93 protein-coding genes, 2 tRNA genes, 3 rRNA genes, 1 other RNA gene and 3 pseudogenes (2 of these 102 cut by a window edge) are annotated in these 115,343 nt (G+C 58.3%); 46 read left to right on the top strand and 56 right to left on the bottom strand.

The genetic code is table 11. The features are described 5' to 3' along the window. From AC07ZE_RS04395 to AC07ZE_RS04360, 8 genes are all read left to right on the top strand, one after another. Nucleotides 1-550 carry the final stretch of a LutB/LldF family L-lactate oxidation iron-sulfur protein gene (locus tag AC07ZE_RS04395; protein ID WP_095194016.1) on the top strand. It extends 905 nt beyond the left edge of the window, so the window shows 550 of its 1,455 coding nt (coding positions 906-1,455); its start codon lies off the left edge, out of view; it ends in the stop codon at nucleotides 548-550. Beyond that, the gene (locus AC07ZE_RS04390) at nucleotides 550-1,221 is read left to right on the top strand and encodes a LutC/YkgG family protein (RefSeq protein ID WP_207261664.1); all 672 of its coding nucleotides are present in this window, start codon (nucleotides 550-552) and stop codon (nucleotides 1,219-1,221) included. Before AC07ZE_RS04395 ends, AC07ZE_RS04390 begins: the two co-directional genes overlap by 1 nt. Next, nucleotides 1,218-4,028 (top strand): FAD-binding and (Fe-S)-binding domain-containing protein, encoded by a 2,811-nt coding sequence (locus AC07ZE_RS04385; RefSeq protein ID WP_207261661.1) that lies wholly within the window; start codon nucleotides 1,218-1,220, stop codon nucleotides 4,026-4,028. Before AC07ZE_RS04390 ends, AC07ZE_RS04385 begins: the two co-directional genes overlap by 4 nt. Before the next feature lie 243 nt (nucleotides 4,029-4,271). Continuing rightward, a complete protein-coding gene (locus AC07ZE_RS04380) occupies nucleotides 4,272-4,547 on the top strand; it encodes a PA2433 domain-containing protein (RefSeq protein ID WP_207261659.1) in 276 nt (91 codons plus the stop codon). Between the two features lie 97 nt (nucleotides 4,548-4,644). Continuing rightward, nucleotides 4,645-5,038, top strand: a transfer-messenger RNA (tmRNA) gene (gene ssrA, locus AC07ZE_RS04375). Nucleotides 5,039-5,224: 186 nt separating this feature from the next. Next, complete coding sequence (locus AC07ZE_RS04370; protein WP_207261657.1) at nucleotides 5,225-6,481, top strand: integrase domain-containing protein; 1,257 nt, start codon at nucleotides 5,225-5,227, stop codon at nucleotides 6,479-6,481. 952 nt (nucleotides 6,482-7,433) lie between these two features. After that, nucleotides 7,434-8,414, top strand: coding sequence for an integrase domain-containing protein (locus AC07ZE_RS04365; protein WP_207261655.1), 981 nt, complete (start codon nucleotides 7,434-7,436; stop codon nucleotides 8,412-8,414). Next, a complete protein-coding gene (locus AC07ZE_RS04360; protein WP_207261653.1) occupies nucleotides 8,411-8,686 on the top strand; it encodes a hypothetical protein in 276 nt (91 codons plus the stop codon). Before AC07ZE_RS04365 ends, AC07ZE_RS04360 begins: the two co-directional genes overlap by 4 nt. 143 nt (nucleotides 8,687-8,829) lie before the next feature. Here AC07ZE_RS04360 and AC07ZE_RS04355 read toward each other — a convergent pair whose 3' ends face one another. Beyond that, nucleotides 8,830-12,729, bottom strand: coding sequence for a lipase family protein (locus AC07ZE_RS04355; protein WP_207261651.1), 3,900 nt, complete (start codon nucleotides 12,727-12,729; stop codon nucleotides 8,830-8,832). A gap of 1,121 nt (nucleotides 12,730-13,850) precedes the next feature. On the opposite strand from AC07ZE_RS04355, the gene AC07ZE_RS04350 reads away from it, so the two are divergent. The 3 genes from AC07ZE_RS04350 to AC07ZE_RS04340 all read left to right on the top strand — a co-directional run bounded on the left by AC07ZE_RS04350 (nucleotide 13,851) and on the right by AC07ZE_RS04340 (nucleotide 16,787). Continuing rightward, nucleotides 13,851-14,234: a nucleotide pyrophosphohydrolase gene (locus AC07ZE_RS04350; protein WP_207261649.1), complete on the top strand. Its 384-nt coding sequence runs from the start codon at nucleotides 13,851-13,853 to the stop codon at nucleotides 14,232-14,234. Between the two features lie 24 nt (nucleotides 14,235-14,258). Beyond that, the gene (locus AC07ZE_RS04345; protein WP_207261647.1) at nucleotides 14,259-16,112 is read left to right on the top strand and encodes a DNA/RNA helicase domain-containing protein; all 1,854 of its coding nucleotides are present in this window, start codon (nucleotides 14,259-14,261) and stop codon (nucleotides 16,110-16,112) included. A 429-nt stretch (nucleotides 16,113-16,541) separates the two neighbouring features. Further along, on the top strand, nucleotides 16,542-16,787 hold the full coding sequence (locus AC07ZE_RS04340) for a DUF6538 domain-containing protein (RefSeq protein WP_310650389.1): 246 nt from the start codon (nucleotides 16,542-16,544) through the stop codon (nucleotides 16,785-16,787). 189 nt (nucleotides 16,788-16,976) lie between these two features. Here AC07ZE_RS04340 and AC07ZE_RS04335 read toward each other — a convergent pair whose 3' ends face one another. Next, nucleotides 16,977-17,732, bottom strand: a complete 756-nt coding sequence (locus AC07ZE_RS04335; protein ID WP_207261644.1) for a hypothetical protein — start codon at nucleotides 17,730-17,732, stop codon at nucleotides 16,977-16,979. Between the two features lie 593 nt (nucleotides 17,733-18,325). On the opposite strand from AC07ZE_RS04335, the gene AC07ZE_RS04330 reads away from it, so the two are divergent. The 7 genes from AC07ZE_RS04330 to AC07ZE_RS04300 all read left to right on the top strand — a co-directional run bounded on the left by AC07ZE_RS04330 (nucleotide 18,326) and on the right by AC07ZE_RS04300 (nucleotide 23,830). Next, the gene (locus AC07ZE_RS04330) at nucleotides 18,326-18,535 is read left to right on the top strand and encodes a hypothetical protein (RefSeq protein ID WP_207261642.1); all 210 of its coding nucleotides are present in this window, start codon (nucleotides 18,326-18,328) and stop codon (nucleotides 18,533-18,535) included. 70 nt (nucleotides 18,536-18,605) lie between these two features. Next, nucleotides 18,606-18,731, top strand: a complete 126-nt coding sequence (locus AC07ZE_RS04325) for a hypothetical protein (RefSeq protein WP_259331929.1) — start codon at nucleotides 18,606-18,608, stop codon at nucleotides 18,729-18,731. A 130-nt stretch (nucleotides 18,732-18,861) separates the two neighbouring features. Then, complete coding sequence (locus AC07ZE_RS04320) at nucleotides 18,862-19,899, top strand: helix-turn-helix transcriptional regulator (RefSeq protein WP_207261641.1); 1,038 nt, start codon at nucleotides 18,862-18,864, stop codon at nucleotides 19,897-19,899. Nucleotides 19,900-19,925: 26 nt separating this feature from the next. Continuing rightward, entirely contained in the window at nucleotides 19,926-21,026 is a 1,101-nt protein-coding gene (locus AC07ZE_RS04315; RefSeq protein WP_207261639.1) for a chemotaxis protein, read from the top strand. A gap of 66 nt (nucleotides 21,027-21,092) precedes the next feature. Further along, nucleotides 21,093-22,715, top strand: a complete 1,623-nt coding sequence (locus tag AC07ZE_RS04310; RefSeq protein WP_207261636.1) for a DNA repair protein — start codon at nucleotides 21,093-21,095, stop codon at nucleotides 22,713-22,715. Further along, entirely contained in the window at nucleotides 22,712-22,984 is a 273-nt protein-coding gene (locus AC07ZE_RS04305) for a YkgJ family cysteine cluster protein (RefSeq protein WP_404940849.1), read from the top strand. Before AC07ZE_RS04310 ends, AC07ZE_RS04305 begins: the two co-directional genes overlap by 4 nt. 390 nt (nucleotides 22,985-23,374) lie before the next feature. Beyond that, the gene (locus AC07ZE_RS04300; RefSeq protein ID WP_207261634.1) at nucleotides 23,375-23,830 is read left to right on the top strand and encodes a Rap1a family protein; all 456 of its coding nucleotides are present in this window, start codon (nucleotides 23,375-23,377) and stop codon (nucleotides 23,828-23,830) included. A 204-nt stretch (nucleotides 23,831-24,034) separates the two neighbouring features. Here AC07ZE_RS04300 and AC07ZE_RS04295 read toward each other — a convergent pair whose 3' ends face one another. Next, nucleotides 24,035-24,745, bottom strand: a complete 711-nt coding sequence (locus tag AC07ZE_RS04295; RefSeq protein ID WP_259331928.1) for an oxidoreductase — start codon at nucleotides 24,743-24,745, stop codon at nucleotides 24,035-24,037. Between AC07ZE_RS04295 and AC07ZE_RS04290 the strand changes: the two genes are divergently transcribed. Further along, nucleotides 24,648-24,989, top strand: coding sequence for a winged helix-turn-helix transcriptional regulator (locus tag AC07ZE_RS04290; RefSeq protein WP_310650356.1), 342 nt, complete (start codon nucleotides 24,648-24,650; stop codon nucleotides 24,987-24,989). The genes AC07ZE_RS04295 and AC07ZE_RS04290 overlap by 98 nt on opposite strands. Before the next feature lie 31 nt (nucleotides 24,990-25,020). Here AC07ZE_RS04290 and AC07ZE_RS04285 read toward each other — a convergent pair whose 3' ends face one another. From AC07ZE_RS04285 to AC07ZE_RS04240, 10 genes are all read right to left on the bottom strand, one after another. Continuing rightward, entirely contained in the window at nucleotides 25,021-25,740 is a 720-nt protein-coding gene (locus tag AC07ZE_RS04285) for a hypothetical protein (protein WP_207261630.1), read from the bottom strand. A gap of 140 nt (nucleotides 25,741-25,880) precedes the next feature. After that, entirely contained in the window at nucleotides 25,881-26,831 is a 951-nt protein-coding gene (locus AC07ZE_RS04280) for an enoyl-CoA hydratase/isomerase family protein (protein WP_137806022.1), read from the bottom strand. Nucleotides 26,832-27,169: 338 nt separating this feature from the next. Continuing rightward, nucleotides 27,170-28,540 carry an exopolysaccharide Pel transporter PelG gene (pelG, locus tag AC07ZE_RS04275; RefSeq protein ID WP_207261628.1) on the bottom strand — a complete coding sequence of 457 codons (1,371 nt, stop codon included), beginning with the start codon at nucleotides 28,538-28,540 and terminating at the stop codon, nucleotides 27,170-27,172. Continuing rightward, nucleotides 28,541-30,055, bottom strand: coding sequence for a GT4 family glycosyltransferase PelF (pelF, locus tag AC07ZE_RS04270; RefSeq protein WP_207261619.1), 1,515 nt, complete (start codon nucleotides 30,053-30,055; stop codon nucleotides 28,541-28,543). Beyond that, entirely contained in the window at nucleotides 30,052-31,041 is a 990-nt protein-coding gene (locus AC07ZE_RS04265) for a HEAT repeat domain-containing protein (RefSeq protein WP_207261618.1), read from the bottom strand. The genes pelF and AC07ZE_RS04265 overlap by 4 nt, the downstream gene beginning before the upstream one ends. Then, nucleotides 31,019-32,383, bottom strand: a complete 1,365-nt coding sequence (locus AC07ZE_RS04260; RefSeq protein ID WP_259331927.1) for a PelD GGDEF domain-containing protein — start codon at nucleotides 32,381-32,383, stop codon at nucleotides 31,019-31,021. The genes AC07ZE_RS04265 and AC07ZE_RS04260 overlap by 23 nt, the downstream gene beginning before the upstream one ends. Nucleotides 32,384-32,388: 5 nt before the next feature. Further along, nucleotides 32,389-32,907 (bottom strand): penicillin-binding protein activator LpoB, encoded by a 519-nt coding sequence (locus AC07ZE_RS04255; RefSeq protein WP_095194028.1) that lies wholly within the window; start codon nucleotides 32,905-32,907, stop codon nucleotides 32,389-32,391. 28 nt (nucleotides 32,908-32,935) lie between these two features. Continuing rightward, nucleotides 32,936-36,574 (bottom strand): tetratricopeptide repeat protein, encoded by a 3,639-nt coding sequence (locus tag AC07ZE_RS04250; RefSeq protein WP_207261617.1) that lies wholly within the window; start codon nucleotides 36,572-36,574, stop codon nucleotides 32,936-32,938. After that, entirely contained in the window at nucleotides 36,552-39,365 is a 2,814-nt protein-coding gene (locus AC07ZE_RS04245) for a bifunctional glycoside hydrolase/polysaccharide deacetylase family protein (RefSeq protein WP_207261614.1), read from the bottom strand. The genes AC07ZE_RS04250 and AC07ZE_RS04245 overlap by 23 nt, the downstream gene beginning before the upstream one ends. Nucleotides 39,366-39,425: 60 nt before the next feature. Beyond that, nucleotides 39,426-40,358, bottom strand: a complete 933-nt coding sequence (locus AC07ZE_RS04240; protein ID WP_207261612.1) for an NAD-dependent epimerase/dehydratase family protein — start codon at nucleotides 40,356-40,358, stop codon at nucleotides 39,426-39,428. Between the two features lie 284 nt (nucleotides 40,359-40,642). On the opposite strand from AC07ZE_RS04240, the gene AC07ZE_RS04235 reads away from it, so the two are divergent. Then, nucleotides 40,643-41,086, top strand: coding sequence for a cysteine hydrolase family protein (locus tag AC07ZE_RS04235; protein WP_207267758.1), 444 nt, complete (start codon nucleotides 40,643-40,645; stop codon nucleotides 41,084-41,086). A gap of 88 nt (nucleotides 41,087-41,174) precedes the next feature. On the opposite strand, the gene AC07ZE_RS04230 is transcribed toward AC07ZE_RS04235, so the two are convergent. The 3 genes from AC07ZE_RS04230 to AC07ZE_RS04220 all read right to left on the bottom strand — a co-directional run bounded on the left by AC07ZE_RS04230 (nucleotide 41,175) and on the right by AC07ZE_RS04220 (nucleotide 43,842). Continuing rightward, nucleotides 41,175-42,077: a nucleotidyl transferase AbiEii/AbiGii toxin family protein gene (locus AC07ZE_RS04230; RefSeq protein WP_207261609.1), complete on the bottom strand. Its 903-nt coding sequence runs from the start codon at nucleotides 42,075-42,077 to the stop codon at nucleotides 41,175-41,177. Further along, complete coding sequence (abiEi, locus tag AC07ZE_RS04225; RefSeq protein WP_259332003.1) at nucleotides 42,064-42,603, bottom strand: type IV toxin-antitoxin system AbiEi family antitoxin; 540 nt, start codon at nucleotides 42,601-42,603, stop codon at nucleotides 42,064-42,066. Before abiEi ends, AC07ZE_RS04230 begins: the two co-directional genes overlap by 14 nt. A gap of 114 nt (nucleotides 42,604-42,717) precedes the next feature. Beyond that, a complete protein-coding gene (locus AC07ZE_RS04220) occupies nucleotides 42,718-43,842 on the bottom strand; it encodes a M50 family metallopeptidase (RefSeq protein ID WP_207261605.1) in 1,125 nt (374 codons plus the stop codon). 360 nt (nucleotides 43,843-44,202) lie between these two features. Between AC07ZE_RS04220 and rimJ the strand changes: the two genes are divergently transcribed. Then, nucleotides 44,203-44,790 carry a ribosomal protein S5-alanine N-acetyltransferase gene (gene rimJ, locus AC07ZE_RS04215; RefSeq protein ID WP_207261603.1) on the top strand — a complete coding sequence of 196 codons (588 nt, stop codon included), beginning with the start codon at nucleotides 44,203-44,205 and terminating at the stop codon, nucleotides 44,788-44,790. On the opposite strand, the gene AC07ZE_RS04210 is transcribed toward rimJ, so the two are convergent. Beyond that, entirely contained in the window at nucleotides 44,787-45,638 is an 852-nt protein-coding gene (locus AC07ZE_RS04210) for a phosphatase PAP2 family protein (RefSeq protein ID WP_207261601.1), read from the bottom strand. The genes rimJ and AC07ZE_RS04210 overlap by 4 nt on opposite strands. Nucleotides 45,639-45,664: 26 nt before the next feature. Continuing rightward, nucleotides 45,665-46,336 (bottom strand): lipopolysaccharide core heptose(II)-phosphate phosphatase PmrG, encoded by a 672-nt coding sequence (gene pmrG / locus AC07ZE_RS04205; RefSeq protein ID WP_207261599.1) that lies wholly within the window; start codon nucleotides 46,334-46,336, stop codon nucleotides 45,665-45,667. A 272-nt stretch (nucleotides 46,337-46,608) separates the two neighbouring features. Between pmrG and AC07ZE_RS04200 the strand changes: the two are divergent. Continuing rightward, nucleotides 46,609-47,622: pseudogene (locus AC07ZE_RS04200) on the top strand (methyl-accepting chemotaxis protein); the annotation flags it as partial. A gap of 42 nt (nucleotides 47,623-47,664) precedes the next feature. Then, the gene (locus tag AC07ZE_RS04195) at nucleotides 47,665-48,528 is read left to right on the top strand and encodes a methyl-accepting chemotaxis protein (protein WP_404940884.1); all 864 of its coding nucleotides are present in this window, start codon (nucleotides 47,665-47,667) and stop codon (nucleotides 48,526-48,528) included. A gap of 119 nt (nucleotides 48,529-48,647) precedes the next feature. On the opposite strand, the gene AC07ZE_RS04190 is transcribed toward AC07ZE_RS04195, so the two are convergent. The 8 genes and pseudogenes from AC07ZE_RS04190 to mdaB form a co-directional block, all read right to left on the bottom strand. After that, nucleotides 48,648-49,016 (bottom strand): glyoxalase superfamily protein, encoded by a 369-nt coding sequence (locus tag AC07ZE_RS04190; protein ID WP_095194039.1) that lies wholly within the window; start codon nucleotides 49,014-49,016, stop codon nucleotides 48,648-48,650. Between the two features lie 119 nt (nucleotides 49,017-49,135). Continuing rightward, a complete protein-coding gene (locus tag AC07ZE_RS04185; RefSeq protein WP_207261595.1) occupies nucleotides 49,136-50,593 on the bottom strand; it encodes an N-acyl-D-amino-acid deacylase family protein in 1,458 nt (485 codons plus the stop codon). A gap of 1 nt (nucleotide 50,594) precedes the next feature. After that, nucleotides 50,595-51,455 (bottom strand): MurR/RpiR family transcriptional regulator, encoded by an 861-nt coding sequence (locus tag AC07ZE_RS04180; protein WP_207261592.1) that lies wholly within the window; start codon nucleotides 51,453-51,455, stop codon nucleotides 50,595-50,597. 15 nt (nucleotides 51,456-51,470) lie between these two features. Then, nucleotides 51,471-52,820: a GntT/GntP/DsdX family permease gene (locus tag AC07ZE_RS04175; RefSeq protein ID WP_207261590.1), complete on the bottom strand. Its 1,350-nt coding sequence runs from the start codon at nucleotides 52,818-52,820 to the stop codon at nucleotides 51,471-51,473. A 186-nt stretch (nucleotides 52,821-53,006) separates the two neighbouring features. Continuing rightward, entirely contained in the window at nucleotides 53,007-54,452 is a 1,446-nt protein-coding gene (locus AC07ZE_RS04170) for a SulP family inorganic anion transporter (protein ID WP_207261582.1), read from the bottom strand. Nucleotides 54,453-54,516: 64 nt separating this feature from the next. Then, nucleotides 54,517-54,657, bottom strand: a pseudogene (locus AC07ZE_RS04165) (NAD-dependent epimerase/dehydratase family protein); the annotation flags it as partial. An 87-nt stretch (nucleotides 54,658-54,744) separates the two neighbouring features. Continuing rightward, nucleotides 54,745-55,656, bottom strand: coding sequence for a LysR family transcriptional regulator (locus AC07ZE_RS04160; RefSeq protein ID WP_207261580.1), 912 nt, complete (start codon nucleotides 55,654-55,656; stop codon nucleotides 54,745-54,747). Nucleotides 55,657-55,782: 126 nt separating this feature from the next. After that, nucleotides 55,783-56,373 carry an NADPH:quinone oxidoreductase MdaB gene (gene mdaB, locus AC07ZE_RS04155; RefSeq protein WP_207261578.1) on the bottom strand — a complete coding sequence of 197 codons (591 nt, stop codon included), beginning with the start codon at nucleotides 56,371-56,373 and terminating at the stop codon, nucleotides 55,783-55,785. 163 nt (nucleotides 56,374-56,536) lie between these two features. Here mdaB and AC07ZE_RS04150 point away from each other — a divergent pair, with 163 nt between their 5' ends. Further along, nucleotides 56,537-56,851 (top strand): putative quinol monooxygenase, encoded by a 315-nt coding sequence (locus tag AC07ZE_RS04150; protein WP_095194047.1) that lies wholly within the window; start codon nucleotides 56,537-56,539, stop codon nucleotides 56,849-56,851. Between the two features lie 3 nt (nucleotides 56,852-56,854). On the opposite strand, the gene AC07ZE_RS04145 is transcribed toward AC07ZE_RS04150, so the two are convergent. Next, the gene (locus AC07ZE_RS04145) at nucleotides 56,855-57,619 is read right to left on the bottom strand and encodes a sulfite exporter TauE/SafE family protein (RefSeq protein WP_207261576.1); all 765 of its coding nucleotides are present in this window, start codon (nucleotides 57,617-57,619) and stop codon (nucleotides 56,855-56,857) included. A gap of 188 nt (nucleotides 57,620-57,807) precedes the next feature. Between AC07ZE_RS04145 and AC07ZE_RS04140 the strand changes: the two genes are divergently transcribed. The 4 genes from AC07ZE_RS04140 (at nucleotide 57,808) to gabP (ending at nucleotide 62,605) form a co-directional block, all read left to right on the top strand. Then, entirely contained in the window at nucleotides 57,808-58,710 is a 903-nt protein-coding gene (locus AC07ZE_RS04140) for a LysR substrate-binding domain-containing protein (protein WP_207261574.1), read from the top strand. 105 nt (nucleotides 58,711-58,815) lie between these two features. Beyond that, complete coding sequence (locus AC07ZE_RS04135) at nucleotides 58,816-60,219, top strand: amino acid permease (protein WP_095194050.1); 1,404 nt, start codon at nucleotides 58,816-58,818, stop codon at nucleotides 60,217-60,219. A gap of 167 nt (nucleotides 60,220-60,386) precedes the next feature. Beyond that, nucleotides 60,387-60,737: a cupin domain-containing protein gene (locus tag AC07ZE_RS04130; RefSeq protein ID WP_077048014.1), complete on the top strand. Its 351-nt coding sequence runs from the start codon at nucleotides 60,387-60,389 to the stop codon at nucleotides 60,735-60,737. A 467-nt stretch (nucleotides 60,738-61,204) separates the two neighbouring features. Further along, nucleotides 61,205-62,605: a GABA permease gene (gene gabP, locus AC07ZE_RS04125; RefSeq protein WP_207261572.1), complete on the top strand. Its 1,401-nt coding sequence runs from the start codon at nucleotides 61,205-61,207 to the stop codon at nucleotides 62,603-62,605. A gap of 263 nt (nucleotides 62,606-62,868) precedes the next feature. On the opposite strand, the gene mmsB is transcribed toward gabP, so the two are convergent. Then, on the bottom strand, nucleotides 62,869-63,756 hold the full coding sequence (mmsB, locus tag AC07ZE_RS04120) for a 3-hydroxyisobutyrate dehydrogenase (RefSeq protein WP_207261563.1): 888 nt from the start codon (nucleotides 63,754-63,756) through the stop codon (nucleotides 62,869-62,871). A 10-nt stretch (nucleotides 63,757-63,766) separates the two neighbouring features. Continuing rightward, nucleotides 63,767-65,293 (bottom strand): CoA-acylating methylmalonate-semialdehyde dehydrogenase, encoded by a 1,527-nt coding sequence (locus AC07ZE_RS04115; RefSeq protein ID WP_207261554.1) that lies wholly within the window; start codon nucleotides 65,291-65,293, stop codon nucleotides 63,767-63,769. Between the two features lie 161 nt (nucleotides 65,294-65,454). Between AC07ZE_RS04115 and AC07ZE_RS04110 the strand changes: the two genes are divergently transcribed. Beyond that, nucleotides 65,455-66,402: a LysR family transcriptional regulator gene (locus tag AC07ZE_RS04110; protein ID WP_207261553.1), complete on the top strand. Its 948-nt coding sequence runs from the start codon at nucleotides 65,455-65,457 to the stop codon at nucleotides 66,400-66,402. 20 nt (nucleotides 66,403-66,422) lie between these two features. Here the strand turns inward: AC07ZE_RS04110 and AC07ZE_RS04105 are convergent, their stop codons facing one another. From AC07ZE_RS04105 to aptA, 14 genes are all read right to left on the bottom strand, one after another. Next, nucleotides 66,423-67,133 (bottom strand): CatB-related O-acetyltransferase, encoded by a 711-nt coding sequence (locus AC07ZE_RS04105; RefSeq protein ID WP_207261550.1) that lies wholly within the window; start codon nucleotides 67,131-67,133, stop codon nucleotides 66,423-66,425. Between the two features lie 83 nt (nucleotides 67,134-67,216). Beyond that, nucleotides 67,217-67,726 (bottom strand): outer membrane lipoprotein YfiB, encoded by a 510-nt coding sequence (yfiB, locus tag AC07ZE_RS04100; protein WP_207261549.1) that lies wholly within the window; start codon nucleotides 67,724-67,726, stop codon nucleotides 67,217-67,219. After that, nucleotides 67,726-68,994 carry a diguanylate cyclase DgcN/YfiN gene (gene dgcN / locus AC07ZE_RS04095; protein ID WP_207261547.1) on the bottom strand — a complete coding sequence of 423 codons (1,269 nt, stop codon included), beginning with the start codon at nucleotides 68,992-68,994 and terminating at the stop codon, nucleotides 67,726-67,728. Before dgcN ends, yfiB begins: the two co-directional genes overlap by 1 nt. Then, nucleotides 68,991-69,566, bottom strand: coding sequence for a regulatory sequestration protein YfiR (yfiR, locus tag AC07ZE_RS04090; protein ID WP_207261538.1), 576 nt, complete (start codon nucleotides 69,564-69,566; stop codon nucleotides 68,991-68,993). Before yfiR ends, dgcN begins: the two co-directional genes overlap by 4 nt. Nucleotides 69,567-69,684: 118 nt before the next feature. After that, nucleotides 69,685-71,793 (bottom strand): exodeoxyribonuclease V subunit alpha, encoded by a 2,109-nt coding sequence (gene recD, locus AC07ZE_RS04085; RefSeq protein ID WP_207261536.1) that lies wholly within the window; start codon nucleotides 71,791-71,793, stop codon nucleotides 69,685-69,687. Then, complete coding sequence (gene recB, locus AC07ZE_RS04080) at nucleotides 71,790-75,482, bottom strand: exodeoxyribonuclease V subunit beta (protein ID WP_207261534.1); 3,693 nt, start codon at nucleotides 75,480-75,482, stop codon at nucleotides 71,790-71,792. The genes recD and recB overlap by 4 nt, the downstream gene beginning before the upstream one ends. Then, nucleotides 75,479-78,931: an exodeoxyribonuclease V subunit gamma gene (recC, locus tag AC07ZE_RS04075; RefSeq protein WP_207261532.1), complete on the bottom strand. Its 3,453-nt coding sequence runs from the start codon at nucleotides 78,929-78,931 to the stop codon at nucleotides 75,479-75,481. Before recC ends, recB begins: the two co-directional genes overlap by 4 nt. 155 nt (nucleotides 78,932-79,086) lie before the next feature. Continuing rightward, a 5S ribosomal RNA gene (rrf, locus tag AC07ZE_RS04070) occupies nucleotides 79,087-79,202 on the bottom strand. Between the two features lie 154 nt (nucleotides 79,203-79,356). Continuing rightward, nucleotides 79,357-82,250: ribosomal RNA gene (locus AC07ZE_RS04065) — 23S ribosomal RNA — on the bottom strand. A 229-nt stretch (nucleotides 82,251-82,479) separates the two neighbouring features. Continuing rightward, a tRNA-Ala gene (locus tag AC07ZE_RS04060) sits at nucleotides 82,480-82,555 on the bottom strand. Between the two features lie 9 nt (nucleotides 82,556-82,564). Beyond that, a tRNA-Ile gene (locus tag AC07ZE_RS04055) sits at nucleotides 82,565-82,641 on the bottom strand. 121 nt (nucleotides 82,642-82,762) lie between these two features. Further along, a 16S ribosomal RNA gene (locus AC07ZE_RS04050) occupies nucleotides 82,763-84,299 on the bottom strand. Together the 16S, 23S and 5S rRNA genes with 2 tRNA genes alongside form the textbook arrangement of a ribosomal RNA operon. A gap of 568 nt (nucleotides 84,300-84,867) precedes the next feature. Then, nucleotides 84,868-86,361: a CoA-acylating methylmalonate-semialdehyde dehydrogenase gene (locus AC07ZE_RS04045; protein ID WP_207261530.1), complete on the bottom strand. Its 1,494-nt coding sequence runs from the start codon at nucleotides 86,359-86,361 to the stop codon at nucleotides 84,868-84,870. A gap of 74 nt (nucleotides 86,362-86,435) precedes the next feature. After that, nucleotides 86,436-87,785, bottom strand: a complete 1,350-nt coding sequence (gene aptA, locus AC07ZE_RS04040; RefSeq protein WP_095191985.1) for an omega-aminotransferase AptA — start codon at nucleotides 87,783-87,785, stop codon at nucleotides 86,436-86,438. Nucleotides 87,786-87,923: 138 nt separating this feature from the next. Between aptA and AC07ZE_RS04035 the strand changes: the two genes are divergently transcribed. The 3 genes from AC07ZE_RS04035 to AC07ZE_RS04025 all read left to right on the top strand — a co-directional run bounded on the left by AC07ZE_RS04035 (nucleotide 87,924) and on the right by AC07ZE_RS04025 (nucleotide 90,200). Next, the gene (locus AC07ZE_RS04035; protein WP_137808280.1) at nucleotides 87,924-88,844 is read left to right on the top strand and encodes a LysR family transcriptional regulator; all 921 of its coding nucleotides are present in this window, start codon (nucleotides 87,924-87,926) and stop codon (nucleotides 88,842-88,844) included. Nucleotides 88,845-88,960: 116 nt separating this feature from the next. Then, complete coding sequence (locus AC07ZE_RS04030; protein WP_095191987.1) at nucleotides 88,961-89,611, top strand: TetR/AcrR family transcriptional regulator; 651 nt, start codon at nucleotides 88,961-88,963, stop codon at nucleotides 89,609-89,611. 7 nt (nucleotides 89,612-89,618) lie between these two features. Continuing rightward, nucleotides 89,619-90,200: an IMPACT family protein gene (locus AC07ZE_RS04025; RefSeq protein WP_207261528.1), complete on the top strand. Its 582-nt coding sequence runs from the start codon at nucleotides 89,619-89,621 to the stop codon at nucleotides 90,198-90,200. Nucleotides 90,201-90,581: 381 nt separating this feature from the next. Here AC07ZE_RS04025 and AC07ZE_RS04020 read toward each other — a convergent pair whose 3' ends face one another. Beyond that, entirely contained in the window at nucleotides 90,582-91,049 is a 468-nt protein-coding gene (locus AC07ZE_RS04020) for a hypothetical protein (RefSeq protein WP_207261525.1), read from the bottom strand. 82 nt (nucleotides 91,050-91,131) lie between these two features. Between AC07ZE_RS04020 and AC07ZE_RS04015 the strand changes: the two genes are divergently transcribed. From AC07ZE_RS04015 to AC07ZE_RS04005, 3 genes are all read left to right on the top strand, one after another. Next, nucleotides 91,132-91,482 carry a MerR family transcriptional regulator gene (locus AC07ZE_RS04015; protein WP_207267757.1) on the top strand — a complete coding sequence of 117 codons (351 nt, stop codon included), beginning with the start codon at nucleotides 91,132-91,134 and terminating at the stop codon, nucleotides 91,480-91,482. A 24-nt stretch (nucleotides 91,483-91,506) separates the two neighbouring features. Further along, nucleotides 91,507-92,193 carry an SDR family oxidoreductase gene (locus tag AC07ZE_RS04010; protein ID WP_207261523.1) on the top strand — a complete coding sequence of 229 codons (687 nt, stop codon included), beginning with the start codon at nucleotides 91,507-91,509 and terminating at the stop codon, nucleotides 92,191-92,193. Between the two features lie 208 nt (nucleotides 92,194-92,401). After that, nucleotides 92,402-93,760 (top strand): 8-oxoguanine deaminase, encoded by a 1,359-nt coding sequence (locus AC07ZE_RS04005; RefSeq protein WP_207261521.1) that lies wholly within the window; start codon nucleotides 92,402-92,404, stop codon nucleotides 93,758-93,760. A 34-nt stretch (nucleotides 93,761-93,794) separates the two neighbouring features. Here the strand turns inward: AC07ZE_RS04005 and AC07ZE_RS04000 are convergent, their stop codons facing one another. Beyond that, entirely contained in the window at nucleotides 93,795-94,886 is a 1,092-nt protein-coding gene (locus tag AC07ZE_RS04000; protein ID WP_207261519.1) for a calcium:cation antiporter, read from the bottom strand. A 188-nt stretch (nucleotides 94,887-95,074) separates the two neighbouring features. Here AC07ZE_RS04000 and AC07ZE_RS03995 point away from each other — a divergent pair, with 188 nt between their 5' ends. Then, the gene (locus AC07ZE_RS03995; protein WP_207261516.1) at nucleotides 95,075-96,028 is read left to right on the top strand and encodes an adenosine deaminase; all 954 of its coding nucleotides are present in this window, start codon (nucleotides 95,075-95,077) and stop codon (nucleotides 96,026-96,028) included. Between the two features lie 141 nt (nucleotides 96,029-96,169). On the opposite strand, the gene AC07ZE_RS03990 is transcribed toward AC07ZE_RS03995, so the two are convergent. Beyond that, nucleotides 96,170-96,904 (bottom strand): ArsR/SmtB family transcription factor, encoded by a 735-nt coding sequence (locus tag AC07ZE_RS03990; protein ID WP_207261514.1) that lies wholly within the window; start codon nucleotides 96,902-96,904, stop codon nucleotides 96,170-96,172. Nucleotides 96,905-97,064: 160 nt separating this feature from the next. Then, nucleotides 97,065-97,994: a transcription regulator VimR gene (gene vimR / locus AC07ZE_RS03985; protein WP_207261512.1), complete on the bottom strand. Its 930-nt coding sequence runs from the start codon at nucleotides 97,992-97,994 to the stop codon at nucleotides 97,065-97,067. A 116-nt stretch (nucleotides 97,995-98,110) separates the two neighbouring features. On the opposite strand from vimR, the gene AC07ZE_RS03980 reads away from it, so the two are divergent. From AC07ZE_RS03980 to AC07ZE_RS03970, 3 genes are all read left to right on the top strand, one after another. Next, nucleotides 98,111-98,404 (top strand): putative quinol monooxygenase, encoded by a 294-nt coding sequence (locus tag AC07ZE_RS03980; RefSeq protein ID WP_207261510.1) that lies wholly within the window; start codon nucleotides 98,111-98,113, stop codon nucleotides 98,402-98,404. 31 nt (nucleotides 98,405-98,435) lie between these two features. After that, nucleotides 98,436-99,449: a zinc-binding alcohol dehydrogenase family protein gene (locus AC07ZE_RS03975; protein WP_207261508.1), complete on the top strand. Its 1,014-nt coding sequence runs from the start codon at nucleotides 98,436-98,438 to the stop codon at nucleotides 99,447-99,449. 167 nt (nucleotides 99,450-99,616) lie between these two features. Next, nucleotides 99,617-99,787 carry a hypothetical protein gene (locus AC07ZE_RS03970; protein ID WP_207261507.1) on the top strand — a complete coding sequence of 57 codons (171 nt, stop codon included), beginning with the start codon at nucleotides 99,617-99,619 and terminating at the stop codon, nucleotides 99,785-99,787. An 8-nt stretch (nucleotides 99,788-99,795) separates the two neighbouring features. Here AC07ZE_RS03970 and AC07ZE_RS03965 read toward each other — a convergent pair whose 3' ends face one another. Both AC07ZE_RS03965 and AC07ZE_RS03960 read right to left on the bottom strand, forming a co-directional pair. After that, entirely contained in the window at nucleotides 99,796-100,992 is a 1,197-nt protein-coding gene (locus AC07ZE_RS03965; protein WP_207261505.1) for a multidrug effflux MFS transporter, read from the bottom strand. Between the two features lie 91 nt (nucleotides 100,993-101,083). Beyond that, entirely contained in the window at nucleotides 101,084-101,281 is a 198-nt protein-coding gene (locus AC07ZE_RS03960) for a heavy-metal-associated domain-containing protein (RefSeq protein WP_095191999.1), read from the bottom strand. Between the two features lie 161 nt (nucleotides 101,282-101,442). Here AC07ZE_RS03960 and AC07ZE_RS03955 point away from each other — a divergent pair, with 161 nt between their 5' ends. The 3 genes from AC07ZE_RS03955 (at nucleotide 101,443) to cueR (ending at nucleotide 104,759) form a co-directional block, all read left to right on the top strand. Further along, nucleotides 101,443-101,826: a hypothetical protein gene (locus AC07ZE_RS03955; protein ID WP_207261503.1), complete on the top strand. Its 384-nt coding sequence runs from the start codon at nucleotides 101,443-101,445 to the stop codon at nucleotides 101,824-101,826. 129 nt (nucleotides 101,827-101,955) lie between these two features. Then, a complete protein-coding gene (locus tag AC07ZE_RS03950) occupies nucleotides 101,956-104,349 on the top strand; it encodes a heavy metal translocating P-type ATPase (protein WP_207261494.1) in 2,394 nt (797 codons plus the stop codon). Further along, nucleotides 104,346-104,759, top strand: a complete 414-nt coding sequence (gene cueR / locus AC07ZE_RS03945; RefSeq protein ID WP_207261492.1) for a Cu(I)-responsive transcriptional regulator — start codon at nucleotides 104,346-104,348, stop codon at nucleotides 104,757-104,759. The genes AC07ZE_RS03950 and cueR overlap by 4 nt, the downstream gene beginning before the upstream one ends. Before the next feature lie 161 nt (nucleotides 104,760-104,920). Here cueR and AC07ZE_RS03940 read toward each other — a convergent pair whose 3' ends face one another. Then, nucleotides 104,921-105,814 carry a PA4780 family RIO1-like protein kinase gene (locus AC07ZE_RS03940; RefSeq protein ID WP_207261490.1) on the bottom strand — a complete coding sequence of 298 codons (894 nt, stop codon included), beginning with the start codon at nucleotides 105,812-105,814 and terminating at the stop codon, nucleotides 104,921-104,923. A gap of 195 nt (nucleotides 105,815-106,009) precedes the next feature. Between AC07ZE_RS03940 and AC07ZE_RS03935 the strand changes: the two are divergent. Continuing rightward, nucleotides 106,010-107,200 (top strand): annotated as a pseudogene (locus AC07ZE_RS03935) (cache domain-containing protein); the annotation flags it as partial. A gap of 90 nt (nucleotides 107,201-107,290) precedes the next feature. Beyond that, entirely contained in the window at nucleotides 107,291-108,058 is a 768-nt protein-coding gene (locus tag AC07ZE_RS03930) for a methyl-accepting chemotaxis protein (protein WP_371858212.1), read from the top strand. Between the two features lie 102 nt (nucleotides 108,059-108,160). On the opposite strand, the gene AC07ZE_RS03925 is transcribed toward AC07ZE_RS03930, so the two are convergent. Next, nucleotides 108,161-108,952 (bottom strand): AraC family transcriptional regulator, encoded by a 792-nt coding sequence (locus AC07ZE_RS03925; protein ID WP_207261485.1) that lies wholly within the window; start codon nucleotides 108,950-108,952, stop codon nucleotides 108,161-108,163. Nucleotides 108,953-109,082: 130 nt separating this feature from the next. Further along, the gene (locus AC07ZE_RS03920) at nucleotides 109,083-110,360 is read right to left on the bottom strand and encodes an acetyl-CoA C-acetyltransferase (RefSeq protein WP_207261482.1); all 1,278 of its coding nucleotides are present in this window, start codon (nucleotides 110,358-110,360) and stop codon (nucleotides 109,083-109,085) included. A 263-nt stretch (nucleotides 110,361-110,623) separates the two neighbouring features. On the opposite strand from AC07ZE_RS03920, the gene AC07ZE_RS03915 reads away from it, so the two are divergent. Continuing rightward, nucleotides 110,624-111,976 (top strand): 3-oxoacyl-ACP reductase, encoded by a 1,353-nt coding sequence (locus AC07ZE_RS03915; protein ID WP_207261480.1) that lies wholly within the window; start codon nucleotides 110,624-110,626, stop codon nucleotides 111,974-111,976. A gap of 2 nt (nucleotides 111,977-111,978) precedes the next feature. After that, nucleotides 111,979-112,833, top strand: a complete 855-nt coding sequence (locus tag AC07ZE_RS03910) for a MaoC family dehydratase (RefSeq protein ID WP_207261478.1) — start codon at nucleotides 111,979-111,981, stop codon at nucleotides 112,831-112,833. Nucleotides 112,834-113,018: 185 nt separating this feature from the next. Here the strand turns inward: AC07ZE_RS03910 and AC07ZE_RS03905 are convergent, their stop codons facing one another. The 4 genes from AC07ZE_RS03905 to AC07ZE_RS03890 all read right to left on the bottom strand — a co-directional run. Next, nucleotides 113,019-113,414, bottom strand: a complete 396-nt coding sequence (locus AC07ZE_RS03905; protein ID WP_207261476.1) for a response regulator — start codon at nucleotides 113,412-113,414, stop codon at nucleotides 113,019-113,021. 234 nt (nucleotides 113,415-113,648) lie between these two features. Then, complete coding sequence (locus AC07ZE_RS03900; RefSeq protein WP_207261474.1) at nucleotides 113,649-114,206, bottom strand: DUF4136 domain-containing protein; 558 nt, start codon at nucleotides 114,204-114,206, stop codon at nucleotides 113,649-113,651. A gap of 54 nt (nucleotides 114,207-114,260) precedes the next feature. Then, nucleotides 114,261-114,878: a DUF4136 domain-containing protein gene (locus tag AC07ZE_RS03895; protein ID WP_207261472.1), complete on the bottom strand. Its 618-nt coding sequence runs from the start codon at nucleotides 114,876-114,878 to the stop codon at nucleotides 114,261-114,263. A 12-nt stretch (nucleotides 114,879-114,890) separates the two neighbouring features. Beyond that, nucleotides 114,891-115,343, bottom strand: partial view of a methyltransferase domain-containing protein gene (locus AC07ZE_RS03890; RefSeq protein WP_207261470.1) — the 3' portion only. Its footprint extends 297 nt past the window's final position; 453 of the gene's 750 nt are visible here — the last part of the coding sequence; the start codon falls outside the window, past its right edge; its stop codon occupies nucleotides 114,891-114,893.

The raw sequence follows: 115,343 nt of genomic DNA, 5'->3' as shown, positions 1-115,343 counted from the left end.
CGGCCGCAGCCAGGCGTTTGCCGACAGCGAATTGCGCCAGACCCTGAACTGCATCCGCTGCGGCGCCTGCATGAATCATTGCCCGGTCTATACCCGAATCGGTGGCCATGCCTACGGTGAGGTTTACCCCGGCCCTATCGGAAAAATCATCACCCCGCACATGGTCGGCCTGGCGAAAGTCCCGGACCACCCAAGCGCCTCTTCGTTGTGCGGAGCTTGCGGTGAGGTGTGCCCGGTCAAGATTCCGATCCCGTCCCTGCTGCGGCGCCTGCGCGAAGAGAATGTCAAAGCGCCCGATAGCCCGCATCAAGCGATGCGCGGCCAGGGCAGCAAATACTCGCGCAAGGAACGGTTCATCTGGAACGCCTGGGCCAGGCTCAACAGCTCACCAACGCTGTATCGTCTGTTCGGCTTCTTCGCCACGCGACTGCGCGCACTCACGCCGAGCAATGTCGGCCCGTGGACGCAGAATCACAGCGCACCGAAACCCGCCGCCCGTTCGCTGCATGACATGGCGCGCGAGCATCTGGCCAAACAGGGAGATCGTTGATGAGCGCAAAGCAAAACATCCTCGGAAAACTGCGCAAAAGTCTGACAGGCACAACCCCTGTGCCTGACAACTTCAATGTCGGTTTGGTGACCGAGCCTTACACCTACACCCCGGAACAACGCATCCCGCAACTGCGCAAATTGATGGAAGCGGTGCACACGGAAATTCATCTGACCTCGGGTGAAGACTGGCCGGCGTTGCTGGCTAAACTGCTGATGGATCGTCAACTGCCGAGTCTGTTGATCGCACCGAGCACAGCTCATGGTCAACGTGTTATCCAGCACTGGGCGAACAATCGGCAGTTGCCGACGCTCAAGGCTTACGACCGTCCAGTGGAAGAATGGAAAGCCGAACTGTTCAACGATACTCCGGCGAGCCTGACCGGCACCCTGGGCGCCATCGCTGCGACAGGTAGCCTGATCCTTTGGCCGACGCGGGAAGAACCGCGATTGATGAGCCTGGCGCCACCGGTGCATTTCGCCCTGCTCAAGGCCAGCGAAATACGTGATAACTTCTATCAGGTGCAGCAGGAATTCGAGTGGGCTCAAGGCATGCCGACCAATGCGCTGCTGGTGTCCGGCCCATCGAAGACTGCCGACATCGAGCAGGTCCTGGCCTATGGTGCCCACGGTCCGAAGGACCTGGTGGTGTTGATCCTGGAGGACCAATGAGTCTACCGGCCGCTTTCCTGCGCGATGCGCAGCTATTGATTCCCCAAGAACGGCGCTTCGACGATCCGCTGTCGACCCTGGCGTTTGGCACTGACGCCAGTTTCTACCGGCTGATTCCGCAACTGGTGATCCGCGTCGAGTCTGAAGATGAAGTGGTCGCGCTGCTGCAACTGGCGCAGCGCGATCAGGTTCCGGTGACCTTCCGCGCCGCCGGCACCAGTCTTTCCGGTCAAGCCATCAGTGACTCGGTGTTGATCGTCCTTGGGGATAACTGGAACGGTCGCGAGATCCGTGGCCAGGGCATGCAAATTCGCCTGCAACCCGGCGTGATCGGCGCTCAGGCCAATGCCTGGCTGGCACCGTTCGGACGCAAGATCGGCCCGGACCCGGCGTCGATCAATGCGTGCAAAATCGGCGGCATCGTCGCCAACAATGCCAGTGGCATGTGCTGCGGCACTGCACAAAACACCTATCACACCCTGGCCGGCATTCGTCTGGTGCTGGCCGATGGCAGCCGTCTCGACACCGAAGATGCCGCCAGCGTGGCCGCATTCCGTCAAAGCCATGCAACGTTGCTGGATCGCCTGGCGACCTTGGGTCGCGAGACCCGCGCCAACACTGAACTCGCCGCAAAAATCCGCCACAAATACCGTCTGAAAAATACCACCGGCCTGTCACTCAACGCCCTGGTGGATTACGACGAGCCTGTGGATATCTTGAGCCACCTGCTGGTGGGTTCCGAAGGCACCCTGGGCTTCATCAGCGCGGTGACCTACGACACCGTGATCGACCACCCGAACAAGGCCTCGGCGCTGATCGTCTTCCCGAACGTGGAGACTTGCTGCAATGCGGTCACTGTGCTCAAAAGCCAACCGGTGTCAGCTGTGGAACTGCTGGACCGGCGCAGCCTGCGTTCGGTGCAGAACAAACCCGGCATGCCCGCTTTCGTACAGCACCTGTCGAATAATGCTTGCGCCCTGCTGATCGAATCCCGCGCGGCATCGTCCACCTTGCTGCAGGAGCAACTGGCACAGATCATGACGTCACTGGCGTCGTTCCCGGTGGAGAAGCAAGTCGACTTCACCGAAGATCCGCTGGAAAACGCCCGCCTCTGGGCGATCCGCAAGGACACCTTCCCCGCCGTCGGCGCGGTGCGCAAAACCGGTACCACGGTGATCATCGAGGACGTGACCTTCCCGGTGGAGCAACTGGCGATCGGCGTGAACCGTCTGATCGAATTGTTCGACAAACATCACTACGACGAAGCAATCCTTTTCGGACACGCACTGGAAGGCAATCTGCACTTCGTCTTCACCCAAGGCTTCAACAACCCGGAAGAAGTCGCACGCTACCAGGCGTTCATGGATGATGTGGCGCAGTTGGTCGCGGTGGAGTTTGGCGGCTCGCTCAAAGCTGAACACGGCACCGGGCGCAACATGGCGCCGTTTGTCGAACTGGAATGGGGCAGCGATGCCTACCAGCTGATGTGGCAACTCAAACGCCTGCTTGATCCCAATGGTATTCTCAACCCGGACGTGGTGCTCAGCGACGATCCGCAGATCCACCTCAAGCATCTCAAGCCCTTGCCGGCCGCCGACGAGATCGTGGACAAGTGCATCGAGTGCGGCTTTTGCGAACCGGTCTGCCCATCGAAAGGCCTGACGCTGAGCCCGCGCCAGCGCATCGTGATCTGGCGTGACATCCAGGCCAAGAAGCGAGCCGGGGTCGATACCCGGGAACTCGAAGCAGCCTACGAATATCAGGGTATCGATACCTGTGCCGCCACCGGCCTTTGCGCGCAACGCTGCCCGGTAGGCATCAATACCGGCGAACTGGTGAAAAAGCTACGCGGCCAGCACGCCACCCATACGAAAACCGCCAACTGGCTTGAAGGAAATTTCGCCACGGCGCTGCAAGGCGCGCGTTTCACCCTCCACGTGGCCAACGGTGCGCGGATGTTGCTGGGCGCACCGCGACTGGCCAAACTTTCCGCAGCGGTGACCCGCCTGTCCAAAGGGCAAATTCCGCAGTGGACCGACGCCATGCCGCAGCCTGAACGGGCAATCCGCTTCAGCCCGGCCGTGACGGACGAGCGCCCGCGCGTGGTGTACCTGGCCGCGTGCGTTTCACGCGCCATGGGGCCAGCGGCCGGTGATAAGGAACAAATGTCGCTGTACGACAAAACTCGCAGCCTGCTGGAAAAAGCCGGGTATCAGGTGGTCTTTCCGGACAATCTGGACAATCTCTGCTGCGGCCAGCCGTTTGCCTCCAAGGGTTACGCCGAACAGGCCGAACACAAGCGTCAGGAGCTGATCGGCGCCCTGCTCCACGCCAGCCGTGGTGGGCTCGATCCGATCTATTGCGACACCAGCCCTTGCACCTTGCGCCTGGCCCAGGACCTCGGAGATGTGCGCCTGGACCTTTACGACCCGGTGCGTTTCATTCGCACGCACCTGATGGATCGCCTGGACTTCACGCCGCAGGACGCGCCCATCGCGGTGCACGTCACCTGCAGCACCCAGCACCTGGGGGAAAGCCAGGCGTTGATCGATCTGGTGCGCAAGTGCAGTAAAAACGTGGTCATTCCCGAAGGCATTCACTGCTGCGGGTTTGCCGGCGACAAAGGTTTCACCACCCCTGAGCTGAACGCCCATTCGCTGCGCACCTTGAAAGACGCGGTGCAGTACTGCAGTGAAGGCATTTCCACCAGCCGCACCTGCGAAATCGGCCTCAGCCAGCATGGCGGGATCGATTATCACGGGCTGGTCTATCTGGTGGATCGCGTGACGCAAGCGCGCACTGCGTAAAAACTGTGGGAGCGAGCCTGCTCGCGATGGAGGTCATCGATAACGCGTGCTTTGTGAATAGACGCGTCGCTCTTGAATCCTTCGCGAGCAAGCGCGCTCCTACAGGCATGGCTGCAAAAAAAAACCGAATTCCTGCGCACAGCTATAGTCATTTAATTAAGCCCTGCGAACGGGCTTATAACCCCCTCGGCCAGCGGCCCCATTCACCGGCAGCACCGAGCCCTCATGCGCAAGGAGATACCCATGAAGCACTCTGCAATTGCTGGATTGTTCATCACCGCTGCACTGTTGGCCTCGCCGGTGTTTGCGGCAGATAAAGATCTTTGTGACGCGCAAGTTCAAAAACTGGAAGACGCAATCGCCACCGCCCCCGCCGTATCCGAGAACTCGATGGATAACGCCAAAACCGCGCTGGCTGATGCGAAAAAGGCCCAGGCATCCGGCAACGACAAGGACTGCATCGAAATCTCCGGTCAGATGCTTGAGAAAATTCAGCTGCGCAACCCTACTAAAAAGTGAACACAGGTAAGGCCAACCTTCGGGGTTGGCCTTCCGCGCCACGTTGGCGTACACTGTACAGGCTTGTTGCTCACCGTGATTTACGAGCAATGAGTTCGGGGCCGTTTAGGATTCGACGCCGGTTGCGAAACTTTAGGTGCATGCCGAGTTGGTAACAGAACTCGTAAATCCACTGTTGCAACTTCCTATAGTTGCCAATGACGAAAACTACGGGGAATACGCTCTCGCTGCGTAAGCAGCCTTAGCCCTTCCCTCCTGGTACCTTCGGGTCCAGCAATCATCAGGGGATGTCTGTAAACCCAAAGTGATTGTCATATAGAACAGAATCGCCGTGCAGTACGTTGTGGACGAAGCGGCTAAAACTTACACAACTCGCCCAAAGCACCCTGCCCGTCGGGTCGCTGAGGGTTAACTTAATAGACACGGCTACGCATGTAGTACCGACAGCGGAGTACTGGCGGACGGGGGTTCAAATCCCCCCGGCTCCACCAAATGATAAAAAAAGACGTCCACGGACGTCTTTTTTTGTGCCTGCGAACCAGTAAACACGCGGCTTCCAGCGCTTCTGCGGTCTTTTGAGAGTTTTAGAGTTCCAGCCATTCGGGTATTCCAGACGGTATTCCACCTCATCCGGTGCTAACCTTTGGAATACCGAATCAGTGCCTGAGGAGAATCTCATGCCTGCTCAAAACCTCCGTCTCTCCGATCGACAGCTCAAGGGAGTCAAACCCGCGTCCAAGGATTACGTCCTCACGGACGGTGACGGTTTGCAGCTCCGAGTACGCAGCAACGGCTCGTTACTGTGGAATTTCAACTACCGCGAACCGGTGACCAAAAAGCGCATCAACATCGGTTTCGGGACCTATCCCGAACTGTCACTGGCGAATGCACGAAAGATGGCGGTCGATGCGCGCGAGCTACTCGCCCAGGGCATTGATCCGAAGGTGCAACGCAACACGCTGAATGAAGCCAAGCGCGCGGAGACAGAACACACCTTCGAGAACGTGGCCACCGCCTGGTTCGAGCTCAAGAAAGACTCGGTCACCCCGGCCTACGCAGAGGACATCTGGCGGTCGCTCACGCTGCATGTGTTCCCCGACTTGAGAACGACACCACTGGTGAAAATCACCGCGCCGATGGTGATCGCATTGCTTCGTCCAATCGAAGCGAAAGGCAGCCTGGAGACGGTCAAGCGCCTTAGTCAGCGGCTTAACGAAATCATGACCTACGGCGTAAATTCCGGCCTGATCTTCGCCAACCCTCTTACCGGCATCAGGGCAGTATTCAAGAAGCCCAAGAAAGAGAACATGGCTGCGCTCCCACCTGAGGAGCTCCCCGAGCTCATGCTGGAGATCGCAAACGCCAGTATCAAGCGCACGACCCGCTGCCTGATCGAATGGCAGTTGCACACGATGACTCGCCCAGCCGAGGCGGCGACTACCCGCTGGACAGACATCGATTTTGAAAGGCGTGTCTGGACTATCCCACCGGAGCGGATGAAGAAGCGCCGTCCACACAGCATCCCGTTGAGTGATCACGCTCTCGCCCTGTTGGAGTCACTCAAATCTCACAGCGGCCATCGCGAATACGTCTTTCCGGCAGACAGAAATCCGCGCACACACGCCAATAGTCAGACCGCCAACATGGCGTTGAAACGTATGGGCTTCCAGGATCGACTGGTCAGCCACGGCATGCGCTCGATGGCCAGCACCATCTTGAATGAACATGGCTGGGATCCTGAGCTCATCGAAGTAGCCCTGGCGCATGTCGACAAGGATGAGGTGCGAAGCGCATACAACCGAGCCGACTACATCGAGCGCCGGCGCCCGATGATGGCCTGGTGGAGTGAGTACATCCAGAAAGCCGCCACCGGCAGCCTCCTCGCCTCAGCATACGGCCAAGTCAGAGACAAGAACGTGGTGCCGATCCGCTAGCGCTGTACAGGCGCAAGAGGTGCAGCAGCAACAACTGAACGTTCAAGATTCGGGGCAAGCAGCCTCGCTTATCCGCTTTTAAGCACGGGTCCTTCCAAACACGGCTGCAAAGCCGCCCTGTTTGGAAGGACCTCACTTTGAAAAGCTAAAAGCCAAAACGATGTCCAGGATTTACCACGGAATTCCACCGGTGGATAACCGTGCTTCAAGTACAAAGTGGCGCTGAATTTCGAACCTTGACCGAGTTTATCCACAGGCGTAGAACTGGCCATGCAAGCGCTGTCGATGACAGCAACCCAGGTGGCCCGAACCTTGAAGGTCACGCCGCTCCCGCGGTGGTTCTTCCCCCAAATGGCGATTCGCGTCCGGCAGCTCGCCCGGTCACCTCCCCGGTGATGGATGCCTACTTCAGATCATGGCCCTCGTGCGCCAAACGACACTTCCTACTTCGCTGCCCTGCAGCAACCTATCCGCTTGGCCAAATCTTGCGCCAACCTGCGCCCGTCTCTTTCTACTGGAAAGAGACGGGCGCTTCTAACATTGCTGCAGCCCTCATCGCACTTGGCTTTGCGGCAACTCCCCTCGTGACAATCGGCGTGACAAACGCCGATGTCACCAGCAACAGCGCTGCAGATGATAGTGCCGCAGACCAGGGAATGGACTGCACCTGACTGACAGTCAGGCATGCCCCGGTCATCGCACCGCTGCGTTCACCCGACTCAGGATCTTCAGGCGCTGGTCTCGTCAGCCAGTGCTGCCTCCACCCGCCCACCGGTAACGGTGCTCAGGAGGCCAGATCATGAGATGCCCTTGCTCCCGGTCGTAAGGAGCCGCCAGTCCCGCGCTAGAGGACACCCCACAGGCCGCAGGGGCCTTGATCCCTGATAACACTCAGCATTCTGGCGGGATGACGTGGGGCGAGGATCGGAGAACAGGCGATGAGGTGAACGACATGGCATTAATGGGTAGGCGCGACGGCCGTAATTTCGGCTACGGCAGGCAATTGAGTTACGCAGGGCCGCAGGCGCTGAAAGACATGTTCGGCGGTGGCCATTACGGCACGGTGAAAGCGCACTGTGACCGGTGGTTGGCATTCGTGAAGTGGTGCCGCTCCGAACAGGGATCCGGTATCAATGATGCCCGGCAGATTGATCGGAAGGTACTGGCCGATTATGCGGCGCACCTGCGCGACCTGGTTACGCGCGGCGAGCTCGCCGTCAGCACTGCACAAAATCGGCTATCCAGCGTTAACAGGACCATGGCGGCGCTTCGCGGTGATCAGTACATGAAATTGCCAAGTCCGAGCAAGGCGTTGGGAGTTCAGCGCAGCGGGGTTCGACATTCAGTGCCGCAGGGCCAAGACCGCGAACAGATAAAGCAAATCGTCGATGCGCTTTGCAGCCAACATCTGCTAAGGGCCGCCGCGATTGTTCTGTTAGCGCGAGCCACCGGCATGCGCCTGCGTGAGGCCATCTTGGCTGACCTGCCACGGTTAACCCGAGAGGCTAAGGACTTCGGCAAGATCAACATCCAGGACGGCACCAAAGGCGGCCGCGCCGGCGCCTCAGCGCCACGTTGGATTACGGTAGACGACCATGTTCGCGGCGCACTTGGGTTTGCACAGCAGGTGTCGCCTGCGGGTAGCCGCAACCTGATTGCTCCAAACGAAAGCTACCTGGTCGTTCTAAAGCGAATCGTCCGTCCTGCGCGGGACATCCTTCATGTACACAACCTCAAAGGCTTTCATGAGCTACGGGCGGCGTACGCATGTGAGCGCTACGAGAAAATCACCCAGCACCGCGCGCCTATCAACGGCGGTCAATGTTGCCAGGGAGATCGGTACCTTGATCGTGAGGCTCGGATGCAAATCAGCTATGAGCTGGGGCACGGCCGGATCGATGTAGTCGCTGCCTACATTGGAGGTCGCAGATGAGTAAGCCATTCGATATGGAGCTGTTCTTGGCTGGGGTGCTGACGGGATCGCGCGCAACGCGGCAACGCCACTTGCGGCAGGCGAAGCTTATCCAAGCTGAAATTTCAGAACGCTGGCAGCGAGAGACACCTTGGGCTTGGCAGAGGAAGCATGTGGTTTGGCTTCTTGAGCACCGCCTGAACACGTGTAGCGAGGCGACGCGGTACTACTACTTGCTGACTGTACGGCTTCTCGCCCGTCGATTAGAAAAGTCCTGGAAATTCAATTACTAAATAAGAGGCTGATAATGATCCATTGTGAATAGAGAAAATGCAGCCGAAGCTGCACCATCTAGTAGTGCAGCTTTAGGCAGATATCAGAATTTGTTTTGACAATAAACGCCATTAAGGTAGGTGCAGGCTATAGTTTTACATTGTTAATGATAAAGGCCAAAATCGCTCTCTTCGTCTCTTTTTGATTCCTCAGCTATTTGAAGATTCACGCGTGCAATGTAATCTTTAACCCAGAGTCTGACATGGTGGTTTTCGTGTTCCACCAAAGGAAGTAGTGCCACTTTGTCTGACTCGAGGTAAGGTACGAGAGAGCCTGACCAGCCGCGAGTGGCCATGTTTGCACACAATTCGTTAGAAACTCTTTGGTCATTGCCGAAACTTTTAAGTAAGGCGATAAATAGCGCTGACGGCTGTTGCCCCCCTTCAAAAGAATCGAATATATTTATGCATCTAGCAACAAAAATAGGACCAATATCCGCCTGCCTCAAACACCACTCAATAACTGCCTTAGTAGGAATGGCAGAGAATACACTTGGCATTTTGCTTGCTAACCCTGCCTCTCGATCTAGCAATTGTTGTAGCCAATATCTCTCCATTCCTTCTGAGCGAATGATAGCGTCGCCAAATAATGGCCAGAGCTCCTCGGCGTAATCATTCATAATTATGAGAAGTAGAGGCTTTGTGTAAGACCAGATATCCCCATGATTTATTCCATGCTGGCAGGCAGCGATCAGTTGAGTCGATAGCGAGATAGCAAACTCCACATCTCGTACTGCCAGCAGTTTTCCAGAAATATCATGCCAGTGATGTAGGTCTGTAGCTGTTTGCTGCTGTCCCTTGTGAAGTGGGACTGATGTTACTAAGGTTTTTAGCTGGTCGCGCAGCTTATCGATGCTGTCTTTGTTGCTAAAGCAATACATGTAGATCACATTTAGTGCTGCCCAACTTGCTTGCCCACTTAACTGTGATAGCTTTAAGCAAAAATCTGCTACTGCTTTCGGGTCAATGCTGTTGATGACACTGCCATAGCTTAATAGATTTGCATCATTCGCTGAGAGCTTTTTATTTTGTATTAATCCTAGAAGAGTAAGTAAGTGCGCCTCTTGGATGCTGCCTGTGCGAATGAAATCGGCATAGTGAAGAATGAGTTTTTCGTTTGACAGCAAATGATCTACGTACTCTTGCCAAAGTGCTGGTGAACGTTCGAACAAACCTCGGTATAAACCACGAATAAGCTGAGGGTTAGGCTGCTCAATGGTCGTCAAGGAATGTAATGCATGGTTGACAAGTGGCTTGATGTCATCTGCGGCTAGTGCCAGTTGGTAACCAAAGGCGAAAGACTGCTTTTGCTCGCCAACTAGTAACAAGTCAATGTGAGGGATTAGACCGCTAATATTTTCTGTTAGGCTCGTTGCAAGAGCCTTTGCATTTTCTGCTGCCACATCAATGTAATGATCATCACTACCTTTTCGATGTTCCCATGGTGGATTACTCACCAATATTTTTAGCTTTTCAGGCAGCTCAGCCATCGCAGGGCTCAGCAGTTCTAGCCAGTGGTTCAATACTTCGGTAACTTCTGGATTGATATTTTTTGAGTCGTATTCGAAAATGTTTTTTATGCTGTCTAGAGCCTCTGGCCAGTATCGGCCATTAATTGAAATTATTTCTCGGATGATTGTATCCAGCATTTCAATTCGGCCATTTGAAACAAAGCTCCTGATCGAGCGGCCCACGATAGAAAGTGCACTGGCTCGCTGGGGTTCACCCCGTTTTATCAGGACTAAAATTAAGTCAAAAGCTTGTTGCCAGAAATCAAAGATCTCCTGCCATAATTTTGGTCTCCACTCTTCAAGCGGAGCCCTCGTGCCTTGGTATTCTGCGCCAACTGTCCGCGTGCCGCCGTAAGTGCTAATCGCTTGTTCCAAGCTCTTTAGGACAACCAAGTCGATGTTTGGGTTATTGGTCGCAATAGCCCGCTTCAGCACATCGAAACGAATGCTAGGTTTAGCCTCTGTCCCAGAAAGGTCCACTCTGAATAATTGTGAGAATATTCCTGTTGCGTTGTTGCCCCAACTTTCATTTTCCGCTGATGCCAATAGCAGCAGGCACCAAGATGATTTTTCAAAAATCACAGCATGAAAACATAGCTTTTCGAGAGCCCAGATCAAATTTCTTCGCGTAGTGCCATCAATAGCCAAAAGCTGTTCGTGGGTGCGCTTTGATAAAATATGGTAAAGGGCATCGGACGTTGACTCTGGATTCACTTCAACAAATGCGCGGAAGAGTTTCGAACCCCTTTCTGTAAGCAGCTCCTCCGCTTGAACGAAAGGGCTCTGCCCTCCAAATAGGCGGTCCGAAAATCTCTGAACACTTGGCTGAGCATCAAGATAGGACGCCTGGGTACAAAAACTTTGCATCAAAGAATCAGGCAGGCTATCAATCAATTCCTTTTGCTGTTGATAGGAGGTTTTTTCCCACCACTCTGATGCAAGAGTTAATGCGAGAGGCTTAGGTACAAGCCTCGCATATCTTCCAGCGCGATTTATTATTTGCCTCCGAGTAAATTCTGTTAATACTCGTTCAAAGACCCTAAGGTCAGAGCCAGCAACATCTTCAGCTATATACTTGGCCTCTTTACCAGCAGTTCCGTCTGCTGTTCCAAATACATCAAATAATGAGCAAGCCGACAAAACATCCTTTTCTGCCTCGGTAATATTACTATCCCCTTCTATCAGCTTCCTAACCACTGAGCTTTTCTCAATGGAGCCAAGTAGTCTGCCCTCTTTCTGGTATTGTTCAGCAATGAGTGTTGCCATCAGAGGATAGCCTTGGGCAAAACGAGCTACCCGATCTACATCACTGGGATCCATTCCGATCAATATTGGAGAGAGTACCTGTTTTATAGCCTCATCGTTCAATGGGGAAATTTGAATGTGAATAGAATCGTCTACTTGCTCGTTAGAGTAAGCAACTGTAACAAGCTTTAGGAAGCAATCTGACTTATTGACTTCTCTAGCTAAGTGGTTATGCAAATCCACACTGCAGTTTTCAACCACTACCAGGCCATGGGTGCAGTCGTCAACCATTGATTTGATGCTTTCTTTTATAGCTATATCATATCCAGGGGCATTAAATATAAGTGTGCATGAGTTATCTATGGATTCAGATGCATCAATAGCCTCAAGCAATAATCGTGTCTTACCTAGGCCAGAGGCTCCCGTTAATCTTGTTACGGAGTTTTTTGAATCTATAGCAGAAATCAGTGCACGTAAATCATTTGATCTGGCTTCATCGCTCACGTAATGGTAGCCATGATTCCTTTCAATGCTTTTCCAGTCTTCAAGATCCCGAGAGGCAGGATTTTTATACTTGATTACTGTGTTTTTTTTTAGTATGAATTTTTTGAATACAATGTAAGCCGTGGAGTTTGTGCTTTTTGGCTTGACTATCGAGCGATGGTCAGTGTCATTGATTGTTTCAATGGCATGCTCTCTAAAAATACTTTTTGAACTGGAAGAAGAGACGATGTCGTCATTGGCGGCGATGATGCTCAAAATATCCAGTTCGTTGTTTAGGCCACTGTGCACCCACTGCTCATTTAGGTCGTCTAACTCCCCCGAGTCACGGCTCAAACTTTTTAGGTGTATGTTTCTAACGCTTACATATTTACCAGCATTTGCATACCCTGACCCATCATGCGGCACATCAAAGAAACAAACTTTAAATATTTTATGAGTAATGCCTTTGTTTTTTAACACCAGGAGAATTTTCTTTAGAATGACTCCCCCTAAGCTATGGCCGGCCAGGATGATTTCATCGTTTTCTATGTCGCAGCGGGCCCTGATATCTGTGAGAATTCCATTGGCGATATTCAGTATGCCTGGTGCCCGTTTCCAAAATTTCCAAAGGGCCGGAGATTCATATCCACAGGATATAATTTCAAATTCCACATCTTTATCATCTACTAAGAAGTCGGGGAATTTCCCCCATGTTCCTTCTGCGGTGCCACCCAAGCCATGAATTAATATGATTTTCTTTGCCATTTGAAATTCCAGAAATAGTAAAGTTTTATGGCGTGGCCAGTCTGATGTACTATGGGCCTGTCAATATAATTATAAATCTCTACCGGAAGTGTATTTGCAGAGCATTCTCGAATAAGTAATGGACCTCGACATGGTCCTACTGCCAGGAGTTTCACTCAGACACCTAAAGCGGTATCTGATTGCAAACTTTTCTGGGGTGAACAGTTTATCCGTGTCGCTTGGGAAATCCACTTGTGCTATGCGCATTTTTAAAAGCAACTCCTTTGCTATTTAGAATTTTTAGTGAATCGGGCGGTAATCGCTTTTTGGCTGGTAATATTACATTTATTATGGCTGCCCGAATCTTGCGTTACACCAATCGGATGAGCAGAGAAAGAGTTCCGGAAAGCACTGCCTTCATCTCGATATTACGAGGTCGATCGTGATTTGTCTATAGTTCCTGTCAGATTTAACGTCATTCTGTATGCGTGACCATGGCAACCCCAATGCATATATTTTGGTCTGGTTCCTGTTTGCCGCTAGAGGCTAAATAGGGACTAAAGGAGTCGGCTTCTGTTTACTGATATCAGACATTCGCCGACCAGAGTAATAAGCGGCCGTTAGTTTTTCGACGTTAGTCGCTGGAAGTACGGAGGGGTTGCTACTGGATTAACCCGTTAGATGGAATAAATTACTGAGTTTAGGCGGTATATGCAAAAGCCATACGATTATATACGCTAATAGCTTGATGATGACAAAGCGAATGTTGGTGTGTAGCCATCTACCTGCATTGTGACAATAGTTTTAATGTAGTTTATTTTTATAGTCAGACAATATCTGATTTCATGCCTGTAGTCGGGGGCATAAGGTTGAAGTTGCTTTAGAGGTAGAGAAGAGGGGCATGGCGGTCGCCTCGAAAAACTGAGCTACGCCCGCCGATAGCCCCTGCAAGACCTGTTTGTAGCCGGTCCACTTCGCCACTCTCAAAGGATATAGCGAGCGCTGGCAAGCAATTCTACCTACAGATAGTTTGTGAGAGAAAAACCACAAAAAGAACCTGCGAAAACAGCGAAAACTCTTACAATCCAATGCTGGATTTCCTACACATTTTTCGCCCCCACCGATACTCAAGAGACAGCCCCGTGAGTGACTCAGACACCTCATCCGCGCCACTGGTTGACGTAGTGAAGCTTGCCGCATCCCTTCAGCGTTTCGCAGATGATCGCGACTGGCAGCAGTTCCACTCCCCAAAGAATCTCATCCTGGCGCTCACTGGTGAGGTAGGAGAACTGTGCGAGATTTTCCAATGGATGAGCGATGCCGATTCGCTCTCCGTAGCTAAAGATCCCGAAATCGGCCTCGCCGTAAAAGACGAATTGGCGGACGTACTGATGTACCTGGTTCGCCTGAGCAGCGTGCTCGGCATCGACCTCAACGAGGCGGTGACACGGAAACTCGCCTCGAACGGCCAGAAGTACCCCGTGCATAAAGCCAAAAGCAGCAGCAAAAAGTACGACCGACTCTGAACAAATCGAATCTAAGGACAGCCCGTGATCGTCTACGCTGCGACCAAACAGCAATTTCTTAAAGACAACGATAACGATGACATTGAGGAGGTGATCCTCAGGCATTACAAGGAAGCTACCGGAAAGAATGTTGGCACATCGGAAATCAGGTCGTGGCAAGGATCCCTAACGTACATGGCCAAGGTCCTTAGAGATGAGGGCCTGCCGAGCGACGCAGGCTTGGCCATTGAATTGCACATTCCGCAGTCGTCGAAGCGAATCGACTTTCTACTCACCGGTCGCGACGAAAACCAGGCAAAAAAGGCCGTACTGATAGAGCTGAAGCAATGGAGTAAGGCCAACGCCACAACCAAGGATGCCATCGTCAAAACGGCGTTGGGCGGCGGCCTCATTGAGACCATTCACCCGTCCTATCAGGTATGGTCATATGCAGCGCTGCTGGAAGGCTTCAACGAGGCGGTGTATGACAAAAGCATCGAAATCCGTCCGTGTGCCTACCTCCACAACTATGTCAGCGACGGCATCATAGATTCGGCTCACTACGAGCCCCACATCAACAAGGCTCCGCTGTTTCTGAAAGGCCCGGAAGAGCTCAGTAAACTCAGGAGCTTTCTGAAAAAGCATATAAGTCATGGCGACAACAAAGAGGTTCTTTACGAGCTGTCCGAAGGAAAAATTCGCCCGTCCAAGGCGCTAGCCGAAGCCCTCGGTGGGTTGATGAAAGGCAAACCCGAGTTCGTATTGATTGACGATCAGAAAGCAATTTTTGAGTCGGCGCTGGCGGCGGCAAGCGAGGCCTCGGACCAAGCCCCCAAGGTGATGATCATTGAAGGTGGGCCGGGCACTGGGAAGACCGTTCTGGCTATCAATCTGCTGGTGAGGCTCACCGAATTGAAGCTGATGAGCAAATACGTTTCCAAGAACGCAGCCCCGCGTAAGGTCTACGAGAGCAAACTGGTTGGCACCATCAAGCGCAGCCATTTCTCGAATTTCTTTTCAGGCTCTGGGGCATTCATCGACACTGAGCCCAACACGTTCGATGCGCTTATCGTGGACGAAGCTCACCGGCTGAATAAAAAAAGCGGGCTTTATGGAAACCTTGGGGAAAACCAGATCAAGGAGCTGATTGATTCAGCGAAATGCTCAATTTTCTTCATTGATGAAGACCAGCGTGTAACCTTGAGCGATATCGGCAGCAAGCAGGCGATACGCGCCTTTGCAAAAGCCAAGGGTGCTGTGGTTGAAGAACACGTGCTTTCTTCGCAGTTTCGCTGCAGTGGTTCTGACGGTTACCTGGCATGGCTGGATGACACGCTAAGCATTCGCTCGACGGCAAATCCGACGCTTGAGACTCAAGAGTACGAGTTTAAGGTGTTCGACTCACCTCAGGCGATGCATGAAGCAATCAACGAGAAAAACTACGGAAACAAAGCTCGTGTGGTCGCGGGCTATTGCTGGCCTTGGTTGAGCAAGAAAGACCCCACCGCTGCTGATATCGTGATTGGTGACTACAAACGCCAATGGAACCTGGATCAGGATGGCAGCCTATGGATCATCGCTGAGAACTCCATCGAGCAGGTTGGCTGCATTCATACCTGCCAAGGTTTGGAAGTCGACTACATCGGGGTGATCATCGGGCCAGACCTAGTCATACGTGACGGTAAGGTAGTGACATCCCCGGATGAACGCGACAAGCACGATAAATCGATTCGCGGCTGGAAAAAAATGATGAAAGAGCAACCTGCCCTCGCGAAGAATGAAACAGACCTGATCATAAAGAATACATACCGAACCCTGATGACACGTGGGATGAAGGGTTGCTACCTGTACTGCACCGACAAAGAGACTGCGAAATACTTCGAGAGCCGGCTTAGCTAACACAGCAATCATTGACGGTATCGTTTGCTAGGAGCCCCTGTACCGGCGAGCGCAGGGGCAACTATCAACAGCGCGACCATCTGCATGATAGATTCGGCTCCGATTCGTTTTGGGGGGCGGAGCTCATAAAGCACCGTCCATCGGAATCCAGACCAAGCTGCGTTCCAACTGGTATTCCAAGTAATTTGACCAATAAATTATTAACCAGAAAAAACAGATAGATACCGACTAGTTTCAAATTACCCCGGCTCCACCATCACCCGACACAAAGCCCCGACCTTCGGGGCTTTGTGCTTTCTGGCCCTGCGGTTTCCGGCAGGTGTGGGATTGAGGTGTGGCATTCTTGTGGGGCATCACTTGGTCGCCCGACATGAAACGCAACCCTTCCTGCCTACGCTCAATCGTTATGGAACCTTCTACTTTCGAATCATGATTCCGCTCTCGTTGCGTGCCCTGTTGAGACAGCGTGAGGTCAGACGAACCCTAAAAACCGATAGCCATAGATTAGCCCTCAAACGTGCCCGGCAGTATGCTGCCCGCTATGAAACTACCTTTGACAGAGTGATGAATGTGGTAGAGCGCGACGAGCTTGGCCTTACAGAAGTGGACTGCATTGAACTGCTGGAGCTGCTCCCGGACTTTTCTAGCCCAAAACACGGCGACAGACCGTCTTAGCCGATGCTTTCTTATAAAGAGATCTAAGCCCGACAGCGCCGTAGAGAGGTGGAGAGACTGTTAACAGAGCGTATCACCGACCAATTCCAAGCGAGCAAGAGCCGATGGCACAACAGCTGCTGGAACTCTCCCGGTCCTACCCTCCAACCGAGCTTCGAGTGGTACAGCCAAAGCTTCGAGATGAATTGGTCAGAGTGGATGAAAATCTTTACATTCGTAAACTAAGACACTGGCCTCAAATCCACGAAGGCAAGACACAATCTTTCCACCCTTCAAGTAATAACGATACTCTGCCATGCCATTTATAGAGTTCGGATCGACCTGCACACGGGTGGATTTCGCGGTCAACTCCTTGTGCTTATTATCAGCATATTCTTTCATTCTTGCGTTTTCCGAAGCCCTTTGCTCCAACCACATTTTTTGCGCTTCGGCAACAGGATCAATTTCTGGCTTTCGAGCCTCTTCAATTTCTGCTAATTCTTTCGGGGATAGTTGAACAACTTTCTGAGAGAAGACTTCAACCTCGACCTGCCCCAAGAAACCACGATCAACCACAACGCCTTTTACTTCCACCTTGTCATCCATGTAGCCGATTACTTTTTCCAGCTCAGCCTCAAACAAGGTATTACTATCAAACCCAGGCAGCCTTGTATTCGATAGAGACAACTCACAATCACTATCTACCGAGCAGCCCTTGGAGTATGCGACAACCGAGAACGACTTATCCAAACACTTACTCTCGAATTCATCTTCCGACATCTTGTTTAGACCATGTCCATTCAGACAACCACTGACCTCATCAGGAGCAATAAGGTTTTTTTCATCAAACCTAACCGAGGTAAAATAAAAATATGACAGAACAACAATCAAGCCTAAGACGACCCAGAAAGCAGCCCCTCCTTTTGAAACCGACTCGACTACCTGGCTTGAAGCCTTGTCACTCATCCTCCCCCCCTAACTATTTCATTTAATTGGATTTGGCTTGGCTTGGCTTGGCTTGGCTTGGCAAAAATTTGCTCTACTCAACGGAGCATCGCACTCTTCGGTGCACGCCAAACATTTTCAAGTTGCTAACCAGTTACTCACACACTAGCCCAACAGCGCCAAAGTGCAATTATACTTGCTTGACGCTACGGGCAAACACGACCGTATAACGTCGTACCAGAGCGCGGCGTCACGCCTTTGGTTAAATACTCAGACACTTGCCAACTATAAAGAGATGATGGCGCAGTTTCGTCGGGAAGGTTATGGGGGTGCTCGTCAACTTTCGGGGGATCAAGCCATAGAGCCGTCCATGACCTTAAAAATACTTGCCCGTTACTTTCAGACTACCTGCCACCAGGCTGACACGTATCACGGGGCTCGGTCAGTACATCGGGCACCAAAACTGTGTCCTCTAGAGCAACATCGGCAGACTTACCTCCACCCCAAGATTCCTTGCATGAATGAGACCTTTCCGATGTACCTCAGCAAGCACGACATAGACTGTCGCCCCCTACTGTCATCCTGACTGCACTTGGTAATCTTTAGGTGCAGCCATGCCAATTGCTCCCCCGCCTTTTACTCTCTTCTGCCAGTACTGCTCCTGGAAGAAGACCTTCCTTCCAAGCAGTGACGTGCTGGTGCTGAACCGCGACTGGTTCACCCACTGCCCCACCTGCAACACCCCTTCGCCTCACCGTCGCACGGCCACCCCCAAGGAAGTGTTCAAAACACGGCTGGAAGAATTCCTGACGCTCCAAGGCTGAATCTCGCCAGCGCGACACAGGTTGTCGCGCCAACCCGGACGATGACCCACATCTTCAAGAGGGCCCAACGATGAAAAATCTGCTCGCCACCATCGGACTCTTCGTGGTGCTGACCAAAGGTTACGCGTTCTACCGCGAATACAGCGAAATGAAGCGCGAACGCGAACGCGAAGCGCAGCGGCCTGCCGCAGACTGAAACAAAGCGAAATACCAGCTACCACCCCCTGAACAATTGATGGCATAAAGCCATTCCATTGAGTAGGATTCACGCCAACTTGACGCCAACCTGCTGGCGCTCAGTAGAGACGTAAAACCAGGAAGTCACCATGTCCCAAGCGAAGGATACGCTGCTCAGGCTGTTTGCATTGCTACGCCTGATACCCACCGAACCTCAGCGAATTGCAACCCCGACCCTGCTCGAAAAGCTCCGTGACAGAGGCTTCTCGGTCACCCTGCGCTCGATCCAGCGTGACTTGAGCCGGCTGTCGATCCCGTTCTCCCTGCAGTGTGACGACAGCGAAACGCCCTTCCGCTGGAGCTTCACCCGCGAGGCACCACTCAAGCTGGAAGACATGGACGCGCCCACCGCACTGGCGCTGTTCCTCTCGGAAAGCCACTTGACCCCGATCCTGCCGCAAAGCGTTCTGGACCAGCTGGGCCCTCAGTTCCGCCGGGCCCGCAACTTCCTCAATGGCCTGGGTGGCAACGGCCTGGCCGACTGGGCAAAGCGAGTTCGCTCACTGCCCAACGGCAAGACCCTGCTCCCGGCGCAAGTCAGCGCACACACCTGGGCCCAGGTGTCGGCCGGACTGCTGGAGCGCAAGCAGCTGGAAGTGTTCTACCACAGCCGCAGCAAGGGTGAACTCAAGCGCTTTCGCCTGCACCCGGCAGGCCTGGTGTCGCGCCATGCGGTGAGTTACCTGCTGGCCTCTGTGGATGGCTACAGCGACCTACGCCAATTCGCCTTGCACCGGATCACCGAAGTGAGCGTGCTCGAAGAGGCCGGTCACGAACATGAAAGCTTCGACGTGGATGCCTACATCGCCAGCGGCGTTTTCAGCTATCGAGAGGCAGAGGCCCAGGTCGAGCTGATCGCGGATGTACGCCCGCAGATCGCTGCCCTGCTCAATGAAACGCCGCTGAGCCAGCAGCAGACTTTAAGCAACGTTTCCGAACAGGGGTGGCACCGCCTGCACGCCACCGTACCGCTAGACCGCGAAACGCTGTGGTGGATCTTTGCCCTGAATGAAAACATTCGCTTGCATGCGCCCCAAGTGTGGGTGGACGAAGTGCGCGAGCGACTGAATTCGATGCAGGCACTGTACCAGCACACTCACGCAACGCCGCAACTGCAACCCGCCTGACCTTCAACAATCAAAAGGACATTGCCATGCCACTACCCCTCATCCTCGGCGCTGCCGCGCTGGTCAGTGCTGCCTACGGCGCCAAGAAAGGCTACGACGGCTACCAGAAGCATTCGGAAGCCGATGACATCGTCAACGCTGCCAAAGCACGTTATGCCGACAAAAAGAAAGCATTCGACGTACAGGAAAAAGCCACTAACGCGGCACTTGAGGCGCTGGGCCGGGAAGAACTCGAGATCGGCAAGAAGTTTGACGAGTTCAAGACCCTCGCCAACGAGTTGCTGGATAAGCTCAACGCTGACCGCCAGGACAAGCTGAAAATCAATATTCCGAAGCACAAGCTGCAGAGCATCGAGAGCTACAGCTACACCGCTGTTGGCGTGCTGGGCGCCACCGCGGGAGCAGGCATTGCCGGCGCAGCGGCCGGGTTTGCCGTATATGGCGGCGTCATGGCGCTGGGCGCGGCCTCCACTGGCACCGCCATCTCCTCGTTGGCCGGGGTAGCGGCGACCAACGCAACGCTGGCGGCAATCGGCGGCGGCTCGCTCGCCACAGGCGGCCTGGGTATGGCTGGCGGTACCGCAATCCTGGGCGCCGCCGTGGCAGGCCCGGTACTGGCTATCGCCGGCTGGGCTTACGACAGCCATGGCGATGAAGCACTGAAGAATGCCCACAAGGCTGACCGCGAAGTGGACAGTGCGCTCACCAAGCTGCAGAAAGCCCAGCAGCAGCTGAGCAAGGCAGAAGACTACGCCTTCGACATCAATGACGTGTTGAAGTCGGTGTACGGACAGTTCGACAAGTACTTCGAACACCTCAAGTACGCAGCCCGCCGTATCGAAGACATCCGCTCCCGCAAGCTCGACCCGCACGCTGAAATGGCCAGCATGAGCGAAACCATCCTGCGCGCGATCAACAACGGTTTTACCCTGGCCGCCATCCTGGTCGACTTGATCACCACCCCGCTGTTCAAGGTCAAGGAAGTGAACGGCAATGTGGTCAAGGACAAGAACGACGTCCCGGTCATGGCTACCGATGCCGATGGCTCGATGATCCTCAACAGCTCCAAGCTGGACGAGCAGATCAGCGAAACCAAGACCAAGGCGCAAGGCGTCGAGCCCGCCTGATGTCCTGTGCGGGGTCGAAAGACCCCGCCTCCGCTTCGCCTTCACTCATTCGTCATGGATGCTCCTATGCACGCCGCAGCGCAAGACTTCCCCTGGGCCGAAGAGCTCGAAAAAACTGTAATCACCAGCCTCACGACCAGCTTTGGCCTGGACTTTCTGCTGTTCAAGGACAAGCAGGGCGGCGAGGTCGACACCATCCACAACGTGCGCAACGGCGTATGGGCGACTGACGCAGAAAAGCAGCGTTTCCAGCAGCGCGACGAGTACGATTCCACGCCCTACCACCAACACGCGAATTACATCGCCACTGGCCAGAAAGACAAGGCCAGCCAGGCGGCAGGCACTCTGAAGGACCCTTACCGCAGCAAGGTGATGGCTGCCAATGAACAGCGCAACCTGGACCACGTAATCAGCGCCAAGGAAATCCACGATGATGCCGGGCGGGTGCTGGCCGGGCTCAGTGGTGTGGAGCTGGCCAACCAGAGCAGCAACCTGCAGACCACCCACGAGACGATCAACAAGTCGAAGAAGCAGACGCCGATCAACGAGTACCTGGACAAGCTGCCGGGCCTGGTCTCCAACCATGAGAAGTCGCTGGCGGGCGACCGCGCGCGCCTGACGAAAATGCCACGCGAAACGCCGCACCAGCAACATGAAGCTCGCGCGCTGGAAGACAAAATCCGCAAGACCGAAAGCAAGATCAACGAGCTCAAGGCCGTGGACCCTGAAGGCATGCGCAAGCGTGATGCCGAGGCCCGCGCGCCGTACGATCAGCAGATCAACGCAGCCTACTACACCAGTAGCAAGTTCCTGCACCAGACCGCATGTGCGACGGGCTCTGCCGCATTGGCCATGGGTACCCGGCAGATGCTCGGGCTGGTGATGGCGGAAGTGTGGTTCGAACTGCGCGAGCAACTGCCGGCCCTGCTGGACAAGCTCAAGCACACTTTCAGCCTGGAGGCCTTCGTCGACAGCATCAACAAGTCGCTCAAGGGCATCTGGAAGCGGGTGCAGGCGCGTTTCAACGACTTCCTGGTGGCGTTCAAGGATGGCGTGTTTGCCGGTGTGCTCGGGAGCCTGACCACCACCGTGTTCAACATCTTCGCCACCACTCAGGCGATGGCGATCAAGATCATCCGCGAGCTGTGGGGTCAGTTAGTCAAGGCCATCAAGCTGATGGTGTTCAACCCTGACCAACTAAGCTTCGTGGAGCAGTGCCAGGCGGTGACGTCGTTGCTGTCGGTGGGCGTTGCCACGGTGGTGGGCACCATGGCTTACACCCAGCTGGTGCCGTTCCTCAGCTTCCCGTTCGGCACCGAGCTGGCCGCGTTTGCCGGTGCGCTGGTAACGGGCCTGGTGACCCTGGGCCTGAACTACTTCCTGCTGCACAGCGCGATGGCGCGCAAGCTCTGGGCCTTCATCGAATCTCTGACGCCGCACGCCGGCACGGTGCGCGAGTTCCAGGCCATCAACGCGGAGCTGGACCGCTACCTGCTGGAGTTGAGCCGGCTGGAGTTCAACCTGGACGTGGAGGAGTTACAGGCCTTTACCCAGGAGCTTGAGGCGTGCAATGACGAGATCCAACGCAGTGCGATACTGCAGCAGGCTGTGGCGGCTCGTGGGATCGAGTTGCCGTTCGAAGTGGGTAACGCGGCCAGCACGCGCAACTGGCTGGCTTCGCTGGTATGACGCTACCAGCGTTTCCTTGTACGCAGTGCGGGCTGTGTTGTCGCAATGTACATCTTGCGGAACAGACGCGGTATCTGGATCGGGGGGATGGGGCTTGCCGGCATTACAGTGATGCCGACAAGCACTGCCTGATCTACGAGACCCGGCCGGATATCTGCCGGGTCGACCGGCAGTACCAGATGCACTATGCGCAACGGTTCAGCTGGGAGACGTTTACAGAGGTGAATGTGGAGGTTTGCAAACTGCTGCAGCTTCAGGCCCAGGAGTGAGCTAAGCCGACACATTCACAAGCACACTGCGCCCCCTTTTCCTTCTCCCTTTTCCGGTCCCCTTTTCCGATCCATGTGGACGCAGCAACCTCCACCCATTTTCCCACTGGCAGACGGCCAGGCACGGATGCCACGCGGATCAGGTGCTTGAAGCGTCCCGGACGAAGGGATGTTGCACGGCGAATGGATGCAGTCATGGGCTCTCTGTCAGGTTGGTGACGAATCGCGGAGGATCCTGAGAGAGTTGGTAGCGGGCCTCCTGAAAAGCTTACAGGTCCGTGTGCTTGGTGTTCACGGAAAATTGCTCCGCACGGTGTGCAGGCGAAAGCGCCTTAAAACGACTAGAACTGTAGCGTAAGGACGCAATGTCCGCGCAGGGGGAGCAGTCATATGATCAAAATTCGTGTTTTCAGCGTCTTGTTGACCTTGGTGCTGGCCTGTACAGCATTACCAGGGTTTGCCAGCCCGGTCAGAGGATTCGACTGGTCAACAGGGCAAGGACTATTTGATACATGTTCAGGTATCAGCATTCCCCAAGATAAGGCTACGGAAGACGATATGGCACTGATGCTGATGTGCATAGTGCAGTTTAAAACCTGGCGTGATTCGTTGACCTATATGGATGCCTACAAAACGCTGAAACTCGATCAGAGTGGGCCCATTTGCATACCACAAATGGTCACGCTCAAGACAGTTATCGAGAAGTTTCTCGCGTGGTCGAAAGCGAATATGACCCGAGAACTAAAGGCTCAACCGAGCACCCTTAGTGTTTTCAAATTCATGCTCACCGCCTACCCCTGCCCAGCGGAACCTAAGAAACAGAGATCCTATGAGCGCGAAAGTTAACGGTCAGGGGTACTTAGCGCAGTGCGTTGGTTCTGCCTCGTTAACCCAGTGGGAAATAGGATTCCACACGACACACCCCCTCGGCGCGCACGGCCATACACGCTGAAATCCGAATAGCCGATTTTCATCTAGAAAGATCAAGTTTTCAGCGACCGACGGGGCAACCGCCAACCGGCATCAAGCGTCTGCTCGCCCCCCTCCCAGTCAGGCCGTGCCGTAAGCAGCACTCACCATCGGATGAGCTGGAAAGTCCGTGTAACCCACTTCACCCCGTCGGGTGTAATACGTTGATCGATCCGCTTCGGCCAGCGGCCAGCCGTGCTTGAGGCGCTCAGCCAGATCCGGGTTGGCGATATAGGGTCTGCCGAAGGCGATCAAGTCCACTAAGCCGGTGTCGAGTGCATCCCGGGCGCTCTGGCGATCAATAAAACCACCGCACCAGATGATTGCACCCGCAAACGCCGCCCGCACCTTGGCCAGCAGCGCGTGGTCGAGGTGGTGTGATTTGAACTCGGCAATTTCCATGTTCGCCTCAGGCATCAGCTCGTAGACCAGGTGCAGATAGGCGACGCCCAGGCGCCCCAAACGCTCGGCAACGTACAGCAGGGTTTCCTCGGTCAGAGGGTCTGGCGCAATACCGTTGAACTTGCCGAACGGGGACAGGCGGACACCCACGCGCCCCGGCCCCAGTTCACGCACCGCCGCTTCAACGACTTCCATCAGGAACCGTGTACGGTTTTCTACGCTGCCTCCCCCGTAGCAATCGGTGCGTGTATAGAGCACCGAGCTCATGAACTGTTCGAACAGGTAACCGTTGGTGCCGTGGATTTCGACACCATCAAATCCAGCCTTCCGAGCATGGACGCAGCTTTGGGAAGATGGCCCGCACCGCACCTGCGATCTGGAAAAGCGCATTGCAGGCGTGTCACAGAGAATGTTGATCGAGCAGCTGCGAGCGCTCGAAGAGCATGGAATGGTGAATCGGCAACCCAGCGCCGAGGATCGCCAGGGAGTCGAGTACGTGCTCACCCCGCTTGGCGAAAGTTTGCGACCGATTCTGGAGACGCTGATTGAATGGGGCGCCCATCACGCCAGGGAGCTCGACGAAGACCATAGGCTGGTGCCATGCGATGCCGTGGTTCGAGATCGCAACAACTGACGCCCATTCAGCCCTGGCCAACCAACGCGCCTCAACTCAAGCGAAAGTCACTCAAGTCTATCGACACCATCAAGCGTTCACGCATGGGCTGCAAATCCGCGTCCCGCAGGTAGGCTCTACGCCGGGTAGGAAAGCGAAAACCCTGGGCTTCAACGTAATCGCTGACGTATTGGGCAGCAGCAAATCCACCCGCCACGTCGACGTGATAGTCGTGACGGCGCAGCAGGAAATCGTCACCGAAGTAAAAATCCTGAAAGCGACTGTGACTGGCAATGTCTTCCGGAAATTCCACTCGCAGTCCACGCCAATGCTCCTGACCTTCCTGCCAGGGCGTAATTTCATTGACGCTGAAGCCCGGCATCGCCATGAAGAACGGTGTCGTCAAGTACGTCCACATGGCGTATCCGCTGAAGTACGCGCGATGCAACGGGTCCCAGGGGGTGTCCATGACATGCCCGGCGAATGCCTCGCGCGGGTTCGAACGCTCACGGACGATTTCACCCTGGGTGGTTTCGATGGCGATGTAGTCGGCCCTGAATACCGTGCGCCAGTCGGGTTTGCCGAACGGTGTCACCGAGGCGCGTTGCTGGTGCAGGCTGACGGTCATTTCCCGGGGCACGGTGTCTTGTGACACGCTCTTGATTCCCCACAACTCGCCCCCCGTCACGATGGTGGCGTTGAGTGTGGTGAAACGGTTCCAGCGCTCCAGGCCGCCATGGGCATCGAGCACCTTTTGCAGCAATTCGATCATCGTTCGTACTCCGCAATGCTTTGTGCAGAAGCGAGCTCGCTCGCGAAAAACCTGAAGGCGCCGTTGGGTATCTGGTTTTACGCGTCATCGTTCACGACCATCGCGAGCGAGTTCGCTCCTACCGGGGCGCGAAACCTATCTTACTTCGACGGCTCGCCCAGCATACCGGTGTAGTGGGCCAGGCGTTTCTCGACATCCGCTTTCTTCTGCAGGCCAAGCTCCATCAACTGCTTGATCCGCGCCTGCGCCGCCGGCCGTTGCACCGAGCCGATGAAGCCTTCCCACTCGCTGGCGATGGCTTCGTTGGGCGGCAGGCTGGCGGCATCGACCAGGCGCTTGATGTCGGCAATCGACTGCTTGTCGAAACGGGCGATGCGTCGGGCCATCGTGTCGACGAACTTGTCGAGTTCGGCGTCGGGCAGCGCGCGATTGACGTAACCATAACGCTCGGCGAGTTCGCCATTGATGTCGTTGCCGGTCAGCAACACTTCCAGCGCCCGCCCGCGCCCCATCAGCCGCGGCAGTCGAGCCATGGGGCCGCCCCCCGGTACCAGCGCGGCGCCGATTTCCCATTGCGACAGGATGGCTTTCTCCCGGCTGGCAAAACGCATGTCGCTGGCCAGGGCCAGTTCGCTGCCGACGCCGGTGGCGCGTCCACGAATCGACACGATCGAGACCACCGGCGCCTTGCTCAGCCGCACCAGCATGTCGGGCAGCGGCGGCAGACCGGTCGGACCGTTAGGCAGACTGGTGGTATCGGTCAGCGGCGGCACGAAGTCATAGTGGGTCAAAAAGAAGTCCGGCACATCGCTGTCGAATACCACGACCACCAGTTTCGGATCGGACTCGATGGCCGTGACCACTTCGTTCAACTGCGGCATGGTTTCCGGCCCATAGATGTTGTACGGCGGATTGTGGAACGTCACCCGCCAGTATTCGGGCGTGACCCGCGTGAGCTTGATTTCCTGTTTGACCGCACTGGTGGAGGATGCCTTGTCGGCGGTTGAAGGGGCTGTCTGGCCTGCGAGCGCTGTGTCCGTCATCGCTGTGCTGGCGAAAATCAATGCAGCCGTGAGTAACTGAAATCTCATGGGAACTTCTCCAGAGGATTGCCTGGTGGCATGTGGATTCCCGGTGAGCAGTCATTGCGGCCTGCCTGCTGCGCGGAGCGTGATCACTCACGCGCCGTGCTCGGTCCCTCTGCGGGTCAACACATCGTTAGTGTGTGCAGCGCCGCAAAGCGGTCGGGCACGATCGGAGGCATCGGCTAGGGTCAACATAAGCGGGAGGCCCGGAACACGTCTCTTCGGCGCCAGCTCCGACGGTTCAAGCGTAGCAGCGCAAATTGGGCTGACATGACCTGTCATCGGATGAGATCACACCCGACATTTGAAGGCACCGACGAAGGTCGCCAGCGCCTTGCGGGTGTTTAGCGTGACAACATGAAGGTGTCGTACTCGAGGTCTTCCAGTGCCGTGGACAACCGATGCAGCCCCAGCAGTACACATACCAGCAGCGAAAGAGTGAAGCCGTAGCCGAAGAAGCTCGGCCCAAGGTGCATGCTGAGCAGCGTCAACCCGGCGTTCAACACCGCGAAAATCACACACAGCTCCAGCACCACGGCACGCTTGTCGAGGTAGAAAAACACGTTGAGCAGTGCCATGAACACCACCTGGATACTCACCCCGATCAGGTCGATGTAGAACAGCGGCAGGTAGTAACTGGAGATTCCCAGCCAGTCCAGCAAGCGCGGAGCGAACAGAAACAGCAGCACCACGGTCAGCCCCTGCACCTTGCAGATTTCCAGCAGGCCCTGACGGATAGACAGGGTCATTTCGGTTTTCAGCGAACTGATGTGCTGCAGGGTTTCACCTTCGCGGATGGCCCGGAACAGTCGGTCATACCACTCGGCAAAATCGGTTTCGATGCGCACCAGGAACACCGCCATGCCGGGAATGATCGCCAGGTACGCGAGGAAGATCGGCAAGTCATACAGGATCGATGCTCGCAGCGGACCGATGACGATGTTCGAGGTACCCGGGTTGAACCAGAACAGGAACTTGTCGATCCAGATACCCAGGTTATAGAAGAGCCCGGTGGCCAGCAGGCTGAGGAACACCTGGCGGCGCTGGAGGAAGTCGAAGGCGATCAGCTTCTCGGCGCGGTACTCGCGCAAAATGTCATAGAGAAACAGGAACAGCAGCGTGCTGTGCCCGATCAACAACGCCAGCAGCAAGCCTGCAATCCCCAGGAAGGCCAGCAGATACGCACTGACAACCATCAGCGTGTAGCCCACCAGCATCACCAGCAGGATACGGTTATAGGCCTTCATCCCCGAGAGGAAGATGATCACCATCCACAGGTTGCACAGCACCACGAAGTTCGACAGCACCAGCAATCGGTAGATCAACGACTGATCGAACAACAGGCTCAGCACGACAATTCCCAACACACCGGCACCGATGGTGACGAGCAACAGCACGCCCAGCAGGTTGGGCAGAATCTGTTCGTATTTGTGCTCGAACAAACGGTCGGAAACGAATCGGGTGAAGAACAGTTGCAAGCCACCGGTGAGGATCAGCGAACTGGCCATCAGGTACGTCACGGTCACCAGAAACTGCCCGACCAGACTGTTCGGCACCACAAGGCCCAGGCTGATGATCCCCACCAGCATCACGCTGATGATCGACAACACCCAGGGACCGGAGCTGATCAGCCCGGCATACACGTAAGCGTGCAAGGTCGCAGTGTAGGAATCGCGCGACAGGATTTTGCGAAGTTCGAAGCCAATCCCGGCCATTTAACTGTTCTCCATGGCGGCTTGATACAAGTCGCGATAACGCTGCAGCATCAAGGCTTCGGTGTAGTAACGGGTGACCCGCAGCAAGCCGCTGGCCTGAGCGGCCTGCCAGCGTTGCGGGCTGCGCAGCAGTTCCAGGATCGCCACGCTGGTGGCTTGTGGATCGGCGATCGCCACGACTTTGCCGGCCAGGCCGAGGTCGCGATCTTCAGCGCTGCCGCCTTCGATCAACTCGCGGCACGATCCCACGTCACTGCTGACCACCGGCGTACCGGCGGCCCAGGCTTCGAGAATCACCAGCGGCTGTGCCTCGCTGATCGAAGTCAGCACCATCAGGCCCAGTTTGGGCAGGATCTCCTGGATACGCTGGAAGCCAAGGAAATGCACCTTGCCCTCCAGCCCAAGGCTGGCCATCAGGCTGCGGCATTCGCTGACGTATTCGGGGTCTTCCTCTTCCGGGCCGACAATCCAGCCTTCAACCTGGGGCATGGCGCTGATTACGCCGCGCATCGCCCGCAGGAAAGTCTTCACGTCCTTGATTGGCACCACACGCCCGATCAACCCCACCACCGGCGCAATGCCGGGCGCGCGGGATTCGAGTGCCGCGGTCCATTGCGGCAGGTCGATGCCGTTGGGAATGACCCGGGTGCGAACCGGATCGGCGCCGTCCTTGATTTGCCGCTGACGGTTGCCGTCATACAGCGAGATGATGCTGTCGGCGCTGTTGTAGGTCAGTTGGCCGATGCGTTCGAAGAAGCGCACCCACAAGGTTCGGATGTAACCCGAGCCGGCGTCGAGACTGCGGTTCAGCGCCTGACCGGAGCTTTCGGCAATCCAGGTGGCCTGGGCCAGGTCGATTTTGCGTTCCTTGGTGTAGATCCCATGCTCACTGAGCAGATAGGTGCAGTTCCAGCGTTGCTTGAGGATGCAGCCCAACAGCCCGGCGTAACCGGTGGAGATCGAATGCAGCACCCGCGCCCGAGGCATGCGGCGCGACGACTCGGCGAGCATCAGCAACGGCGATTGCATCGAGCGCAGGGTCCAGAAATAGTTGATGAACGACGGGTCGGCGCAATGCAGGCGATAACCCTCACTCAACGCCTCCCAACTGGCGCGGCTGCGCAGCACGTCGTCGAGGGTCAGACGCCCTTGGACGATATTGTCGAGCAGGCTTTCGCCCAGCGCAGGTTCCGGCGCGTCCGGGTGATGCAGGAAGCGATACAAATCCTGCAACTGCTGCAGGTCGGCTTCCCGTGGTGTGCCCCGGGAGTCGGTCGGATGGGTCGCGTCTTCGAGGAAGACTTCTTCGATATGCAGCACATTCGGCGGCACCTGGTAGCGACGCTCCCCATAGGCCGAACGCTGCCCACCGATGAACATGACCGAGAACGTCAGTTCCGGCAGGCCGAGGATCATCTGGTGAATCCAGCTCGACACACCGCCGCGCACGTAAGGCCAGGTGCCTTCGAGCAGCAGGCAGATGTCGGCCATTGGCGCCTCTTCCTTGCGACTCATGTCCAACTCCTCACCAGATCAGCGAAGGGTGGTCGCTGACGGGTTTTTTCCGGAAGGCTGGCGAGCAATCCGGGAATTTCGTGATACCGACCGGCCTCGAACGCCAGCTCGGCGTGGAACGGCAGGATCTGCGCCGCGCCCATGCCGTTTTCCTGGGCCTTGGTCAGCAGCACTTCGGCGCGGTCGATATCGCCGCGCTCCAGGGCGATACGCCCCGCCAGCAAAAACAGTTCGCCGCCCTCGCCCGCCTCCAGGCCTTGCTCGGCATGTTCGCTGGCCTGATTGAGCACGTGCTCCAATACACTGCCCTGGGCCAGGCCCAGATACGCCAGCTCCCAATACCAGCGCGCCAGTGTGCCATGCAGCACACCAGCGGCCTTGGCCGGGGCACCGTGCAATTGACCGAGGGCAATCTGGATGCGCAGGTTGATGTCGCTTTCCTGCTTGTCGAGCATCGAGTACGCCAACAGCCGCACGTCATCGCTCGGATCGCCCAGCGCCAGTTTGAGGATCGGCACCGCTTCCTTGCCGGGCATGCGTTTGGTCGCCAGCAACGCCGCCAGGCGCTGATCTGGATCAGACGCATGGCGCAGCACGTCCTGCAAACCGCCATCGGCAAAGATCGGCGTGCGCGATTGCACCTGTGCCCGGTACGGCAGACTCGGAATGCCGACCGCTTGCCAGGCCTGCTTGTCGCGTGTGCGCGGCAGGTACAGGGCCGGGAAGATCGCCGCGACCACACCCACCGCACCAAGCACCGGCACAAAAAACGCCAGGCTGAATATGAACAACGGGCTCCACGGCAGCGGCGAGCGATAACGCGCCGGCAACAGCAGCCAAACCGCGCCGCACAACATGGCGCAGGCCAGGCCATGACTGAGGGTGAACACCCACAATTGGTGCGCCTCGGGCACGTCAACCCACAGGCTGGTCCAACTGCCTGCCTCTAGCAAAAAGGCTCCGCTAAACAGCCACTTGCTGATCATTCAGACCACACTCGTTGAACAGGAAATTACGCAGCCCGTTGTGTTCACCAGGCTCCAGGTTAAAAGGCATGACCCGCACGCCGAGGCTGTCCATATCACTTTCAATACCAAAGTGTTCGTGCAACAGCAGGTTGATCCGCGCCAGGTAACCTTCGGTGCCTTGCGGGCTGGTCAACGGCAACAGCACGAGCAACAACTGATGGTCACGGTTGTTGCGCAGCGGCAAGTGCAGGTCCAGACCGCGCTGGCTGCGTTCCAGCAAGCGCGTCAATTCTTCGTTGGCGCGGGTCATTTCGAAGGCGAACAGACCGGCCGACAACTTGTGTTGCTCGACGTCCACCAGCGAGCGCTTGAGTTGCAGCGTAAAGTGCTGGGCATCGGCATCGGCCAGTTGCAGCACCTGCGTATCGCGCAACAGCAGGTCGGCAATGTGCCCGGCCAGCAATGCGAGCAGGCTCAAGGTACGATCCTGGAAGGCGAAGAACGGCATCTGCCGCACTGCCAGTATCGCCAACAAACGCCCCTCGGCATCGATCAACGGAATGCACGCCTGCAACGACGAGAATTGCGCCGAAGCCCCGGCTTCGAGCAGTTCCTGACGCACGCTCACCAGCTCACCGCGCTCCAGACAGAGCTTGACCAGGCCGTCCTCGGTGTCCAGGGAGCCCATGACACCGACGGTGGCCAGCGGCGTGGGCAACACCCGCTCACCGCGATCGTCGACCCGGTAAAGGCCGGCCACCCGCAGCGCGCCATACTGCCCCAGCACTGCCACGATCGGGTCGGCCAATGCGCCCAGCGCATCGCCTTCGTCCGGCATCACCCGCAGTTTTTCACGCAAGCCCAGCAACGAGCTGCGCAAGCTTTGGTCGCTGCCCGCCACGCGCTGCTCCAGCAGGTCGTGGGAGACCCGCAGGATCTGATGGGCGCGGGTGAATTCATCGAGACGATACTGGCGATAATCGTTGGCCATCTGCAGACGCTCCAGGCGTCGTTCCCACAGATCGCGAACCTCGCCCACCAACATCCCGCACACCAGCACGCCGACAATCCACGACGGCTCAAGCTGTGCGTACCCGGCATGGCCGCTGTAGCGCAGGGCGAACACCGCCATCACCAACAACGCGGCGCTGAGCAGGCCGCGGACAAATCCGTAACGCACACCCAACAGCAGCGGCGCCAGAATCGGCCAGGGGAAACCGCCGTGCATCTGCATCGGGTCTTCCGGGGTCAGCCACAGGCCCAGGCCAATGGCCAGGCCGGTCACCAGGAACGTTTCCAGCCAAGACACCGGGCCGCTGGCGCGAGGCGCCAGGCTGTAATCCATGTGTGGAGAATTCATTGCGATCACTCGAACCGAAGGGCGCCAACAAGTGTGTCGAGCACTTTTTGCGCAGTGCCCGCCAGGCTTTCACGGGACCAACCGGCACGTGCACCGCTTTTGCTCCACAGCACACGACCGCTGTCGGCATCGAGCACGCGCAGGCTGATGCCCACCGCCGGCTCGCCGTCCAGACCATTCTTGTACTGCCATTCTTCGACGCTGCCGGCGACCACGTAATCGAGCTTCTGCTCACGGGCCCAATCAAGGGCTCCGGCCAGACGCTCGTTGTCGTCCATCAACGCTTGTTCACCACGGGTGCTGGCTGGGTAAACCCGGGGTTGCAGGCCGTGGCTGCTGAGCACGCTGAGCAGGATTTGCTCGCTGCGTTCACCGGCCTGCGGCGTTTGCGAATAGTTGACCATCGGCACGATGCCCCACTGCGCATTGCGCGGCAGGGTCGGGCTGGCATCGTCGGTGAAGCTGGCGCAACCGGCGACGAACAGGACCGCCAGCGCCAGGCTCAGATTACGAATTGCTTGCATACGTTGTTCTCCCTTGGAAATTCCATGATCAGCGTCCGAAACGCACGCCGTAGCTCACACCCAGTGTTCCGCCGGCCTTACCGTCCCCGCCTTGTGGCGCGGATTGGTAGCCGAAGGTGAAGGCCAGTTCGTCATCGCCCAGCACTTCAACGCCGATCCCGGTATTGATGCCGTAGTTAAAGGTTGAATCCGTCCATTGCCAACCTGCCGTCAGGTCCACCAGCCAGGTGTATTGCGGCTTGGTCCGTACCAGCGCGCCGGGCAAGCCACGACGCCAGGAACTGCCGACATACAGTTGGCCATAGCGGCTTTGCAGCAAATCGCTGGCCGTCACGGTCTCGATGTCGAGTGGATTGATCGGATCGGCCAAACCGGTATCCGGGTCGAACGTCTGCACAGGCGCCGCCCTGATGACCGGGCCACCAAAGTTGCTGGACAGATAATCCAGCGTCTTGTCCTTGACCTGGTTCTTCTGGTAATCGACACCGCCGCGCACGGTCCAGTTCGGACCGGCGAATTCCAGCGTGTGGTTGTACTCCATTTTCAGCGCATGGCCGTTGCCCAGGTCGTCGTCGGCCCGGGTGGAAAACGACCGCTGAGCCACTTCCCAACTGAGCTGGTCACGGGCGGTCAGGCTATGGCGCCCCCCCAGATACACACGATCCTGCTGACCGAAAGCGCGCATCAAGCCACTGTCTTCGTTCTTGCGATGCCAGTCGACGCCGGTTTCAAGTTCGTCGCTCACGCCCAACTGCCAGGTCCGGGACAGGCCCAGGCCATTGCGGTCATCGTCCTTGCGCTGACTGGTGTCGGCGAACAGTTTATAGCTGCCGTTTTCCACCGCACGTTGCAGGGTCAGGGCAGCGTTGCGCTCTTCGCCGATTTTCGAGGAGTCGATCTCATCGCCGTTGTAGTCGCCCTGCTCCAATTGGAGGTCGGCGTACCACTGATCGCCCAGGTTGTGTGCAATCTCCAGGCGCGGCGCGTTGAACTCGAGGCCGCCGAAGTCCTGCTCATGCCACGACAACTGCGCCCCTTGCGGCGTGCGCTCGTGGATCTCCACCGCCTGACGGCGCAATTGCTCGCGCACCGCTTCCGGCTGATCGTCGCCGAGCGCAGTCAGGCTGGTGTCGAGGGCTTCGTTCAGGCGTCCCAAACGGCTGAGGGCTTGTGCGCGCTGGGCAGGGTTCAGGTCGCTGCTGGCCAACAGCGCTTCGACCTGAGCCTTGTTACGGCTGCGCAGGGCCTGCTGAATCTGCTCATAACGCTCGACTTTCAAGCCCTGACCGCGAGCCCACTGCAGCCACTGGTCTTTCTGCGATTCCTGGTTGGTCGCGTCCAGACGCGCCAGCAAACGTTCAAACCACAACTGCAGCATCGCTGGCGAGCCGTCCTTCCACTTCAACACTTCCTGCTGCGCTTTCTTCGGCGAGTAGCTGCTGGCCATCAGACGCAACCAGATACCGTAGCGCTGGGACGACGGTTGCAGGTTTTCGCCTTCAGGGCTGCGCAACAACTTCAGGCGCAGGCGCTGGGCCGCATCCTGATAACCGGCGCTGTCCAGGGCATCGGCATAGGCCGCTTGCACCAGCCAATCATTTGGACTGGTCTTGAGGTACAGGCGATACCAGGCCAGCGCCTCGCTGTCGCGCCCGAGCATCTGGCTGGCACTGGCAAACGGCAGCCACAGGATCCGGTCTTCACGCGCCCGGGCCTTCCATTTCGTCAGCAACGGCTTGAGCTCGGCGGTGTTGCCTTGATCGACGTAGAGCCACATCAGGCGCTCACGGAACAGATTGTCATCGGGGAAGCGCGTCAGGCCTTCCTGGTACAGGCGCTGCGCTTCGTCGATCCGGCCGTCCTGCACCGCCAGGGCACCACGCACCGCCAGCACTTGAGCCTGGCCGTAGGCATCCGGGTATTGCTCGGCGTCCTTGAGCAGTGCTTGCACCTGCGACCAGTCCTGCAATTCCTGGGCTTGCTGCAAGGCTTCGACCAGACGTTGTTGATCATGGCTGCGTTGCCAGCTGCCGATCATCAGCTGCAGGGCGCGCTGCGGGTTACTGGTGCGATAAAGCGTGATCAACTGACTCTCGTCGCCGCTGTTGAGCGAGCCCTTGAGCGCCAGCATTTTCTCCAGTGACACCTGCAGTTCATCGTCCAGCTCCAGGTCCCAGGCCAGTGCAGCCCGGGAGCGCCAGTAGTTCGGATCGACGATCTTGCGGTTATCGACCTGCAACACCTGCCATGCCGACGGGTTATCGAACAACTTGAGGTAGGTGTCGACCCAATCGACCCGCTCGGTGGTGGTCAAGGCAAAACGTTTCGAATAGTCCTTGTAGACCTTGGCCTTCGCCGCGTACTGCCCGGTGTTTTCCAGGTTTTGCAGCAGGCGCGTCCAGGCCAGGCGATGCTGGGGGTACTTGCGCAAATACGTGTGCAGCCAGGCTTCGGCCTGTTCCGGCGTGCCACGGGATTCGTGGCCGTAGATCAATGCATCGAGTTCGACGTCGGTCAGTGTGCGTTGCTCCATGATCTCGGCGAGCAACGGAATCGAGCGATCGAAGTCGAACTGCTGACTGGCCAGGCGCCAGGCGTGCTCGCGGGTCTGCGCGGTTTCACGCAACTTCAGCAGACGAATCCAGTAACCGAGCGCCGCTTCGGTTTCACCGCGCCACTCGCCCAGCTGCGCCATCTGTTCCAGCAAGGGCAGATCTTCGGGATATTCAGCCAGCAATTGCTGACCGCTTTCCCAGGCACCCGGCAAGTCGCCCAAGGCCAGGCGCATGCTGAAATCTTTCTGCAGGATTTGCGGGTCATCCGGCTGCAAGACGCGCCACTGTTGCAGGAAGCGCTGCGCCAGATCGAAGCGCTTGCTCGCGATCGCCACATCGACGCCCTGCTGCACCCAGGCCGTGTCGGTTTGCGGATTGATCAACTGATCGATTTCATCGGCGAGCACCTGCGCAGCCTGGTCACCCTGCCCGGAGGCCAACAGACTGTTATAGGCCAGCTGCGCGTATTCACGGCGCTCGGCGGCCTGCTCGGTGTCCTTTTTCAGTTCCAGATAGATCTGCGCGGCGCGCGCCGGCTGCTCGCCCGCCAGGTACCACTTGGCGGCGGATTCGAGCGCATCGCTACGTTGCTGCGGATCGCGGACGGCGATTTCTTCATAGACGTTGGCGGCAAAGGCCGGCGCCTGCAAGGTCAGCGCGAGCCTGGCCAGGTTCTGCAGTTGCGGCAGCGGCAACATACGATGATCGAAGCTTTTCAGCCGCTCGACCAAGGCCTGTTGCGTCATCAGATCGCTGCCCTTGGCCGCTTCCAGCGCATCCAGCTCCAGCCGGTAATACGCCTGCAATTGCAGGTTCGGCTTGGGCCAGTTTTCCAGGTGCTGGCGCGCCTTGGGGTATTCACCCAGGCGGATTAACAGATCAATGAGTTGCAGGCGCAGGTGATCGTCTTCCGGGTGGGCGGTCAGCAGTAATTCGGCGTAGTTGGCGGAGACCGCATCCGGCTCGCGTCCATCGGGCTGGAACACCTCTTCACGCTGGAAGGTCGCCCACAGCAGACCTCCCACGGCAACCGCGACCACCGCCAACGCCCATGGATTGAGCAGGCGCGTGCTTTTAGTGACTGAAGGGTTAGTTGCAGAGGAGCTGACCATGACTCACCTGCTTGATGGGTAATTGAAAAGTCCACAGACCGCCGGACGCCCTGCCGGCAAAACGCTGCCCCTCCACTTCGACCCGGCAAGCGCTCGCCGAGCGGACCGAGAAGCTCAGGTCGATCTGACCGGCAAAGGAAAAGCTCACGCGTTTGTCATCCAGATAGCGCCACTCCAGTAACGGCAAATTGGCTTCTTCCAGGGCCGGGCGTGGGTCACGATCCGTGCGCAACACCAGCAACGCCTGGTCGCTGCTCAAGTGCACGTAACGCCCCTGGGGCAAATCACGGACGCCGGCGACACCTTGGGAACGCAGCAGATCCGGCCAGCCCATTTGCGGGTCCAGGCGCACGGTGCGCAACGCATCCATGCCGCGAATCTGCCAGTTGCCATCGGCGGTCCGCGCCAGGCTGGCTTGATACAGGCCGTGCAGGCGATCGAGGTAATCGCTCATCCACAACGACATCGGCTGCTGCTCACGCATGTAGCCGTAGATCTCGTTCATCGCCTTGATCGAGGCCTGCTTGGTGCTCGAATAGAAGTGGTAATAGAGGTGCAGGCCACGCAAGCGGCGCGGGCTGTCGGTCAGTTCGAAGGTGTCGATCACATCGCGAAAACCGTAGTACGGACCTTTCCACAGGTTGGTGTAGAGGTTCTCGTTGATAATCGGCGCGTAGTACTGCAAACCGCCGGCGGTAGGCCGCAGCAACGGGTTCAGGCCGGTCAGCGAGGGGTTGGCCTTGGTCAGCATGGTTTCGGCACCGTTGACGTTTTTCAGGCCTGCGTCATAGGCCAGCTTGATCGTGGCCGCCGATGGCAAGGCATCGCCCGGCCAGAAAATCAGCTTCACCGGTTTTTCCGGGGAGGTCAGTTGCTGGTTGATGTAATCACGCGAGCCAAATACCTCGCGACGGAAATCCAGCTTGTCGTAACCCGGTATGGCCATTTTCAAACCATATTCCGGGTTGAAGCCTTCGCGTTTCTGCGCCACTTCCGGCTGCATGAAAAACGGATGGCTGAAGGTGTGCGTGGCGACTTCGACTTTCGGGTTGGCGAACAACTCGCGGGCGATGGGCTCCAATTCCCGGGCCAGAAACGGAAACATCCCCCGCGGGGAAATCTCACCCTCGACGATCGACACCGAGGTCAGGAACGGGTTGGGCTCAATGAAATCGTCGAGCACCTGTTTGCCCGCGTAGGGTGTGCCGCGCACTTCGGCGCGCGACGGGAAACCATCGCCATCGATGTGCACCGTGGCAATGCGCCGACCATTTTCCGTGGTGGTGTCCGGGCGCGGTTGCAGCGGCAAACGCAGGCTTGCCTGGAGGAACGCGAACGGATCGAGAATCCAACGGCTGCGTTCGTTGTTGGTTTCCAGGATATAAGGCGCCAGGGCCAGGCCGCCCCAACTGGCGACAGCCACCGGGGCAAACGTTTGGCCGCCTTCGCCAGTCAACAGCAATGCGGGTTTAGGGCCGTCGGGTAAAACGGAAACTGCAGTCAGGTCACGGGATCGGGGTTGCACCGGTGCTTCGAACGCCCCAAGCAGCGCCTTGTCCTGATAGGTGATCGTCAACGGCTGCGTGGCAGGCGGCGCTCCGCGATTGAGCCCCAGACGCTTGAGCAGCACTTTGTCTTCAACTGGCAGGCCGGCGAAAAATACCAGCGGCACTTGTTCGTCCAGACGCTTGCCCAACCAGCGATTGAACGCCGTCGCGTCCTGCGGCGGGCCGCTGGTCATCCAGGTAATAATCCCCGCGTACAAACCGCTGAAGCGGTGCTCCGGCAACGTATCGTCGGCGGCCAGGTAATCCACGCGATATCCCAGGTATTCGAGCAGGCCGCCGAGCAACGTGTGCCCGGCGTTGCGGATCAGGTCGCCTTCACGCGGGTCGTAGACCAGGGCGACTCGACGCGGCTGGACTTCGATGCTGCTGATGCCCATCGAATCCAGATCGGGCGTGCCGATGTACGGAATGAATCCTTCTTCGCGCAGACGCTTGGCCAGCTTGCGCGCTTCATCGCGACGCTCGGGCGGCAAGTAGTCGATTGCCACCAGCGGGATACCTTTGGCGCGCAGGGGTTGCAGCTGGGTTTCCAGCCACTGGCGATCCGCTTCCGGCACCGGACGATAACGCTTGGCGGATGCATCCCACCCGGCGTGGATGGATTCCACGGCAACCGCGGCGGCCACGCCATCGAGTTCCGGCAGCACTTCGAAACCACGGTTGAAAAACAGCTTCAGGTTCGGCTGGCTCTTGTGCAATTCGCGCAGGAAACTGGCGAGGGCCAGGCGTTGCTTTTCCCGCTCGCCTTCCGGCATCAGCTGGAAGCTGTCGAGGGTGTCGAGGAACAACCCGGCGTAACCTTGAGCCTCGAACGCCTTGGCGCGGCCGAGCAAATGCTCACGCCAGGCTGGCGAGGCGAGGTCCATGACCTGGCTGTCCCAGGCGCTGTTGCGCACCGGGCTGACGGCTTTACCCAGGCCCGCCTTGTCGATGGCCGCCTTGTTGCCGCTGAACTCGCCAACCGACAGATAAGCGAACGGCTGGCTGCCCAGCTTGCGCAGGGCTTTGACATCGCCCGCCGTCAAATGCCCCGGCTCGACCACTGACCAGTCGAACTGGGCCAGCTCGGAAATGGGCGGTTCGTCGGCATACCAGAAGGTCACGCTGGAGGGTGGCGTCAATACGGCGGCCTGTACGGCGGGCCCGCTCACGCACAATGCCAGAGCGGCTAACAGTCGCTTGGCGACCGAGCGGACACGCGTCCTGCGAAAAACGATTTCCATAACTCACTCTTGAATTGACTGAACCAGTACCACTGAACCCGGAACGATAAACCGGCCGGGTTACAGACTGCGGATGAGTTGCGCCAGCCCCTTGCCGATGGAAGTCGGTTCGGGGAGATTGAAGCGCTCAAGCAGACGGTCGTTGTTGGCGCGCGAGTGGCGAATGTCGCCCTGGCGTGGCGCCTGATAATTCACCGTCAACGGGTTGCCGGTGGCACTTCCCAGTTCAGCGATCAAATCGTTGAGGCTGGTGGAACGGCTGAGTCCGATGTTGACGGCCCCAGGACGCGGCTCCTTCGTTTCCACGGCCTGCAGCAAAATGCGCACCAAGTCCTGGACATAGACGAAATCGCGGGTCTGCTCGCCATCGCCAAAAATCGACACCGGCTGCTTGTTCAGCGCCCGCTCGGTGAAAATGCTGATCACACCGGAATACGGCGAAGACGGATCCTGGCGCGGACCAAAGATATTGAAGAAGCGCAGAATCACGGGTTCCAGGCCATGTTCCCGGCGATAGAAATCCAGGTAATGCTCACTGGCCAGTTTGTCGCTGGCATACGGCGTGAGCGGCGACTTGGGGGTTTCTTCGTCGATGGCCGAACCTTCGCCATTGTTGCCATAAATGGCGGCGCTGGAGGCGAACACCACCCGTTTGATCCCGGCTTTCAACATGCTTTCACAGACGTTGAGAGTGCCAACGAAGTTGCTTTGGTGGGTGCCTACCGGATCATCCACCGATGCTTGCACCGACGCCACAGCCGCCAAATGGATGACGGCACTGCAATCGCGCATCGCCTGCATTACGGCGGCACTGTCGGCAACATCACCGATGACCAGGTTCAAATTGGCATTATCCATCGGCAAATTACTGACTTTGCCCGTGGACAGGTTATCCAGTACGCGAACCTTGTATCCCTTGGCCAGCAACGCTTCTACAAGATGCGACCCGATAAATCCCGCCCCGCCAGTGACCAGTACTCGCTCAACGAACATGAAATTTCTTCCTGAAGATTCAAGCGGATACTAGTGTTGGATGTCCGCTAACGGTGGTGCTGGTTTAATCGTATACGAATGTAAAACGCGTAAAACCACCCGGTCATAACCGGCAGTTTTATGGCGGTAGGCCATCAAAACGCGGCCGATAATGGGAGATCGGACGAGCACTGTCAATAGGTTGTCTATTTCGTCGCCGAACGGCGTGAAGAGTCAAAATAAAGCCATTTTTTTGACGGCATTAATCGGATCCAACCGGAGTTTCACATGCCCAAGCCTTACTTATCATCGACGTACAACCCAGCTTCGCCCCGCCACAATGGCTCATCGAGGGCATTCGCGCGCTCGTTGGCACACTGCCCAGCGTCGCCACCGTCGAACGCCACGACGAAGCGAAAACGCCGTTCCAGAAACAACTCGGCTGGCACCCCGCCGCGGATGACGACAGCCTGATTGAAGCCGACCGTATCTTCATCAAGCACGGCTACGCGCCAACGCCTGAAACGATCGAGTACCTGAAAAGCCTGAACGTGGATCGAGTCCTGGTGTGCGGCCTGCAAACCGAAACCTGCTGCCTGGCGGCCGGGTTTGCACTGTTCGATGCGGGGTTGCAGCCGACGCTGATCACCGATTTGACGGTGGGGTCGTCACTGGATCGGTCGGGAGGGTTGGGGGTGCGGCTTTGGGAGCATCATTTTGGGGCGGTGGTGACATCAAACCGGCTTTGATCAGAATGCGGTTGGATAACTCAAGATAAGTGCAGAGGCAGTGTTCAATGTAGAAGCGTGAGTTGGGCAGTTCCCCTATCTTTTCACGTTACATCTTGAAATCTGCACCTGGCACACGCTGAACGCCTTTCAATGAGTTCTCGGTAAGCACGAACAACGCTCGTATATGAGCCACTAAAAACGTCCAGAAATCCGGATCATTAACGGTCTGTGTCACTAACTCACGCGGGAGGAATCGGCTCATTTCCTTTCGAAAGTCGACAACGATTTTCGGATCAGCATCCAGCAACATGGAACGCTCCTTGAACAGGCTCAAGAACTCACTCTGGTCGCTGTGGTGATCACCCAGTTTTTTTGTAATCAGTTCAAGTTTCGGCGTGGTCCCTTGTTGACGCAACCAAACCATATCCCAGAGATCACGATTCTTGATTCGGTTAGGGCGCAACGCAAAAGCCACGATTTTGTCCACGTAGATTTCCTCTCGGGTTTGAGCCTGGAGGATCAGGCCGCTTGTACCCATTTCTACCCCATAAGGGTTGAGTAGAAGCATTGGCTGGGGCTGGTAGCTTGGAATTGCACACACATCGATATTGATACGCTGAGGTGGAAGATCTCTACGACCTGGCCGGGTTTGCACCTTCAGCTTCCAAGTGTCGACATTTCCTGTTTCACGAACAGGTTCGCTGACCTCGACCTCAAGCCCGTATTTGATTTTCAGTGTGCTGACCAACACATGGGCAAGTTCAGTCAGGTTGTCGCGATTGAAATCCGCGCCACCGGTAAAATCCAGGTCCTCGCTCAAACGGTTGGAACCATAGCAGGCACGCAAGCAGGTACCGCCAATAAAGGTCAGCCGGGCGAGCATGCCAGCCGAACTCAGCGCCAGCATGATGTCATGGTGCAATAGCTCCTTTTCCACAACGACTCGCAATGACGCCAGATCTTGCCTGTTTTTCAGCGCCTCATTCACCAGCTCATCAAACAAGCTCATCGACAACGCTCCAATCGATCAAATCCATGTTTCGTTTTGCGATCCTCATGTCTCGCAATGCCTGTTGTGGTGCTGCACGCCACAGTCGACAACGTGCGTCATAGTGGAGCTGTCCGACCAAATCCTGGGCTTTCTGGCGAGTGTGTATGAATTCGATCGTGCCCCAGCGACCGCATGAAATGGTGTTGCTACGTCCGGATGACATCAGCGTGATCCAGTTGATAGGGATCTGCGAAATAACGCCGCAATCACTCAATGCCGTTTCAAGACTGATGTAGTTGAACTGCATCGCACGTAATCTGGCGGCGGCATGAAAGAGCACCAATCCGCTGGAGGCTTGCATCCCTTCAAACAGATAAAGACCTCGACACACTCGCGTCAGATATCCTTCGGAAGCTATTCGGCTCAATAAGGTTTTATAGGCCCCCTCGGACAGATCTGGCACCAATGCCCTGAGATCGTCTGGTGTAAACAGATAGCGTTCGTCGCTGGCCAAATGAGTCAGTTTCCGGAGGAGTCTTCCCATCGGTTGATTCGACTTTGAGGACGTATGCATGACCAAACACTCAACAGAAGGTTTCAATTAATGTAACTTACTGTTGAGTCAATCGAAAAGCGAACTGTATTACCGTCCTACTCATCAGCGATCAAGCTCGCCCTTACCGAGCTCTCGAATATGGGACGCCAATCTAGTCTCACTTTTGCTCAAGGAAAGGTTCGGAGAATTGCGTGCCTGACTCAATGACCGTTCAAGGTGTTTTTCGGCCGCCACAGCATTCCCTGCAACGAATTCCCGAAATGCGAGACAGCGGGGCCGAAGTGAAGGACAACACCAGTCGACTTCATCACTCAACAAATCGTCTCGCAGCTCTCCCGTGCACCTTAAAAGCATGGCCTTGGAGAAACCCAACTCAATTTGCAAGATCGAGATCAACAGTGCCAGTGACCCCAGATTGTGCGACGACGCCTCCAGCAGGGTTTGCAAATCATGGCCCTGCTGTGTGGCAGCATGCCAATCTCCCTGACTTTGCAGAGCATTCAAGCGGTACCAGATAGCAAGCAATGGTGCAGGCATCGGCTCAGACGTGAGCAACGCGATGTCGTCATCTGGTAACTCTTCACTGGGTGTCCCGGCAACAGAAAGTGCCAACAACCGCGCATTCGCAAGCATCGGAATCTGCTCCTCCTTGACCAGACACCATGCGATCAGTCCAGCACCGTCACTGCTGCCACCCAAGTAAGTCGGAATCAGATTGGAAACCCCCATTGCAATGTTGCTGACACCGAGAGCCAACATGAACATTCGCATCGTTTCCTGTGACGAAAAGCCAACACCGATGCAAAGGCACCCGACGACCAGGTTTGCCAGCGGCCCCATTACAATCATGACGATGAATTGCCGACTCATAGGCAGGCGAGGGTCAGCCGCGGCCATGATATAGCCACCCAATTTTGATCGTTTCGGCTGAGGCGACCATCGCATACGCCAACCACGCCGTAGCGGGAGCAGTTCTACCGCTGCAACCCGCACTGCCAGTACAGTCATGTGACTCCACTTCGCCCCCAGATAGTGGCCGCCTTCATGGATGCAAGTACTCAGGATGATCAATACAACGGTCAAGACCGTCGCCCAAAGGGGAGCAAAGTCCGAATCGATGCCAATGCCGAGGATGAAGGCAGTCGCCAGCACTCCACTTACGGACACTATCGTCTGCGATAGCGAAAGCAGTTTAAGCAAGCTCATTACCCATTTGTTGCCCATCATTGAATGCTTGCCGCAGTGACCGAGATAGGCCTGCGACTTTAGGTGGTGATGACCTCCAGCCTCAACCGCCAAACTGCGTAGGAACGAGGTAGGAGACGCGAAGGGAAAGTCCTACAGAAAAACCGCGAAGCGTGATGACCCATTGCAAGTACAACTTCTGGCGCTGGCTGAGTTTCGATTCGCGCGTGTACCTCGCAATGGATGCCCCCCATTGACCGGCACATGAACTTTTCTTCACCCCACCTTAATGCCACACCCTGTACATTTCCCTCGCTCATTCAAGAAACTACGGTTTGCCCGCCCTCCCGCGGGCTTTTTTTTGCCTGTAGATTGGTCGTCATTCCCCCATTGGAGCGCCAGATGACGATCCTCTCCCTGCCCTGCAAACGCGTGACACTGGCGATCCTGAGCCCCAGCCAGGCGGCGCTGGAAAGCGATTTCTATCGACGTAACCACGCACACCTCGCGCCTTGGTCACCGGTTCGAGCGGACGATTACCACAGCCCGGAAAGAATCCGTTCGCGCCTGGCGCAACAGGCCATGGCCTTCGATGAAGGGTATGCAGTGCATTTCGCCGTGCTGGATCGCGACAGCGAGCAAATGATCGGTGCGTGCAATTTCAGCGGCATCGTTCGCGGGGCGTTTCAGGCGTGCTATCTGGGCTACCACATTTGCGAGTCCCGACAGGGTCAGGGGTTGATGCGCGAAGCACTCGAAGCGGGCATCGGCTATATGTTCGAAACCATGAACCTGCACCGGATCATGGCCAACTACATTCCCGGCAATGAACGCAGTGCGCGGTTGCTGGAACGGCTGGGATTCGAGCGTGAAGGGTATGCCAGGGACTATCTGAACATTGCCGGGCGCTGGCAGGATCATGTGTTGACGGCGTTGGTCAGCAGGGTTTGGGAGGATCCGGATCGGCAATGGTCGCGGCGTTTGGGTTAACGCGCCCACACCGCGTTATCGTTCTTCGTCGGAACGCCGCCCGGAGCCGGCTCTTCAACCTTGCGCAGCACCGGCCTCTCCAGCCGCGCCCGCCCATAAAACGCCAGCGCCGTCAGCAAACAGGCCAACCACACAACGATCCCGGCCCAGAAGGTGTGGGACATGTAGTGCCAACCTTGCAGCACCCGCGTTGTGCCATACACGAAACCCAGCCCCAACGAGCCATACATCAGCGCTTTGGAATAACGCCAGCGATAACGTCGCGCGACAAAATACAGCGCCAGCATGGTAAAGCCCCCGGACGCATGCCCACCCGGCCAGCATCGGCCCTCGCCGGCTACCTTCAGTAAATCGAAATTCTCGAACCACTCCTTGTGCTCGATCTTGCCGCCGTATTGCGTCGTTTCAATCGGGCAATACACGCTGGTGTGGCCTTTGAGGTAGTGGATCAGCCCGGTACTGATGGCAAACGCAAAAACCACGTAGAGAAAATCACGGCGATGTTTGCTGGCAAACCTCAGCGCAGGCGCGACTTTGATCTTTTCCAGGAACGCGAAAAGCTTCGAATGCCTTCCGGCCTTTAAAATCGGCCAGAGAAACGACAGCAAGGTCCCCATGATCGCCAACTCACCGGTCCAGTTCGGAATGATCCGCGCCCATTTATGGGTGATTTTTTCGAACAGGTGCACGTGGTCGAGCGGGAAGGTCTGCGTCACGGGATCATAAAATAGATCGTTGAAGGCGATATCGATTCTGGTCAGGTCAAACACCAGGAACACCAAGGCCGCACAAACCAGCGGAATACCCAGGTTCAACCCGTAGAAACGGGCGCGTGAGGAAGTCGGCATCGTGTTTTCCGATCCAGAGGATGAATTCATTGGGTGGTTACCGAGCGCCAGTCCGAGGCTTCGATGTAGCCGAGCATGCGCGGCGTGTGGAGCATGTCGGCAGAGACAAACAGCGAAGCGCCATAACCCAGGGTCGGGTTCGGTAACTTCAAGTCCTTCTCCAGTTGTGCCATGCATTCGCTGTGGGTCACCAGGATCAGGTTGCGTCCGACGAGTTTGTGCGCCAGGGCATCGCGTAGCATGGTGCCCTTGCAATTGATCAACCAATCATCATGGCTACCGACCTTGTTGAACATGTAGCCGGCGGTTTGCACCGTGCGCCTCATCGGGCTGTTGAAGATGTCAGCCTTGTCCAGCCCCAACTGCTCGAATTGCGCGCCGACGGCCACCGCCACACTGCGCGAACGCTCGGTGATCCCGTCGTTGCCGCTCAGGCAAGGGGCGCGTGAGTGGTCACAGCGCTCGACATGGCGCACGAGCACGATCATGTCGCCTTTTGCCCAGCCCGCTTGCAGCGCCCGGACACCGGCGACATTGTCATGGGCCAGGTCAGGGATGGCGGTTGGTCGCAGCAAAAACAGAGTCAAGGGGATGACCAGCAGCGCCGAGGCCAGCACCACGGCGGCATTGCGATAGCGGGCCAAGCCGCCCGGATCAATCGAGCGGCTTACTCCAAACAGATTCAGTCTCAATTCCACATCTAGCCGCCTCGCCGGCATGCATCACTTCATTTGATGCGGCGAGGGTAGGGACAAGGGCGTGGGCAGGCAGTGAAACGCTTGTGAAAAAAAGCTTAAAGGCTGCGATAAAGACGCAAAAGCCTGTGCTTGCAAAATCCGTCCAACAAAATCCTTTCAGCTCTCGCGGTTGCTGCCGATAACCCCCTTCTACACCCCCTGCTGGCACCTAAAAACAACAATCTTCCAGCCAACCGACGATCGAGAAGCACCACGTTCCTGGAGGAATTTTGATGAATAGCTGGTTCGGCAACATCAGCGTGAACCTGAAACTGGGCCTGGGGTTTGGCCTGGTCCTGGCCCTGACCTGCGTCCTCGCCCTGACTGGCTGGACCAGCCTCGGCAGTTTGATTGACCGCAGCAACTGGATGAGCGACATCACCCAGCTCAACGCCGGCCTGACCAAGCTGCGCGTGGTGCGTTTGCAATACATGCTGACCAACGGCGACGAAACCACCGCCCAGAATGTGCAGACCAGCCTTGAAGCCTTTTCCGCCCAGCAGCAGGCCTTGCTGGTGAAATTCAAGAGCCCGGAAAACCTCAAGCTGCTCAAGGAGCAAGGTAGTGTCATCGACGCCTACAAGGCGTCGCTGAACAAAATGCGAGGTGCCTATCGCGCCGGCAACAGTGCACGGGACGTCATGACGGCCAACGCGGAAACTGCCAACACGCTGATCAACAGCTTGAACACCCGTGTGCAACAACTGCCGCCGAGCGATCAACGTTTCGAGCAGTTCCAGGCCATCACCGCCGCCAAGGAAGCCTTCCTGCAGGCTCGCTACGAAGTGCGCGGCTACACCGCCACCACCAACGCCGAAACCGAACAGAAAGCCGTCGCCCAACTGGACACGGCCATCGCCAGCGTGAAGCAGCTCAACGTGCATTTCGCCGACGTGCAACCGGATGCCCTGCCGCAGCTGGAGACCGCACTGGGCAACTACCGCAATGCCCTGCAGGCTTATAAAGCCGCGAGCAACGATGTGGTGCAGTCGCGCAAGGAAATGACCGACCAGGGCGCCGCCATCGTCTCCCTGAGCGAGCAGCTGTATCAGATCCAGCTCGACCGCCGCGACGCCGAAAGTACCAAGGCCCGCACCCTGCAACTGGTCAGCACGCTGCTGGCATTGTTGGTGGGCATCATTGCCGCCGTGCTCATCACTCGCCAGATCACTGGCCCACTGCGCGATACACTGGCCGTGGTCAATCGCATCGCCAGCGGCGACCTGTCCCAGGACGTCAACGTCACCCGCCGCGATGAACTCGGCGTGTTGCAGCAAGGCATTGCGCGCATGGGCGTGACCCTGCGTGACTTGATCAGCGGGATCCGCGATGGTGTGACCCAGATCGCCAGTGCCGCCGAAGAACTGTCGGCGGTGACCGAGCAAACCAGCGCCGGCGTGAATAGCCAGAAGGTCGAGACCGATCAGGTCGCCACGGCCATGCACGAAATGACTGCGACCGTTCAGGAAGTTGCTCGCAATGCCGAACAGGCCTCGCAAGCCGCCGCGGCTGCCGACGGCGAGGCCCGTGAAGGCGACAAAGTGGTCAACGAAGCCATCGCGCAGATTGAGCGCCTGGCCAGCGAGGTGGTGCGTTCCACCGAGGCCATGAGCGTATTGCAGCAGGAAAGCGACAAGATCGGCAGCGTCATGGACGTGATCAAGGCTGTGGCCGAACAGACCAACCTGCTGGCACTGAACGCCGCCATCGAAGCGGCGCGTGCCGGTGAGGCCGGTCGTGGTTTTGCCGTGGTGGCCGACGAGGTTCGCGGCCTGGCCCAGCGCACGCAGAAGTCCACCGAAGAAATCGAAGACTTGGTCGCCGGCCTGCAAAACGGTACGCAACAAGTGTCGGCAGTGATGAACAACAGTCGCGTGCTCACCGACAGCAGCGTAGCCCTGACCCGCAAGGCCGGTGAGTCACTGGAAAACATCACCCGCACGGTGTCCAACATCCAGTCGATGAACCAGCAAATCGCTGCCGCCGCCGAGCAGCAAAGCGCCGTGGCCGAAGAAATCAGCCGCAGTATCATCAACGTGCGCGACGTGTCGGAACAGACCGCTGCGGCCAGCGACGAGACGGCCAAGTCCAGTGTTGAACTGGCGCGGTTGGGGAACCAGTTGCAGATGATGGTCAGCCACTTCCGCGTTTGACCTTGGGTCAGCGGTTAATGAGAGATCCATTCGCGGGCAAGCCCGGTCCCACAGGTTCAGTGAGCAACCTGTGGGACCGGGCTTGCCCGCGATGGCGATGTATCTGTCACCAAAGAAATTCAGACACTGATCGCATTGGTAAACACCAAACGGTTACCGAACGGATCGCTGATGGTCATGTCCTGGCTGCCCCACGGCATCGCCTGGATATGCGGGCGGGAGAATGGATAGTCCTTGGCCAGCAGTTGCTGTTGGAAGGCTTCCAGTTCATCGGTCTCGATGCGCAAGGCCGAGCCCGGTGTCGCATCGCCGTGGTGTTCGGACAGGTGCAACACGCACTCGCCCCGAGACACTTGCAGGTACAACGGGAAGTTGGCTTCGAAGCGGTGTTGCCAGTCGATCTTGAATCCAAGGAAGTCGACGTAGAATTCAACAGCCTTGATTTCATCGAAGATCCGCAGGATCGGGGTGGTTTTGCCGAAGCTCATCGAGTTGCTCCCAGACAGAAATAGCCCACAGTGTAGCCGGGCTGTACGTCAGCAATTCGGCTGGGTGAAAGCATTCTTTAATCTCAATATGCCATCATTGTGATGCACGGCCCAAAACGTCATTGAAACCCGTCGCGCAGGTCCCCTTCCCGCGCCAGAAACCGCCCTTCCCTGCGCCCGTTCGCCTGACCGTCGCGGTAGCTCAGCACACCATTGACCCACACCCCTTCAATGCCTTCGGCTGCTCGTTGCGGATCATTGAAGTCCGCGACATCGCGAACGGTCGCCGGGTTGAACAACACCAGGTCCGCCCAATGCCCTTCACGGATCTCGCCGCGCTCCTTCAAGCCAAATCGCGCCGCCGATAATCCAGTCATCTTGTGCACAGCCGTGTGCAGCGGGAACAGGCCGACGTCACGGCTGAAATGTCCGAGCACCCGTGGGAAGGCGCCCCACAGCCGTGGATGTGGAAACGGGTCTTCCGGCAAGCCATCGGAACCGACCATCGACAGTGGATGCGCGAGGATTCGTCGCACATCAGTTTCGTCCATCCCGTAATACACCGCCCCGGCCGGTTGCAGCTGGCGGGCCACGTCGAGCAACGACAGGTTCCATTCGGCGGCGATGTCCATCAGGTCGCGGCCGCCCATTTCCGGGTGCGGCGTGGACCAGGTGATGGTGATGCGATGGGCATCGGTGACTTGCTTGAGGTCCAGGGTCGACGAGCTCGCGGCATACGGATAGCAGTCACAGCCCACCGGGTGGGTTTTCGCTGCCTGTTCCAGGGATGCCAGCAGTTGCGGACTGCGTCCCCAGTTACCGGCGCCAGCACATTTGAGGTGGGAAATGATCACCGGGGATTTCGCATGGCGACCGATCTGGAATGCCTCGTCCATGGCCTCCAACACCGGTTCGAACTCGCTGCGCAAATGGGTGGTGTAGACCGCGCCGAAGGCCGTCAGCTCTTCGGTCAGTTGCATGACTTCGTCGGTGGATGCCGAGAACGCGCTGGCGTAGGCAAGACCGGTGGACAAGCCCAGCGCACCAGCCTCCAGGCTCTCTCGCAGTTGCTCGCGCATCGCCGCTATTTCATCGGGGGTCGCCGTGCGAAACAGGTCATCGAGGTGGTTGCTGCGCAACGCGGTATGGCCCACCAGAGCGGCCACGTTCAGTGTGGTGTTCGCCGCTTCGACCGCGGCGCGGTAATCGCTGAATTTAGGGTAAACAAAGGCGGCGCAGGTGCCGAGCAGGTTCATCGGGTCCGGTGGATCGCCGCGCAAACTCACCGGTGAGGCGCTGATCCCGCAGTTGCCGACGATCACCGTGGTCACGCCCTGGCTGAGCTTGGGCAGCATCTGCGGCTGGCGGATCACCACCGTGTCATCGTGGGTGTGCACGTCGATGAAACCCGGCGCCAGCACGTGGCCCTGTGCATCGATTTCTTCGACGGCGCGGGCGTCGTGCAAATCGCCGATGCGCTCGATGCGACCATTGAGAATCGCCACGTCACCCGGATAACCGGGGCTGTTGCTGCCATCGATGATCAAGGCGTTGCGGATCAGCGTGTCGTACATCATGTCAGTCTCCCAGCGGCAAGTGATCGTCGCCGCCGCGGTAATCGTCCAGGGCGAGCTTGATCCGCCGCAGACGCTCTTGATTGTCTTGAGGATTGGCCAGTGCCAGCTCGGTGGCAAGCACATCGATGGCGAGCAACATGCCGTAGCGCGCCGCCGTCGGTTTGTAGATGAAGGAGGTTTCGGCGCTTTGCAGCGGCAGCACGATGTCAGCCAATTGCGCCAGCGGCGAGTCGCCGCGGGTAATGGCCAGAATCCGTGCGCCGTAGCTGCGGGCCAGCTCGACCGTTTCAATCAGCTCCGGGGTGATGCCGGTCAGCGAGCAGACGATGACCACGTGTTCGGCGCTGAGACTGGAGGCGGTGATGCGCATCATCACCGCGTCGTGGCAAACCGCAATCGGGTAGCCGAGTCGCACCAGGCGCACCTGCAACTCATCGCTGCACAAGGTCGAGCACCCCCCCATGCCAAAGGCATGGATCATCCGCGCCTTGCCCAGCAGTTTGACTGCATCGCTAAAGCGCGACTCGTCGAAGGCCGCCAGATGCTGGCGCAGGGTCGACTCGATGTCCCCCACGATCTGTCCGTAGAACGCTGATTGCTCAGGCGTGCCCGCCGGGTCGAGAAAGCGGCTGCCGACACCGCTGGCCTGGGCCAGTTGCAGGCGTAGATCACGCAAGTCGCGGCAGCCGACCGTGCGGGCGAAACGCGACAGCGTCGCCGTACTCACCTCCGCCCGCTGCGCCAGCTCATCGAGGCTGGCGGACGCGGCGAAGCCCACGTCGTCGAGCATCAGGCGGGCGATGCGTCCTTCACCGGCGCTGAAAGAATCCTGGCGGGCGCGAATCTGGTAAAGGATATCCATGGCAAGCGGCTCCGGCTAAATCAGGTAAGAAAGGCCAACGGTCAACGCGAAGGCAACCACTGAAATAATGGTCTCCAGCACGGTCCAGGTCTTGAAGGTCTGGGTGACCGTCATGTTGAAGTATTCCTTGATCAACCAGAAGCCGCCGTCGTTGACGTGGGAGAAAATCACCGAGCCGGCGCCGGTCGCCAGCACCAGCAATTCCGGGTGCGGATAGCCCAGGCCAATCGCCACTGGCGCGACCACGCCGGACGCGGTGGTCATGGCCACGGTGGCCGAGCCGGTGGCGATGCGCATTAACGCGGCGAACAGCCAGCCCATCAACAGCGGCGACAGGTGGAATTCGTGGGCCAGGCTGACGATCTGGTCGGTGACGCCGGCGTCCACCAAGATCCGGTTCAAGCCACCGCCGGCGCCTACCAGCAAGGTAATGCTGGCTGTCGGCGCCAGGCACTCGTTGGTGAACTTGAGGATCGACTCGCGGCTGAAGCCCTGGGCCAGACCGAGGGTCCAGAAGCTCAGCAAAGTCGCCAGCAGCAGCGCGATCACCGAGTTGCCGATGAACAGCAGGAACTGGTTGAAACCGGTGCCCGGCGTGGAAATCAGGTTGGCCCAGCCGCCGATCAGCATCAGCACCACCGGCAACAGAATGGTCGCCATGGTGATGCCGAAGCCCGGCAGGCTGTCGCGCGGTTCACGTTCGAGGAACTGGCGCTCCAGCGGGTTTTCCGCCGGCAGCTGAATGCGCGGCACGATGTATTTGGCATAGATCGGACCGGCGATGATCGCCGTAGGAATGCCGATCGCAATCGCATAGAGCAAGGTCTGCCCCACCGACGCCTGGTACACCTGCACTGCCAGCATTGCCGCCGGATGTGGCGGTACCAGCGCATGCACCACCGAAAGCCCGGCAACCATCGGCAAGCCGACCATCAGGATCGACACACCGACCCGTCGCGCCACAGTGAAGGCAATCGGCACCAGCAACACGAAACCGACCTCGAAGAACAGCGGCAGGCCCACCAGGAAGGCAATGCAAACCATCGCCCAATGCGCGTTTTTCTCACCGAAACGGTCGATCAACGTCCGTGCTACCTGCTCGGCACCGCCGGACTCGGCCATCATCTTGCCGAGCATCGTGCCCAGCGCCACCACCAGCGCGATATGCCCCAGGGTCTTGCCGACCCCGGCCTCATAAGCCCCGACCACACCGGACGGCGGCATTCCCGCGACCAACGCCAGACCGATGGAAATCAGGGTGATGACAATGAACGGGTTGAGCCGGTAACGGGCGATCAGAACGATCAGGGCAATGATGGCGATGGCGGCGTACACCAGCAGCCAATAGCCGAAGGACAGGGTCATGCGGTACTCCTCGAGAGGGTCACGTCGAAAGTTTTGTGAAACTCTTAAAACATTTCGAAGCATGTTTATCAAACGAGGTGAAAGTAATTTTCGTATAGAGGTAAGGAATGTCGCGGACGGATATGTGATGTCGCGATTAATGAAAATCGGACCGGCGAATTTTCATCGCCGGAAACGATCATTCCGTCAGTCGTGATTCACGCGTGCACGTTTGAGCAGCTTTTTGCAGCGCTCGGACAAGTGCAGCACCCGCAAGTGTTTGCCGGCTCTTTCGTAGCGCTCGCGCAGGGTCTTGAGCGCGGCAATGGCTGAGTAGTCGACGAAGCTCAAATGGCGGCAATCGATCGTCACCACCGACGGGTCGTTGGCAGGATCGAACTGATTGAGGAACGGTGTCGTCGAGGCGAAGAACAGCGTGCCGTGCATCAGGTACAGCTTGCTGCCGTCGGCTTCCAGGTGGCTGTCGGCGTAGAGCTCACGCGCTTGCTGCCAGGCGAAATTCAGTGCGGCAATGATGATCCCGCACAGCACGGCGGTGGCCAGGTCAGTGAACACGGTGATCACCGTCACGGCGATGATCACCAGCACATCATTGAGCGGCACCTTGTTGACCACCCGCAGCGAGGCCCAGGCAAAAGTCTGCTGCGACACCACGAACATCACCCCGACCAGCGCCGCCAATGGTATGCGCTCGATCAACGGCGACAGGAACAGGATGAACAGCAGAATCGACACCCCGGCCACCACGCCGGAGACGCGGCCACGTCCGCCAGAGCTGAGGTTGATCATGGTCTGGCCGATCATCGCGCAACCCCCCATGCCGCCGAATACACCGGACACCATATTCGCGGCCCCGAGCGCTACGCACTCGCGATCCGGGTAGCCACGGCTCTCGGTGATTTCGTCGGTGAGATTCAAGGTCAGGAGGGTTTCCAGCAAGCCAACCATGGCCATCAGGATCGCGTACGGCGCGATGATGCGCAGGGTTTCCAGGTTCCACGCAATATCCGGCAAGGCAAACGTCGGCAAGCCACCGGCAATGTGCGCCATGTCACCCAAGGTGCGAGTTGGCAGGCCGAGCAGATACACCGCCAGGCCCACCCCCAGGATCGCCACCAGTGCCGGTGGCACGGCGCGGGTCAGCCGCGGCATCAGATAGACGATGGCCATCGTCAGCAGCACCAGCCCGACCATCATGTACAGCGGTGTACCGCTCAACCAGGTTTCACCGCTCTTGAAATGCTCCAGTTGCGCCAGGGCAATGACGATCGCCAGACCGTTGACGAAGCCAAGCATCACCGGGTGCGGGACCATGCGCACCAGCTTGCCGAGCTTGAGCAAGCCGAACGCCAACATGATCAACCCGCCCAGCAACACAGTGGCCAGCAAATACTGCACACCGTGCTGCACCACCAACGCGACGATCACCACCGCCATCGACCCGGCGGCCCCGGACACCATGCCCGGTCGACCACCCAACAGCGCGGTGAGGGTGCAAATGATGAACGCGCCATACAGCCCCATCAGCGGATTGAGATGGGCTACCAGCGCGAAGGCGATGCACTCGGGCAGCAGGGCAAAGGACGTGGTGAGACCGGCCAGGATATCGGCGCGCAGGTTTTTTGGTTTCATGGAGGACCGCGGGGAGTAGCGAGATAAGAGTGTGCGGATGTTACGGAATCGAGGGCAGCCCGGCCAGCTTATGCGCCTGCGCCATGGCCGTGGTCATGTCGATGAACGACGCTTCGCCGCTTTCGACGAAGTAAAACGTGCCTGGGATATTCTTGGTCAGCGCCAGCAGATACAGCGACACCACGTCTTCGATATGCACGTTGGATCAGATGTTCCGGCCGGTAGTATCAGGGAGAGATCCCCGGTGAAAAATGCCTGCCGGCCCAATTCACTCTAGCCCTGGGATCACGAATCAGTCCTTGAAATCCGAGCTCGCATAAAGCGCCAACTTGCCCTGGATGAAATCCAGGAAACACTGGATCCGCAGGGCCAACTGCGAGTTACGGTAGTACACCGCGTTGATGGGCTGGCGATAACCGCTGTTGAACTCTGCCAGCAATACTTTCAAGCGCCCGGCACGAATGTCTTCGATGGTCATGTAGTGCGACAGGCTGGCGATGCCCTGGCCTTCCAGCGCCAGGTGGCGGATGGTCTCGCCGCTGGAGGCGCTGAGCGACGCCCGGATCGGCCAGCGATCACCGTGCACGTAGCGCAACGGCCATTGGTTGAGCCCTTCGTTCTGGGTGAACCCCAGCAGCGTATGCTCGGCCAGATCGGCCACTGCGGTCGGCGTACCGTGTTTTTCCAGGTAGGCCGGGCTGGCGACGATGTGTATCGGACTGCAACCCAGGGAACGGGCGTGCAGGGTCGAATCGGCGAGTGTGCCGATACGGATGGCGATGTCGGTGCTTTGCTCAAGCAGATCGATGATCAGGTCATTGCTGTTGAGTTCGAGCTGGATATCGGGATAGAGCCTGCGAAACTCATCGATGTAGGGCACGATGGCGTGCAGCATGAACGGTGAGGCGGCGTTGATGCGCAAGCGCCCGGACGGCGTTTGCTGGCGGGAGGACAAGCGTTCTTCGAGCTCGTCCATCTGATCGAGAATCAGCTTGGCGTGCTCGAAGAAATACTTGCCCTCCTCGGTGAGGTCCATGCGCCGAGTGGTGCGGTTGATCAACGTCGTATCGAGCTTGGCCTCCAGCCGCGACAGTGTCCGGCTGACCGCCGACGGCGTTTGCCCGACCTGCTCGGCCGCCGCGGAAATCGACCCGCACTCAATCACGCAGACGAAGATCTGCAACTCATCGGATCTGGCTTTCACGTGTGTCCCTTTATCGATCGTCGAACCGTTTTACAGTAGTCAGCAGACTCATGTGGCGAGGGGATTTATCCCCTCGCCACAAAAGCCCACAACCCACACACTCAGGCAATCGATAGTAGCCGAGCGTTACGCCTTAAGGCCAAACACCTCGGTCAAATGCTGCTCATAACGCATCACATCGACTTCGATATTCGGGCGCTTCATCACATCCACACAGAGAAATGTCGGCAAGCCCGTCATGCCGAGGAACTCGTTGGCCTTGTGGAACGGAAAGTACACCGCGTCCACGCCCTTGGCTTCGAAGAAGTCGGTCGGGTCATCGAAGGCTTGCTGCGGTGCGTTCCAGGTCAACGACAACATGTACTGCTTGCCCTGAATCAGGCCGCCGCTGCCGTACTTCTGCGACGCATCGGAACGGGTGCGGCCATCGCTGGCGTAGAGACTGCCGTGACCCTCGGTGAACACTTCGTCGATGTACTTCTTGACGGTCCACGGCGCGCCCATCCACCAGCCTGGCATCTGGTAAATGATCACGTCGGCCCAGAGGAATTTGGCGACTTCTTCAGCGACGTCGTAGCCCTCGTCGATGAAGGTGGTTTTGACATCCATGCCGCCACGGTCCAGCACGCTCAACGCCGCTTCGTGCAGGGTGGCGTTGTAGCGACCGTCGGAGTGAGCGAATTTTTTGCCGCCATTGAGCAACAGAACTTTTTTCATGGGTGGGTCTCGGGAAGGTCAGAAATGGATGGCGGCAGAATAGCGATGGGCTTCGCGCGGAATAAGCGCGCCTTTCGCAAAATTCATTTGACCCACACGCACGAATCGTCAGGAGATTGTTGCCTTAGACTTGGCACCAGTTCTGTACCGAGGAGACAATTTCATGAGTGAAATGCAAGGTTTCATCCTGCACGCCAAGACCCGTCCGGAAAAATCCGATGCTTTCGAAGCGTTCTTCAGCCGCCATGTGGAAGCGAGCCGTGCCGAACCCGGCTGCATCGAGTACCACATGCTGCGCGACAAACAGGACCCGAGCCTGTTTATCTTCTACGAGATCTGGCAGTCCCAGGCCCACCTGGACGTGCACTCGAATCTGCCACACATGAAGCAGTTTCTTGATCAGCGCGATGAGTACCTGGAACGGGACTTCGAGATCCGCGCCATCGAAATGATCAGCCCCCCCTCCAATAGCCGCTAGCGGCTAGCCGCTGATCAGCAAATGGCCGCCGAGTAATCCCAGGCCAACGAAGAACACACGCTTGAACAACACGGCGCTGATCCGCTGGCGCAGCCACTGCCCCAGCCACATGCCGAGCACCGCCGGCATCAGCGCCAGCAGCGATGCACTCAACTCGCCACCGCCGAGGGCGCCGCGCCATAACAGTCCGCCAGCCAGGGCCAGGGTCGAGACGGTGAATGACAGGCCCAGCGCCTGCACCAGCTCATCCTTGCTCAAACCCAGCGCTTGCAGATACGGCACGGCCGGAATCACGAACACGCCGGTGGCCGAGGTGATCACGCCCGTCAGCACCCCGCACAACGGACCGAGCCAAGGCTCGCTGCATCCGCCGACGCGCAGGGTAGGCAGGAACAACCCACTCAACGCATAGAGCAACAACGCCGCGCCCAGACCTCGCACCACCCAATGCCCTCCGGCCATGCCGATCCACAGCGTGCCCGCCCCCGTGCCGATGAAGATCGCCAATAGCATCGGCCACAGCCGTTTGATCAACCCGAGCAGATGCCCACCGAATGCCAGTTGCCAGACGTTGGTCAGCGTCGCCGGGATGATCAGCAATGCGGCAGCCTGCGACGGCGCCATAGCCAGACCGAGCAAGCCCATGGCGATGGTCGGCAACCCCAAGCCGATCACCCCCTTGATCATGCCGGCCAGCAGGAAGGTGGCAATGACCAGCAATGAAAGGGGCAGACCAAGGTTTTGGTAGAACGAGGCGAGTGTATTCATGGGGCTATCGTGAGCCCGGATTGGCCGGTTGAAAATCTGCCATATACTGAGGGTGCCTCTTCCCCGGCAAGAGGCTGAAGTGTGGGTGGAGGCTACTGACGCCTTCGCGAGCAGGCTCGCTCCCACATTTGAAATGCGTTCCCCTGCTCGCGAATATCGCCCAGACAACACATTTCCAAGGGCTGCCAATGCACTTCGACCTCACCGACCTGCGCCTCTACCTGAACATCCTCGACACCGGCAACATCACCGCCGGTGCCGCCCGCAGTCATCTGTCACTTGCAGCGGCGAGCGCGCGCATCCGCGCAATGGAAACGTCACTCGGCATTGATTTTCTGGAGCGCGGCCGCCGCGGGGTGACCCCGACACCTGCGGGAAAAGCCCTGGCACGGCACGCCCGCACCCTGCTGCAACACGCCGAGCGCATGCAACAAGACCTGGCCGAATACGCCAACGGCGTCAAAGGCCAGGTGCGATTGCTGTGCAACACCACGGCGATCACCGAATACCTGCCGGAGTTGCTCGCCGACTTCCTGCGTGATCACCCCAACCTCGACATCGACTTGCAGGAGCTGCCCAGTACGCGCATCACCCACGCCCTGCGCCAAGGCGCTGCGGACCTGGGAATCGTCTCCGATGCGGTGGACACCCACACCCTCGACACCCTGCCCTTTCGCGACGATCCGCTGGTGCTGATCATGCCGCCCGGGCATCCCTTGGCGGGTTGCGAACCACCGAGTTTCAGCGACACGCTGCTGCACCACTACGTCGGCCTGACCGCCAACAGCGCCTTGGCGGTGTACCTGGAAGAGCAGGCTTTGCACACAGGAATGCGCATGCAAATCCGTATCCGTGCCGAAGGCTTCGACGCGGTGATGCGCATGGTCGCGCACGGTGCAGGGCTGGGAATTGTGCCGCTGGCGGCCCTCCAGCGCTGGACGGTGGCTCAACCGCTGAAAAGCTTCGCGCTGAAGGAGCCATGGGCGCAGCGAAAACTGTTGCTGTGCGCACGCTCATTCGAGCATCTGCCCGGCTATGCCAGAGCCTTGTTCGAAGTGTTGCGTAGCGCAAACCGCCGTGAAAATCCTTGAAAATCACCGTTTGGCCCTACGCGTGGTTGTATAACGAAGAGGTGACCCGGAGTAACATTCGCCCTTTGAAATCAAGCCTGGCCACAACAACCAGAAGGGAACCAGATGGCGGATGAAATCTTGCAACAGGGGACGCTCAAGCGGGGGCTGAAAAATCGTCATATTCAGCTGATCGCCTTGGGTGGAGCCATTGGTACAGGACTGTTCCTGGGCTCGGCCGGGGTGCTCAAGTCCGCTGGACCGTCGATGATCCTCGGCTACGCGATTGCCGGGTTTATCGCGTTCCTGATCATGCGCCAGCTCGGCGAAATGATTGTCGAAGAGCCGGTGGCCGGTTCCTTCAGTCACTTTGCCCACAACTACTGGGGCGGTTTCGCCGGTTTCCTGTCCGGCTGGAACTACTGGGTGCTCTATGTGCTGGTGGGCATGGCCGAGCTGACCGCCGTCGGCAAGTACGTACAGTTCTGGTGGCCGGAAGTGCCGACCTGGGTCAGCGCCGCAGTGTTCTTCGTGCTGGTCAACCTGATCAATACGCTGAACGTCAAAGTCTTCGGTGAAATGGAGTTCTGGTTTGCGATCATCAAGGTCGTGGCCATCATCGGCATGATCGTCCTGGGTTGCTACCTGCTGATCAGCGGCACCGGCGGCCCGCAAGCCTCGGTGAGCAACCTGTGGGATCACGGCGGGTTCTTCCCCAATGGCTACAGCGGCCTGCTGATGGCAATGGCGTTCATCATGTTCTCCTTCGGTGGCCTGGAGCTGGTCGGCATCACCGCCGCTGAAGCCAGCGAGCCGCGCAAGGTCATTCCCAAGGCCATCAACCAAGTGGTTTACCGGGTGCTGATCTTTTACGTCGGCGCGCTGACCGTGCTGCTGTCGCTGTATCCGTGGGACCAACTGCTGCAGACACTCGGCGCGTCGGGCGATGCCTACAGTGGCAGCCCGTTCGTGCAGATTTTCGCCCTGATCGGCAGCGACACGGCCGCACAAATCCTCAACTTCGTGGTGCTCACCGCGGCGCTGTCGGTCTACAACAGCGGCGTCTACTGCAACAGCCGCATGCTCTACGGCCTGGCCGAACAAGGCGACGCCCCCAAGGTGCTGATGAAACTGAACAAACAGGGCGTGCCATTGCTGGCACTGGGCGTATCGGCGCTGATCACCATGCTGGCCGTGCTGGTCAACTACGTCGCGCCGCAGGAAGCGCTTGAGTTGCTGTTCGCCCTGGTAGTCGCGTCCCTGATGATCAACTGGGCGCTGATCAGCCTGACGCACCTGAGGTTCCGCAAGGCCATGGGTCAACGCGGCATCGTGCCAGGCTTCAAGGCCTTCTGGTCGCCGTACACCAACTACCTGTGCCTGGCGTTCATGGCCGTGATCATCTGCGTCATCTGGATGATTCCGCCAGTACGCGCCTCGGTGTACGCGATGCCGGTGTGGGTGTTGGTGATCTACGGTTGCTACCGGTTGCGCATGGCCAGGCATCGAAACCTGCCCGTGGCTCAGTAATCCCGCCCAATAAAACGCCCCGGCATTCGATGAATGCCGGGGCGTTTTTCATGGGGTGCACAGATCACCGAGCGCTTCTGGATACCTCAATGTCGAGCACAGACAACTCGGACAGCGCCAAGCCCGTCAGGATGCGCCTTCAGTTCTCTCCAACGCCCGGAGTCATCATGACCGCAAACGCACCGATTACCGTACTTCGCGACACCCACCCGCTGCCCGTACTCGACGCCTGCAAATGGGAGAAACTCGAAGGCGACCCGCACACCGTCAACCTCAACGCCTACACCAGTGAAGACGGCAGCAAGATCATGGGCACCTGGATCTGCACGCCGGGCAAGTGGTACGTGGAATACGTGAAGTGGGAATACTGCGATTTCCGCGAGGGGTACTGCATCATCACCCCTGAGGGCAAGGAACCGATCCATCTGCGTGCCGGCGATATTTTCGTCATCGAACCAGGGATGAAAGGCACCTGGGAAGTAGTGGAAACCGTACGCAAATATTTTGTGTTTGCCTGATCCCTTCACAAAACGACACTCGGTTACAAAAGCGACACCCACAATGAGTCGTTACCCAAGTAACGACTCGTTGCGTAATACACCCGCCATAAACGCACTTGCATCCCCTCCCGAACACCCAACCTACGCTCAAAATACCCGCGCTAGACGCTTCGCCGCGACATCGGCAGAATACTCGAAAACCAAGTGATTGCTTTCTGCCACTCCGTGACCCACTGGTTTTCATCACGAACGCAAAGCTTGCCTGTGTCGATTTCAGATACGGAGGTGGCGCGATCAGGTAACGGGAGCGCCGGACAAGCCGGGTAAGGTGGCGCTGCTTTTCACCGATATAACCACATCGCGATGATGGGTTTGACCAAAACGGCAGCGTCTGGAGGGCGCAACGTTCAGAAAGGGCATCCGGCAACCGTGACAATCACCGCCCCCATCAGCACGCTCAAATGTCGTTCACCAGAGAAAAAATAATGATTAGCCCCACCTCCAAGGATTCCAGTGGCCAATTGGCGCAGGGCTTCAAACCTCGTCACGTCACCATGCTGTCTATCGCCGGGATTATCGGCGCCGGTTTGTTCGTAGGTTCGGGGCATGCCATTGCGGCCGCTGGGCCGGCCGTGTTGCTGGCCTATCTGTTCTCGGGCTTGCTGGTCGTTCTGGTCATGCGCATGCTCGGTGAAATGGCGGTGGCCAATCCCGACACCGGTTCGTTCTCCACCTATGCCGACCAGGCCATCGGCCGCTGGGCGGGCTTCACTATTGGTTGGCTCTATTGGTGGTTCTGGGTGCTGGTGATCCCTATCGAAGCGTTGGCCGCAGGCCATGTGCTGAACCAGTGGTTTCCCCAGCTCGATGCATGGCTGTTCGCCCTGCTATCGATCATTGCGCTGGTGATCACCAATCTGTTCAGTGTGTCCAAGTACGGCGAATTCGAATTCTGGTTCGCCATGGCCAAGGTCGTGGCAATCATTGGTTTCATCGGCGTGGGTTTCGCGGTGCTGATGGGCTGGATTCCCGATCGGGAAGTCAGCGGCTTGAGCGGTCTGATGGCTGAAAACGGCGGGTTCGCGCCCAATGGCCTGTCGGCGGTCGTGGGCGCCTTCATCACCATCATGTTCAGCTTCATCGGTACCGAGGCGGTGACCATCGCCGCCGCCGAATCCGACAACCCGTCGCAGAACATTGCCAAGGCCACGCGTTCGGTGATCTGGCGCATCGGCGTGTTTTATCTGCTGTCGATTTTCGTGGTCATCTCCGTAGTGCCCTGGAACGATCCGCTGTTGGCCTCGGTAGGTTCCTACCAGCGAGCGCTGGAAATCATGAACATCCCCCACGCCAAGTTCATGGTGGACGTGGTCGTGCTGATCGCCGTGGCCAGTTGCATGAACTCTTCGATCTATATCGCCTCGCGCATGCTGTACTCGCTGGGGCGTCGTGGCGACGCGCCGAAAGCGCTGAAGGCGACCTCCTCCGAAGGCGTGCCACGGGCGGCGGTCATCGCCAGCACGGTGTTGGGGGCGGCGATTACCGTCTGGAGCTACTTCATGCCCGCCGGGTTGTTTGAGTTCCTGCTGGCCAGCTCCGGCGCGATTGCCTTGCTGGTGTACCTGGCCATCGCGGTATCGCAGTTGCGCATGCGCCGGATGCTGCGCCGACAGAACGTCGAGCTGGCCTTTCGCATGTGGTTGTTCCCATGGCTGACGTGGCTGGTGATCGCGTTCATTTGCGCTGCGCTGGCAGTGATGATGATTTCCCCGCAACACCGTACTGAAGTGTCGACGACCATTGGCCTGGCACTGGCGATTTCCTTTATCGGCCTGGTCACGTCGCGTCACCCTGCGCAGTCTGCGACGGCGACGTCCGTGGGCTAACTCAAGAGAGACTCCGGTTGCGCACCCTGGTGGCACGGCGTTCCACCGAGCGATGAGCGTGCCCGGTCGGAAATGGATCGACCTTTGCCAGCGTGCAAATGCGTGATCGAACCTGGCCCTGATCCTTTTCACGCATAAAAAACCGGGAAATCACCCGACGTGATTTCCCGGTAAATGTCGATGCGCACATGCTGTACCTGTGGGAGCGAGCAGGCTCGATCCCACACATTTCTAACTCAAACCCAACTTGTCGCAGCCGCCCGTTACTGCGGTTTGCGATAGCTGTTGATGATCGCCGAGAAGTCGTTACCCCCTTCCCCACGCAAACTCATCGCCTGATACAACTGCTGGGCCACAGCACCCAGCACCACCGGCTGGTGCGCCTGACGCGCCGCTTCCGTGGCGAGCCCCAGATCCTTGAGCATCAATTCCGCACCGAAGCCGCCGGTATAGCCACGCGAGGCTGGCGCCGTTTCGACGATGCCAGGCCATGGGTTGTACATCTCCGAACTCCAGCAACGCCCGGTGGAGCTGTTGATGATGCCGGCCAGCACTTGGGTGTCGATACCCAATGCGTCGCCCAGGGCCATGGCCTCGCTGACACCGACCATGGAAATCCCCAGCAGCAGGTTGTTGCAGATCTTCGCGATCTGCCCGGTGCCGACTTCACCGCAGTGGACGATGTTGCGCCCCATCTGCGCCAGCACCGGTTGCAAGGTGGCGAACAAGTCCGCCGTCCCGCCGACCATGAAGGTCAGCGTCCCGGCCGCCGCACCACCGGTGCCACCGGAAACCGGCGCATCGGCCATGGCCACACCCTGCTTGGCCGCAGCAGCGGCCACGTCACGGGCGGTCTGCGGGTCGATGGTGCTGCAATCCACCGCCGGCACACCCTTGCCGATACCGGCGAGCACACCGTCCTCACCGAGCCAGACACTGCGCACATGCACGGCAGCCGGCAGCATGGTGATCACCAGTTCCGCGCCCTGTGCCGCTTCCCGGGCCGACGCACTGATGCTGCCACCCAGCTGTTCCAGCTCTGCCAACACGGCCTTGTTCAGATCGACCAGGCGCAATGAATGGCCAGCCTTGATCAGGTTGCGCGCCATCGGCGCCCCCATGTTGCCGAGACCGATAAAAGCGATTTTCATGTCCGGCTCCTTAACGCAAGTTGATGGTGGTGTTCACACCGTCGTTGACGCTGTCATCGTCAAACCAGCGGCTGGTGACGGTCTTGGTCTGAGTGTAGAACTGCACCACTTGCTTGCCATATGGGCCGAGGTCGCCGAGTTTGGAACCACGGGAACCGGTGAAGCTGAAGAACGGAACCGGTACTGGAATCGGAATGTTGATGCCAACCTGGCCAACGTCGATCTCGGTCTGGAATTTGCGCGCCGCTGCACCACTCTGGGTGAACAGGCCCGTGCCGTTGCCGAACGGGTTGGCGTTGACCAGGGCAATGGCCTCATCGAGGGTGGCGACTTCCAGCACCACCAGCACCGGGCCGAAGATTTCCTGGGTGTAGATCTGCATGTCGGTGGTCACGCCGGAGAACAGAGTCGGGCCGACAAAGTTGCCCTTCTCGTAACCAGGTACCGAGATCTCGCGACCGTCCAGTTCCAGCTTGGCGCCTTCCTTGATGCCGCTTTCGATCAGATCGAGAATCCGCGCCTTGGCTTTTTTCGAGATCACCGGCCCCACATCGGTACCCGGCTCGCTGCCGGCATTGACCTTGAGCTTCTGCGCCAGAGCCTTCAGGTCCGGCAGCCATTGCTTGGCCGCGCCCACCAACACCACCACAGACGTGGCCATGCATCGCTGCCCGGCCGCGCCGAAGCCGGCACCCACCAACGCATTCAGTGCCTGTTCGCGATTGGCATCCGGCAGCACCACGGCGTGGTTCTTGGCGCCCATCATCGATTGCACGCGCTTGCCGTGCTTGCCGGCCAGGTCGTAGACGTGAGTACCGACCGCGGTCGAACCGACGAAGGAAACAGCCTTGATGTCTTTGTGGGTGCAGAGCCTGTCCACCACGTCCTTGCCGCCATGCACGACGTTGAGCACACCGGCCGGAATGCCGGCTTCGATGGCCAGCTCCACCAGCAGCATGGTCGACATCGGGTCCTGTTCGGATGGCTTGAGTACGAAGGTATTGCCGCAGGCGATGGCCATCGGGAACATCCACAGCGGGATCATCGCCGGGAAGTTGAACGGGGTGATGCCGGCGCAGACACCAATCGGTTGGCGCAAGGTGTAAGTATCAACACCGCCGGCAACGTTTTCAGCGAACTCGCCCATTTGCAGGCTGCCGATGGAGCACGCGTGCTCGACCACTTCCAGACCACGGAAAATATCGCCTTCCGCGTCAGCAATGGTTTTGCCCTGCTCTGCGCTCAGGACCGCGGCGATACGTTTGGAATGCTCGCGAATCAGCGCCTGGAGCTTGAGCATGATGCGCATCCGCGCGCCGATCGGGGTCAGCTTCCAGGTCTGGAAGGCGCGATGGGCCGCGCTGATCGCTGCGTCCACTTCTTCAGCGGTCGCGAATGGCACTTGGGCCAGCACTTGCTGGGTCGCCGGGTTGATGATGTCGTGCCATTCGGTGGTCTTGGATTCGACCCACTCACCGTCAATCAATAGCTTGACCTTTTGTACAGTCGTTTCGTTAGGCGTAAGCGATGCGTTCATGTGGGTCTCCTGGACGTTATTCTTGTTGAAGAGAGCTATCAGGGGAGCCAAGGCGAGAAAGTCGCCTTGAGGAGGCGTATGCCGCGAATTGGTTGTCGGGCTGTTTTTGGAGTATAGATGTGCAAACTTCTGATAAGAACGCACATAAAAGCCGGTCCAACATGCAAAAAAACATCACGTCGTTAGGCTCGTTGAACTGGGATGACCTCAAGTTTTTCCTCGAAGTCGCCCGGACCCGCAAGGCCAGCACCGCCGCCAAGCGCCTGGCGGTGGACTACACCACCGTGTCGCGACGCATCAGTTCGCTGGAAGCCTCATTGGGCACCTTGCTGTTCGAGAAATCCCGGACCAGCGGTTTTGTCCTGACCGCCGAAGGCCAGCGGCTGCTGGGTTACGCCGAGTCGATCGAAAGCACGCTGCACATGGCCTGCGAGCAGGTCTCGGGGTCCGGTGTGGCGCTTTCCGGTCATGTGCGCATGGGCTGTACCGAAGGGTTCGGCAGCTTCTTCATCACCCCGCAGTTGAGCCACTTCGTCGACGCCTACCCGGCGATCTCGGTGGACATCCTGCCCCTGCCGCACTTCATCAGCCTGTCCAAGCGCGAAGCGGACATCGTCATCGCCCTGGAGCGCCCGGAGCACGGACCGTACGTCTGCTGCAAACTCTGCGATTACCGCTTGCAGCTGTACGCGACCCAGGAATACCTGGACAAACACCCGACCATCCGCCGCCCGGCCGATCTGGGTAAGCATTCATTCATCAGTTATGTCGATGACCTGGCGTTCAGCTCGGAACTGCTGTACCTGGCCAACGTCTTGCCTGGCGCCAGCGCCAATTTGCGCAGTACCAGTGTGATTGCCCAGTTCGTGGCGGCGCAGCAAGGGCGATCCCTGGCGATCCTGCCCTGCTTCCTCGCCGCCCAGGATCCGCGTTTGCTGCCGGTGTTGCCAGAAGAAATCAACATCACGCGGCAGTTCTGGATGTACTGCCGCGAAGACCTGCGCAAGCTCAAGCGGATCACCCTGTTGTGGGATTACATCCGCGAGGTGACTGAGCTGAATGGCCCGTTGTTGCTGGGGCAGACGCGGGAGTTGCGGTTTACGGACTGAGTGTCCGCAAGCCGGCGAGATCAGTTGGGCAAGACACGACAACCTTTGCGGCTTACTTCCAGTTGTTTGTAGTTCGCAAGATTGTCGGCACGAGCATCCATCAGTTGAGGCAATGCGGCCTCGGGTTCGTCCAGGCGCTGGGTCAGAAGAAAATCGACATTGCATTCCCACCACTTGCTGCTCAACAACTGTGAGGCGAGTTCCGGAGGGTGACGATACTTGATCACTTTCGCCGGAAACCCAGCGACGATGGCATAGGGCGGAACATCGTGAAGCACCACGGCACGCGTGGCGATTATAGCTCCCGTGCCCACTGTGACCCCTTCCATGATCATCGCGTCATGCCCGATCCACACATCATCGCCAATGGTTACATCAACGATTTCCGGCTCGAAGGTTAACGATGTCTTTGTAAACTGAAAGGGATGGGAACTCACCCAATCCGAAGGATGGGTGTTCTTATCCTGGCCGATGTAGCAGTTGCTGCCGATGGAACAGAATCGTCCTATTGAAGAAACAGCCGATAGCACGCAATCACTTCGAATGTACGTGTGTGCGCCAATACTGAGCTGTTTGGCATTGATGACTACATTGCCGAGCGCTACATGCTCTTCGAGTATCAGTGTGGTTTTTGCGCCAAGGGACGACACACCACCCGCCATCTTGCATTTGTGCTGGCGAAGCCATTTTTTCCAGAAATGGTTTCGAAGTAACTTTATTATTTTTTTCATCTGAAAAATGGTCGCCTTCCGCGTATCTGCAATGGCGCGTACGCCCGAAACTTGAAATGGTTAATACGAACTGACATTCCGGATCAGTCGGCGCTCACGACGATCGAGACCCGGCGGTTTTCGGTGCGCCCGGAAGCCGTGTCGTTGGAGGCCACGGGCTCGTTGCTGCCAAGCCCCCGCAATTGGATATTTTCTTGCTTCATTCCGGCAGCGGCCAGAACGGTGCCGACGCTTTTTGCCCGGCGCAGGGAAAGTTGTTCGTTGTAAAACTCTTTACCCGATGCATCGGTGTGGCCATCGACCCTCACTCGCTCGATCCCGACGCCCAGCAACGACTTGCCGATGCGCTCGACAATTTCGGTGCTTTGCGCATTCAAGCTATCCACGTCACTGCCAAACAGTACTTTGCCGGACAGACCGAATGCCCAGCCCTCATCGGTCAGCTCGAAACCTTGTTGTTTCAGCACGGCGATTTGCGCTGGAGTCAGGCCTTTTTGCGGCACCGACTGGCAACCGGACAGGGCCAACACAGCCATCATCAAGGTGATCGTGACAAATCGCAGGGAACGCTGGATGAGTGAGGACACGGACATTAGCTCCTGATTTGAACATCGGCGGCAGGGTGCTCCGACCCTGCCGTGTGTTGCGCGCCTCGGGACAGGCGCTTGGCTTGATACATGGCTCCATCGGCAGCATCGAGCAGCGTACCCGGCGTGACCCCATGATCGGGGTACACGGCGATGCCGATACTGAGTGAGGTCAATACCTCGTTAGTGCCAGGCAACTCAATGGGCTCTTCCATGCTGGCGATGATTTTGTCGGCGATGCGTTCGGCATCTTCGGTTTTGTGTAGCGGTGTCAGCAGTACGGCAAACTCGTCACCGCCCAATCGTGCCACCAAATCCTCTTCACGCAATTGGGCTCGAACCCGATTGGCCACAGCCACCAATACCGCATCACCGGCTGCATGCCCGAAGCCATCGTTGATTTCCTTGAACCGGTCGCTGTCGAGGAACAGCACAGCCACTCGCTCATTCTGTTTGTTGGCGTTGCGCAACGCACGCAGCAGGCGACCTTCAAAAAATGCCCGGTTCGGCAACCCCGTGAGGCTGTCATGGCTGGCTTGATGGGCAAGGGCTTCGTTTTCGCTTTGCAGGTGGGTCTGCCAGGCTTCGAGCTCATCGAGCAGGGCATTGAAGTCATTGCCCAGGTTGTCGAGTTCGGCAATGGAAGCGGCAGGAACACGTTGGTCGAAGGCACGCTCGCTGCGGGCGGCGTGAGCCACCGAGGCCAGGCTGCGCAAAGGTCCGGTGATTGCGCGCAACTGCCGGCGAGCCAGGTAGAGCGCCACCCAGGCGCTGATCGCCGTGCACAGCACAATGCCCACCAGCCCGCTGAGTAAAAAGCGCATCAGACTGCCGCCATGTCCGGTGAGCGAAATGCTGCCAATCTCCCGGCCCTGATGAACGATTGGCATGCTGATGGGCTTTTCCAGAAAAGCCTTGGCCATCTGCATTTCGAGTTCGGTCAACAACCCGGTTTCCGGTCGCTGCCAGCGTGCCAATAACTGGCCCCGTACATCCAGAACCTTGGCATCGGCGACTTCTTCGGTGGAGGCGATCAATGCCAGTGCCTCGGCGGCAGCGGCCTTGTCGTTGAACACCACGGCGGCTTCCACGGTGTAATTGATCGAGCGGGCAATCAAATGCAGGTTGTGGTCGGCATAAACCCGCAAGGCGAGAACGCCCAACAGCGTCAGTGAAACGCTGGCCATGGCCACGCCCACCAGTGCGACGATCAAATGACCGCGGCCGATGACCGAGCGCAAGGTCGGGCGATTACCCGGTTTGAATACCGTCATGACGCCGCCGGTTTGCGACGGGACAGTTGCAGCACGCTTGGATGAATGCGCACACCGCTACGGGCGACGGAGTCGAGGTTGACCTCGAAGGAAACCTGTTCATCGCTGACCCGCAGGCAGAAAAGACTGCCTACTGTGCATTGATCGTCGCTTTCGCTGATGCTCAACACAGGCCGCCCGGTCAGCGATGCAAACAGCCGATTGCGTTCTTCGCTGGTCAGCTTGCCGATGTACACCGCATCACACTCACCGGCGATAGACGGGTTGTCGGCCAACAGTCGTTGCACCGTCACCGGCCGCCCCGTCTCTTGGGTTGTGCCTTTGACAAGGTCGTCGGTGTATTCAGTGGGGCCGACTACACACAGACGAAGTTGCGCCGGCTCAACCGGCCAACGGGCATAACTGAGAATTCCGAGAACCACTTGAGTGACCGACCCGGCACGATGGTCGGCCATGCTCATCGGGGCGTGCGATTGAGCGCAGGCGACGCCAGACAACAAACAGAGAAGGCTGGCGAGCAGTGCTTGTTTGCAACCAACGACACGCTCTGTCGTCCAGACAGCCACCTTCATGCAGGGATTCTCTTCGATCATAGCCAAATGATGCCGCACGATAGCATAGCGTTTGAACACCAGCGAGACCGTGCACCATGGCACTTCGGACAGATCCCGTCGCCTGGAACCGGCTCGTTCAATCCGACGTATCAACGCCCTCTTTCAGCTCCAGCATCAACCCGCTCAAGCGCTTAACCTTGCGCCTCACCGCTTCTTCGAATACGCCGGCGCGCGGCTCGATCAATGTGAACCAGTTCTTGGCCCGGGTAATCCCGGTGTAGATCAGTTCCTTGGTGAGCACAGGGTTCAAGGCATCCGGCAGGATCAATGCAGTATGAGCAAACTCCGAACCCTGGGATTTATGCACCGTCATCGCATAAACGGTTTCGACATCATTGAGCCTGCTCGGCAAAACGTAACGCACCCCACCCTGCCCGTCATTGCGCGGGAATGCCACTCGAAGCACCTGCTTGCCCGCTTCAGGCCCATCACGCTCGGGAAGTTTGAGCGCGATGCCGATATCGCCATTCATCAACCCCAGGCCGTAATCATTGCGCGTCATCAGCACTGGCCGTCCTTCATACCACTGCTGATCGCTGTCGATCAGCCGGGCCTTGAGCAACGCCTCGGTCACTCGCTGATTCAGCCCCTCCACACCCCACGGCCCTTTGCGGACCGCGCACAACAATTGGAAGGCATCGAAGGCTTGCAAGACTTGTCGTGCCCAATCCATCCAACGTGAATCATCCAGTGGCGTGTCGAGCGCAGGTCGCTGGTTTCGCAGCAGGCTCAAGTAATGCCGATAACCCTGCGGCCCCTCGCCTTGGCCTTCAAGCAGAAGGCGCTCCAGTGCGCGATCCTGTTCATTCTTGAGAGGCAGGAAAAACACGTCGTCGTGGCTTCGAGCCGCCAGCAACTTGCGCGCCTCTTCGGGCTGCTGCTGGTTGACCCAACGGGCCAACTGGCCGATTCCACTGCCTTCACCGAACCGTCGCGAGTGGCGCAGCATCACCACTTGCTGGGCCAATGGATGAGTGCCTTGGGTGTCTTCCTGTAACCCGCTCTGCGCCAGACTTTCGCCACTGACTGACTCCAGCCACTGGCGTGTTTGCGGGCTGTACCAGCCGGCCTCGGCATCGCGGCACAAATCGCCAAGCACCGCACCGGCCTCCACCGATGCCAGCTGATCCTTGTCTCCCAGCAACACCAAACGAGCGTGGGGAGGCAGCGCATCCAGCAGATTGGCCATCATTTCCAGGTCGATCATCGAAGCTTCGTCCACCACCAACACGTCCAGCGGCAAGCGATTGCCCGCATGGTGCCGGAAATGTCGCGTTCCGGGACGGCTGCCGAGCAAGCGGTGAACGGTGGTGACTTCCGACGGGATCTTGTTGCGAATGTCTTCAGTCACTTTCAGCGTTCGCACTTGCTGACTGATGGATTCGGTCAATCGCGCCGCGGCTTTGCCGGTCGGTGCGGCCAGGCGAATGCGCAGCGGCTTGCCGGCTTCCACCGCTGGAGCCTGGAGCAAGGCCAGCAAGCGCACGACCGTCGTAGTCTTGCCGGTTCCGGGACCACCGGTGACGATGCTGAAAGCGCCGCGGGTAGCCAGGGCACAGGCAAGTTTCTGCCAATCGATGACCTCACCAGGCTTGGCCGCACCGAACAAACCAGTAAGGCGGTGAGGCAAGTCGCTTGGCGTGGTTTCGTATTCAGCCAGACGCTGACGCAGCGAGCTGTCGATACGCCGCTCGTACGCCCAGTAGCGACGCAAGTACAGGCGTTTGCCCGACAACACCAATGGTCTCTGCTGCACGGCCTCACGGCCGTCTGCCGCCAATGCAACCAGGCTGCCCGAGGCTAGCACCTTGCACCAATGGGCGCCGTCCAGGCTCTCGAGCAACTGTGACGGCAGCAGCATTGCACCGCTGTGCAGATCGCCTTCCGGTGGCAGCGACAGGGCGAAGTCCGGTTCCTTCAAGGTTTCGAACAGATCCAGGCAGACATGCCCATGGCCTAACTGGTGACTGGTCAACGCCGCTGCCAGTAGCACCAATGGATCATCGTCCGGTGCCAGCTCATGAAGGAACGCAACGAAGGCTTTGTCCAGCGCACGCAACCAGCCACGCTCGACCCAGCGCGTCAGCAACAGCAGCAGATCGTCGGCGCGGCTTAATGGGGTGAGGGCCGCCAGGCTCTCTGCTGCCAACGAGGTGGGCAGCAAATCAGCAAAGGTGCGGCTCATAGCAATACTCCCTGTTCCCACGCGGGTTCGGCCTTGGGCTCCGCCTTGCCCTGAAACAGTCGGTCCAGTCGCTCGATCAGCGCTCTTGGCGGACGGGCAAAGTAAACGCCATGACTAGAGGCTCGCGTGCCGCGCAGGAACAGGTACAACGCACCACCGACATGCCGGTCGTAGTCGTAATCCGCCAGCCGGGCCTTGAGTTGGCGATGCAGGGCCAGGAGGTACAAGACGTATTGCAGGTCGTAACGGTTGTCGAGGATCGACCGTTCCATGGCCTGCTCGGTGTAGACCGAGTCATCAGCGCCCAGCCAGTTGGATTTGTAGTCAGCGACGTAATAGCGGCCGTCGTGTTCGAACGTCAGATCGATGAAGCCCTTGAACATGCCGTTGAGCAGCACCGGTTCGGCGGCCACCCGGGCCACCCCGTTGTGCGTATGTTGGCGCACCAGTGCATCGAGCTCGAGCACATCGACCTTATGGCTGGCAAACCAGAACTCCATCTCGACCTGGTATTGGGTCAGCCGCTCGAAAATCACCGGGGCCTGCCCGGACCCCACAGGCAACGGTGATTTGAGCAGATGCTGCAACCAATCGCTCAACGTGGTTATCCAGCCTTCCCAACCACGACGATTGCAACGACGGGCGATGGCATCCTCCACGTCTTGAGGCGTGACGGTAAAACCTTCGTCACCCGCCCACTCGAGCAAACCATGGAGAAAGGTGCCCGGGTTCGGGCCACGGGGGAATCTATGGATATCAGCCCCCCCCGTAGCCATCTCCAGGGGGGCCTGCGGATCGAGACGTTCGTCGTCGAAGAGTTTTTGTGCCTGCGGACTTTCCGGTGCCTCATCACTGCCGACGCTTAGAATATCGCTCAGGCGCAATGCGCTGTAAGAAGCGATCCACCAGTTTTCGCTCGCTTTGCGCTTTGGAATCAACGGCGCTCGCAACACCGCTTCGTTCTGCGCTGGATGATAGTGTTCGACAGTGGCTTCAGGCATTTCGCCGTAACCCAGTGCAGCGCAATCCTGCTGCAAGTCTTCAAGCCAACGCTTTAAACCCGCTGACTCGGCCAGTACAGCACCGCCTCCCAGCAAATAGCCGAGTGCCGACAGGTGCAGCACCGAGCTGTTGTTATTACCGCGCTTGAGGTCCGTCACGCCCAGCCAGCAGGCATGTTGCGCTCGGGTCAGGGCCACATACAACAGACGCAGATCTTCTGCCAGTCGTTCGTCATCGGCCAGGGCAATCAACTCGGCGGTCGGGTTCAAACTCACCTGGGACTTACCCATGGTGTCGTGAAAATGCAGTGGCAACCGGCTGCCATCTACCGGTTTCGCCGAGCAAATGAACGGCAGGAACACCAACGGATATTCGAGCCCCTTGGACTTGTGGATGGTCACGACCTTGACCAGTTGCTCATCGCTCTCCAGACGCAGGATCTGCTCTTCTCCGGCCTGACCGGACAGAGCCAGATGCTCGGACAAATGACGGATCAGTGCCTGCTCGCCATCCAGCTCCGCGGATGCCTGTTGCAGTAACTCGCAGAGATGCAACAGGTTGGTCAACACTCGCTCGCCATCGCTGCGTGCAATCAATGCCTGGGGCAGCTGGAAGTCATGCAGCAAGCATCGCAACATAGGCAACACGCCTTGCTTGCGCCAGATCTCGCGATAATGGCGGAACTGCATGACCCGCGCTTCCCAGGCCAGTTCATCCTGATTGAGCCGCTCCAGCTCCGCCAACGACAGGTTCAGCGTGACGCAGGCCAAAGCGGCCCGCAGCGGTCGCTCGACATCCGGCTCAGCGCAGGCCTTGAGCCAGGTCAGCACGTCATGGGCTTCCTGAGCGGCGAACACTGAATCCTTGTCCGACAGATAAACACTGCGCACTCCACGGGCAGAGAGTTCCGCGCGCACGGCCTGCGCTTCCTTGCCATCGCGGACCAGGATCGCGATATCCGCTGGCAGCAGGCCTTTGAAATCCTTGCCGTCCTGCACGAACCCCGCTCGGCCTTGTTGCCCACCGTTGAGCAGTGCAGTGATTTCACTGGCACACGCGGCGGCCAGTTGTTGCCGATACACCGCACCGGACAACGGCTGCTCGGCAGACAAATGCCAGATGTTCAGCGCCGGCACGACTTGATCGTCAATACACAGAACTTCTTTGCGGCCCTGGGACTCGACGGGCAAAAACGGTACCGGGTTATCACCATTGCGCTCACGGAACAGGAAGGCACCGCGTCCCGCCTCACGAGTCTCCGCGCGCTGGAAAACATGGTTCACGGCACTGACCATGCCGTGACTCGAACGGAAGTTGGTGCCCAGGGTATGCAAGCGGCCAGCAGTCGCTTGGCGGGCACGGAGGTAGGTATAAATGTCGGCACCTCGGAAGGCATAGATCGCCTGCTTCGGGTCGCCGATCAGGAACAAGCCGCTTTCAGGATTATTGTCCTCGATGCGATAGATGCTCTCGAAGATCCGGTACTGCACCGGGTCGGTGTCCTGGAATTCGTCGATCAGCGCCACCGGAAACTGCTCGCGGATCAAGCTTGCCAAACGTTCGCCGCCTTCGGCTTGCAGGGCTGCATCGAGGCGCAGCAACATGTCATCGAAGCCCATTTCTGCTCGACGACGTTTTTCTTCCTCGAAGCGCGCGCCAACCCAATGGGCGGCATGTTGCAGAACGGCAGCATCAGGCGTCGGCAAGCCATCGAGACAGGCTTTCAGGCCGGGCATTGCGTCAAGGCCCGGATGATTGGGGACATCGCCCTTTTTCCAGGCTTCAGCCATACCGTCGGGGGTCAGGCGTGTGAAGCCGGTACCGATGTCCAGTTGCTCAAGGGTTTCATCCTCGGCCCAGGCTTTGATCTTCTCGAACCACGGTTCGAAGTAACGCGCCTGCATCTTGCGACCGTCGACATTTTTGCTGGCGACACCTTCATGACAGATGGCGAGCAACTCTTCCGCCCACTGACGCCAGGGCATCTTGAGCTCCAGCAGCACAGCACGCCGCTCCTGCAAACACTCCGTGATCAACTCGGCAGGCTCTTTGCTTTCAACGTTATCCCGCTCGCTGGCAAACAATCCGCGAACCCGTGGCAACAATGCCGCCGGTCCACCCCAATTGCTTCGCACCCAGTTCAGCGCATCGCCTTGCATCGGATAACAAAACAATCGCCAGTAGTCGCGCAGGACTTCACCAAGCAAATCGCTGTGATCGGTTTCCAGCGTCTGGGTAAACAGGCTGCCGCTGTCGAAGGCGTGTTCGCGCAACATGCGCTGGCACCAACTGTGGATTGTCGAAACGGCGGCTTCGTCCATCCATTGAGCGGCAATGTCCAGACGATTGGCACAGCCGGACCATTGCTCGGGCAAGTACTGTTGACGCAGTTCGGCGATCAGGCCGTCAGGTGCCGGGGTTTCCTCGCGGAAAAATCGGGCGGCTTCGGCCAGACGGGTGCGAATGCGCTCGCGCAGCTCCTTGGTGGCGGCATCGGTAAAGGTCACTACAAGAATTTGTGGAGGTAATAGCTCACGCCCGAAGCCACTGCCCTCTGCGCCATGGCCGAGAACCAGGCGCAGGTACAGTGCAGAAATGGTGAAGGTCTTGCCGGTCCCGGCGCTGGCTTCGATGAGCTGACTGCCGCGTAACGGGAATGCCAGCGCTAAAGGTGTTTTGCTGGTCATGGGCGCGGTTCCTCGCTGGACATCGAACGCCAGGGCGCTTCAATCAATGGTCGGTACAGCGCGTTGCACCAATCGACAAATGTCTCGTCGGCGATCAACGCATCGTAATCGGCGAATTGGCGAGCCAGCGCCACGCTTTCCCGTCGCTCACCCTCAGTGGTCAATCCATCACCTTCATAAGCTTTGCGGGCAGCCGCTTCGGCCTTGACCGGGTCGGTTTGACCCAGCCAGGCGAAGGCAGTCTTGACCGCGATCGGCAATGGCTGGCGCATACCCGATTGCCAGGCCAGCAACAGGTCACCCAGAATTCGTCGTGCGCAATCCGCCTCCATTGGCGCGAGTACCAAGCTGTCGTCACTGGCCACCAACGCTGTGGTCATCGCCAGATCGCTGGCACAAGCGACCAGATGATTGACCCAGGGCCGAGTCAGACGATGCCATTTGCGCGATTTGATTGAACCGATGCTGTTGGGGATCGTGGTGATGGACAGCAAACCACCATCCGCACGTTGATGCAGGCCACTGAGCCAGCCTTCAAGTCGCAGACCATGCACCTCCAGGCTCACCGGTAGCGCACTGGCCAATGGCGTTGGCCACAAAGTCAAAAGCTGCTGATAGCGCTTCAGCAGATCTGGCAACGGCTCGATGAGTTCTCGCTGCAGGCATTCGCCAAATCCAGCCATGGGTAAGAGCCCACTGTTTTGCAGGCGCCGTGCTTGTACCTCGAGCGCCTGGTCAGTGTTTTGCGCATCAGCCAGCGCTGCTCCGAGCAAACTGTCGCTGAGGCTATAGCGTTGAAGGGCATCGAGTACAAAGGGTTCTTCGTCCGCCAATGGCACTTCGGCGGCCTCGAAAAACACCTTCAACCGCTGACTGAAAAAATGCCGTACCGGGTTGCGCAGGAAATCCTGGAGTTGACCGAGACTCAGCGGTTCCTCCTGTACGTGGGGATCCAGGATCTGGCTATCAGTCGCTTGTTGAGTTGCCTGGTGAAGCACCTGCCATTCATTGGCGTAGCTGAACAGGTGATCGCCTTCATGGAAGTAACGGGCGCTGAAAGGTTGCAGTGGATGTTCCTGAGTGATGGCCTCAAGCAAATCCTCGTCGGTTTCGTTCAATCGCCAGCCACTGGCCAGATGGTCACGGAGCTGGCCGATCAACACCGACGCAGGGCGCTCACTGTTGTCGCGAATGCTACGGCCGACCCAGCTGATGTATAGCTGGTCTCGTGCCGACAGCAGGGCTTCCAGTAACAAGTAGCGATCATCTTCACGTCGTGAGCGATCGCCGGGGCGGTAATCACTGCCCATGAGGTCGAAGTCCAGCGGCGGTTGCGCACGCGGGTAGTCGCCATCGTTCATTCCCAGCAGGCATACCCGCTTGAAGGGAATCGCCCGCATCGGCATCAAGGTGCAGAAGTTCACCGCACCGGCGAGAAAGCGTTGGGACAAACGCCCCTGATCGAGACCCGCAAGCCAGGCTTCACGGACGACGGTCAGCGGTAGTTCGTCTTGCAGACCAACCGACTCACAATTCTCAAGCCAGGTTTCCCGCAAATCTTCCAGTTGAGTCAGCAGGAAGTCGTCATGTTCGTTGCTGGCCTGGAAGAACAGCGTCACCAATGCCTGCAGGCGCACACTCCATTGTTGGGGCGATGCTGGCTGCGTGAGCTCGCGATGTGCGACCTCCAATGCATCCAGCAGCGCAACCAACGGGCCAATGAGCGCAGCATCCAGCCCACCGATCTCGTCGTAAGGCTCGATTCCAGCACAAGCGCCGGCACTGCCAACTGCATAACCAAGCAACATGCGTCGCAGGCCAAAACGCCAACTGTTTTGTTCCAGCGCCTGGGGCAAGCCCAGGCCCGCACGTTGTTCAGCATTCATCCCCCAGCGAATGCCGGCGCCTTCGATCCAGCGGTGCAGGGTCGGCAGGTCACGCTCCTCGACACCAAAGCGGGCACGTAGGGCCGGAACGTCCAGCAAATCGAGGATTTCACTGACGGGGAAACGACTCTCGGGCAGCTTGAGCAGATGCTCCACGGCGATCAGTAATGGATCACGTCCTCGTTGCCCCTGGTCAGCCAGGGTGAAGGGGATGAAGCGCGGATCGTGACGTTCGAGTTGACCAAACACCGCCCGTATATGCGGTGCATAGCTGTCGATGTCCGGGACCATCACAATCACATCGCGGGGACGCAATTGTGGATCGGCGCTGAAGCGCGCAAGCAACTGATCGTGAAGGATCTCGACTTCACGCTGGGCACTGTGGGCGACGTGAAAACGGATCGATTGATCCTTCTGCGGATCTACCGCTGGCCAACGTTCACGAGTCTCGTTCAGTGGCCGTAACTCAAGGATGTCATCCTGCAATTGATTGAGCATGTTTAGTGGCACGCTGTCGCTGAACAAGTCGATGCGACCGTCGCGAAACGCCGAGCGATAGCTGTTCGGATCGTCGTAGCTGTCGAGCAGGTTGATGTAGTCGCGCCCCTGCTTGCCCCATGCCGCGAGCAATGGATGAGCGTGCTGGTGCAGGGTTTGCGGATCGAGCACAACCGGCATGCCGCTCTTGCGGGCCTGTCGTTTGTATTGATGCCGCAACAGGTCTTTATCGGCGACGATGTCCGCCCAGTGGTGACGACAAGGGTTATGCACGCACAGCAGCACCTGACTGAATCGAGCCAGACCCGCCAGCGCTTCCAGGGCTTGGGCAGGCAAAGAGGAAATCCCGAACACGATCACACGGGAGGGCAATCCGCGGGGGGCTACTTCGAGGCTGTTGATACGTTCGATAAAACGTTGATGGACGCCAGCGCGGCTTTGCGCCATACCCTCTTCACCGACATCCAGTAACAGCGCACGCCACAACTCTGCCTGCCAGCAATTCGATGGCGGCAACGGTTTGGCTTCACCTCTTCCGTTGCGTAATTGGTGACGACCTTCCGCCCAGTCTTCGAGCCAGTCAGCCCGATACACCTGATATTGGTCGAACAGATCCGCCAACCGCTCAGCGAGCTGATAGCGTTTGCGCAGGTCGTTGTCATTGGTAAGGAAGCGCTGCAAGGGCTCGAAGTGCGGCTGATTGATCAGCTGCGGAAGCAGGCGCATCAGGCGCCAGGTCAGCGGGGCTTTGTCGAGCAACGACTTGGCCGGGATCTCGTCACGTCCCAGGACCATGCGATAGAGCTGCCACATGAAGCTACCAGGCAACTGTACGTCGATGGCCGCGGCAATTCCGCACCCCCCCATGTCATCCTCTTCAGCGTCTTCGGCCAGTGCCAGTTTGAGCCATTGTGCAATTCCGTTGCTCTGCACCAGAGCGATTTCATTCTCCAGAGGAGCCAGCGGGTAACGCCGCATCCAGCTAACCACCAGGCTGCGCAACTCGTCCAGGCGGTTGCCGTGAACCACCATAAAACCAGCACTGAGGGACGTCGCGTCCGGCATAAAGGCTTCCTTGGAAAATACAAATGCTAGGGCCGAACCTTAGCATTGTCAGGAGACGGTGACAGCGGGGACCTGTCCGGTAGTGCTGTACGAACTTTCCTGCGGACAAAACAAAACCCCTACCTGCATACGCAGATAGGGGTTTCGGAATTTAATCTTGACGATGACCTACTCTCACATGGGGAAACCCCACACTACCATCGGCGATGCATCGTTTCACTTCTGAGTTCGGGATGGGATCAGGTGGTTCCAATGCTCTATGGTCGTCAAGAAATTCTTGAGCTGACGCGTCTTGCGACGTTCCAGCGAATTGGGTATGCGACAGTTTGTGTGTTGGCGAACTTTCGGTTCATTGCGTCTTCACACACCGCAATCTGGTCTCTTTCGTCTTTTCAACTCGGAGCATCAAATTGCTTGGGTGTTATATGGTCAAGCCTCACGGGCAATTAGTATCGGTTAGCTCAACGCCTCACAGCGCTTACACACCCGACCTATCAACGTCGTAGTCTTCGACGGCCCTTCAGGGAGCTCAAGGCTCCAGTGAGATCTCATCTTGAGGCTAGTTTCCCGCTTAGATGCTTTCAGCGGTTATCTATTCCGAACATAGCTACCCGGCAATGCCACTGGCGTGACAACCGGAACACCAGAGGTTCGTCCACTCCGGTCCTCTCGTACTAGGAGCAGCCCCTCTCAAATCTCAAACGTCCACGGCAGATAGGGACCGAACTGTCTCACGACGTTCTAAACCCAGCTCGCGTACCACTTTAAATGGCGAACAGCCATACCCTTGGGACCGGCTTCAGCCCCAGGATGTGATGAGCCGACATCGAGGTGCCAAACACCGCCGTCGATATGAACTCTTGGGCGGTATCAGCCTGTTATCCCCGGAGTACCTTTTATCCGTTGAGCGATGGCCCTTCCATACAGAACCACCGGATCACTAAGACCTACTTTCGTACCTGCTCGACGTGTCTGTCTCGCAGTCAAGCGCGCTTTTGCCTTTATACTCTACGACCGATTTCCGACCGGTCTGAGCGCACCTTCGTACTCCTCCGTTACTCTTTAGGAGGAGACCGCCCCAGTCAAACTACCCACCATACACTGTCCTCGATCCGGATAACGGACCTGAGTTAGAACCTCAAAGTTGCCAGGGTGGTATTTCAAGGATGGCTCCACGCGAACTGGCGTCCACGCTTCAAAGCCTCCCACCTATCCTACACAAGCAAATTCAAAGTCCAGTGCAAAGCTATAGTAAAGGTTCACGGGGTCTTTCCGTCTAGCCGCGGATACACTGCATCTTCACAGCGATTTCAATTTCACTGAGTCTCGGGTGGAGACAGCGCCGCCATCGTTACGCCATTCGTGCAGGTCGGAACTTACCCGACAAGGAATTTCGCTACCTTAGGACCGTTATAGTTACGGCCGCCGTTTACCGGGGCTTCGATCAAGAGCTTCGCGTTAGCTAACCCCATCAATTAACCTTCCGGCACCGGGCAGGCGTCACACCCTATACGTCCACTTTCGTGTTTGCAGAGTGCTGTGTTTTTAATAAACAGTCGCAGCGGCCTGGTATCTTCGACCGGCGTGGGCTTACGCAGCAAGTGCTTCACCCTCACCGGCGCACCTTCTCCCGAAGTTACGGTGCCATTTTGCCTAGTTCCTTCACCCGAGTTCTCTCAAGCGCCTTGGTATTCTCTACCCAACCACCTGTGTCGGTTTGGGGTACGGTTCCTGGTTATCTGAAGCTTAGAAGCTTTTCTTGGAAGCATGGCATCAACCACTTCGTCACCTGAAAGGTAACTCGTCATCAGCTCTCGGCCTTGAAACCCCGGATTTACCTAAGATTTCAGCCTACCACCTTAAACTTGGACAACCAACGCCAAGCTGGCCTAGCCTTCTCCGTCCCTCCATCGCAATAACCAGAAGTACAGGAATATTAACCTGTTTTCCATCGACTACGCTTTTCAGCCTCGCCTTAGGGACCGACTAACCCTGCGTCGATTAACGTTGCGCAGGAAACCTTGGTCTTTCGGCGTGGGTGTTTTTCACACCCATTGTCGTTACTCATGTCAGCATTCGCACTTCTGATACCTCCAGCAAGCTTCTCAACTCACCTTCACAGGCTTACAGAACGCTCCTCTACCGCATCATCCGAAGATGATACCCGTAGCTTCGGTGTATGGTTTGAGCCCCGTTACATCTTCCGCGCAGGCCGACTCGACTAGTGAGCTATTACGCTTTCTTTAAAGGGTGGCTGCTTCTAAGCCAACCTCCTAGCTGTCTAAGCCTTCCCACATCGTTTCCCACTTAACCATAACTTTGGGACCTTAGCTGACGGTCTGGGTTGTTTCCCTTTTCACGACGGACGTTAGCACCCGCCGTGTGTCTCCCATGCTCGGCACTTGTAGGTATTCGGAGTTTGCATCGGTTTGGTAAGTCGGGATGACCCCCTAGCCGAAACAGTGCTCTACCCCCTACAGTGATACATGAGGCGCTACCTAAATAGCTTTCGAGGAGAACCAGCTATCTCCGAGCTTGATTAGCCTTTCACTCCGATCCACAGGTCATCCGCTAACTTTTCAACGGTAGTCGGTTCGGTCCTCCAGTCAGTGTTACCTAACCTTCAACCTGCCCATGGATAGATCGCCCGGTTTCGGGTCTATTCCCAGCGACTAGACGCCCTATTAAGACTCGCTTTCGCTACGCCTCCCCTATTCGGTTAAGCTCGCCACTGAAAATAAGTCGCTGACCCATTATACAAAAGGTACGCAGTCACCTAACAAAGTAGGCTCCCACTGCTTGTACGCATACGGTTTCAGGATCTATTTCACTCCCCTCTCCGGGGTTCTTTTCGCCTTTCCCTCACGGTACTAGTTCACTATCGGTCAGTCAGTAGTATTTAGCCTTGGAGGATGGTCCCCCCATATTCAGACAAAGTTTCTCGTGCTCCGTCCTACTCGATTTCATTGATAAGAGATTTTCGCGTACAGGGCTATCACCCACTATGGCCGCACTTTCCAGAGCGTTCCGCTAATCTCAAATCAACTTAAGGGCTAGTCCCCGTTCGCTCGCCACTACTAAGGGAATCTCGGTTGATTTCTTTTCCTCAGGGTACTTAGATGTTTCAGTTCCCCTGGTTCGCCTCTTGCACCTATGTATTCAGTACAAGATAACCATCTTATGATGGCTGGGTTCCCCCATTCAGACATCTCCGGATCAAAGTCTGTTTGCCGACTCCCCGAAGCTTTTCGCAGGCTACCACGTCTTTCATCGCCTCTGACTGCCAAGGCATCCACCGTATGCGCTTCTTCACTTGACCATATAACCCCAAGCAATCTGGTTATACTGTGAAGACGACATTCGCCGAAAATTCGCGATTAAACTCACAAATTTTACCTTAGCCTGATCCGTTACCAGTGAAAGTAACGTTCAGTCTATCTTTCTATCACATACCCAAATTTTTAAAGAACGATCTAATCAAAAGACTAGAAATCAATATTCACACCGGAATACTCATTTCTAAACTCTCAAACTTTCGAAGCAGTTTATGGTGGAGCCAAGCGGGATCGAACCGCTGACCTCCTGCGTGCAAGGCAGGCGCTCTCCCAGCTGAGCTATGGCCCCATACAAAATTGGTGGGTCTGGGCAGATTCGAACTGCCGACCTCACCCTTATCAGGGGTGCGCTCTAACCAACTGAGCTACAGACCCAATTTCGAGCTTGTAACTGTTAGCGTGAGCTATCAGCTTGGAGCTTAAAGCTGCTTCTATCGTCTTCTTCAATGAATCAAGCAATTCGTGTGGGAGCTCATGGTGCAGCTGAGTCGTCGATTAAGGAGGTGATCCAGCCGCAGGTTCCCCTACGGCTACCTTGTTACGACTTCACCCCAGTCATGAATCACACCGTGGTAACCGTCCCCCCGAAGGTTAGACTAGCTACTTCTGGTGCAACCCACTCCCATGGTGTGACGGGCGGTGTGTACAAGGCCCGGGAACGTATTCACCGCGACATTCTGATTCGCGATTACTAGCGATTCCGACTTCACGCAGTCGAGTTGCAGACTGCGATCCGGACTACGATCGGTTTTATGGGATTAGCTCCACCTCGCGGCTTGGCAACCCTCTGTACCGACCATTGTAGCACGTGTGTAGCCCAGGCCGTAAGGGCCATGATGACTTGACGTCATCCCCACCTTCCTCCGGTTTGTCACCGGCAGTCTCCTTAGAGTGCCCACCATTACGTGCTGGTAACTAAGGACAAGGGTTGCGCTCGTTACGGGACTTAACCCAACATCTCACGACACGAGCTGACGACAGCCATGCAGCACCTGTCTCAATGTTCCCGAAGGCACCAATCCATCTCTGGAAAGTTCATTGGATGTCAAGGCCTGGTAAGGTTCTTCGCGTTGCTTCGAATTAAACCACATGCTCCACCGCTTGTGCGGGCCCCCGTCAATTCATTTGAGTTTTAACCTTGCGGCCGTACTCCCCAGGCGGTCAACTTAATGCGTTAGCTGCGCCACTAAGAGCTCAAGGCTCCCAACGGCTAGTTGACATCGTTTACGGCGTGGACTACCAGGGTATCTAATCCTGTTTGCTCCCCACGCTTTCGCACCTCAGTGTCAGTATCAGTCCAGGTGGTCGCCTTCGCCACTGGTGTTCCTTCCTATATCTACGCATTTCACCGCTACACAGGAAATTCCACCACCCTCTACCATACTCTAGCTTGTCAGTTTTGAATGCAGTTCCCAGGTTGAGCCCGGGGCTTTCACATCCAACTTAACAAACCACCTACGCGCGCTTTACGCCCAGTAATTCCGATTAACGCTTGCACCCTCTGTATTACCGCGGCTGCTGGCACAGAGTTAGCCGGTGCTTATTCTGTCGGTAACGTCAAAATTGCAGAGTATTAATCTACAACCCTTCCTCCCAACTTAAAGTGCTTTACAATCCGAAGACCTTCTTCACACACGCGGCATGGCTGGATCAGGCTTTCGCCCATTGTCCAATATTCCCCACTGCTGCCTCCCGTAGGAGTCTGGACCGTGTCTCAGTTCCAGTGTGACTGATCATCCTCTCAGACCAGTTACGGATCGTCGCCTTGGTGAGCCATTACCTCACCAACTAGCTAATCCGACCTAGGCTCATCTGATAGCGCAAGGCCCGAAGGTCCCCTGCTTTCTCCCGTAGGACGTATGCGGTATTAGCGTTCCTTTCGAAACGTTGTCCCCCACTACCAGGCAGATTCCTAGGCATTACTCACCCGTCCGCCGCTGAATCAGAGAGCAAGCTCCCTTCATCCGCTCGACTTGCATGTGTTAGGCCTGCCGCCAGCGTTCAATCTGAGCCATGATCAAACTCTTCAGTTCAAACATCTTTGGGTTTTGAGAAAACCCTAAACTTGGCTCAGCAATCGTTGGTTACATCTTTGATTTCTCGCGGAGTAACTTGTGATGCTGATAATCTGTTGACTAGCAGTCTGATACCACAAGCACCCACACGAATTGCTTGATTCAGTTGTTAAAGAGCGGTTGGTTAAGAGCTTTCGTCTCAACCGAGGCGCGCATTCTACAGCAGCCTCATTTGCTGTCAAGCGGTTATTTCAGAAGTTTTCAAGGCTTTCCTTAACAACTTCAACCACTTGCGCTTTCGATCTCTCGTCAGCGGGAGGCGAATTCTACAGCGTTACTCGCTGCTGTCAACACCTCTTTTTCAACTTCCTTTCAGCTTCGATGACCTGAAGCAACCTGCTGCCGAAAACTGCGTAACTCATTGTTTACCAAGGAGTTTTCCGTTTCGACTGCGCCGGAAGTGGGGCGAATTATAGACACCTCAGATCTGCCGTCAACCGCTATTTTCATAAATCTGTCATATAGGTCAAAAAAGCCCCAAAAATGCGAAGGCCGGCCTAAAGAGGCCGGCCTTCTTCCCTTCGACTTACAAGCTAGGGAACGCGAACTGCGACGCTTCATGGCTCGCGCGCTGTGGCCAGCGCTGGGTGATGGCTTTGCGGCGGGTGTAGAAACGCACGCCATCCGGGCCATAAGCATGCAGGTCACCAAACAACGAGCGCTTCCAACCGCCGAAGCTGTGATAAGCCACCGGGACCGGCAACGGTACGTTGACGCCGACCATACCGACTTCAATCTCATCGCAGAACAACCGTGCCGCTTCCCCATCGCGAGTGAAGATGCAGGTGCCGTTGCCATATTCATGGTCGTTGATCAGTTGCATCGCCTCTTCCAGGCTGTTGACCCGGACAACGCACAATACCGGCCCGAAGATCTCTTCTTTATAGATGCGCATCTCTGGCGTGACGTTGTCGAACAGGCAGCCACCGAGGAAGAAGCCATTTTCGTGACCGGCCACACTCAGGCCACGACCGTCCACTACCAGCGTCGCGCCCGCCGCTACGCCATCTTCGACATAGCCGCTGACCTTGTCTCGCGCCTGGCCGGTGACCAGTGGCCCCATGTCCAGACCGCAGGAAGTGCCAGCGCCGATTTTCAGCGCCTTGATCTGCGGCGTCAGCTTGGCCACCAGCGCATCGGCAACTTGATCACCCACGCAGACAGCCACCGAGATCGCCATGCAACGCTCCCCGCAGGAACCGTAAGCGGCGCCCATCAGTGCGCTGACGGCATTATCCAGATCCGCATCCGGCATCAGCACAGCATGGTTCTTCGCCCCGCCCAGTGCCTGGACACGCTTGCCACGCTTGGTGCCTTCGGCGTAGATGTATTCGGCAATCGGTGTCGAACCAACGAAACTCAGGGCTTTGACTTCCGGGGCTTCGATCAACGCATCCACTGCAGCCTTGTCTCCGTGAACCACGCTCAGCACACCCTTCGGCAAACCGGCTTCCAGCAGCAGTTGCGCAATCAGCAATGTCGAGCTCGGATCACGCTCGGACGGCTTGAGGATGAAGCAGTTGCCGCACACGATCGCCAATGGATACATCCACAGCGGCACCATGGCAGGGAAGTTGAAAGGAGTGATACCGGCCACTACACCCAGTGGCTGGAAGTCCGACCAGGCATCGATGTTCGGACCGACGTTACGGCTGTATTCGCCCTTGAGGATTTCCGGTGCAGCGCAAGCGAATTCAACGTTCTCGATACCACGCTTTAATTCACCGGCAGCGTCTTCCAGGGTTTTGCCGTGCTCTTCGCTGATCAGTTGGGCAATGCGCGATTCGTTCTGTTCCAGCAGCTGCTTGAAACGGAACATCACCTGGGCACGCTTGGCCGCTGGTGTGTTACGCCAGGCCGGGAACGCGGCTTTGGCAGCATCGATGGCTTGTTGAATGGTTTCGCGGCTAGCCAGCGGCAGCTTGTGGATAACCTGGCCGGTGGACGGGTTGAACACGTCAGTGCTGCGAGCGGTTTCGGTAACCAGCTCACCATTGATCAAATGCGGAATAACGCTCATGGAAGCTCCTGAAAAAGTTGTCCACAGACGCCGCTTCAGGGCGCCTGTCGTTTGCATCTATATAGCGGGAGAAATCAGTCGATCTTGCTCAGCACTTCGCCGACCGCGTCGAACAGACGATCCAAGTCTTGCGGCTTGCTGTTGAAGGTTGGGCCGAACTGCAGGGTGTCACCGCCGAAACGCACGTAGAACCCGGCTTTCCACAGCGCCATGCCTGCTTCGAATGGACGCACGATGGCATCGCCGTCACGCGGTGCAATCTGGATGGCACCGGCCAGGCCATAGTTGCGGATGTCGATGATGTTTTTCGTGCCTTTCAAGCCATGCAGCGCATTTTCGAAATGCGGTGCGACTTCGGCCACGCTCTGCACCAGGTTTTCCTTTTGCAGCAGGTCGAGTGCGGCCAGGCCCGCGGCGCACGCCACCGGGTGGGCGGAATAGGTGTAGCCGTGGGGGAATTCCACCGCGTATTCAGGTGTCGCCTGGTTCATGAAGGTCTGGTAGATCTCGGAGCTGGCAATCACCGCGCCCATCGGGATCGCACCGTTGGTGACTTGCTTGGCGATACACATCAGGTCCGGGGTCACACCGAAGGTTGTGGCACCAAACATAGTGCCAGTACGGCCGAAACCGGTGATCACTTCGTCGAACACTAGCAGGATGTTGTGCTGGTCGCAGATCTCGCGCAGACGCTTGAGGTAACCCTGTGGCGGAACCAGCACGCCAGCGGAACCGGCCAATGGCTCGACGAACACGGCGGCGATGTTGGAAGCATCGTGCAGTTCGATCAGCTTGAGCAGCTCATCGGCAAGGGCGATACCGCCCTGCTCCGGCATGCCGCGCGAGTAAGCATTGCTCGCCAGCAACGTGTGCGGCAGGTGATCGACGTCCATCATCGCCTGGCCGAACAGTTTGCGGTTGCCATTGACGCCACCGAGGCTGGTGCCAGCGATGTTCACGCCGTGGTAGCCACGGGCGCGACCGATCATCTTGGTCTTGGTCGACTGGCCTTTGAGGCGCCAGTAGGCACGCACCATCTTCACGGCCGTGTCGGCGCATTCGGAGCCGGAATCGGTGAAGAATACGTGGTTCAGGTTGCCCGGCGTCAGGTCAGTGATTTTTTCTGCCAGCTGGAACGACAGTGGGTGACCGTATTGGAAGCCTGGCGAGTAATCGAGCGTGCCCAGCTGCTTGGCCACCGCCTCTTGAATTTCCTTACGGGTGTGCCCGGCACCGCAGGTCCACAGACCCGATAGCGAGTCATAGACTTTGCGACCCTTGTCGTCGATCAGCCAGCTGCCTTCGGCACCAACGATCAGACGCGGATCGCGCTGGAAGTTACGGTTGGCGGTGTATGGCATCCAGTGCGCGTCGAGCTTGAGTTGGCTGGCCAGGGAAGTCGGGGCATTTTCAGGCAAATTCATCGGGAAACCTCACAAGGCAATAAGCGGCGTAGGGATTGAAAACCGTTGTTGCAGCTAAATTGCCACGGGGATAAAGTCGGTGAAATTCAACTTTTGTAACCTTTAGTCGGCCTCTGACTAAACTATCGAGTAACAACCATGAGCAGCCGCCGCCCCGATCCACTGGCGCAAGTCAGCGACTTCGACATACGCCTGCTACGGATTTTTCGCAGCGTGGTCGAGTGCGGCGGTTTCTCTGCCGCCGAAAGCGTGCTTGGCATTGGCCGTTCGGCGATCAGCCAACAGATGAGCGATCTGGAGCAGCGCCTCGGCTTGCGCCTGTGCCAACGTGGCCGCGCCGGTTTTTCCCTGACCGAAGAAGGCCGCGAGGTTTATCAATCGGCTCTGCAACTATTGAGTGCGCTGGAAAGTTTCCGCACCGAGGTCAATGGCCTGCACCAGCACTTGCGGGGAGAACTGACCATCGGACTCACCGACAACCTGGTCACCCTGCCCCACATGCGCATTACTCATGCCCTGGCGCAATTGAAGGAGCGCGGACCGGACGTGCAGATCCAGATCCGTATGATCGCCCCCAACGAGGTGGAGCAAGGCGTGCTCGACGGTCGCTTGCACGTGGGGGTGGTGCCGCAGGCGAGTGCGCTGTCGGGGCTGGAATACCAACCGCTCTATAGTGAACGCTCGCTGCTGTATTGTGCGGTTGGCCACCCGCTGTTTTATGTCGATGACAAGCAACTGGACGATGCGCGCCTCAACAGTCAGGACGCCATCGCACCGACCTTCCGATTGCCAGCGGAAATCCAGGCCCATTATCAGGCGCTCAATTGCACGGCCAGTGCGTCGGACCGTGAAGGCATGGCCTTCCTGATCCTGACCGGGCGCTACATCGGGTATCTGCCAGATCATTACGCCAGCCTCTGGGTGCAACAGGGTCGATTGCGTGCGTTGAAACCAAAAGCGCGCTTCTATGACCTGAGCCTCGCCTCGGTCACACGCAAGGGCCGCCGCCCTCATCTGGTGCTGGAAAGTTTTCTCGAGAGCCTGGCGGCAACGCGCTGAACATCACCGTGCCTGCAGGGTGGTAGTCCTGGAATTATCGTCTCAGGACTTGTGTGTAACTTATGGGTGCGCTATCAACGCACTGGCCGCACCCACCCACCTGACCGGAAGTGCCTATGACCTTTGAAGTCCCAGCTCACGGCGGCAAACCCGCCAGCCGAATTCGTCAGAAGAACGAAGAGACCATCATCAAAGCCGCCGAAGACGAGTTCGCCCGTCATGGGTTCAAAGGCACCAGCATGAACACCATCGCCCTGAATGCCGGGTTGCCAAAAGCAAACCTGCATTATTACTTCACCAACAAGCTCGGTTTGTACGTGGCGGTGTTGAGCAACATCATCGAGTTGTGGGACAGCACCTTCAACACCCTGACTGCCGAGGACGATCCGGCCGAAGCGTTGACCCGCTACATCCGCGCCAAGATGGAGTTTTCTCGGCGCCAGCCACAAGCCTCACGAATCTTCGCCATGGAGGTCATCAGTGGTGGCGAATGCCTGACCGAGTATTTCAATCAGGACTACCGCGCCTGGTTCCAGGGCCGGGCCGCGGTGTTTCAAGCGTGGATCGACGCTGGCAAAATGGACCCGGTCGATCCGGTCAACCTGATTTTCCTGTTGTGGGGCAGTACCCAGCATTACGCCGACTTCGCCACGCAGATCTGCCGTGTCACCGGTCGTTCCAAGTTAACCAAGCAGGATATGGAAGACGCTGGCAACAACCTGATCCACATTATTCTCAAAGGCTGCGGCCTGAAGCCAACCATTTAAGACGATTATGCCTTTTACCCTCAGTGGTTTTTGCGAATACCGCGAAGAGATTCGCAAAAGCCGCTTCATTACCTTCGCCGCGCCAATCGCCAGTCCCGCTGAAGCCCAGGCGTTTATCGAACAGCACAGCGACTTGAACGCCACCCACAATTGCTGGGCATGGAAGCTCGGTGATCAGTACCGCAGCACCGATGACGGCGAACCGGGGGGCACTGCTGGCCGGCCGATACTGGCAGCAATCGACGCGCAGGATTGCGATCAGGTCGTTGTGTTGGTGATTCGCTGGTATGGCGGCATTCAACTGGGCACCGGCGGACTCGCCCGGGCCTATGGCGGTGGCGCCAACAAATGCCTGCAAGCGGCGCCGAAGATCGAGTTGATCAGTCGGGTGCCTCTACGCTGTGCCTGCGCGTTTGGCGAACTAGCGTTGCTCAAACTGCGGGTCGCGGAACTCGGCGGGCTGATCGTTCAAGAAAATTTCACGGCCAATGGCGTTGAGTTGCAGTTGGCGGTCGGTGAGGAGCAGATCGCCACGTTGCAATCGCACCTTGCCGATTTGAGTCGCGGGCGGATTTTGCTGGAGCGTTAAAGATTTAAAGATCGCAGCCTTCGGCAGCTCAGCATGGCTGCGATCTTTTGGGGCATTTCCGATTGTCGATGCATGTGACAGTTGCCCACATCTGCTGTGCACCCGGCTGTGGATAACCTGAGCACATACCGCTGTAACCCTTCTGTCATGCGGCTTTGCGGGCTTTGCTCATTTTTCGTCCAATTCGCCTCAAGAAAGATAAAATTCAAGAAAAAACATAGACTTAGAGCGGTTTATCACCTTTAGAAGATAGCCGCCTTACGCTTATGCCCGACTTTCGCGCTTGCGCACAAATACTGTGGAGCAATCTGTGGATAACCCGTTCATGGGTCTCTCGACACCCTATCCGGCATGGCCCGCCATAGATTGCTCATTTTTTGATCAGCTTACATCGAGCAAATCTGAAGCTCGCTCGGCAGGCTTGCCCTCAAGTGGTGCCTGCCCTGATTCGGATAGCTGCTTTACCGGCAATATTTGAACAACTCCCCACGCCAACTCAAAGAACAGGAAGATCGCCAAAAGCCAGCTCGCCCCATGAGCCAGTGCATAAACCTGCCAAGCTGCAAACAAGAACCTCGCCACCGCGTCATACCGCCCATACACCTGCTGCGGATCACGAATACGCAGCATCGCCCACACGCAAACAATCGACCCCAACAGATTCGCCATCAGCATGTGCACCGGCTCGAACGGTGGCAGTTCGCCGGGCAGGTTGAAAGTCTGGGTCAGACTCAACAAAAGCCCGTGTACCGCAGCAAAGCTCCACGGCGTGGCAAACGCAGCCGTGACGATCAAGTCGTACCACGCACTGCCGCGCACCAGTTGACGATATTGCGTTGTAGTCCACATTGACCTTGCTCCATCAATTCAGGGAGCAACAAGGCTAAAGCCTGGAGTATGCTCCAGGGTCAAGCCCTCTCGAGATGTCATGATGCGCATCGGTGAATTAGCCCGGGCCAGCGAAGTCAGTCGCGACACGCTGCGCTTCTACGAACAACGCGGATTGATCACAGCGCAACGCAGCGTCAACGGTTATCGCGATTACCCGGCCGACACCGTGCAACTGGTGCTGTACATCAAGACGGCTCAACGATTGGGCTTTACCTTGGGTGAGATCGGTCATAACGTCGCTGCGTTATGGCAGTCGCCCGATCCAGACAGCGCGGTCACACAGTTGCTGCAAGACAAGCTCAAGCTGATCGAAAACCGCATGACCGAACTGAGTACGCTGCGCATCGAATTGCTGCAGCGTCTCGGCCAACGCTGTCCACTGAATCCGTGATTCTCAACTATCAAGGAAGCACACATGTCCACGGCAAAAACTGCTCTCATCATCGGTGCATCCCGGGGGCTGGGCCTCGGTCTGGTGAAAACCCTGCTGGCGGACGGCTGGCAAGTCACCGCCACCGTACGCAACCCGCAAAACGCGGAAGCCTTGCATGCCCTGGGCAATGTTCGGGTCGAGAAACTCGACATGGACGATCAGCAGGCGGTGATCGCCTTGAGTCAGCAACTCAAGGGCGAAGTGTTCGACCTGCTGTTCGTCAATGCCGGGGTCAAGGGGCCAGACGTGCAGACACCGGGCGGTGCGACGCTGGCCGAAGTCGGGCAGCTGTTTTTCACCAATGCCGTGGCACCGATCAACCTGGCCCAGCGCTTCGTCAGCCAGATTCGCCCCGCCACCGGTGTGCTGGCGTTCATGAGTTCGGTACTCGGCAGCGTGACCATGCCCGACGCACCGGAACTGGCGCTGTACAAGGCCAGCAAAGCCGCACTGAACTCCATGACCAATAGCTTCGTCACGCAATTGGGCGAGCAAAAGCTCACTGTGCTGTCGCTGCACCCGGGCTGGGTGAAAACCGACATGGGCGGTGAAGGCGCCGATATCGATGTGGAAACGAGTACGCGCGGATTGGTCGATCAGGTGAATGCCTATGTCGGCAAGGGAGGGCATCATTTTGTGAATTATCGGGGTGAGACTATTCCCTGGTAGGCCAAGATTCCTTTGTGGGAGCGAGCTGGCTCGCTCCCACAAAGGTTCATTCCACAAAGGGATCTGCTTTGTTCTGTCGGGCCGGGCTTGCCCGCTTCACGCTTTTGTTCGACACTTCGCACCTCGCCTCCCCGGCGACCCTGGATCAGCAGACAGGGCAACACTGAGCTGGCAACCCTGAACCCAACTTTCAGAGGAGCCGGCCAACATGCCTGCGACCCGTACCTGGTTAAAAAATCCCCTCGCCATTTTCACGGCCAACGGTCTCGATGCCCGTGGCGGTCTGGTGCTGCAAGACGGTGTGATCGTCGAAGTGCTCAGCCTGGGCCAGCAGCCCTCCACACCTTGCAATGAAGTCTTCGATGCCCGCGAGCATGTGATCCTGCCGGGACTGATCAACACCCACCATCACTTCTATCAGACCCTGACCCGTGCCTGGGCGCCGGTGGTCAACCAGCCGTTGTTCCCGTGGCTGAAAACCCTGTACCCGGTCTGGGCACGCTTGACCCCTGAAAAACTCGCCCTCGCCAGCAAAGTCGCGTTGGCCGAGTTGCTGCTGTCCGGTTGCACCACGGCAGCCGACCACCATTATCTGTTTCCACAAGGCCTGGAAAACGCCATCGACGTGCAAGTCGAGAGCGTTCGCGAACTGGGCATGCGCGCCATGCTGACCCGCGGTTCGATGAGCCTCGGCGAAAAGGACGGCGGGCTGCCACCGCAACAGACCGTACAGGAAGGCCAGGTGATTCTCGACGACAGTCAGCGCTTGATCGCCCAATACCACGAACGCGGTGACGGCGCGCAAATCCAGATCGCCCTGGCGCCTTGCTCGCCGTTTTCGGTGACGCCAGAAATCATGTCCGCCAGCGCAGAATTGGCCAACAAACTTGATGTGCGCCTGCACACGCATCTGGCGGAAACCCTTGATGAAGAAGACTTCTGCCTGCAACGCTTCGGCTTGCGAACCGTGGACTACCTGGACAGCGTCGGCTGGCTCGGCCCCCGTACATGGCTGGCCCACGGCATCCACTTCAACCCCGACGAAATCACCCGCCTCGGCGCGGCCGGCACCGGCATCTGCCATTGCCCGAGTTCGAACATGCGCCTGGCTTCAGGCATCTGTCCCAGTATCGAACTGACCGACGCCGGCGCACCGCTGGGCCTGGGTGTGGATGGCTCGGCCTCCAACGACGCGTCGAACATGATCCTTGAAGCGCGTCAGGCGCTGTACATCCAGCGCCTGCGCTACGGCGCCGAGAAGATCACCCCGGAACGCGTGCTGGGCTGGGCCACCAAGGGATCGGCGCAATTGCTCGGTCGCAGCGACATTGGCGAACTGGCAGTAGGCAAGCAGGCTGACCTGGCGCTGTTCAAGCTCAATGAGCTGCGATTCTCCGGCAGCCACGACCCGGTGTCGGCGCTGCTGTTGTGCGGCGCGGACCGGGCGGATCGAGTGATGGTGGGTGGCAAGTGGCGAGTGACTGACGGGCAGGTCGAAGGGCTGGATCTGCAGGGCTTGATTGCTGATCACAGCCAGGCGGCCCGGCAGTTGATCGCGGGTACCTGACACAACACCGCTCCCACAGGGATTTGTAGTGTTTTCAGAGACCCAGCAACGACAACATGATGAACGTCGCAAACAGCACAAAGTGCGTCATCCCCTCGATGGCATTGGTTTCGCCATCGTTGAGGTTGATCGCACTGACGATCAGGGTGATGAAGATCATCACGCTCTGCACCGGAGTCATGGCCATCTGGAATGGCTGACCGGTGTAGAGCGCCATCGCTTCCATCACCGGCACCGTCAGGATCACCGTCGACAGCGACGCGCCCAACGCGATGTTGACCACTGACTGCATACGGTTGGCCAACGCCGCGCGCAACGCCGTCATAATCTCCGGCGCCGCGGAGATCGCCGCCACCAGGATCGCCGTAATCACTGGCGGTGCACCCGATCCTTCCAACCCCAGATCCAGGCTCTTGGACATCACTTCGGCCAATGCGCCAATCACCACCACCCCGAACACCAGAATACTTATGGACAACGTCAGGTTGATCGGTGCTGGCTCTTGTTCCAAGGGCTCCTTCTTGCGGCGCTTCTCCGGGTAGCTGTAGCTGAAAAAATAACTGTGCGGCCCGACCTGCATACGCAGGAACAACGCATAAAGCACCACCATCGCGCCGATGGTGAACGCCGAATAAAGCTTCCAGCTGGTTTCGGGAATGAACTCGGGCACCACCATCGACACCCCCATGGCCGTGAGGATCATCACGCTGTAGCTGCGTGCCGAATCATCGTTGTAGGACTGTTCGCCATGCTTGAGGCCGCCCATCAACGCCGCCAGGCCGAGGATGCCGTTGATATCGAGCATGACGGCTGAATAAATTGTGTCGCGCACGAGTGTCTTCGAGGCTTCGTTGCTCATCATGATCGCCAGGATCACCACTTCCACCAGCACCGCCGCCAGAGTCAGGATCATGGTGCCATAGGGGTCACCGACTTTTTCCGCCAACAACTCGGCCTGATGGGCGACACGCATCGAGGCGGCGACGATAAACGCAATCAGCACCAGCCCGGCGCTCAGTGCGACGCCCTGCCCGCTGTGCAATAGCCAATGCTCCAGCGCGAATGCAACGATGGCGGCGATCAGGGCCAGCAACAGAAAGGTTTCTTGCTTGAGGATCGTGAGCATGACGGGCCTTTTTGCCGTGGAGAAGCGGATAAGCGACTGACTGCGGTGGGACGCTAACGTTTCGTTACACCTTAGCGCAGCGGAAAATATCTCCAGCCCGGCGCAATGAACCTTTCGGTCAGGTTTTGCCAATTGTTTCTGCTAGCGTCTGTAGAATGCCCACCATCTGCACCTGATGAGAAAAGAATATGTACGACTGGCTGAACGCACTGCCCAAGGCAGAATTGCACTTGCACCTGGAAGGTTCGCTGGAGCCCGAGCTGCTGTTCGCCCTGGCCGAACGCAACAAGATCGCCCTGCCGTGGAGCGATGTCGAAACCCTGCGCACGGCTTATGCCTTTAATAACCTGCAAGAATTCCTCGACCTGTATTACCAGGGCGCCGACGTGCTGCGCACTTCCCAGGACTTCTACGACCTGACCTGGGCTTACCTGCTGCGCTGCAAAGAACAGAACGTGATTCACACCGAACCGTTCTTCGACCCCCAGACCCACACCGACCGAGGCATCCCGTTCGAGGTGGTGCTCAACGGCATCGCCGCGGCCTTGAAGGACGGTGAACAGCAACTGGGCATCACCAGCGGTCTGATCCTGAGTTTCCTGCGTCACTTAAGCGAAGAACAGGCACAGAAAACCCTCGACCAGGCACTGCCGTTTCGTGATGCATTTGTCGCGGTAGGCCTGGACAGTTCTGAAATGGGTCACCCGCCGAGCAAGTTCCAGCGGGTATTCGATCGTGCCCGCGCAGAAGGCTTCCTGACCGTCGCCCATGCCGGTGAAGAAGGCCCGCCCGAGTACATCTGGGAAGCCCTCGACCTGCTGAAAATCCAGCGCATCGACCATGGCGTACGCGCCATCGAAGACGAACGCTTGATGCAACGCATCATCGACGAGCAGATCCCGCTGACTGTATGCCCGCTGTCCAACACCAAGCTGTGTGTGTTTGATCATATGTCACAGCACAACATACTCGACATGCTCGAACGCGGCGTGAAAGTGACCGTGAACTCGGACGACCCGGCGTACTTCGGCGGTTACGTCACCGAGAATTTCCATGCGTTGTATACCGATCTGGGCATGACCCAGGACCAGGCCAAACGCCTGGCGCAGAACAGCCTGGATGCTCGGTTGGTCAAACCGTAAGACCGCTGAAGACCCAATGTGGGAGCGACCCTGCTCGCGGAAACAGTGCGTCAGTCAACGATGATGTCGACGGGAGGACCGCATTCGCGAGCAGGCTCGCTCCCACAGGGACTGAGCCAAAACCTGGGCCTTTAAAGGACCCTACAGCACCATCTCCAGCTCTGTTTCCTTGGCGAACCGGTGGATTTCACGCTGTCCCGCCACGGTGACCTGCAAGGCCCGCGAATCGTGAGGCAGACTCAGCCAGCCCGATTGCATGAACAACTGCAATAACGCAGCTCCCAGTGACCCGCCCATGTGCGGGCGCCTTTCGCTCCAGTCAGGACACGCACACGCAGACTTGCCGTTGCGATGGGCCAACGCCTGGATGAACACCCCCCGCGCCGCCAGCTCGTTGGAGCCCTTGAGCGTGATCATGACCCGTTGATCGAACTGTTCGATCCAGCCCGCATCCAGCAAACGCTGGAACAGATCGGCGGCGAGAGTACCTCCCAGATGGTCGTCGCAAAGCCTGGCGCGCAACAAAGACGAGCGCCTGGCCTGAGGTTTGGCGAGGGGTGAGGAGTGTTGGAAAATATCCGTGGCTTGCCGGGCCGTGCTGGCCAGCGTCGCGCTTGCCAATGCTTCGATTGCGGCGCCGACTTCGGGCGCGGCCAGGCGGAAGAAGCGTTTGCGTCCCCGAGTTTCAACTTTCAACAGCCCCCCGGCGGACAAGCGTCCCAAGTGGGCGCTGGCCGATGAGGGTGAAAGACCGGCCAACAGGGCCAGTTCGTCGGCTTGACGCGCCGATCCGTCCATCAAGGCCCACATCATTGCGCTGCGCTTGGGGTCAGCCAGTAAGGTGGCTATCTGGCTGATGCAAGGTGCATGTTCCATGAATTCACTCCCTGTTGAATCGTTTCGTCTACTGCTCTCTGCGAAAGACGGTGCGTACATGAGGCGAACGCTAGTATAGGCGGGTTGACCGTCGGTTCCTGCCCTCCGCAAACCGCTGGTGGTGATAGTTCCTGCGGGAAATTTCGCTTTTTTCCTGCGACTAATGACCGTTTCTCGAAAACCTCGGAAAATGACTGCTCAACCGGGTGCATCGGCTGGCAAGCATTTCCCGCAACAGGTTCACCGGCTTACTCAATTGTGCGCGATGAGCGCACAGCAAATTCAGTGGAGCTCGCTCACAAAGCAGTTCCGGCATCAGCACTTTCAATCGGCCGGCGAGCACATCGGCGGCCACATCGAGCCACGACTTGTAGGCGATTCCGGCGCCCGCAATGGCCCACAGCCGCACGACATCGGCATCGTCACTGAAACGATCACCGCTGACGGTCAGGCCGACTTCGCGTTTGCCGTCGTGAAAACTCCAGTGATCGTGGACCCGGCTGCCGAGCATGAACAGCAAGCAATTATGCTGGGCCAATTGCTCCAGTTGCCGCGGCTCGCCACGCCGGGCCAGATAGCTCGGCGCCGCACAGAGCACGCGCCGGTTATGCGGGGCGATGGGTAGCGCCACCAGGCTGGAATCTTCCGGTTCGCCGTAGCGCAGGGCAATGTCCACCGGTTGGCGGAACAGATCGGCGATGCGGTCACCCAGCAACAAACGAACGGTGAGTTTGGGGTGCTCGCGCTGAAATTCGTCCAGCCAGGGCAGCAGCAGGTTACGACCGAAGTCCGAAGGTGCCGACAACTGCAATACGCCACTGACCTGATCCTGGCCACTGGCCAATAAACGCCGCCCCTCGTCGAGGTTGCTCAGGGCTGCCCGGGCATATTCAAGAAACCCTTCGCCCTCGGCGGTCAGGCGCAGGCTGCGGGTCGAGCGGGTGAGCAAGCGGGCGCCCAGCTGTTGCTCGATGCGTTTCAACGCCGCGCTGGCCACCGCCGCCGACATGTCCATACCCCGCGCAGCCGCCGACAGACTGCCCAGGTCGGCCGCCCGGACGAACAGCTGCAAGTCATCGAAGCGCAGCATTTAAACTCCTATTATCAAAAAAATATTGAAAGAGACTGCTCTTTTAGCGGCTTTTATCTGCAAGAGAAATAGCCAATCATCTGCCCATCGAAATCAGCCCGTGCACGGAGTTACCGATGTCCCAGCCTTTTACCGCTATCGCCACCCTCATCGCCAAACCCGGCCAGCAGGATGCCCTTGAACAGCACCTGCGGGCACTGATTGAGCCGACCCGCGCCGAAGTCGGTTGTGGGCAATACGACTTGCATCAGGACCTGGCCAATCCCCTGGCCTTCTACATGATTGAACACTGGAACAGTGACGAAGCCCTGCAAGCCCATGACGCCAGTGCGCATATCCAGAACTTCCGCGCCAAGGCCGCTGACTTCCTCGAACACTTCGAACTCAAGCGCCTGCGTACCCTCGCCTGATTTCTTTCTCTATTAACCTTCGGAGCCTGTGATGAAAGCCATTGCCTATTACGCGTCCCTGCCGATCAGCGACGAAAAAGCCCTGCAAGACGTTGAATTGCCGGAGCCGGTCGCCGGCCCCCGCGATTTGTTGGTGGAGGTCAAAGCCATTTCAGTCAACCCGGTGGATACCAAGGTCCGGCAGAACGTCCAGCCTGAAGGCGGCGCCGCAAAAGTGCTGGGCTGGGATGTGGCCGGCGTCGTCAAGGCGGTCGGCAATGACGTGACCCTGTTCAAGGCCGGCGACAAGGTGTTTTACGCCGGCTCCATCGCCCGCGCCGGCGGCAACAGCGAGCTGCACGTGGTGGATGAGCGGATCGTCGGTCATATGCCGAAAACCCTCGGCTTCGCCGAAGCCGCCGCCCTGCCGTTGACTGCGATCACGGCGTGGGAATTGCTCTTCGAACGCCTGCAAGTGCGCGAAGGAAAAACCGATGAAGGCCAGAGCCTGCTGATCGTCGGCGCCGCTGGCGGAGTCGGTTCGATTCTCACGCAACTGGCCAAACAGCTCACCGCTCTGAACGTCATTGGCACGGCTTCACGTGCGCAGACCCAGAGCTGGGTGAAAGCGCTGGGCGCCGATGCGGTGATCGATCACAGCCAGCCGCTGAGCGAGGAACTCAAGCGCGCAGGTATCGATCAGGTGACTCACGTTGCCAGCTTGACCCAGACCGATCATCACCTGGATCAATTGGTCGAGGCGCTGGCGCCGCAGGGCAAACTGGCCCTGATCGATGACCCGAAAACCCTGGACGTGACCAAGCTCAAACGCAAGAGCCTGTCGCTGCACTGGGAGTTCATGTACACCCGCTCGCTGTTTGAAACCGCAGACATGATTGAGCAGCACAATCTGCTCAACCGCGTGGCGCGCCTGATCGATGCCGGGACCTTGAAAACCACGGTTGGCGAGCACTTCGGAACCATCAATGCGGCCAACCTGCGCCGTGCACATGCCTTGCTGGAAAGCGGCAAATCCAAGGGCAAGATCGTGCTGGAAGGGTTCTAGATTTTTTATCGGAGCTGGCGAAGTCTGCGCCAGCTCCTGCATCTTTTTGCGATGATTTTTTGTTACAAACCGTCAGTCCGACAGTTGACCCTTGTCACAATGGTGATCGTATTCAGGACTACAATCGAAACCTCTGCGAGACAATCTTTTACATGAGGAGGTCAGTAATGAAGATCCTGATAAAAGAATTGGCAAAATCCCAGTGGCAGGTCCGCCTTGACCAACATGCTGTGATGTTCCGCAGCGAAGCCGAAGCCCGCGCCTTCACCAATACCCTCGAAGCGCGATTGCACGCACCCCATCAGATTCCCGACCGTCAGCAGCGCGCTGTTGGCTGAGTCCGTCTTCAAACCTGGGCTTGCGCCAATGCCCGGGCATTTTGCAAACGTCGGGTGAGCATCGCCACGCTCACCACCAGAACACCGCACAGGCTGATGACCATGGCCATCGGCATGGCGCTGCCGTCGTGCAAAACGCCCACCAGCGCGGCAGCGCCGGCGGCCACGCTGAATTGCAGGCAGCCCATCAACGCCGATGCACTGCCGGCCCGGGCGCCCTGGCCGTTCATGGCACACGCCGAAGCGTTGGGCAGAATACAACCCAGGCTGGCAATGCAGACAAACAGGGGAAGCAGCAACGGCCAGAGCTGCTCGGTATGCAGCGCGCTGACAGCGAGCAGTGCCAGACCGGCACCGAGATAAATCCACACGGTACGTGTCAGCAGGGACGCCGGACCTCGCTTGGCCAATAGCCGCGCATTGATCTGGGCCACCAGAATGAACCCGGCGGCATTGGCGCCGAAGAACCAGCCAAAATGCTCCGCCGGTATGCCATAGAGCTTGATGAAGACGAACGGTGAACCCGCAATGTAGGAAAACATTCCGGCGATAGCGATGCCGCCGGTCAGCGCATGACCGAGGTATACCGGGTCCTTCAACAGGCGAGCGTACTGACGCAATGCCCCCGACAAGGGCTGACGTGGAACATGCGCGGGCATGCTTTCGGGCAAGCCAAGGGCAACGGCCAACCCGGCCAATGCGCTGAAACCGGTCAACACCAGGAAGATTGATTGCCAACCGGTGGTATTGACCAACAAACCGCCCAGCATCGGCGCCAGAATCGGCGCCAGCCCCATTACCAGCATCAATTGCGAAAAGACCTTGGCCGAGCCCACCGCATCGCATTTATCGCTGACCACCGCCCGGGCAATCACCATCCCCGCGCAACCGCCCAGGGCCTGGATAAACCGCGCGCCGATCAACCATTCCAGATTCGGTGCATAAGCACATGCCAGTGAAGCGGCGGTAAACAGCCCGACCCCGGTCAACAATGGAAGGCGTCGCCCGAAACGATCCGCCACCGGCCCATAAGCCAGCTGACCAATGGACAATCCCAGGAAATAAGCGGCCAGGGTCAGTTGAACGTGTTTTTCGTCCGTACCGAAAGCCAGCGCCATCGCCGGAAACGCTGGCAGATAGAAATCGATCGCCAGCGGACCGAATGCGCTCAAGGCGCCAAGAATCAGGATTGTACGAAAGTTCATCAGGCATCCAGTGGGGCAGAGATCGGCAGGCCGACAGTCTAGCCGCGCAGGGACGCCTTGAACATTCCGATAGCTCGCTAACTATTAAAAATCAGGCCAGCTTCACGCCGTAGCCTTCCTCGCTGATCGCCGCGATCACTTGATCGGCACTCAACGCGGACTCGACGCCGACTTCTTTCGCCGCCAGGTCGACCCGCACGCTGGCCGCCGGGTCTTTGGCCTGGACGGCCTGGGTAATGGCACGGACGCAGTGACCGCAGGACATGCCTTCAACATTGAATACTTGCATGGGACAACTCCTTTTAATGAAGCGTTTGAGTGAGGTAGCCCGCAGTGTCGAGCTTGCCACCATGGCAAGGTCAAGTTCTGCAGTGATCTGCCGGGCTGGCAATCGTCGCCGCGCTCGGCCAAGCTGCGTCCATCAATGACTCGATCTCAGGAGATTCAGCCATGCGCTGGTCAGCTTTCAGCCTGTTTGGCTTCCTCAGCCTCTTCGCCGCCATGCCTTCGGCCCATGCCGCCGGGGAGGACTATGGCGTGCTGATCATTTCCCGCGAACGGCTGGAAGTCGCTACCAATTGCGAGATCGGCGTGTACATCCACGATCAGCTGTCGGCGCGGCTGTTCCAGGAACAAAGCACCTCGTTCAACCTGCCGCCGGGAAACATTTCCCTGCGCCTCAAACTGCTGCCGGGCCAGGTGCCGGGCTGCAACCCGGGCATGCTGGCTCCGGGTTCGCAGAACATCACGCTGCGAGCCGGGGATGTGCAGAAGTACCGGATTGCGATGACGCAGGAAGGGATGTACCTCAAGCGTGCGGGCCTGGGTTACTGAAACAGATCCCTTGTGGGAGCGAGCAGGCTCGTTCCCACCTTAGACCTGCGACAATCCGCAGATTGGTGCTTGACCTTGCCAGCATGGCAAGGTTGATCCTGTAGACATCTTCTACAGGGAGTGCAACCGATGTCCGAATCCACCACTTTCGATCTGCCGATTGCCGGCATGACCTGCGCCAGTTGCGCCGGGCGTGTCGAGCGCGCCTTGAGCAAAGTCATCGGCGCCAGTGCCGTCAGCGTCAACCTGGCCACTGAGCACGCACGGGTCCAGGCGCCTGTCGACAGCCTCCCGGCGCTGATGGCGGCGGTGGAAAATGCCGGTTACAGCGTGCCGCAGCAAAGTCTGGAACTGAGCATCGACGGCATGACCTGCGCGTCTTGCGTTGGCCGCGTCGAACGGGCACTGAACAAAGTCCCGGGGGTGAAGAGCGTCAGCGTGAACCTGGCCAACGAGCGCGCGCATCTGGAGCTGCTCGGGCCTGTCGATGCACAAACCTTGATCGCCGCCGTGACCAGGGCCGGTTACGCCGCCAGCGTGTGGGAAGCCGAACATCCGCCCATCGATGCCCAACAGACCCGCCTGCATCGCGAACGCTGGGCCTTGATCGCGGCCATTGCCCTTGCCTTGCCGCTGGTATTGCCGATGCTGCTTCAACCCTTCGGCGTGCACTGGATGCTCCCGGCCTGGGTACAGTTCGCGTTGGCCACGCCGGTGCAATTCATTTTCGGCGCGCGGTTTTATGTCGCGGCGTGGAAAGCCGTGCGCGCCGGTGCCGGCAACATGGACCTGCTGGTCGCCCTGGGCACCAGCGCCGGATATGGCTTGAGCGTCTATGAATGGGCTACCGCCGCCGGGCGCATGCCGCACCTGTATTTCGAAGCCTCGGCGGTAGTGATCGCCTTGGTGCTGCTGGGCAAATACCTGGAAAGCCGCGCCAAGCGCCAGACCGCCAGTGCCATTCGCGCCCTGGAGGCGCTGCGCCCGGAGCGGGCCATTCAGGTGATTGACGGCCGCGAGCAGGAAGTCGCCATTAGCGCCCTGCGCCTCAATGATCTGGTATTGGTCAAACCCGGTGAACGCTTCCCGGTGGACGGTGAGGTGGTCGACGGCCAGAGCCATGCCGACGAAGCGTTGATCAGCGGCGAAAGCCTGCCGGTACCCAAGCAGCCCGGCGATAAAGTCACCGGCGGCGCGATCAATGGAGAAGGTCGCCTGCTGGTTCGCACCCACGCACTCGGCGCGGAAACCGTGTTGGCACGCATCATTCGCCTGGTTGAGGACGCCCAGGCGGCCAAAGCGCCGATTCAGAAACTGGTGGATAAAGTCAGCCAGATCTTCGTACCGGTCGTCCTGCTGCTGGCTTTCGCGACCTTGATCGGCTGGTGGCTGTATGGCGCGCCCCTGGAAACCGCGCTGATCAATGCCGTGGCAGTGCTGGTGATTGCTTGCCCTTGCGCATTGGGCCTGGCCACGCCGACGGCCATCATGGCCGGCACCGGGGTGGCGGCGCGTCATGGGATTCTGATCAAGGACGCCGAAGCGCTGGAACGTGCACATGAAGTCAGTTCGGTGGTGTTCGACAAGACCGGCACCCTGACCTCCGGCGCCCCGCGCATCGCCCACCTGAGTGCCCTCGACGGTGACACATCCCGCCTGCTGCAACTGGCCGGCGCGTTGCAACGCGGCAGTGAGCATCCGCTGGCCAAGGCGGTGCTGGATGAGTGCGCACAACGCGGCCTGACCGTGGCCGATGTCAGCGACAGCCAGTCCCTGACCGGGCGCGGCATTGCCGGCAGTCTTGATGGTCGTCGGCTGGCGCTGGGTAATCGGCGTCTACTGCAAGAGAACGAATTGAGCGCAGGCGAATTGGCCGCTTCGGCCACAGCCTGGGAAACCGAAGGCCGGACCCTGTCCTGGTTGATCGAGCTAAACCCTGCGCCGCGCGTACTGGGATTGTTCGCGTTCGGTGACACGCTCAAACCTGGCGCACTGCAAGCCGTGCAACAACTCAGCGCACGTCATATCAGCAGTCACTTGCTGACCGGCGACAACCGTGGCAGCGCCAAAGTGGTGGCCGACGCGTTGGGCATCACAAACGTACACGCCGAAGTCCTGCCCGCGGACAAAGCCGCCGAGGTCGCCGCGCTGAAGAAAACGGGGGTAGTGGCGATGGTCGGCGACGGCATCAACGATGCGCCTGCTCTGGCTGCGGCGGATATTGGCATTGCCATGGGCGGAGGCACCGACGTGGCCATGCACGCCGCCGGGATCACCCTGATGCGCGGCGATCCGCGCCTGGTACCGGCGGCGCTGGAGATCAGCCGCAAGACCTATGCGAAGATCCGGCAAAACCTGTTCTGGGCCTTCGTCTATAACCTGATTGGCATTCCCCTGGCGGCCTTCGGCTTCCTCAATCCGGTGCTGGCCGGTGCGGCGATGGCGTTGTCGAGTGTGAGCGTGGTGAGCAATGCGCTACTGTTGAAAACCTGGAAACCCGAGGATCTGGAGGACAAGCGATGAACATCGGCCAAGCGGCCCGCCACAGTGGTCTTAGCGCCAAGATGATCCGTTACTACGAGTCCATCGGTTTGCTCAAGGCGGCCCATCGCACCGACAGCGGTTACCGGGTCTACAGCGACGACGACCTGCACACACTGGCGTTCATCAAGCGTTCGCGGGACCTGGGGTTTTCCCTGGAAGAGGTTGGCAAACTGCTGACCCTCTGGCAGGACCGCCAGCGTGCCAGCGCCGATGTGAAGGCCTTGGCCCGACAGCACATCGACGAGTTGAACCAGAAGATTCGTGAACTTGGGCAATTGCGCGATACGTTGCAGGACCTGGTCGAGCATTGTCAGGGGGATCATCGACCGGATTGTCCGATTCTCAAGAATCTGGAGTCGGGGTGTTGTGGCAAACCGGTTTCGGCCTGATTGCCACGCGCGTCCCTGTGGGAGCGAGCCTGCTCGCGAAAGCGGACTGCCTGACACACTGATGTGGGATGTGCCGACGTTTTCGCGAGCAGGCTCGCTCCCACATTGGTTTTTGTGTTGCGCACAAAAAACCGGCCGAAGCCGGTTTTTTGATTAACCGATCACTGCATCCAGGGCGGAGGCGGTTCTTCGGTTTTGCCCGATGGCGCATCGTCTGCGGCACGGGCCGCTTGCTTGCGCTCTTCATCCAGGCGTGCGGCCTCGATCTCGCGCATGATGCCACCGACATCCGCCAGTTCTTCCGGTTCGTCGAACTCACCGGTCAGGACACTGGCCGGGTGCAAGGTGCCCGCCTCGTACAGGGCCCACATTTCCTTGGCGTACCGGGTCTTTTTCAGCTCCGGGGCAAACCGCCCGAAGTAGGACGCCATGTTGCCCACGTCCCGCTCCAGCATGCTGAACGCGTGGTTGTTACCCGCTGCATCCACCGCTTGCGGCAAGTCGATGATCACGGGGCCGGTCGGGGTCAGCAGGACGTTGAACTCGGACAGGTCACCGTGCACCAGACCGGTGCACAACATCAGCACGATCTGAGAAATCAGGTACGCGTGATATTCGCGTGCCTGGTCCGGTTCCAGTACCACGTCGTTCAGGCGCGGTGCGGCATCACCGTACTCGTCGGCCACCAGCTCCATCAGCAGTACGCCTTCGAGGAAGTCATACGGCTTGGGTACCCGCACACCGGCATTGGCCAGGCGGAACAGTGCCGCCACTTCGGCGTTCTGCCAGGCGTCTTCGGTTTCCTTGCGGCCAAACTTGGAACCCTTTGCCATGGCCCGGGCCTGACGGCTGTTGCGCACCTTACGGCCTTCCTGATACTCGGCCGCCTGACGAAAACTGCGTTTGTTCGCCTCCTTGTAGACCTTCGCGCAACGTAACTGGTTACCGCAGCGCACCACGTAAACAGCTGCTTCTTTACCACTCATGAGTGGGCGCAGCACCTCGTCGACCAGACCGTCCTCGATCAGGGGTTCAATGCGTTTTGGAGTCTTCATCAGCTTTTATTGTGGGTCCTTTATTACCAAACACGCGAAAGTCATTCGTTATACGGCAATCCATCCATTCGGGGGAGGGGGTGCCGACGTACCGTTCGCGTGATTTTTCAAAACAGCCCTCAATTTCCGCAGGCAACAGCCGAAGCCCTGAGTGACAAACTGATTTGTCCGACAATCGTTTCAACAACAATAACGATGCCGCACTCAGGGAACGGGGTTGATCAACAACGTTTACGGCTGCCTATAAACCGCGAGTCATCTGCACTGCGTGGGCCTACAAGAAAATCTGGAGCGCGGATGAACATCAAACAGAAGTTGACCTGGGCGTTTGCAATCATCGCCTGCTTGCCCGTGGTGCTGGTCGCCACCCTCGTTGTGCTGAACTTGCGCAGTGATGCCAAGGACGAATTCGTCGACAACAGCGGTCGCGAAATCCGTCAGGTCAGCAATGCCATGCAACTGTTCTTCGACGGCATCAGCCAAAACGTCGAATACCTGGCCAAGCAACCGCTGATCACGAACTCCGACGACAGCCTCAAGACCTACATGAGCGCCAACGCCGCCAGCATTCCTCAAGGCGAGATGGACAAAAAAGTCTTTGGCTTCCTGCAGGACCTGGGCAACGCACATCCATCCTACGCCTACGCCATCCTCGGCACCGCCGCCGGTGGTTACGTATCCTGGCCGGACGACGCCAAGCTGGCCAACTACGACCCGCGCCAGCGTCCGTGGTACAAGGCGGCCCAGGCCAAACCGGGCAAGCCGTTCCGTACCGAGGCCTACTACTGGGCCGAAAACGATACGACCTACGTCAGTACCGTACGCACCATCGACAACAAACTGGGCGCCAATGGCGGTGTCGTCAGTATCGACGTGTCGCTCAAACAACTCACCGAGCTGGTCAAACAGATCAAGCTCGGCGAAACCGGCTACCTGATGCTGCTGGAAAACTCCGGCACCGTGCTGGTCGATCCAAAACAACCGGAGCACAACTTCAAGGCCCTGGGCAGCCTCGGCGAGGGTTATGCCCAACTGGCCAAGGCCGGCAAAGGCCTGGTCGAAGTCGAACTCAATGGCGAGCGCTACATGGCCAACGTCTGGCCGTCGGAGCAACTGGGCTGGACCTTCATCGGCCTGATCAAACAAAACGACGTAATGAGCACCGCAACCCAACTGACCTGGTTGATCGCAATCATCGCAGCCGTGCTGGCGGTGATCTTCGCCATCGTCGGCGCCAGTTTCGCCAGCGTCATCGTGCGTCCGATCCGCAGCGTGGCCGATGGCCTGGAAGGCATCGCCCAAGGTGAAGGCGACCTGACCAAGAACCTGCAAGTACGTGGCAGCGACGAAACCGCGCAACTGGCCAACTGGTTCAATCAGTTCCTGACCGCGATCCGCAACCTGATCCAGAACATCGGCGGCGCCGCGACCAAGATCCTGGCCACTTCCAAGAGCTCGACCCAGGTCTCCAGCGACATGGCCGAAGCCGCCGGACGCCAGCGTGAAGCGGTGGACATGGTGTCCACGGCGTTCCACGAAATGGTCGCCACCGCCAACGAAGTGGCGCGTTCTTGCAGCCAGGCCGCCGAGTCGGCCGACAGCGGCCAGCGCCAGGCCCGCGAAGGCCAGCAGCAGATCGACGCCGCCGTGAGCAGCGTCGATCGCCTGAGCCAGGAAATCGAACAGTCTGCCCAGTCGATGCAACAGCTGGAGCGCGACAGCAATGACATTCAATCGATTCTCGGCACCATTCGCTCGATCGCCGAACAGACCAACCTGCTGGCGTTGAACGCAGCCATCGAAGCGGCGCGGGCCGGAGAGCAAGGTCGTGGTTTTGCGGTGGTGGCGGACGAAGTGCGGGCGCTGGCCAAACGCACGGCGGATTCCACGGCGGAAATCGACGGGCTGCTGGGCAACCTGGCCAAACGTACCAGCCAGGTGACACAGCAGATGCATGCCAGCCTGGAAGTGTCGCAGCAATCGGTGACGCGCATCGGCGAAGCTCGCAGCAGCTTCGGGCAGATTCGCGAATCGGTGGACGTGATCCGCGACATGAACACCCAGATCGCCACGGCGGCGGAACAACAGCACCAGGTGGCCGAAGACATCAACCGGCACATCAGCCAGATTCATGGCGATGCGCAATTGGTGGCCGAACTGGCAAACTCGGCGCGGCTGGATTCCCAGAGCCTGGCCGGGTTGTCCAATGAGCTGGATGGGTTGGTGCGCCGGTTCCGTACCTGATTCAAAATCCCGGTAGCCGCTTAGCGTCCATTCGCGAGCAGGCTCGCTCCCACAGGGTTATTCGCTGTCGTTGTGGGAGTGAGCCTGCTCGCGAAGAGGCCTTTACTGCCGAAATAACTCTCCAGGGGTAAACCCGAACAAGCCTTTGAACGCCGCAATAAACGCCGACGTCGAATCATACCCACAGGCCAGTGCGGCATTGGTCACACTGTCCCCCTCCTCCAGCAAACTCAACGACGACAACAAGCGCATGCGCTGGCGCCAGCCACGAAAGCTCAACCCGGTTTCGCGCTGAAACAGCCGCATCAGGGTTTTCTCCGACGTGCCCAAACGCTCTGCCCACACCTGCAAGGTCACGTTGCTTTCGGGGTTTTCGATCAATTCGTTGCACAACCCCAGTAACCGCTCATGGCGGGGCAACGGCAGGGAGAAGCCGACCTCCGGCAGCGTAGCCAACTGATCCAGCAACACGCTCACCAGTCGCGCTTCCTGGCTATCACCCTGTGGATATTCCACGGGCAGCAGGCAAAAACTCTTGATCAGTTCCCGGGCCAGCGGCGTCACTTCCAGCACCCGGCAACGCTCGTCCGCCCACTGGCAGTCCTCGCGACGCACATACAGGCTGCGCATTTCGGCGCGCATTGACGTCACCACCTGATGCTCAAGATCCGCCGGAATCCAGATCCCCCACTGCGGCGGCGCAAAGAAGCTGCCCTCAGCGGTGTGCACGCCCAGAACTCCGCTGATGGCGTAGGAAAATTGCACCCAGTCGTGGTGATGGGACGGTGTCCAGGAGCCGGCATTGAGGCTTTCCACCCGGGCGTACAGTGGGCGCGGTAAAACGGTAAGGGGTGGGATGCTGCGTTCAAGGGAGACTTGTCCGTTGGTCGGCATTGAATGGCCTTGTGTTGCGGGACGGCTGATAAAGCGACGCTAAGCCATGTCACTCATCTATTCAACACTGAACATCCCCTGTGGGAGCAAACCCGCTCCCACAGGTTTCCGATTCCAATTAACCAAAGGATCAACGCTCGATGATGGCTGTGACACCCTGCCCCCCCGCCGCACAAATCGAAACCAGTCCCCGCCCCTTCCCTGCCGCCTCCAGCAGCTTCGCCAGGTTGGCAACAATGCGCGCCCCCGTGGCAGCGAACGGATGGCCCGCCGCCAGTGAACTGCCTTTGACGTTGAGTCGACTGCGATCGATCGAGCCCAACGGCGCGTCGAGGCCCAGGCGGCTTTTGCAGTACTGCGCATCTTCCCAGGCCTTCAGCGTGCAGAGCACTTGCGCGGCAAAGGCTTCGTGGATTTCGTAGTAGTCGAAGTCCTGCAGCGTCAGCCCGTTACGCGCCAGTAATCGCGGCACCGCATACGCCGGTGCCATCAACAGGCCTTCGGCACCGTTGACGAAATCCACCGCCGCCGCCTCGCCATCACGTAGATAAGCGAGGATCGGCAAGCCGCGCTCCCTGGCCCACTCTTCACTGCCTAACAGCACCAGCGACGCGCCATCGGTCAGCGGCGTGGAGTTGCCGGCGGTCAGGGTGCCCTTGGCACTCTTTTCGAACGCTGTTTTCAACGAGGTGAGTTTTTCCAGGGTCAGGTCCGGGCGTAGATTGTTGTCGCGGGTCAGGCCGAGGAACGGCGTGATCAAATCGTTGTGCCAACCCTCGGCGTAGGACGCGGCCAGTTTCTGATGACTTTCCAGGGCCAGTTGATCCTGTGCTTCACGGGAAATGTTCCAGGTCTGGGCCATCAACTCACAATGCTGCCCCATGGACAAACCGGTGCGTGGTTCGCCGTTGCGCGGGAACTCGGGAATCAAGTGGCGGGGGCGCAATTGCAGAAAGGTTTTCAGCTTGTCGCCGGTGCTCCGGGCACGGTTGGCTTGCAGCAGGATCTTGCGCAGCCCCTCGCTGACACTGATCGGCGCATCGGAGGTGGTATCGACACCTCCGGCAATGCCGCACTCGATCTGGCCCAGGGCGATTTTGTTCGCCACCAGCAGCGCCGCCTCCAGCCCGGTACCGCAGGCTTGCTGAATGTCATAGGCAGGCGTCGAGGGCGACAGTCGCGAACCGAGCACGCACTCACGGGTCAGGTTCATGTCCCGCGACAATTTGAGGACCGCTCCGGCGACCACCTCGCCAATACGCAGACCATGCAGGTTGTAGCGCTCGATCAAACCTTCGAGCGCGGCGGTGAGCATGTCCTGGTTACTGGCCGTGGCGTACGGGCCGTTGGAGCGGGCGAAGGGGATCCGGTTACCGCCGATGATCGCGACGCGGCGCAGTTGAGTCATGAAAAACTCCTGATGACATTCCTCGAAGTTGAGCCGATCCCTGTGGGAGCGAGCCTGCTCGCGAAAGCGATCTGTCGGTCACAACAAATTTGAATGTGCTACCGCCTTCGCGAGCAGGCTCGCTCCCACAGGGTCTGAGTTCTCCTGAAAATTCCGGGACAAACTAATCTGCTTTGAACAAGCGTAGGCCTTATCTCGTGGATCGAACGACTGATCGCCATTCATGGTCCACACTTTGAATCCCAGCTACCGGAGCGCGTTCCATGTCTGACCGCTATATCGACTTCGCCAATTCGTCCATCGGACATCGCCTGGTCGCAGCCACGGGCCTGCCTTCACCGGTACGTCTGGAGCGCTGGCAGGCAGGCCGGCTGCGTCCGGTCGAGGGTGCACTGCTGATCGGTGGCGGGCCGCTGGCGGAGAACGTCAACGCGTTCGCCAACCGCCTGACCGACGCGATCTACAGCTACGGCACCGACCCTTCGATGGCCACGGCATGGATTCCCGGCCACGGCCCGAAACTCAAAGCCGTGGTGTTCGATGCCAGCGATCTGCAGCAGGCCGACCAGCTCAAACAACTGCGAGAGTTTTTCCAGCCACTGATGAAGAACCTCGATCACTGCGCACATCTGGTGATTCTCGGGCGTGATCCGCTGACCTTGAGCGACCCTTTCGCCGCCAGCGCACAGCGTGCCCTGGAGGGTTTCAGCCGTTCACTGGCCAAGGAGTTACGCAGCGGCGGCACCTTGCAACTGATCTACGTCGGTGAAGGCGCCGACGATCAACTCGAAGGCCCGCTGCGATTTTTCCTTTCGCCCAAAAGCGCTTTCGTCTCCGGGCAGGTGATTCGCCTGAACCCCTGCGACATTCAGGTGACGGACTGGACCCGTCCGCTGGCCGGGCGCAAAGCGCTGGTCACCGGCGCGGCACGGGGCATCGGTGCGTCCATCGCCGAAACGCTGGCCCGCGATGGCGCCGACGTCATCCTGCTCGACGTACCACCGGCGCAAAACGATCTCGAAGCCCTCGCCGCACGCCTCGGCGGGCGCAGCGTCGCGCTGGACATCTGTGCCGAAGACGCTGCCGTACAATTACTCGAACAGTTGCCCGATGGCGTTGATATCGTGGTGCACAACGCCGGTATCACCCGGGATAAGACCCTGGCCAACATGACCCCGGACTTCTGGGACGCGGTGCTCGCGGTCAACCTCAACGCCCCGCAAGTGCTGACCCAGGCCCTGCTCGACAGCGGTACGCTGCGCGACAACGGTCGGGTGATACTGCTGGCCTCGATCAGCGGCATCGCCGGCAATCGCGGGCAAACCAACTACGCGGCGAGCAAAGCCGGGTTGATCGGCCTGGCGCAAGCCTGGGCACCGTTGCTGCAGGAACGGGGCATCAGCATCAACGCCGTGGCCCCCGGTTTTATCGAAACCCAGATGACCGCAAGGGTCCCTTTCGGTTTGCGCGAAGCCGGGCGACGCATGAGTTCGCTGGGTCAGGGTGGCCTGCCGCAGGACGTCGCCGAAGCGGTGGCCTGGCTGGCGCAACCGGGCACCGGTGCATTCACCGGACAGGCATTGCGCGTCTGCGGGCAAAGTGTTCTGGGGGCATAGACATGACGACTGATTGGCACACACTCACTCGCGAACCCGCCCTGCCGGCGCTGTATGCGAAAGCCGCGGCACGGCGCAGGATCACCGGCACCAACCTGCCCGATTCGGGGTTGCGTTGCTGGGTCGATGTCGAACCCAAGCGCCTGGCGGCCTATCGCAAAGTGTGCGGATTCAATGACAACAGCCTGCTGCCACCGACCTACCCCCACATCCTCGCCTTCGCCTTGCAGATGCAATTGCTCACCGCCAGCGACTTTCCGTTTCCGTTGCTGGGGCTTGTTCACCTGAGCAATCGCATCCGTGTTCTGCGCCCCATGGGCGGGCTCAATCGGGCGCGGATCAGCGTGAACGTGCAGAACCTGCAACCCCATGCCAAGGGCGCAACGTTCGACCTGGTGACGACCCTCGATGATCAGTTGGGGACGCTGTGGGAGGCACAAAGCCAGATGCTCTGTCGCGGCGTCAAGCTGGAGGGCGAGCCCGTCGAAGAGGTATTGGCTTCATCGCTGACACTGACACAAGTCGCCCAATGGAAAGCGCCTTCGGACATTGGCCGCCAGTACGCCAGGGTCTCCGGGGACTACAACCCGATTCACCTGAGTGCGGCCAGCGCCAGACTGTTCGGTTTTCCTTCGGCCATCGCCCACGGGTTATGGAACAAGGCGCGCACACTGGCCGCCCTGGAGGATCATTTACCGGCGGCGAACATCGAGATCGCGGTGCAATTCAAGAAACCGGTGCGCCTGCCCAGCAGTGTGGCATTACTGGCCAGCTCGGCGGGGTCCAGTGGCGAACTGCAGTTGATCGGGGACGGGGATCTGGAGCACATGGTCGGGCAGTGGCGGCCCCTTACCTGATCGTTCGACAGCGGCGCTACGGCTGCCTGTCAGATCGCTTTCGCAAGCAGGCTCGCTCCCACATCGGATCTCCAGAGGCCAATCGATCAAATGGGGGAGCGAGCCTGCTCGCGAAAAAACTGAGAACACCGCGGGGTATCTGAATTGATGCGTTATCGTTCACGACCTTCGCCAGCCAGTTTCACTCATACAGGTTGCGGAAACAGGTTGTTCAATGTTTCCAGCAACCGCACGTGATAGATCGGCTTGCGAAACAGATCCAGCACTTGCAAGCGCAGCATGTCACTGACATCGTCCATATCCGCATGCCCGGACATCACAATCACCGGCAGATGCTGGCGCGAGGTGTGCTCGCGCAGGCGCTTGATCAACGACATGCCGCTTTCCTCAGGCATACGCAGGTCAGTGATCACCAGGGCAATGTCCGGATGAAGCGTCAGATGCAGCAACGCCGCTTTGACCGAAGAGGCGGTAAAACAAATAAAACCCTCACTCTCCAACAACCCCGCCAAACCAAGCAATGCAACTTCTTCGTCATCGACCAGAAGAAGCTGTTGGCGTGGAAGTGCAGGAGAGTTCATAGACGACACCCGAAGTGGACTAAGCGCTGACATTAGAACCCGATTCGAACGTTGGCAAGTTACTGACGCGACATCCCGTACTCCTCCTCAATCTGTATCCCATGCAAGACACAAGCGGGCTTGCACGCGAAGGGGCGCGTCAGTGGGCATAAATGTTGCCTGACACTCTGCCTTCGCAAGCAAATCGAATCGCCGCCCCCCACAAAAAATAGGTGGTGTTAGTGAATGACGTGTTTAGCGGGGTGGATAATTGGCCAATATCCGGGTGACGGTTTCGCGAATCGCATTGCTGCGATCGGAGGGGTTTGGTGTGCGGCTGAGTATCTGTTCGTCACTGCCGCGCCACACCAGCTTACCGTCCTTGCCGTCGAGCAGATCGATCTGAATGGTCGCCACCTTGTAGGTAACCAGACGGGTTTCGTTGTACATCGGTGCGCCCCAATAGCCGTTCCATGGGTTGCCCCAGCCGCCGCCGTAATTGGTCGTCACCTGCTGCTGGCGCTCCTCGACAATCAGGTAGGTCTGCACGCTCAAGTCCCCCCTGGCATCGGCAGATGCTGGGCGCAGGCCGCGTTGATCGAGCTGGTCGGCCACCGACTGGCGCACCCGTTGTTCGGTCAGGTCGCTCTTGATCCGTGGATCATCGGGGCGATATTGCAGGGCGGGTTCTTTCCAGCTCCAGCTGCGATAAGCCGCAAAGTCGCGGCTGGCATCGAAGTCATGATTGACCTGGTTGGCGGCGCAGGCACTGAGCAGCGCGGCCACTGCCAGTAAAACGAGACGGCGGAACATGATGGTTCTCCGGTTGAAGACATGAACCTGTGAAACGCTTCTTATCTGCAGAAGTTAACTCGGAGGATACGCCGACATCGCCTTTTCCACAGCCTCCCGGATGGCATCCGCTTGCTGGCTCTGAGTGCCCCGCCTGCTGGTTTCAGCACTGGAACTCCACACCGGTTGACCGCTTTGTGCATCGAACATATCCACCTGCACCACCACGACCTGTTCCTGATAGGTGCGCACGATCGGCACGCTGCCGTACAGGCCGTGGCCCGGGCCATACCCATAGCGGTTGTAGCCGCCGTAACCGCCGTAATAGCCGTAGTCGTCCCGGACCTGGCGCAAGCGGGTTTCCAGACGCAGGTCGGCGCTGACAAACAGGTCTGCCGGACGATTGTCATGCAACGGGCGCAAGCCCCGCTGATCGAGGGCATTGCTGACTGCTTCGGCGACTTGCGCCGAGTCCGCCCACGCAGTACCTGGCGGCAGGTGACCATTGAGCCAGGTCCAACTGCGATAGCGTCCATAGTCACGGGGCGGTGCCGGGTAAGCGCTGCGGTCGAAGGTGTTGGCCGCCTGCGGCGGTGCCGGGGCAATGGGGTTGGAGGACGCCACATACGGGTTGCTGCCCTGGCAGGCAGCCAAACCCAGGCAGATCAGCAACAACCCTGAACGACTTTTCATTTCGCGCTCCGATCAGACCGGCCGGCAGATCCAGTGCAAGTAACGCCCGAGCCCGGAAAAGCTTGGGTGACGGCGGTGCGCCAGTTCCATTTCCAGCAAATCCGGCAGCTCGGCGCGGGCCTGGAATTCCACGGGCATGTAATCATGAAAAACCCGCACTCCACTCTGGGTTTCGACCCGCCACAAGCCTTCAAGTTGCGCCGCCAACTCCCGTGGGTCCAGGGGTTGTTGCGGGGTCAGGCTCTGCTTCTCGCCGGCCATGTCGTTCTTGCGCATTTTGCGGAAGTGGCCCTTGAGCAAGTTGCGATAAATCAGCGCATCGCGGTTGTAGAAGGCCAGGGACAGCCAGCCGTCGGCCTTGGTCAGTTGATGCAGCACCGGCAGGATCGCGTGGGGCTCGGCCAGCCATTCCAGCACGGCATGGCACAGCACCAGATCGTAGGGTTCGGTGAGCTGACCGAGCAG

The sequence above is a fragment of the Pseudomonas sp. GW101-3H06 genome, from assembly GCF_059424605.1.
The sequence above is the reverse complement of the archived record's forward strand: the minus strand, read 5'-3'. Positions and strand labels throughout refer to the sequence as shown.

Bases quoted from the DNA above. Each gene is read 5' to 3' on its own strand.
- AC07ZE_RS04390 (WP_207261664.1), top strand. From the start codon at position 550: ATGAGCGCAAAGCAAAACATCCTCGGAAAACTGCGCAAAAGTCTGACA.
- AC07ZE_RS04385 (WP_207261661.1), top strand. From the start codon at position 1,218: ATGAGTCTACCGGCCGCTTTCCTGCGCGATGCGCAGCTATTGATTCCC.
- AC07ZE_RS04380 (WP_207261659.1), top strand. From the start codon at position 4,272: ATGAAGCACTCTGCAATTGCTGGATTGTTCATCACCGCTGCACTGTTG.
- AC07ZE_RS04370 (WP_207261657.1), top strand. From the start codon at position 5,225: ATGCCTGCTCAAAACCTCCGTCTCTCCGATCGACAGCTCAAGGGAGTC.
- AC07ZE_RS04365 (WP_207261655.1), top strand. From the start codon at position 7,434: ATGGCATTAATGGGTAGGCGCGACGGCCGTAATTTCGGCTACGGCAGG.
- AC07ZE_RS04360 (WP_207261653.1), top strand. From the start codon at position 8,411: ATGAGTAAGCCATTCGATATGGAGCTGTTCTTGGCTGGGGTGCTGACG.
- AC07ZE_RS04355 (WP_207261651.1), bottom strand. From the start codon at position 12,729: ATGGCAAAGAAAATCATATTAATTCATGGCTTGGGTGGCACCGCAGAA.
- AC07ZE_RS04340 (WP_310650389.1), top strand. From the start codon at position 16,542: ATGATTCCGCTCTCGTTGCGTGCCCTGTTGAGACAGCGTGAGGTCAGA.
- AC07ZE_RS04335 (WP_207261644.1), bottom strand. From the start codon at position 17,732: ATGAGTGACAAGGCTTCAAGCCAGGTAGTCGAGTCGGTTTCAAAAGGA.
- AC07ZE_RS04330 (WP_207261642.1), top strand. From the start codon at position 18,326: ATGCCAATTGCTCCCCCGCCTTTTACTCTCTTCTGCCAGTACTGCTCC.
- AC07ZE_RS04325 (WP_259331929.1), top strand. From the start codon at position 18,606: ATGAAAAATCTGCTCGCCACCATCGGACTCTTCGTGGTGCTGACCAAA.
- AC07ZE_RS04320 (WP_207261641.1), top strand. From the start codon at position 18,862: ATGTCCCAAGCGAAGGATACGCTGCTCAGGCTGTTTGCATTGCTACGC.
- AC07ZE_RS04315 (WP_207261639.1), top strand. From the start codon at position 19,926: ATGCCACTACCCCTCATCCTCGGCGCTGCCGCGCTGGTCAGTGCTGCC.
- AC07ZE_RS04310 (WP_207261636.1), top strand. From the start codon at position 21,093: ATGCACGCCGCAGCGCAAGACTTCCCCTGGGCCGAAGAGCTCGAAAAA.
- AC07ZE_RS04305 (WP_404940849.1), top strand. From the start codon at position 22,712: ATGACGCTACCAGCGTTTCCTTGTACGCAGTGCGGGCTGTGTTGTCGC.
- AC07ZE_RS04300 (WP_207261634.1), top strand. From the start codon at position 23,375: ATGATCAAAATTCGTGTTTTCAGCGTCTTGTTGACCTTGGTGCTGGCC.
- AC07ZE_RS04295 (WP_259331928.1), bottom strand. From the start codon at position 24,745: ATGCGCTTTTCCAGATCGCAGGTGCGGTGCGGGCCATCTTCCCAAAGC.
- AC07ZE_RS04285 (WP_207261630.1), bottom strand. From the start codon at position 25,740: ATGATCGAATTGCTGCAAAAGGTGCTCGATGCCCATGGCGGCCTGGAG.
- AC07ZE_RS04280 (WP_137806022.1), bottom strand. From the start codon at position 26,831: ATGAGATTTCAGTTACTCACGGCTGCATTGATTTTCGCCAGCACAGCG.
- pelG (WP_207261628.1), bottom strand. From the start codon at position 28,540: ATGGCCGGGATTGGCTTCGAACTTCGCAAAATCCTGTCGCGCGATTCC.
- pelF (WP_207261619.1), bottom strand. From the start codon at position 30,055: ATGAGTCGCAAGGAAGAGGCGCCAATGGCCGACATCTGCCTGCTGCTC.
- AC07ZE_RS04265 (WP_207261618.1), bottom strand. From the start codon at position 31,041: ATGATCAGCAAGTGGCTGTTTAGCGGAGCCTTTTTGCTAGAGGCAGGC.
- AC07ZE_RS04260 (WP_259331927.1), bottom strand. From the start codon at position 32,383: ATGAATTCTCCACACATGGATTACAGCCTGGCGCCTCGCGCCAGCGGC.
- AC07ZE_RS04255 (WP_095194028.1), bottom strand. From the start codon at position 32,907: ATGCAAGCAATTCGTAATCTGAGCCTGGCGCTGGCGGTCCTGTTCGTC.
- AC07ZE_RS04250 (WP_207261617.1), bottom strand. From the start codon at position 36,574: ATGGTCAGCTCCTCTGCAACTAACCCTTCAGTCACTAAAAGCACGCGC.
- AC07ZE_RS04245 (WP_207261614.1), bottom strand. From the start codon at position 39,365: ATGGAAATCGTTTTTCGCAGGACGCGTGTCCGCTCGGTCGCCAAGCGA.
- AC07ZE_RS04240 (WP_207261612.1), bottom strand. From the start codon at position 40,358: ATGTTCGTTGAGCGAGTACTGGTCACTGGCGGGGCGGGATTTATCGGG.
- AC07ZE_RS04230 (WP_207261609.1), bottom strand. From the start codon at position 42,077: ATGAGCTTGTTTGATGAGCTGGTGAATGAGGCGCTGAAAAACAGGCAA.
- abiEi (WP_259332003.1), bottom strand. From the start codon at position 42,603: ATGGGAAGACTCCTCCGGAAACTGACTCATTTGGCCAGCGACGAACGC.
- AC07ZE_RS04220 (WP_207261605.1), bottom strand. From the start codon at position 43,842: ATGATGGGCAACAAATGGGTAATGAGCTTGCTTAAACTGCTTTCGCTA.
- rimJ (WP_207261603.1), top strand. From the start codon at position 44,203: ATGACGATCCTCTCCCTGCCCTGCAAACGCGTGACACTGGCGATCCTG.
- AC07ZE_RS04210 (WP_207261601.1), bottom strand. From the start codon at position 45,638: ATGCCGACTTCCTCACGCGCCCGTTTCTACGGGTTGAACCTGGGTATT.
- AC07ZE_RS04195 (WP_404940884.1), top strand. From the start codon at position 47,665: ATGGGCGTGACCCTGCGTGACTTGATCAGCGGGATCCGCGATGGTGTG.
- AC07ZE_RS04190 (WP_095194039.1), bottom strand. From the start codon at position 49,016: ATGAGCTTCGGCAAAACCACCCCGATCCTGCGGATCTTCGATGAAATC.
- AC07ZE_RS04185 (WP_207261595.1), bottom strand. From the start codon at position 50,593: ATGATGTACGACACGCTGATCCGCAACGCCTTGATCATCGATGGCAGC.
- AC07ZE_RS04180 (WP_207261592.1), bottom strand. From the start codon at position 51,455: ATGGATATCCTTTACCAGATTCGCGCCCGCCAGGATTCTTTCAGCGCC.
- AC07ZE_RS04175 (WP_207261590.1), bottom strand. From the start codon at position 52,820: ATGACCCTGTCCTTCGGCTATTGGCTGCTGGTGTACGCCGCCATCGCC.
- AC07ZE_RS04170 (WP_207261582.1), bottom strand. From the start codon at position 54,452: ATGAAACCAAAAAACCTGCGCGCCGATATCCTGGCCGGTCTCACCACG.
- mdaB (WP_207261578.1), bottom strand. From the start codon at position 56,373: ATGAAAAAAGTTCTGTTGCTCAATGGCGGCAAAAAATTCGCTCACTCC.
- AC07ZE_RS04150 (WP_095194047.1), top strand. From the start codon at position 56,537: ATGAGTGAAATGCAAGGTTTCATCCTGCACGCCAAGACCCGTCCGGAA.
- AC07ZE_RS04145 (WP_207261576.1), bottom strand. From the start codon at position 57,619: ATGAATACACTCGCCTCGTTCTACCAAAACCTTGGTCTGCCCCTTTCA.
- AC07ZE_RS04140 (WP_207261574.1), top strand. From the start codon at position 57,808: ATGCACTTCGACCTCACCGACCTGCGCCTCTACCTGAACATCCTCGAC.
- AC07ZE_RS04135 (WP_095194050.1), top strand. From the start codon at position 58,816: ATGGCGGATGAAATCTTGCAACAGGGGACGCTCAAGCGGGGGCTGAAA.
- AC07ZE_RS04130 (WP_077048014.1), top strand. From the start codon at position 60,387: ATGACCGCAAACGCACCGATTACCGTACTTCGCGACACCCACCCGCTG.
- gabP (WP_207261572.1), top strand. From the start codon at position 61,205: ATGATTAGCCCCACCTCCAAGGATTCCAGTGGCCAATTGGCGCAGGGC.
- mmsB (WP_207261563.1), bottom strand. From the start codon at position 63,756: ATGAAAATCGCTTTTATCGGTCTCGGCAACATGGGGGCGCCGATGGCG.
- AC07ZE_RS04115 (WP_207261554.1), bottom strand. From the start codon at position 65,293: ATGAACGCATCGCTTACGCCTAACGAAACGACTGTACAAAAGGTCAAG.
- AC07ZE_RS04110 (WP_207261553.1), top strand. From the start codon at position 65,455: ATGCAAAAAAACATCACGTCGTTAGGCTCGTTGAACTGGGATGACCTC.
- AC07ZE_RS04105 (WP_207261550.1), bottom strand. From the start codon at position 67,133: ATGAAAAAAATAATAAAGTTACTTCGAAACCATTTCTGGAAAAAATGG.
- yfiB (WP_207261549.1), bottom strand. From the start codon at position 67,726: ATGTCCGTGTCCTCACTCATCCAGCGTTCCCTGCGATTTGTCACGATC.
- dgcN (WP_207261547.1), bottom strand. From the start codon at position 68,994: ATGACGGTATTCAAACCGGGTAATCGCCCGACCTTGCGCTCGGTCATC.
- yfiR (WP_207261538.1), bottom strand. From the start codon at position 69,566: ATGAAGGTGGCTGTCTGGACGACAGAGCGTGTCGTTGGTTGCAAACAA.
- recD (WP_207261536.1), bottom strand. From the start codon at position 71,793: ATGAGCCGCACCTTTGCTGATTTGCTGCCCACCTCGTTGGCAGCAGAG.
- recB (WP_207261534.1), bottom strand. From the start codon at position 75,482: ATGACCAGCAAAACACCTTTAGCGCTGGCATTCCCGTTACGCGGCAGT.
- recC (WP_207261532.1), bottom strand. From the start codon at position 78,931: ATGCCGGACGCGACGTCCCTCAGTGCTGGTTTTATGGTGGTTCACGGC.
- AC07ZE_RS04045 (WP_207261530.1), bottom strand. From the start codon at position 86,361: ATGAGCGTTATTCCGCATTTGATCAATGGTGAGCTGGTTACCGAAACC.
- aptA (WP_095191985.1), bottom strand. From the start codon at position 87,785: ATGAATTTGCCTGAAAATGCCCCGACTTCCCTGGCCAGCCAACTCAAG.
- AC07ZE_RS04035 (WP_137808280.1), top strand. From the start codon at position 87,924: ATGAGCAGCCGCCGCCCCGATCCACTGGCGCAAGTCAGCGACTTCGAC.
- AC07ZE_RS04030 (WP_095191987.1), top strand. From the start codon at position 88,961: ATGACCTTTGAAGTCCCAGCTCACGGCGGCAAACCCGCCAGCCGAATT.
- AC07ZE_RS04025 (WP_207261528.1), top strand. From the start codon at position 89,619: ATGCCTTTTACCCTCAGTGGTTTTTGCGAATACCGCGAAGAGATTCGC.
- AC07ZE_RS04020 (WP_207261525.1), bottom strand. From the start codon at position 91,049: ATGTGGACTACAACGCAATATCGTCAACTGGTGCGCGGCAGTGCGTGG.
- AC07ZE_RS04015 (WP_207267757.1), top strand. From the start codon at position 91,132: ATGCGCATCGGTGAATTAGCCCGGGCCAGCGAAGTCAGTCGCGACACG.
- AC07ZE_RS04010 (WP_207261523.1), top strand. From the start codon at position 91,507: ATGTCCACGGCAAAAACTGCTCTCATCATCGGTGCATCCCGGGGGCTG.
- AC07ZE_RS04005 (WP_207261521.1), top strand. From the start codon at position 92,402: ATGCCTGCGACCCGTACCTGGTTAAAAAATCCCCTCGCCATTTTCACG.
- AC07ZE_RS04000 (WP_207261519.1), bottom strand. From the start codon at position 94,886: ATGCTCACGATCCTCAAGCAAGAAACCTTTCTGTTGCTGGCCCTGATC.
- AC07ZE_RS03995 (WP_207261516.1), top strand. From the start codon at position 95,075: ATGTACGACTGGCTGAACGCACTGCCCAAGGCAGAATTGCACTTGCAC.
- AC07ZE_RS03990 (WP_207261514.1), bottom strand. From the start codon at position 96,904: ATGGAACATGCACCTTGCATCAGCCAGATAGCCACCTTACTGGCTGAC.
- vimR (WP_207261512.1), bottom strand. From the start codon at position 97,994: ATGCTGCGCTTCGATGACTTGCAGCTGTTCGTCCGGGCGGCCGACCTG.
- AC07ZE_RS03980 (WP_207261510.1), top strand. From the start codon at position 98,111: ATGTCCCAGCCTTTTACCGCTATCGCCACCCTCATCGCCAAACCCGGC.
- AC07ZE_RS03975 (WP_207261508.1), top strand. From the start codon at position 98,436: ATGAAAGCCATTGCCTATTACGCGTCCCTGCCGATCAGCGACGAAAAA.
- AC07ZE_RS03970 (WP_207261507.1), top strand. From the start codon at position 99,617: ATGAAGATCCTGATAAAAGAATTGGCAAAATCCCAGTGGCAGGTCCGC.
- AC07ZE_RS03965 (WP_207261505.1), bottom strand. From the start codon at position 100,992: ATGAACTTTCGTACAATCCTGATTCTTGGCGCCTTGAGCGCATTCGGT.
- AC07ZE_RS03960 (WP_095191999.1), bottom strand. From the start codon at position 101,281: ATGCAAGTATTCAATGTTGAAGGCATGTCCTGCGGTCACTGCGTCCGT.
- AC07ZE_RS03955 (WP_207261503.1), top strand. From the start codon at position 101,443: ATGCGCTGGTCAGCTTTCAGCCTGTTTGGCTTCCTCAGCCTCTTCGCC.
- AC07ZE_RS03950 (WP_207261494.1), top strand. From the start codon at position 101,956: ATGTCCGAATCCACCACTTTCGATCTGCCGATTGCCGGCATGACCTGC.
- cueR (WP_207261492.1), top strand. From the start codon at position 104,346: ATGAACATCGGCCAAGCGGCCCGCCACAGTGGTCTTAGCGCCAAGATG.
- AC07ZE_RS03940 (WP_207261490.1), bottom strand. From the start codon at position 105,814: ATGAAGACTCCAAAACGCATTGAACCCCTGATCGAGGACGGTCTGGTC.
- AC07ZE_RS03930 (WP_371858212.1), top strand. From the start codon at position 107,291: ATGGCCGAAGCCGCCGGACGCCAGCGTGAAGCGGTGGACATGGTGTCC.
- AC07ZE_RS03925 (WP_207261485.1), bottom strand. From the start codon at position 108,952: ATGCCGACCAACGGACAAGTCTCCCTTGAACGCAGCATCCCACCCCTT.
- AC07ZE_RS03920 (WP_207261482.1), bottom strand. From the start codon at position 110,360: ATGACTCAACTGCGCCGCGTCGCGATCATCGGCGGTAACCGGATCCCC.
- AC07ZE_RS03915 (WP_207261480.1), top strand. From the start codon at position 110,624: ATGTCTGACCGCTATATCGACTTCGCCAATTCGTCCATCGGACATCGC.
- AC07ZE_RS03910 (WP_207261478.1), top strand. From the start codon at position 111,979: ATGACGACTGATTGGCACACACTCACTCGCGAACCCGCCCTGCCGGCG.
- AC07ZE_RS03905 (WP_207261476.1), bottom strand. From the start codon at position 113,414: ATGAACTCTCCTGCACTTCCACGCCAACAGCTTCTTCTGGTCGATGAC.
- AC07ZE_RS03900 (WP_207261474.1), bottom strand. From the start codon at position 114,206: ATGTTCCGCCGTCTCGTTTTACTGGCAGTGGCCGCGCTGCTCAGTGCC.
- AC07ZE_RS03895 (WP_207261472.1), bottom strand. From the start codon at position 114,878: ATGAAAAGTCGTTCAGGGTTGTTGCTGATCTGCCTGGGTTTGGCTGCC.